Genomic DNA, 112,236 nt, shown 5'->3' with positions numbered 1-112,236 from the left:
AGAACTTCCAGGCCAGATGCAGCTACAGCCATGCCTCACTCCTCCGCAGCTCAAGACGGTGGCACCCGGGGCTTTGCCGCAGCGACGAGGCCGGCTCACTGGCTTTGCCGTCTGCGTTCGTGCCGGTTCAACTACCGTGGCGGGCAGCTAGGTTCATCTGCAAGCACATCTGCGGTGAAAATTCACCGCAGACAAAAGTGGACTATGCGCGAACCTGCACAAGGGGCTGTCGGCCCCGTACAAGAGGTGCCAGACTCCGCGCACAGCACCTCAAGTTCGTCGCACGGTTACGAGGAGGGCGCACAGGTGGCAGCAAAGCGAGGAGCGACGGGACGACGCCTGGAGTTGGGCCTCCGGCTGCGAGGCATCCGTGAGGGCATCCTGGTCAACGGCAAGCCGATGACGCGGAAGACAGCGGTGGCCGGGACGAAGCTGTCAGAGGCAGCTCTTCAGCGCATCGAAACCGGCGGGCTCAACTTCCGGAACGTGGGGGACCTTCGGAAGCTGCTGGCCAAGTACGGCGTCGAGGACGAGGAGACGGTCCAGGGCCTCATCGACCTGAACCGTGACGCGACCAGCCAGGACTGGGTCACGCGGTACCGGGGGCAGATGCTCCCGGCGATGCAGGGGTTCGTGGGGATCGAGGCGGAGGCGCAGGAGATCCGTATCTACCACCCTCAGGTGGTCCACGGCCTGCTCCAGACCGAGGCGTACGCCCAGGCGATCTACGAGATCGAGAAGCCGATCGAGGAGACGACCAGCGAGTTCATCCGGGTCAACGTAGAGCTGCGTATGGAACGGAAAAGGAGGGTCCTGGAGCGAGACCCTGACCCGGTCAAACTATGGGCGATCCTGGGCGAAGCGGGACTGCGCTACATGATCGGTGGTCCCGATGTCATGCGCGCCCAGTACGAGGAGATCACGAGGTTGGCCCAGCTCGGCCATGTCAAAATCCAGGTGCTCCCCATCACCAGTAGGGGGTATAGAGCGAGCAGCGACCTAGCCATCCTGGACCTTGGCGACGGACTCCCCCCGATGGTGCAGGTAGACAATGCGTGGGGGGCGGTCTCCACGTCCGACAAGCCCAGGGAGGTGTCTAGGTTCATCCGTAGGTTCAGCGAGATGATCGCCTCGGCGCTTCCGTCGGAGGAGACGCCCGAGTTCATGCATCGACTAGCACGAGAGTTGTAGAGCCATCGACACTCACACCCCAGCCCCCGAGCTGGCACCCGAAGATGCCTGGTACAAGTCCTCGTACAGCGGCGGCACAGGCAACAGCTGCGTTGAGATCGCCGACGTCGTCGCTACCCGCGGGGTGGTGGGCGTACGCGACTCCAAGAATCCGCATGGACCGGCCTTGAAGTTCAGCCCGGCCGCATGGAGCGCATTCGTCGGACTGGTCCGCACCGGGCAGATCGACGCCGCGGCAGCCTGAATCCTGTGCGCCTCGACCCCGCACAGCACTGACGGTGGCCCTCCTCTGGCGATGAGAGGAGGGCCACCGTCGCCGTTCACGTCCATCGTCGCACCAGCTCGCACTCCGAGGCAGCAGGAAGTCCCGGAGCGGCGGATATTCGCCTATGTCTGTACCACGTCCGGGAGCGGCCCGAGGCCCGCCGGCACTACGGGTGACCTGTTGGCTGTTGCCGCGGCGGGCTTGGCGAGGGCCGGCTCCCGCTGATACCAGTCCCTGGGCGTGGTGCTCGACCTGCTCGCTGACCACGTGCGTGCCGTCAGCGACGAAGCCGTCGGCCAAGCGCTCGCCTTCGGCCGGACGATCCGCTGCGGCCAGGCCACTTGCTCCGGATCGCCACCCCGCTCGAACTCCGCCGCGCCGTGTTGCAGCAGAGCGTGCCCCTCCCACCACCGTCCCAGGCCGGGTGCGCATCGAAACGATCTCCGGGATGCCATGTGCATGTAATTTGTTTTTTCTTGCATTTCTTTTAGAGGGAAAAATCCCCCCTGGAAAAAAATGGGTGCCAGCGTGAAGACTGAGCGCTCGTGAGGTGTGGATCCTGTGGGGAGGTACGTGGGGTGTCTGTCGCCTATGGTCGGGGCGCACGAAGAGCTGTACGTGGCAGCATGCGTTCTGGGGCGTGCGAGGCCGCCCATCTCGGGCCTTCGGTCCCTGTGGTGAACTCCGCGGATTCCAGGCCGAGTTCCCAAATTCTGCTTCGGGCGAGCCGGGCGTATTCCGACCTGGATTCCGCGATGGTGGTGGAGGCGGCCGAGGCGCTCAGCGGCCTCATGGGACGCTGCGGAGTTGCGTTGGAGGACGGGCGGCTCGCCGTTGCTGCTGCGGTGTGGGGGACGGAGCGGCTCCTGGGGCGTAGCGGGTGTGCGCATGCGGGGGTCGGCGGCGGTGTGCGGGTGGTGGCTGGGCGTCGGGCTATGGCCCGCGCGCTGGCTGAGGCCCGGGACCAGGCTGTTGTCAGCTGCTTGAGCTTGTCCACGCTGCCGTACGCGCCCGAATCCGGTCACCAGACCGAGACCGACGCGCGGCTCGCCGCCCGGGGTGTCCGACTACGCGCCCTCTACCAGCGGCCCGTGCTCGGGCTCGACGCCCCGTCACTGGGGGGCGGGGAGATCCGCACGGCGGATCTCGTGCCCATGGACATGCTCGTGGTCGACGACGAGCTGGCGCTCCTTCCGGTCGATCCGGACCGTCCGGGGCTCGCGCTGATCGTCGTGACCGATCCGGCATGGGTGCGGCTCGCGAGCGTGGTGGCGGAGAGCTGCTGGGCACGCGCGGAGGGGGCCGACGGTGGCCGTTGAGCTGGTGGAGGCTATTCCGCGGACGGCCGCGGTGCCGTTGCCCGCGAGGGCGACTGCCGCCCATCCGGTGCCTGCTGAGCCGTACGACCTGGCCCTGCCGTTGTACCTGGCGCTGCGGCGGCGGGGTACGGGAGCGCTTCCGGATGTGTGCGCTGCTGTCGGGGCGTCGGTTCTCGAAGCCGGGCCGGCCTGGCGTCATCTGGAGTCCATGGGGCTGATCCGGCCGGTGGGCCGGGGCGGCGCGATGGTTCCTGTCGAGCCGGACGCCGCGATGAAGCAGCTCTTCGAGTCGCAGGCGGAGCGGCTTCGAGGGCAGGCCGCCGAGGTCGCGCTGACGCACGACCGGGCGCAGGAGATCGCGACGCGGTACCGGCCGGCGGCCATGCGGGAGACCGTGGGCGTGGAGGTGGATTTCGTGGGGGACGGCGCGCTACGCGCCGAGCGGTTGCGCTCCCTGCACCTGTCCTCGCGGGAGTCCATGTGGTCGATGCACCCCGGGCCGCTGCCGCCCGCGGAGGTGCTGGCGAGGTCGTTGGAGCTGGACGCCGAGCTGGTCGCGCGCGGGCTCGACGTCCGCGCGGTCTACGGGCGTGCCGTGGCGGCCGCGCCCAGCGCCCGGAAGTACCTGGAGCACCTGGCAGCCCTCGGTGTGGAGGTACGCCTGGCCGACCGGGTGCCGTTCGACCTGCTGCTCTTCGACGGCACCACGGCGGTCATGCCGAGCAGGCCGGAGCGCCCCCTCGACCCGATGCTGGTGCTGCACGGCTCGGAACTGATGGGTACTTACATCGCGATGTACCTCGATGTGTGGGCGCGGTCGGCCCCCTTCTCCGGCAGGTCCGGTGGTGAGGAGGGCGGGGCGGCGCTGCTGTCGGAGCGTGAGGGTGACGTGCTGCGGCTCCTGGCCGAGGGGCTGACCGACGAGCAGATCGGCAAGCGCCTCGGGATTTCCGCACGGACGGTACGGCGGATCGCCACCACGGTGATGGAGCAGCTCGGCGCCGCCAGCCGGTTCCAGGCGGGCGTGCTCGCCGCGGGCCTCGGCCTGGTCGGGTGACGCGACACCCCTCTCGGAATTGATCATCCGAATAGTGGATGGTACGGGCATGGATCTGCTGGTCAGGGTTTAATACGAAGCCCTGAACGGCGTATGCCGCTCTGGACTTCGGCGTTTCCCGGGCCGCGGTGCTTGTACGTGCACGGCTGCGGCTGTGACTGTAAGGCAATGACTGTGTCGGACGTTTGCGCATTGCGCACTTTTCTGGCGAACGCCAGGGCGAGGACGGATCCGGCGCAGTTTCCCGTGCTGCGCGAATTCCTCGAAGCGCGCGATCCACGCGGCCGTCGGCCCGCGGGGATCACCCAGTCGCACATGGACATCCTCCTCGGCCGCAGCGCCGGCACCTACCAGCGTCTGGAACGCGGCAGTGCCGTCCCGGCCGGCCTGCTGGAGCGCGTCGGTAGAATCCTGGCTCTGACCGAGGACGAATGGCGCGCGGTCCACGCCTACGCTTTCGCCACCCCGCCGCCGCGGCCGCTGAACCGGCTCGACGGAGCGCTGCCCGACGGCTGGCAGGTGATGCTCGACTCGCTCGGCCCGGCCGCCTACGTCGAGGACCGGGAGGGCATCGTCCTCGCCCACAACGAGGCGTTCAGCGGCTACTTCGGCGACGAGCCCGTTCCCCGCAACCTTCTGCGCTGGTGCCTGACGGCCCCCTCGGCTCGCGTCATCCTCCGGGACTGGAACTCGGCCTGGCTGCCCGCCCTGTGCATGCAACTGCGCATCCTCCTGGCCGGCAACGCCAACAGCAGGACGCTCCAGGAGTTGCGCGCCGACGTCCTCGCGGACAGCGAGGCCGCACCCCTGCTGGTAGCCGCGCCGTCGACCGCGCCAGGGCTGGAGTCACCTCGCCCGCTGCTCCACCCGTCGCTCGGCGGCGGGCAGGTGACCCTTTACGCGGCCAGGCCGACCGACTTCCCCGAGGCGAGACTGATGATCGTGCATTTCCGCAGCGGCTGATCTGCCGGATCCATCGCGGATTTCGGCTTCCTGGGCGCTATTTCCTCGCTGTCCGCTCGGGCTCCGGACTGCCGACCCCTGACCGGGCGGGCCGTGCCGTGCTCCCGCATCGTGGGATCTCGGCGTATTCCGGTGTCCAATGCGGACATGACCAGACTGGTCACGTGTCGTAGCCCCATTCCCACATGAGGACTCATGTGCGGAGAGCTGGCGTAAATCCGCAGGTCAGAGGCGAGATCACCTCGGGTGGTGCCGTGTCGTCAGGTGGCCAGAACCCCGGGAGCTCTCCAAATGTCCGCTTGGGTCTTTTTGTCGTTCGTTGACACTCTGGCGTGCCCCATTTGAAGATCGGGCCATCACCGCAATGGTCCGATCTGCGCCGATGCACACGCTGTCGATGTCGTTTCGGTGTCGGCGCCGAGTGTCCGGCCGTAATCGCTGGATGCGTGGACGGCGCCTGCATATGGTGCTGGTCGGCCAACGGGGCCGCGGGCCTTACCGGCCCGAATTCGAGGGGGTGAGTGGGGGGTACACGAAACCGGCGCCCGGGAGCTACCAACTCCCAAGCGCCGGGCCGGCACCAGGGTGCCGATTCGCATACCGCGGGCGGCGGGGCTTCCTCTGCACGAGAACCGCCGCACCGCGCTCCTACGAGCAACGGAGTATCGCATGCACACCGCCACGGGCGGAACCCCGGCCTGCCCGGAAAGGGGTCGCGCGCGCCGCCTCGCCGCGCAGCTCGCCGACATGATTCCCGGCGCCGCCACCATCCGCGTCAGCCTCACCGAACCCGGCTCGGTCTGGCCCCAGCCCTACACCGTCGCGAAGGACGCGCTCGGCCACCGGCTGGAGCTGAACCGGACGACCAGCAGCACGGCGGCCCGCTGGGTGATGCGGGTGTGGCCGGAGGAGGACTGGAGCGAGCCGCACACCCTGGACCTCGCGACCGCGGAGCTGACGGCCGGCGCCCGGTCCGCGGCGGAGCGGGGCCGCTGACGTGTCCCGGATACGCGCGCTCAAGCCGGAGACCTGGGTCTCCGAGAGCCTCGCCGAAGTCAGTATCACCGCGGAGCGGACGTTCCTGGCGACGACGACCCACGCCGACGACCAGGGCCGCCACCGCGACCAGGCGGCGATCATCGCCGGGCTGGTGTGGCCGCTGCGTGCCGAGCACACCGCCGTCCACGTCGAGGACGACCTCACCCAGCTCGCTGCCGCCGGGCTGATCTGCCGCTACACCGGGTGCGACGGCAAGCGGTACCTCCACTACCCGACGTGGTCCCGGCACCAGAAGATCGACAAGCCGAGCCTGTCGCGGCTCCCTGCCTGCCCGACGTGCGCCCCGGAGCGTTGCGGCGTCTGCAAGGGACCGTGCACCCGGCGCACCGAGCCCTCGACGAACCTTCCCGGAACCCTCCCCGAGCCGTCGCCGGAGACTCCCCGGCATCTCGCGGAGGATTCCCCGAGCTTTCCGGGAACCCTCGAACAGAGCGCAGAGCCCGGTGCGAGCCCGCCCGCACCCCTCTCCGCCACCCCCGCGCCTGCGCAGGACACCGCCGGTACATCCGCGACCCACACCGGGCAGGATATCGACGAAACCGCAGGTCAGGGTGTTTTCACCGAACCTTCCCCGAAGGCTCCCCGAAGCCTCGGGGAGGGCTCGGCGCCTGGATCTAGGATCTTGGATCCTGGATCTTCTTTTCCTACGGGGCGCGAGGCGCCCGACGCGGGCAGCGTCTCTGCGAAGGACCTGGTCGGCGAGTACGTGACCTCGTGCCGCCGACGCCCGCCGGGCGACGTGCTCGGCCACCTCGGGCGGATCGTCAAGACGCTCCTCGCCGAAGGCATCGCACCGGAGCACGTGCGAGCAGGACTTCGGCGGTACGCCGAGATCCAGGGCCACCCGTCGCGGCTGCCGTCGCTGGTCAACGACGCGATGAACGCCCCCACGGGGCCGGGTGCGGGTTTGGCCGGTCCGGGATCGCGGTCTACCGTGCCCGCTCACACCGCCTGGACCAACCCCGCCGACCCCGCCACCGCCTACGCCGAGGAGCTGTGATGCGTACCCGAACCCGCGAACCGCAGACCCTCGCCGGAGCAGGCACCCTCGACCGCCTCGCCCGGATCCTCGCCGCCCGCGGGATCGACCCCCAGGTCGCCGCCGCGGTGGACGACGCCAGGACGACCGCGCGGCTGAGCGCAGCGCCTGCCGGGATCCCGCCGCGCTACCGGGAGGCGGTCGCCGACCACCCGCAGGTCCTGGCGTGGGTGCGCGACGTCGCCGACCAGGCCGTCGCCCCCGGGATCGGCGCGCGGCGGCAGGTCGCCACCGGGCCGGCGTTGCTGATGGCCGGGGTGACGGGCGCGGGCAAGACGTACCAGGCGTACGGAGCGGTCCGCGCGCTCGCTGCGGCAGGCGTCGGGGTGCGGTGGCGGGCGACGACCGCTGCCGACCTGTACGCCGAACTGCGCCCCCGCGCCGGGGCGGACAGTGAGCGGGAGCTGGCGGCCGTGGCTCGGGTGCCGCTGCTGATCCTGGACGACCTCGGCGCGGCCAAGTCGTCGGAGTGGGTCGAGGAGATCACCTACCGCCTGGTCAACCGCCGCTACACCCACCTGCTGCCGACGCTGATCACCACCAACCTGGCGATCAAGGACCTCCGGCTCCACCTCGGCGACCGCGTCGCCTCCCGCCTCGCGCAGATGACCACCCGGGTCGCCTTCGACCCGGTCGACCGCAGACGCGCCCGCGCGGCCTGATCCGCCGCCCTCGGCACGTCCACCTTCTTCCCGACCAGACACCTCCGCCGACGCCACACCCCGCGCGCGGAGAGCGATCGGAGCAACCCCGCATGCCCAGCACCATGAACGCGGCCCCCGCCGACCAGCACCGCTCCCTCGGCGACCAGAAGTGGCGCCGCCAGGCCGCCTGCCGTCCCACCGAGCACCACACCGTCGACCCGGAGCTGTTCTTCCCGCATCCCGAGGAGATGGACAAGATCCGCGCGGCCAAGGCCCTGTGCGCGCAGTGCCCCGTCCGCCGGACCTGCCTGGACGCCGCCCTGGAGAACAACGACCAGCACGGCATCCGCGGCGGCCTGACCGAGGAGGAACGCGCGCCGCTGCACTCCGGGCTCCCCAAGCGCCTGGACTACTCCCGCGTCAACGCCGCCGTCGCCGGACGCGACATCCACCTCACCTTCGCCGAACGCGAGGCCGTCATGCGCGCCGCCTACCGCCACGGCGTGCCCGCGAGCCGCGTGGCCCGCATCCTGAAGGTCGACGAGGAATACGCCCGCAAGCAGTACCGCAAGTTCCGCCGGGCAGACCAGCACGCCGACCTGGAATGCGCCGCGCAGACCGGCCCGCCCCCCGGGCCCGACGAACGGCACCCGAACCGCGACGACTTCGGGACGGCGGCATGACCACCCCCGCGTCGACCACGGCGCCCGTCACCGGCTGGGACCGCCTGGCCGTCATCGTCCTCGGCGGCGCCGGATGCGCCCTGTCGGCCAGCGCCCTGATGCAGATGGCCGCCGCCATCCACATCCGCCCCGCCCTCTGCTGGCTCTACCCCCTCGTCATCGACGGCTTCATCGCCTACGGCATCCGCGCCCTGCTGGTGCTGCGGACCGCCCCGCTGCGCGCGCGCCTGTACGTGTGGACGCTGGTCGGCACCGCGACCGGGGTCAGCGTGTGGGCCAACGCGGTGCATGCGGTCCGCCTCAACCAGACTGCCGCCGCCACCGGCGGGTTGCAGCTCGGCGACACGGTCGTCGCCTCCCTGTCCACCGTCGCCCCGCTCGCGCTGGCCGGCGCGGTCCACCTCTACATCCTCATCGCCCGGACTGCGGACAACCACCGCGACCCACTGCCCGACCGCGCCCCCGCGGGCGACCGGCTCGGTCAGGTCAGTCACCCGCGTCCGGCCGACCACTTCGACGGCATCCCGGTCACCGCGGCTGACCGAGTCGGTCAGCGGTCACCGCGCGACGGTCGGGACGGTGGCGGTCGGCCGGTCACCACGCCGACCGAAGGGCCCACGGTGACCAGGACACCGACGACCCAACTCGCCCCGTCACAGCCCAGGGACGCCGCCCCAGCCGACGGGGCACTCCACGTCGGCATCCAGCGACGCGCTGACCTGGCCGGTCACCCGGACAGCCGCCCGGTGGCCGGCGACCGTGCGGCGGCCACCGAACCGGTCACCCCCAGCCGGGTCACCGACCAGGAAGCCGCTGACCGGCCGACAGCCCCGGGACCGGTCAGTGACCGCGAGCCCCGAAGAACCGCCGACCGGCACTCCGACCGGGACACCGAGCAGCTGCTGGAGATCGCCCGGTCGGCGGTCAGGGCCGAGGACAAGCTGACCCGGCAGGTCGTCGCGCAGGCGATCCGCGGTCAGAAGATCCCGCTGTCCAGCGACACGCTGACCGCACTGATGGCCCAGCTCCGCGCCCAGCGCGACAAGCCGGTCGCCACTTCCCGCGACTGACCGACACCCCCGCCGGGGCGGGTGACCGAAGCCGGACACCCGTCCTGCCCGCAGACCGCCTTCCGCCGTATACCCACCTACGGGAGAGCACCACCATGCGTACGACCCCCGCCACCCCGGCCGAAGTGGACAGCTGGCTGACCGTCCTGCACCGCAGCGGCCACCTCCACCACGCCGCCCATGGACCCGACCGCACCTGGATCGTGCAACGCCACCGCACGAGCCGCCCCTGGACCCTCCACCACCCGGTGCTGGCGATGGACTGGATCGAAGACGTTCTTCGAACCGCCCGCCAGCACGACGCGGACCCGAACCGATGACCACCGACGACACCACGCCCACCCCCTCCGGAGAGCAGCGCAACGGCAACTCGGCTCCAGGCGGAGCAAGCTGTCGCCGAGGACGGTCCTACGGCCCGCCCTCGGCACTTGCCCCCGCCCAGGGGGGCGGGGGAAGCCCGGTGGGTCCCCGAGCGAGGGCGCACGGGGAACCACCGGGCGACCGGCACCAGGGGGTGCCGGTCGCGGGGGGACAAACAGACGACCGCGCCCTGCGCGAGCAGCCCACCCCGAGCACGCCCGCGTTCCCCGACCGCGTCCCGCGCCGCCGCTCGCGCAACCCGAGCCAGCGCACCCACAAGCTGACGACCCGCCTCTCGCTCGCCGAGACGAACGAGATCACCGCCGCCGCACGGCAGCGCGCCGTCACCGTCGCCCGCTTGCTCGCCTCCGCCGCCCTCACCGCGGCCCGCGACTCGCTGCCCGTGCACGGCAACGAGCAGCTCGACACCGCCATCGACGAGCTGGCCGCCCTGCGCACCGCCGTCTCCCGCGTCGGCAACAACATCAACCAGATCGCCTACGTCTACAACTCCGGCGGCCTGCCCCGCCCCGGCGAACTCGACCACGCGCTCACCGCGCTGGCCCGCACCCTCACCCACATCGACGACACGGCCGACACCCTGGTGCGGAAGCGGATCTGATGGTCCCCGACATCGGACGCGGCTCGCGCACCCACGGCCTGCTCGTCTACCTCTACGGCCCCGGAAAGCGGGAAGAGCACACCGACCCCCACCTCGTCGGATCCTGGGACGGCTTCGCGCCCGACCCCGGCCGCGACCCCAGCCCGGACCCCGACCCGAAGGTCACCCTCGCCCGCCTTGCCGCCGCCCTGGACCTGCGGGTCAAGCAGGCCGGCACCAGCGCCCCGGCCGAGCACGTGTGGCACTGCTCGGTCCGCACCGACCCCGGCGACCGCACCCTCAGCGACGCCGAGTGGAACACCGTCGCCCGCCGCCTCGTCCACGCCACCGGCCTCGCCCCCGACGGCGACCCGGACGGCTGCCGCTGGGTCGCGGTCCGTCACGCCGAGGACCACATCCACATCCTGGCCACCATGGTCCGCGGCGACCTGCGCCGCCCCCGCATGAACTACGACTACAAGAAGGCCCAGGCCGAATGCCGCCGTATCGAGAAGGAATGGGGCCTGCGGCAGCTCAAGCCCGGCGACGGCACCGCGGCGAAGAACCCTACCAGCGCCGAGCGCCACAAGGCCGAGCGCACCGGCCGCACCGAGACCCCGCGCGAGACGCTGCGCGAAGCCGTACGCCAGGCAGTCGCCGGAGCCGCCACGGAGGAGGAGTTCTTCACCCGGCTGCGGGAGAAGGGCGTGCGCATCAAGCTGCGCGAAGCCCCCTCAGGGGACGCCATCGGCTACAGCGTGGCCCTGCCCGGCGACCGCAACGGCGAGGGAAAGCCCGTCTGGTTCCCCGGCTCCACCCTCGCCCCCGACCTGTCCCTGCCCAAGATCCGCCACCGCCTGACCGAAGCCGACGACGAACCGGCCACCGCGCAGCCCGACAACGGCCCGCGCCGGTGGTCGGCACCCGCCCACGCCCGCCGCACCGCGACCGGCGCCACCGAACGCGCCACCCTCGTCTTCGCCAGCGACGACGACCCGCAGGCCGCCGCCCAGCTCATCGGCCTCGGCGAAGTCCTCGACGCCGCAGCCCAGACCTCCCCGGCGGCCGCCCGCGCCGAGCTGGCCGCCGCTGCCCGCTCCTTCGAGCGGGCGACCCGCAGCCACATCCGCGCCGAACACGCCGACACCCGCGCCCTGCGCTCGGCCGCCCGCGGCATCGTCCACGCCGGCGGAGCGCTGGGCCGCGGCGAGGACGGCGGCGCCACCGCCATGCTCCTGTCCACCCTGGTCCTGGTCGCCATCGCCGCCGCCCACTGGCACTCCGCCCGCGGCCACGCCCAGCAAGCCGCCGCCGCCCACCAGGCCGCCCAGCACCTGCGTACCGCCTACCGCCAAGCCGCCGCCGCACCCATGCGGGCCCTGCACGCCCAAGGCCGCACCCTGCCCAAGAGCGACCGCCGCAAGTACGAGGCCACCATCCGCGCAGCCCTCCCCAACACCACCGAGCACCGCGCCGAACGAGGGCATGACGCGCTTGTCGCGACTCTCGCTCAAGCCGAACAGGCCGGCTACGAACCGGAGGCCCTGCTGGAACAGGCCGTCGCCATGCGCGAACTCGACTCCGCCGACGACGTCACCCACGTTCTCGCCTGGCGCCTGCGCCGCCTCGCCGACCTTCCCGCCAACCCGAGCAGCAGCCCCGCACGTACGAAGGCCGGCGCGCGCCGCGCGACATCAAAACCCTCCCGCGCCCCCATGCCGCCCGCTCTTTCACGATCCACCGCGCCGAATCCCGGCAACCGTGCACCGCGCCGCTGAGATCCCGGCCCGTCCGACCGTCTACCCGACCGTCGAAAGCTCTGGACAACCCGCCCCACCTGCTGTTACGGATGAACAGGCAGGCCCTCGAACGGAGATGACGTCCATGCCCACGACGACCGACGGCCACCCGAGAACGGCCACGTCCGCGCCGCTGGCCGCCCCGGCGAGCAGCGATCCGGTGCCGCAGCTGCAGCACGAGGCCCGTCCCACCACCAGCGGCCCGCACGCGCTGCGCTACCTACGGCACCCGCAGGCCCTGGACCTGCGCGGCATGCCCGTTATCTGCCGGGCCTGTGGTGCCCGCCGGGACTGGCTGATGCTGAACCAGGGCCGCAACACGTGGGTCGTCTGCCGCTGCGGCAACCGGTGGCACGAGCCCGAGATCACCCGCGCCGCCTTCCAGGTCCTGGACCGTCTCCCCGACACCATCGCGTACTCCACCATCGCGGGGGCCCTGGCCGCCATGGGCTTCGACGGGAGTTTTGTCGGCATGTACCTGGAGTAGGCGACAAGGGCATCACACGCGTGCAATGGGCGCCACCAGCGGGCTGGTGGCGCTCGTTTCGTTGTGAGGCGGGTCAGCCGCGGTTGCTGCCTTTGGGCAGTTGGCCCCGGTAGTCGCAGCCGGGGCAGGTGTCCTCGCCTTCGATGTGGCCTTCGTACCAGCCGTGTACAGCGGCGTGGAGGACCGCGTCCTTCCAGTGGGCTTCACCGCGCTCGACCGAGGCGATGGCGTTGCCGACGACCACCCGGAGCAGAGGGTTGTCCGGTGACGGATACGGCGGGGAGGGCATCGAGGAGTCGGTCATGCCCCCGAGCCTAGAGGTCGAAGGTCTGGCGCCTATCCGGGTTCGGTGTCCCGCGGCGCCTGGCCGGAGCGAGCCAGGCGCCGCATGCTCAGCCGCACGGCGGCTGGGCGAAACCCAAGCTCCGCCGCGAGGGCTTCGGCGTCGTGCGCCGGGTTTGCGAGGATCCGCTCAAGGACGGAGCGGTCGGTCGCGGCGTCCAGCCGACGGCTGATCAGGTACGCGGCGAGAGCGCTGGCTGCGAGGGCGAACAGCGCGACGCTGCACTGGGCGTAACGGTGCTGGACGGCACCGACGATGGCGGTGACCGCGCCAGCGGCGGCGACGAGCGCACACCCTATGAAGGCGGTAGGCAGGCGGGAACGGGCTGCGTTCAAGACGGCTCCTGCTCGGCGGGCGCGTGCGGATCGGCGTGGGCCGGGCAGCCGTGGAAATCGGTTCGGTACCCCCGGCCAACGGGCTTCCAGTCCTCGAAGGTGGCAGGCCTCCAACGAGGCCGGTCCGGCACCGACGTGTCGTCGGGCTCGGGCAGGCTGCCCTGGCTCTTGCGGCTGCGGACAGCGCCGACGGTGGTGCCGAGGTGACGGGCGAACTCCCGGTATCCCCAGAGCGGCTGGTCGTCGGCCAACGTTCCTCCTCGTTCGTCTTCGACGGTGAGCGTACGCAACCTTCGTCTTGACCGGGCATAGGGCAAGGCCACCCCTTGCCGGTGGGCGCGGGGCGGCCTTCTGCCGTCGGGTTCGGCAGGTGCGGTTCAGGTCTCGGCGAGGCGGTTGGACAGGTTGAGGGCGTCGGTGGCGTAGGTGAGGGCGTGGCAGAGGCCGGTGACTTCGTAGAGGGTGGGGCGGATGAGGTCGGGCCAGTCGTCGGGGGCGGCGGGCCAGCGGGCGAGCAGTACCTCGGCGGTGGCGAGGTAGAGGTGGGCGTGGACGGTCCAGCCGGCGGGGGCGGCGGGCTCCCAGCTCAGGCGGATGCGGCCGAAGGGGAGTCTGGTGGGGTCTGCGGGGAGCCAGGCGACGTCCAGGGGCCCGCCGGGAAGGCCGGAGATCCGGCGGACGAGGGCGCCGCGTGTGCCGTTCGGCATCGGCTGAAGGGCGATGCCCTGCAAGGGAAGTGCGGGGAGTGCGTGGGGTCGGTGGGGGATGGGTGCCTCCTTTGCCGGGTGGTCGGGCGGGTTCAGGTCCAGGAGAAGAGGTCGCGGACTGCGGCCGGGAGGTAGCCCTCCTGGCCGTCTTCGGCGATGAACACGGTGCGGTCGCTGATGACGATGCTCGCGCCGACGAAGTGGGCGAAGGGGAAGTCGGGGTTGACGGCTAGGCGGACCCGAAGGCTGGGGTCGAGGTCATGGAGTTGGCTGAGCAGGTAGCCGACGGTCAGGTCACGGGGCACGGGAACCTCCGGGAAGTGGGACGCGGGGGCAGTGGAACGAACGTCAGTGCGTGTCGGTGCGGCGCAGGTCGCGCGGGTCTTCGGGTCTTGCGACGGGTTCGGCTCCGGCGCGCGGTGTGTGGCCAGGTGGCGGCGGCGGGATTCGTTGACGTAGCCCTTCCCGGCCTCCTGCATCTGCCACTGTCCGCACCCGCAGACGGCGCGGCTGTAGGCGCGGCCGGGGCAGTCGGGGTGGAGCGGTTTGCCGGAGGTGGTGTGCTTGTGTTCGGGCGGACATGGCGTGCCGTCGGCGTGGTGGTTGGTCAGCGGGGCGCGGAAGGCCATGGAGATGCCTTTGTGTCGGGGTGGTCCGGGGTCGGCCCGGTGGTGGACGGTAGCCAGGCGGCCAGGCGGAAGATGCGCTCGGCGCACGAACTCGGTGCTGCGCACCGGGGTGGTGGCCACCAGGGCGAGGCCGAGGACGGTGAGGGCGGGACCGCCGAACCGGTCGGTGGCGTGCGCGAGCAAGGCAGTTCCTTCGTGCGGCGGCAGTAGCAGGCGCGGTCCGGCTGGTGGCCGGACCGCCGGTGGGTCAGCGGTTGACGTGGTCGGTCAGCGCATCGAGGAAGGCGGCGACCGCCCGGCTCGGCACGTCCGGGCCGAACTCCTGTGACCAGGGCTCCGCGTCGGTCTCGGCGGGGGTAACCCGCACGGTCCAGACGATGTCGCGCATCCAGGCGGCCGGGTCTTCCGGCAGCCAGTCGACGTGGACGCGCCCGTCCGGGCTGGTGCAGTGCGTGTTGGCCTCCGGGGTGTCCACGATCGTCCAGCCGCGCTCACCGAGCAGGGCGAAAACCGGCTCCGCGCTGCCGTCGCCGGCCAGGGAGGGGTGCTGTGCGACGACGGGGCGGAAGAGGACGGGCAGGTTGCTGCCGGTGGTGTTCAAAACGGTACGGTCCTTTCGTTGACCTGCGGTTTTTCCCGACACCCGTACGTTGGCATGGGGTGCGCCGAGGTTCGTAGTCCTTATCCGGGGGAGCGCGTCTGCCGTGGGCGAACTACACCGCGACGCAGGACAACCGGCCGCCGAGGAATGGACCGGGGCGGCCGGTTGTCGTAACGGGGCTGCGGCGCAGGGCCGTACGAGGCCGCAGGGGGAACCGCATGGTGGAGAAGGGCGGCCGTGGACGGTGGGCGGCGTCGCGGTGGTCGCTGACGGCCAGTGGGCCGTGGGCCTGACCGCCCCGGCGGGCCGGGAAGCGGACACGGCCGTGGAGCGCCGGGCTGCGGACGGCCAGCGCGTGGAGATGACGCTGGAGGAGCTGGCCCGTGCGGCCGGCGCCCGCTTCGGGGACACCCACCGAGGTGAGGAGGCGGACTGACCGGCTACCGGTGGGCCCGCCCGTCGCGGCCACCGGGCCGGCAGAGGCCGGAAGGGCAGCCTGGCCTGGGGCTGGTCCGGGACGGGCGGAGCCCGCATGGAGCGGGCGAGGGCGGCTTGGACCAGGCGGACCGCCGGGACCTGGTCCGCCCTATCGGCGGCGGGATGGGGTCGGCAGGGTGATCGGCGGATTGGCCTCGGGGGCGCGGGTGGGGCTGCCCGTACGTCCGGGTGTGGGGATCGTGGAGCGGTTACGCGCGGCCCGGACGCGGAGGTCAGTCGCTGTGTACGGGCCGCGGGCGGCACGCTCGACGGCTCGGGTGACGGCGGTGTGGCGTACGTCGAGCGGCGTCGGCAACCGCGGGGCCGCAGACGCGGGCGGGCGGACGGGAGTGAGCGTGACGAGGTGCTCCACGGCGCGGTGGACGGTGTGGCGTTCCCGTACGGCCGGCGCCGGATCGGTCATGGCGGCGGCGGTGGCGGCGATCAGGTGGGACGGGGTGCGGGAGGTGAAGGTGGCCTCCGCGCGGGTGCCCCAGCCCGGAGGCCCGGCCCACACCTGGACGGTCCGGTCGTCCCGGTCCGAGAGGCGGTTGTCGATCAGGGCGCCCGCCTGCTGATCGGGGGCGACGATCTCGACGGTGCCGCGCTCGGCCGCGCCGTCGTACGTCCAGCCGGCATCGGTCAGGGGCCGGACGGCGTCAGCCCAGTACATCGACGTGCGAGTCAGGAAACGGGCCTCGTCGTAAGGGTCGGTTTCGGCGTAGTCGCGGGCCAGGGCGCCGGTGAGACCGGCGACGATCTCCGCGGGGGTGACGTGGTTGAAGGTCGCGGTCCAGCGCGCCGCGGACACCGCGTCCGTGGCCGCGCAGATCTTCCACAGCTCGAAGTCGTCGCCGAACCAGCCGATGCGGATGCGCCCGTCAGGGCTGGTGACGAGTAGCTGGCAGGGGCCGTCGCCCATGGAGCGGTGGGGCCAGTGGGCGACGGGTGCGAAGCCGGCGTCGCACGTTCCGCTGGATCCGGCCAGGTAGCGGGGGGAAACGAGGTACTCGGCCCACGGGTCGTCGGTCGTGGTGTACGGCATGGGTGTGCTCCGTTCCGGAGTTGACGGAGGTCACCGCGTTCGGGCGGGGAAAGACTGGGCGGTCACAGAGGCCGGCACCCGGGGCTGGGCCGTCACGGCGTGGCTGAACAGACTGGTCGTTGTGACGGCGCTGCGTCGCAGCGCCGCGTCGGTGCGGGCGGTATCCGGCCATGGCGCGGTCGCGTTGCGGGCGCGTGCAGCCGCCGGTGAGACAGTGGCGGAGGGCCGGGCGACCGTGGCGAAAAGGCCGCTCCAGTGCTCGACGGCGGCATACACCGGGCCGAGCGCGGCTCCGGCGGCGGTGAGGGCGTAGGGGTCGCCGTGGCGGGGGCCGGTCCGGGTGACGAGTCCGTCGGCCTGGAGCCGGGCCAGGCGCTGCCGGGCGGCGCCCGTGTCCAGCCCGACGGCTTCGCATACCCGGACCAGGCGCATAGGCCCGTCGCACAGGGAGCGGATCGCGGCGGTGCTGTGGCGCAGGTACAGGCGGCGTACCGCGTCCTCGACACGCTCGCCCGCAGCCACGGTGCGCGGCAGCAGGTGACCGGCGGACCACTCCGCGAGCGCCTGGTGGACCGGCGAGGCGGCGGCACCGAACTCGGTGAGCTGGTACGGGGCGCCGAAGCCGTCGTCGAGCCGGGTGACCAGGCCGTCGGCGTGCATCGTGGCCAGCCGCTTGCCGACAAGCTGCTCGCTGACGAACGGCAAGCGGTCGGCGACGGCTCGCACCCGCATCGGCCGGTCCCGCTGGGCCAGGGTCAGCACGACCCAGCTCGTCCACTTCGGGGCGATCACGGACAGCCCGTCCTCGACGGCCTGGGCATCGACGCCGCTGATCCGCTGGGTAGGCGACGGGGAGAAGAGGGAGACCACGGAGTGCTCCTTGCCGTTGAAGTGGAGTGGTCAGCAGGTGCGTTCGGCGCGGAGCTGCTGGAGAACGAGGCCGAGGCGGTGGTTGTTGATGCGGATGCCGCGGTCGCGCAGGGCCAGGCGCAGCCCGTCTCGGGTGAGCCGGGGCAGATGCGCGGCGGCTTCGCGGGCGATGTTCATCAGGTCTCCGGCCGCCGCCGGGGAGGACGGAGCGGGAGCGGGGCGTATGCCGGGCCGGTCCAGGAGCAGGCGGACGTCGAGGAGGTCCCACAACGCCTCGGCCTGGGACTGTTCGCGCTGCTCCAGGTCGACGACCTCCGCGAGGTAGGGGCCCAGGCGAACGTCCCCGGTGCCGTCGTCGAGGACGGTTCGCAGCGCACCCCGCGCGGCCCGGCTGCGCCTGCCCGTCTGCACCAGGGCGTCGAGGCGGCGCAGTACGACCGCCAGGACGGGATCGGACGAGCGACGGTGGGCGATCTCCCGCCGCAGGTGGTCCAGCGGGTGACCGTATCGGTGCTCGATCAGGCGGCGGGTGTGTGCAGCCGTGGCGGACATGGCGTATTCCTTTCGTCGCATGTCGGCGGGAGCCAGGGGGCGTGCCCGGAAAGGCGGGGGGAGGCCGTCGGCTGACGGGGATGGGGGCGGCGGGGCCTGTGCCTGCTCATGAGGCCGTTCCGATACGGGCCAGCAGGGTGCGGGCCTGGGCCGGGAGGCTGCCGGGTTGTTCGTCGATCCGGAGGCTTCCTGGGTCGTCGAGGACGTGCGCTGCGGCGTCGGTCAGGTAGCCGGCGATGTCCGTGCAGGCTTCGGCGATGCCGACTGCGGCGAGGAGTGACTGGGAGAGGACCTCGACGTACTTGACGGAGGACAGCCCGGCTGCGCGGGCGGCTGCACGGAGGGCGACCAGTTCCAGGCCGCTGAACTCGAAGGTCGGCTCTTCCACGTCGTCGTCCCGACGTGATCCTCCCGGTACTGGGGAGGAGCCGGGCGCCTCGGCGGGGATGCCGGCCTGGGTGCAGATGCGGTCGACGGCGTCGGCGAGTTCGTAGAGGGACTCGGTCAGCCAGCCGAGTGCTGCGGCCTGGGAGGCGAGGGTGAGGAGTCCTGCTCGGGTGTCGGGCATGGGTTCGTCGAGGAAGTCCTCCAGCCCGCGGGCCAGTTCCTTGACGACCTGGGGGCCGGCGGTCAGCGGGCCGAGGACGGGGTGGAGGTAGGAGCGGGCCGCGGGGGTGGGGAACTCGGTGGTCAGGATCGAGGAGATGCTGTGGGCGGCGCCGGTGAGCAGGTCGGCCAGCTCCGCGCGGCTCGAAGGGGTGCGACTGGTGGTCATCGAACGGCCTTCCGGGCTGAGGCGGGTGTGGTGGTGCTGTACGCCAGCGACACGCCGTCGCCGGGGGAGGCGAGGGCGGCGGTGTGCGGGGAGCGGGCGCGGGCGGCGCGGACGCGAGCTGCGGTGGCCGGGTCCGGCGGAGGTGTCTGGGTGCGGCTGGTGCGCTGCTGCGCGTTCCGGTAGACCTCGTAGTCCGCGCGGGGGCCGGCGGCGACCAGGTACACCTCCCGCTCGTGCCGGGAGGTCGGCGGTGCGGGCCGGAACTGCACGACCAGGCGGTGGGAAGCGAACTCGCCGCCGACGCCGAGGAAGACCTTGTGGAAGCCTTCGAGGCGGCCGGTCAGGCGTGTGGCGAGGGGTTCGCCGTGGACGAGGTCTTGCAGGTGCAGCAGTGCTTGGTCGCGGATCGGCTCGGGCAGCGCGCGCAGGTCGGCGATGGCGTCGGGGTGGGCGGCGAAGGCGCGACGCGGGTAGGTCATCGTGACCTGCCCGGACCCGGCTGCCGTGTCGCGCTGGCGGACGGCGCAGGAAGGGTGTCGAGGCCGCAGGCCGTCGCGTGCGGGGCGCCGGCCGACCGCGCGAGCGCGACGCGGGTCCGCTGGGCGTCGGCATCGGTGTGGTCTTCGGGCGGCTGCGGCAGCGGGCCGTCGCGCTCGTCGAGCCACTCCCGGGCGGCGCTTTCGTCGGGGAACGCGCCTTCCCGCACGGTGTAGGTGCGCGTTTCGGGGTCGACCGTTTCGAGGAAGACCCGGACCGGGTGCTCGGCCGCAGCCTGGTCATGGGCCAGCGTCCAGTTCTCGCACGGGTCGTTGTCCGAGGTCCACGTGTCGAGGACGTCGTAGCGCTGACCGCCGTCGCGGACCTTCTGCTCCACCCGGAGGGTCTGCTCGTCGGCCGCTGCCGCGAAGTCGCCCTCGGCCACGGCGATCTTCTCGGGCGGGCAGCCGCGCTCGATGAGCCACGCCTGCGCGAACGGCAGGCTGGCGTGGTACTGGCTCTCCAGCGTGAACGTGCGCAAGGTCAGGTCGCGGGCGACCTTGATCGCGACGAGCTGCGGTGCCCCCGGCACTCCCCAGGTCGCGGAGGTGTCGTGGGCGACGACGTAGGAGTGCGACCCGTACGGAGCGGTGGTGTGTTCGGCCAGGACCGTCAAGTCCCCGGGCCACAGCAGGCTTTCGGTCTGCTCGGAGTCGAGGTCGGCGGGGTCGAGGTCGTCCAGGGCGAAGTCGAGGTCGGCGGTCACCGGGTGCCTCCCTCGTCCGCGGGCGCCGGGGTGGCCAGCACGCGGTGGGTCGGGCGCGCCGGGCTGGTGGTGCACGCGGCGAAGGGACCGTCGGGGGCCCGGAGTTGGGCAAGGGCGTGGTCGAGGTGGTCGCGGTGCCACGTGGAGGGGCCGGACAGGCCCGCCTCGGCGTCGGTGAACTGCTGCCAGGCCAGCCACAGGGCGTGGAGCCGGGCGACGGCTTCGGGGTGCTCGTGCCACTGCTCGCACCACGGGCGGGTGGTGCTGATCTCCCGCCCGTAGACCGGCAGGAGCAGGTAGTGCACCCAGTCGGCGAGCGCGGCCAGCTCGGTGGCGTACGCTTCGCCGCCCAGCGCGAGGATGAACACCGATGCCGGGAGGCCGCCCTGCCCGGTCTCCTCGGCAGCAGGGGCGGGATCGGCGGCGGGGTCTGCGGCCGGCGGGTCCGGTTCGGCGGACAGGCGGTCGAGAATCACGCCGTGGTGGCGGACCTCGTCGATGGTCCTGGCGAGCGTGCTGGCGAGGTCGTCGAGATCGTCGTCGGGAACGCGGAACGGCTCGGGCTCCGCTTCGGCGGCGGGCGTACTGGGGTCGGGCATGGCAGTTCCAGGGGTGGCGGGCGAGCAGGGCGGGCGCGGGCGCTCGGCGCTCTTCTGCACGTCATGGCAGGGGCTCCTTCGGTGGAGGGCGGCGTAGAAGTAAGGGTGCGGAAGAGCCGCGGTTTGGCCAGTCCGGGGATTGGCGGTATTGCGGCTACATCTGCGTGCAGCGGGGGCAGCGCGGGAACGGCGGCGCGAGCAACCGCAGCGCCTGGGCGGCCTGTTGAGGGACAACGCCGTTGCCGAGTGCGGTGAGCTGGGCGGGGCGGCCGAGACCGGGTGTGCCGGTCACCCAGCCCGCGGGCAGGCCCTGCAACCATTCGACGAAGCCCGGGCGCAGCCGCCCGGCTGTGTCGGTGGGCGCGGGCGCGGGGCGGGTGAGGGTCTCCCATCGGGCGATTGCGGCGGCGTACGGACCCCACCGGACGCCGTCCGCTTCGCGTCCGACCGGTCCTCGGGCCACAGCGGCAACGGCGTGGCCGACCATGGCGGTCGACGGTCCGCGGCGCGGCGGGGCCCATGCGCGCAGGTGCCGTCCTCCGCCGGCATGGCAAGCAGCCAGGCCGCAGCCGACGGCAGCGTCCGATCGCCGTTCCCGTGCCGCTGGTTCGACGGGCCCTTCGTTCCGTCCGGCGCCTTCGGGGTGGGCAGCAGCCATTCGACCTCGTCGGCCAGGTTCGGCCCGTGGCCGCCGTTCTTCCTCTTCGCCGGGTGCTGGCTGCCCCCGTTGCTGCCGAGGTTGCTCGTCGGCGTCTTGAACAGCGTCGTCGGCGGGCCAGGCGGCGAGGAAGACCCGCTCCCTGCGGTGGGGGGCTCCGACGTCGGAGGCGCGAAGCACGAGCCAGCTCGCGTCGTACCGGAGGTCGGCCAGGGAGCCGAGTACGGCACCAAGTGCCCGCACAGCAGGCTGGGCTGGGTCGTCTCCCACACACCACGGGCAGGGTTCCACGTCGCCAGCGGGACGGGCGGCGGGGGAGGTGAGGAGTCCGCGGACGTTTTCGATCACCACCAGGCAGGGGCGGAGGGCTTCGACCGCACGGGCGACGTGCAGCCACAGCCCCGAGCGGGTGTCGGGAGCGAGTCCGGCGCGGCGGCCGGCGACCGAGACGTCTTTGACACGGGAATCCGGCCGTGAGGACGCACACCCGGGGCACGTCCGCCCAGTTGATGGCGGTGATGTCCCCGTAGTTGGGTATCCCGGGCCAGTGGCGGGCCAGGATCCGCGAGGCGTCGGGGTTGGTCTCGGCGTGCCAGGCCACGATGCCGCCGACGGCGGCCTGTACACCCAGGTCCAGGCCGCCGTAGCCGTGCACAAGGAGCCGATCAACGGCGGCGCCAACGCGCTCGATGGAGCCGGGCTGAGGATCGGTTCGGCGTTCACGGGTGGCTCCGGGCCGGAGGACGAACCAGGGCTGCGCCGGAGGCCGCAGCAGCAGGCGGTGACGACGATGAGGGTGGCGTGCTGCGGGCGCGGGCCGCTCGGATCTGCTCGTCCGGCGGGCCGGCGGTGGGCTCGCCGCAGGCCGGGGGCGGCGGCTCCGCGCGGGTGCCGGTGATCCAGCGCTGCCGGACGTCGTCGACAGCGCCGAGAGCGCCGAGGGCCTGGTTGATGAGCTGGCCGGGCGGCAGTGCGTCGGTCGCGGCGAGGTCGCGGATCGCACGGGCTGAGGCCGCGGCGGTCCTCAGCAGCGCCCCGCGAGTCACCTGCTCGCCGAGCCACTGGGCGCCGCCGGGGCCGACGCCGTCGCCGATCGCGGCGATCTCCTCGCCAGTGACGGTGCCGTCGGCGAGCAGGCCTCGGCGCTGGGCCTCCCACAACAGCGTGAGGCGGTCGACGGGTTCGCCGCGGTGATGCAGCGCGCTCAGGCAGCGGTAGAGCTGGGCGTGCGCGGGCACGGCGAAGTCCTGCGGGCGCAGCCAGCCGTCGACCTCGTCCATGCCGCTGGACGTGCTGACCAGCGCGGCCAGCAGCAGCCGCTCGTCGTCCGCGACCGGCGCGGCTCCGGCCTGCGGTGCCGTGCCCGCGGGGCTCAGCACGGTGGGGGCAGCAGGGCGGGGTTCGGTGCCCCACCGGCGGGTGAGGTCGACCAGCACCGCGGCCAGGGTGTCCACCTGGTGCAGCGTCGCGGCGGTCCCGCCGCAGACCTGGTCGGCGCGGGCGAGCTGGTGCAGCCGCACGGCGTGCTCTGTAACGGTGCGGTGGATCGCCCCTTCCAGGACCATCCGCCCGTACACGGCCGCGTGCGCCGGGCGCGGGCAGGCCGACACCAGGGTGTGTGCGTACACCGCGGTCACGCCGCGCACGTGCTTGCTCGCTTCGGCGACCGCGTCGGTCAGCCAGGTCAGCGGCACGGTTCCGTCCGCGGCCGACGCTGGCTGTCCGGCCGAGCGAAGGCGCCGCAGCGCCGCGAACAACGCCTGGTGGGCGGGTCGGTAGAAGTGGGTGGGCTCCAGCCAGCCGAGGTGGTCGAGCTGGGCGGGGTCGAGCAGGACCGCGCCGAGCACTGCCTGTTCGGCTTGCAGCAGCGGCCTCACCGCCGCCCCCGCGTACGCGGGTGGAGTGCGGCAACGGCGCGGTCGGCAGCGGCCATCGCCGCGGCGAAGGCGTCGAGGTCGGCAGCGAGTGCGCGGTCCGCGGAGACGGTGGCGCTTCCGGCGGCCAGCAGCCACCGGTCGCCGCGGCGGACGACCGGCAGGTCGCCGAAGGGACGTACCGCGTCAGAAGACGGCGCGCTCATGCCGCCGCCCCGAAGTCGCCGCGGTGGGGCTGCGCCTTTTCCAGTGCGCGGGTGGTGATGGCCTTGGTTGCGGCGGCCGATGCCGGGCCGATGACCTTGGCGGAGGGCTGCTTGTACCAGGGTTTGAGGTCGAGCATTGCGGGGCGGATGCCGGTGGCGAACAGCAACGCGCGGCCCTTGGGCAGTGCGCGGATCGCGTCGGGGGGAAGGATCCGCTCGGTTCGCATGCTGACCGAGGTGGACTTGCCGGATTCGGACGTGGAGACCGAGACGGTCTGCACGTCGTGGTCGCCGGTCATCCGGGAGAGCCGGTCGGCGAAGTCGGCGTCGTCGATTCCGGAGCCGATGATCTTGACGGTGGCGGCGGACCACAGGGCGTCCATGCCCTGCTCGCCCCAGCAGCGCTGGCCCTGCCGGTAGGACTGGAGGATTGTCACGGGGATGACGCCGCGGCTGCCTAGGTGCGAGTACAGGTCGGGCAGGTCGCTGATCCGGCAGACGTTGGCGGCTTCGTCCAGTACGCACAGCGCGGGCGGGTCGAGCCTGCCGCCGGATCGTTCGGCGACGACCACGGCCGCGTGCATCACGGCGTCGGCGGCTGCGGCGATGATCGCCGACGCGGAGCCGCCGCCGTCCTTGCTGAGCAGGTACAAGGTGTCGCGGGAGGTCGCGAACTCCTCCGGCCGGAATTCCGGCAGGCCCTTGGCGGGGGTGACCCATGCGGCGACCTGCGGGTCGAGCAGGCAGCTCGCGTACTGCCTCGCGGTCTCGTAGATGCCGTCGCGGGTTTCGGTCGCGCCGGAGACGGTGCCCTGGAGCTGGGCGGCGACTGCGTGGTGGCCGGCGTCGGCGAGCAGGTCGACCGGGGTGCGGTCCGCGGGCGCGGCGAGCCAGGCCAGGACGTCGGTGATCGGCCGCCGGTGGGAGGCCGCGGCGAGGAAGAGAGCGCCGAGCGTGTTCGACGCGGCGGTGGACCAGAAGTCCGAGCCGGCGGCCTCGTCGACGGAGGCGGTGACGAAGTGCCCGGCCAGGCGTTTGGCTCCGGCGAGGTCGCGGGCGTCGGCGAGGATGTCCCACCACATATGCCGGGGGTGGTGGGCGATCTGCTGCGGGTCGAGCGTCCAGACCGTGCCCACCGCTGCGCGGGCGTCGACCGTGGCGGTGAAGGCGTCGTTCGCGGCCTTGTTGGACGTGAGCAGCACCGGGCCGGGGGCGGCGAGGATCGCGGGGATCGCCAGGCCGGACGTCTTCCCCGAGCGCGGGGCCATGATGGCGAGCAGGACGTCCTCCCAGGAAGCGCGCACCTCGGTCCTGCCGGGGGAGAGCGTGCCGAGGAGGATGCCGCGGTCAGCGGGAGCGACCTCTTTTACGCTCCCGGCCGGCGAGGCTCGGCCGCAGATCCTGGGCCTTGGCGGTGATCTCCTTGCCGAACAGCGGGGCGAGGTCGGCCTTGCGCGCCAGCCCGGCGGGAGCGCCGCGGAGCCGGAGCCACACTAGGCAGCCGGTGGTGGCGAGGGCGAGGGTGAGCAGGCCGGGGACGAGGCGGGCGCCGATCAGGACGGCGGTGGCGCCGAGGTGCGGCCAGATCTGGTGGGGGTGGAGTGCGGCGTCCAGGGTGGCGAAGTGCGTCCACGGGCCGGAGCCGTACGCGGCGTTGGTGAGGTTGCCGGTCAGCCAGGTGAGGGCGCCGAAGGCGAGGGCGGTGACCCAGAGGCCGAGGACGATGATCAGGGCGGTATCGGTACCGGTGGAGGCTGAGGGCTGTCGGGTGCGGGGAGGCGAAGACATAGGGGGTCCAGGGGTCGGTGCTGGTCAGGTGGGGCGCGGCAGCGGGGTTGGGATCTCGGGTGGGACATGGCGAGGGGGCCTTTCAGCGAGTGCGGCGAAGGGTCGTCGGACCGGTCGGCGGTGCCAAAGGCGGTGAGGGCGCGGCGGGGGTTGGGGTCGTGCCCGCGGTGGGAGAGCTGCGCAGGGCGGCCTGCCGGCGGCGGGCCTCCGTGACCGGGGACGGCAGGACCTCGTCGGTGTAGAGGTCGGGCTCGATATTGACGGTGAACCCGCTGCGCGACAGGTTCTCGGCAACCGCGGACAGCCGCCGCCGCAGTTCGCCCTCGGTCGGGACGGTGACCAGCTTGTAGGAGTGGGGGAGCACGTCGGGGCTGATGCGCTCGAAGCCCTCCAGCCGCAGGACGCTGTGCACGAGGTCGCGGGAGGTGTCGGGCAGGCTGTGGCGGACGTCCGCCCACACCGTGCTGTCCTGCCAGCGGAAGATTTCGACGTCCGTGCCGAAGGGCTCGGTCCGGTTCGCGGGCGACTGCGCGTCGAGTTTCTGTTCGCCCAGCCCGTGCGGGGGCGTGGTGTGGGGGGCTTCGACGCTGGTGACGGGGGGCACGACCCGGGGCGGCTGCCGGTGGGCGAGCTTGATGTTGTGGGCCAGGGCGGCGCCGATGGCCTGGCCGATGCTGTCGTAGTAGTCGGGCACGGTTCCTCCAGGAAGCTGCGGGGTGGGCTACGGGCGTCGGTCCGGTGCGCTGACCGTCAGCGTCAGCCGGCCCACGAGGTCGTCGACCCGGGCGCGGGCGCGAGCAGGGCTGTCGGCGGTGACGATGAAGAAGCCGATCCGGGCGGAGCTGGCGTCGCCGTGCGGGGGGAGCGCGACGTGGTCGCCGACCTGGCGGAGCCAGGCCACCTGCCGCAGCCACGGCGGCTGGACACCGGGCTTGACCGGCAGATGCCGGGCGGTGAGCGTTCCGGTCGCCGGGGCGTAGAGGATCTTGACGGCAGCGGTGCCCTTCCTGGTGGGAGCCAGTGAGGGAGCGTTTCCGCAGGCGATGTCGGCGGCGATGCGCGGCAGGTCCAGGCCGGTGGCCAGGCGGACGAGCTTGCCGATCAGGTCGCCTCCGATGCGGGAGTTGACTTCGATGATCCGCGGGCCCGTGGAGGTGAGGCGCATCTCGACGTGTTGCACGCCGTCGGTGATGCCGAGCGCGGACACGGCCTGGACCGCGACGGGGCCGACTTGGTGCAGCAGCGGGTCGTCGGCGCTGACGGTGTGCCCGGTCTCCTCGAAGTAGGGGGCGAAGCCGACGTCCTTGCGTGTCACGGCCAGCGGCGTGGTGATCCCGCCCACGGTCGCGCACTCCACCGATATCTCCGGCCCGGACAGGTACTCCTCGACCAGCACTCCGTACCCCTCGCGCCCCTGACCGCCGGCGCCGGCGGACGCGAACGCCCACGCGGCGGGCAGTTCCTCGGGGCGGTCCACGCGGATCACGCCGATGCTCGCCGCGTGCGAGGCGGGCTTGAGCACGACGGGGAAGCCGGTGCGGTGTGCGACGGCGGTGGCGTGCGGCAGGGAGTCGACCACCGTCGACTTCGCCGACGGCACGCCGTGCTCGGCGAACCGGGAGCGGCTGGCGGCCTTGTTCCGCGCGGCGGTCATCGACTCGGGGGTGGTACCGGGAAGGCCGAGGCGGGCGGCGAGCGTGGCGGTGGGGACGAGGGCGTACTCGTCCCAGGTGACCACCCCGGCAACGGTGTGCCGGGCGGCCAGCGCGAGCCCCGCGGCGACGACCGCCTCCGGGTCGCGGGTGTCGGCGGTCTCGTGGTCGACGAGCATGTGCTGCTGCCAGGTCGGCGGCGCGGTGTCGATGAGCGCGACGTCGTAGCCGGCGGCCACGCTTTCCAGGCAGTAGCCGCGGTAGGCCCGGTCGGTACCGGCGACGACGATCAGCAGGGGGCGGGTGGATCGGGACACGCGACGTCCTCCGAAGTGCGGAAATACGGGATGGGGGTGAGGGCGGGTCGGGGGAGTGAAGAAGCAGGCGGACGGCGGTACCACTGCGCGCCGGGTCACCACTGGTCCACCAACTGCGTGGTGCGCTGGCCGGATTCGGCGCGCTCGGCGGCGGGCGGCGGTGTGCGGGGGAGGTGGCGGCGCAGCGCCAGGAAGCAGGCGCCGAGGACGAGCCCCTGCACGGTGGCGCAGGCCAGCAGCAGGCGCGGGAGGGCGGATGCAGGGACGGCGGCGACGAGGGCTCCGGCCAGCGGGAGCGGCAGCAGCACCACGATGATCGTCACGGCCAGCGTCGAGGCGAACGCAGCCGGCGCGATGAGCCGGGCCCGCAGCGTCCGCAGCACCACGGTCAGCGCGCCCTCGGCCCCGAGGAACACCGCCGCGGTCGCGGTGTACGCGGCAGTGCTGCCGGACAGCGCGATGCCGAAGCACGCGGCGGTGCACAGCGCGGCGGCGACCGCGCCGACCGGCCAGACCTGCCACCGGTCGATGGCCCGCCGGGCGATCCACACGGCGATCAGCGACGCGACGGCTGCCGCGCTCCACACCGTGCCGATGCTCGCGGTGGACATCTCGAAGCGGGCAGTGAGGGTGATCGGCGTCGCCGCCTGAAGCACGCCGCTGGCCAGGTTGGACGCGGCCAGACCCCCGACGAGCCACAGCAGCGCGGGGGTTCGGCGCAGGGTCCGCCACCCGGTCGCCAGGCTGCCCGGCATACGGTCACGGCCCTCGGCACGGTTACGGTCGGGCGTGGTCACCGCGGCGAGCACGGCCAGGGCGGCGACCGCGGCCAGCAGGACGCTCGGCGCCGCCAGGAGCAGCAGCCCGCCCAGCAGCGGGCCGACGAGCACCGCGCCCTGGTCGATCCCGGTCTGCACGGCCTGCACCCGGTGCGCCACGGCCCCGGTGCGGCGGCCGGCTTCGGAGCCGAGTGTCTCGACGGCGAGGAAGGACACCTCGGACAGCAGGCCGCATGCAGGTCCGAGGACCAGGACGACGCCCGTGGTCGCCGACCCGGTGCCGGGGAGTACGAGCAGCACGGCCGCGGCCAGCGCCGTCCCGGCCGCACGGACAAGGTTGGTGGCGCGGAAGACGCGGGCTGCACCGTGGCGGTCGACGAGCGGTCCGGCCACGGCGAACGCGGCGAGCCGCGGCGCCCACTCCATCAGGAAGGCCAGGCCGGTCAGCGCGGCCGACCTGGTGGTGACCAGCACGAGCAGCGGGATGGCGTAGGTGGCCGTCGCGCTGGACAGCGCGTCGACCGCCCGCACGAAGTACAGCCGCTCGACGGTGCCGGAGTGCGCGGTCCGGCGGAGCGCGGTGAGCACCGCGGTCACCGGGTCCGTGCCGCCGGGCCCTGACCGGGCGGCGCTGGCGGCGGTGCAGCGGGAGAAGCGGAGTGTGTGCCGTTTGCCGCGGGAGCTGCATGCGGGGAGGTTGCGCGTGCGGCGCTGCTGACGTCGTGGACCCGGGGCGCGGGCTCGTCGTGCGGGGCGGGGGCGAGACGGCGAAGCTCCTCCTGCGCTCCGGCCAGCTCGCTCTGCGCGGCGATGAGGAAGTCACCGGCGAACCCGAAGCGGTCGGCGAGCTGGTACCCCTCGTCGTCGATGCCGGTGATCTGCTCGCTCGCAGCCTCCAGAGCTTCCCGGACCCTTTCGAGCGCACCGTGCTCGGGATGCAGCAGCGAGTCGAGCGTGTCCGCGAGGGCGGAGCCGGACTCGGCCGCTCGGATCTTGTCGGTGATGTCCAGCAGCTCGGCTCCGGCGGCGTAGGTCTCCCGCAGATCAGGGCCGGTCGGCCGGTTCCCGTCCAGCGCCGGGTCGAGGTCGACGGTGTAGCGGGCGGCACGCAGCATCTCGGCAGCGTGGGTCGCGAAGGCGATGCGGTCACCGGCCGAGGTGCCGCTGGGAAGGCGATGCCGGCGTCCGTACCAGTCCTCGATCTGCTGGAACCCGGCGTGCTTCAGCAGCGCGGCGGACAGATCGTCGCGGGCCCCCTCGGCCATGACGCTACCGGTCGGCTTGCCGGTGATGGCGACGGTGACAGCCGGGGCCGGGGTCCGGGACACCGGGCGCACGGTGACCTCGGCGTCCGGGAAGCGCCTGTCGTACTCGGAGCCGATGCTCTGGCACTCCCGGAAAACGGCCATGTTGAGGCTGTAGAGGGACCGGGCCGCCCGGCCGTCGTCGTGCACGAGGCTGGCCACGAGGTGGACCTGGCGCTCGGCTGACCCGAGCGCCACCCACCGGCACCCCTGGTGGCTGGCTTCGCTGAGGAGGCTGGCCGCCCCGAGCACGCGGCGGCTGAACGCTGCCCACTCCTCGTCGCTCGGTGGGGGGAGGTCGGGGCTCGACCGAATGGTGCACAGCATGATCGGATGCTCGGGGGAGGACCTGAAGCCTTGCCGGGGGTCGGCGACCTGGACAGCCGCCGCGAGGGCCGCTTTGTCGTTCGGCCACATCGGTGTGCCGTGGCAGTCGCCGTCGATCAGACGAGGACGCTGACCGGTTTCCTGCTCGGCCCGGTGGTAGAGGTAGGTGAGGGCGGACAGAGCCGTCTTGCCCCGCTGCACGGTGGGAATCAACTGGAACCTCGGTTGGTCGCGTGGAGCCCCGATGCGGGCCCGCCGAGGGGAGACGATCCGCAGATTTCGCGTTTTGGCCTGTCCGGAGATCGGTGATAGAGGGCCGCTCGACGGGGTGGAACTCGCCCCCGGGGCCAGGGCGAATCTCCAGGAGATGGGCCCGACGCGGAGTGAGGTATGCCCCCCGCCCGCGGGCGGGGGTACCGGGAGAGATCAGACGACCGGGTTCTCGGTAGGCCGGTCGACGTTGGTGGCGGCGCCGAGCAGCTCGGCCAGCTCTTCGGGCCCGGAGGAGCGCTGGTCGATCCACCATCCGGCGCGGGTGACGGTGCGCGCCTTGTCCTCCAGCGCCTCCCACTCGCTCTCGGCGGTGTCGCCTTCGATGACGAGGGTGGTGTGGGCGGCGGCCAGGACCTGGTGCCGGCAGCGGACCGCCCAGGTGATCGCGCGCGTACTGCCTTCCAGCGGAGGCATCCGGTATCGGGCCGACCAGGCTTCCGCGGCGGCCTGTTCGTCCGCGCGCTTGGCCCGCAGCCACTCCTGCGTGGCAGCGGCGTCGGCTTGGTGAGCGGCCTTCCAGCAGTCGGTGCACGGGCGGTCGGCCAGCCAGCGGGCCAGGCCCGCGCGTTCGTCGGCGGCTCGGTCGGACAGGTCACGGGAAGCGGTGTGCCCGCAGGCGAAGTCGATGGTCCAGATCGTTTTCACCCCCGGGGAATTTCGGTTGGGCTTTACGTTCGAGATCGGGCTGCTGGTCTGGGGCTTCATATCGCGCCTTACGTTGGAGGTTGGGGTGGTGGCCTGCGTCGTTGCGGAGGGTCGAGCATCAGCTGGACGATTCATGTGGCGGACGGAGGTGGTCTGGAGTGCTTGGCGGTGGTCTCGGGGACTTCCGCCTTCTGCGCCGTCTCAGCGGGTCCTGCGAATGGCGTCTGTGGCCGCCTTGGCGATGGCGGCGGGAGCGCTGGAGGGCTGGGGCAGGCGTAGCAAGGTGGTCCCCGGCAGGTGACGGGACTCCGCGGTGAGGGTGAGCTGGAGTACGGCGCAGCCGGCGGTCGTGAGCTGCTTGACGCGGGTGACGGCTTGAGCGGTTTCGTCGCTGCCGTACCGGGCGTCGGTGACGATCACGAGGAGGCGGCCGGCGCCGGGGCGGCTGAGGTCGAGGCCGTGGTCGAGTGCGTCGATGGCGTCGCCGAGTTGGTGGGCGCCGCCGTTGGCGTCGAACGTCGTCACGCGCTCCGGTGCCCGGTGGGTGGGCCGGGTCAAGGCGGTCAGGTGCTGGTCATAGGCGATGGTGGCGGTGAGGGAGTCGGGGTCGGTCAGGGCTGCTGCGCGTGCAACGATCCAGGCAGCGGACGCGACGGGCGCGCAGGCGGCACGCATGGAGCCGGAGACATCGACGGCGATACCCACACGCAGCGGTGGGGTGGGCGAGCTGCGGCGGCGGGTGTGCGTGAACGGTTCCGCGGTGGGGACCGACCCGGCCGCGCGCTGAGCGTCGCGGGCGAGGGCACGGCCCATGTTGAGGCGGCCGGGCGGGGTGGGGCTGGTGGTCCGCTCCTCGGTCCGCTCGCGGTAGGCGGCGGCACGCAGGGCTCGGCTCAGGCGCGCGGCGGCACTCTGCTCGGCGGCGGTGGGCCTGCGGGTGCCGGTGACCGGGTTGCCGTAGGGCGCCGGTGTGCCGTCGGGGTTGACGCTGGTGCCACGGGTGTTGAAGACCGACCGCGCGGTGGCGGCGGCTTTGCGTCGCTGGCCGGCCCTCTGGGCTCGGTCCTGGGCCTGTGCCTTGGACTGCGCGGCTATGGCGTTGGTCGCTGCGGCCTGTGCCGCGAGGTCGGCGGCGTCGGTGGCTGCCATGCTGTCCATGACGACCCCCACGGCGCCGGACAGCAGATCGGTGAGGTTCTCCGGCACGGGAAGGGCGGGGGCCGCGGCGTCCAGAGCGTCGCACCATTGTTGAGCGTGCGCGAGCATGCTCTCGGCGTCGTGGTCGGCGCACTGGTGGGCTGCGGTCCAGATGCGGGTGAGGGTGGCCAGCAGGTCAGCGCCCAGCACCTTTTCGCACAGATCGGCGACGGCCCCGGTCTCGCCGGCTTCCAGGATGCCGACGTCACGGCGGCCGAGGACCAGGGCCGCCACGCCGGCGGCGTGCTCGATCCCCTGGAGGGTGGGGTGCGCGATGTCGGGCATGACCAGGGCCCGGGCACTGGTACGCAGGTACGTGCGATCCGTGGGCCGCGTGATCAGGTGTGCGCCTTCGACACGGCTCTCCTCCAGCAGGAGCGCCGCCTCGACGACACGGGGGTCCGCTCCGGCAGGCTCCGTCCAGACGGAGTGGGCCGCGTGCGCGGCCTCGTGGACGAAAACGCCCCAGGCGGCGGGATACCGCTCCTCGTCGCCCACGATCCGCGGATGGACCTCGTGGGGCTGGAGCGGGTCGAACAGGCCGGCGTCGAACTCGACCTCGCCCAGCGTGGGGAAGAACGCGGCCGGGGCGCCGCTGCGCGTGCCGGGACGGCAGGTGACGAGGAGGTCCTGACGGCCGGAGAGGGCGACCAGCCGGTCGCCGAGTTCGGCTCCGACGCGCAGCCACGCGGCCGGGGAGGAACGGCGTGGCGCGGGCGGGGCGCCGTCGTCGTCCCAGCGCGCGAGGTCGGCGTCGTCGTCCGGTGTGGTGGCGGGGGACTGGACGTGGTGGTGGGCGCTCATCGCGCGCGGCTCCGGTGTGCGGAGACGGTGCTGCCCGGGGGCTGCCGGACGGCCGGGGCGGGGAGCTGCTTGCCGAGGGTGAGGGGCGCGATCCTCTTGACGCCGACCACCTTGCTGACGGCGTCGGCGACGGCGTCGCGGTCCTCCACAGGAGCGATCCCGACCAAATTCGCGAGCGCGGCCTGGGTGCCCAGGACGGCCTCGGTCTTCTGGTAGCTGAGCAGCTCCCGCAGCTGGGGAGCCCAGCCCAGCTCGCCGAGTTCGACCTGGTGGGCGAGGTTTCGGGCGACCCGGACCACCCGGGCATCGATCCGCAGCGCCAAGGCCAGGTCGTAGTCCGTGCCGACCTGGATCTGAACGCTGAACCGGCTCGCGAGCGCCTCGGTCAAGACGGCGCCGTGCACGCCCGGATTGTGGCCCGCCACCACGTAATAGCCCGGCTCGGCCGTGATGGTCTCGCCCTTGTGGGCCTTGACCTGGATCTGCCTGCGCCCGTCCATCGCGGGATACAGCGCCGCCAGGACTTTCGGTGAGATCAAGGTGGCATCGTCGATCAGCAGGGCGCGGCCCTCGGTCATCGCCGTGACCAGCGGACCGTACTGGAAGACGTAGCCGCCGCTGTCGGCCTGCGTGTACTCGCCGATCAAGTCGCCGACCGTGGTGTCGCCGTCCCCGGCGACGGTGAGCAGGTCCGGGAACGCCGCCTCCACCAGGCTGGTTTTGCCGGTGCCCGGGGGGCCGTAGAGCAGCACCGGCACGTCGGCGTCGCGCAGGCGATTCAGCGCCTCGACGTCGGGCAGATCGGCCAGCTCCCGGGGGTGGTAGAGCTGGCCCCCCGCGCGGCGGATCGGGCCGGTCTGCCTGGGCGCGGCTGCTGCGGGAATGGTCGTGCGGGCCGTGGCCGCCTGGACGCGGGGAGCGTGGGTGCCCGGCGGGCTGATCACAGCGGTCTGCGCGGCTGCGGCGGTTTGCGCGTTCGCGCGGAACTCCGGCTGTCCGGTTCCGCTTTGGTCGGCCTCGCCGCGTCGCACCAGGGTGAGGGCGGCGTTGCGGACGGCGCCGTGGGAGTGGCCCAGCTGCCTGGTCATGTCCCCGATGGTGAGCGCATCTGTCGGCCGGTCGGCCAGCAGCCGGGCGACCTTGGCCCGGAGTTCGCCGCCCTTGGTGCGCGCTGGACTGGTGGGCGGTGCGGGTGTGGTCACAACGAGGCTCCTTCAACAGGTACGGGTGCGGGCGAGGTTGGCGATGGGCTGGGGAGGCTGGCCGGTCCCGGAGCGGATCACGGACTGTGCCGACATCGCCGACCGGGCCAACCGGGGCGTGCCGTCGGCGCTCACCGGCTGACCCTCGGCTCGGTCCAGGGGCAGGGGATGGCAGGCGACGAGCAGCTCGCTGGCTGTTGAGCAGGCCCGTGCGTCCGCTCGGTATCGGGTTCCGTCGCTCGGCAGGCGCAGCCTGGAGCCTCTTCGAAGCCGTCCTGGAGCAGGATCCGCCGGGCGGCCAGGTTGTAGCCGGAGGTGGTGATCTCCCCGGTGATGGTGTGCCGGATCGACATGAGCGGCTCTGCTGGGGCGTCGGGCACGGCGGATCTCCTATCGGTGGTGGCGGGAAGTGGTGAGGTGTTGGGCGAAGGCGAGGAGGCCCCGGAGCTTTAGCGCATCAACGATGCGTGGCTGGGCCACGAACGATGGGCAATGTCTGGCGACATGCTCTAGGGCGGGCCTCACTGCCCCGCAGCTACCTGACTCGCCTTTCCCCACGTTCTGGTGGCCGGGTGTACCAACAACGGCCATAGGAGCTGTTCCTTAAGGAAATTGGGGGGTGTCAGCGGGTGCGGGAGGACTCCGCGGGCGGGTCCGCCGGTCGTGGGACCGGAACCGGGGCGGATACGGGTGGCGTGCCGGGTCGGCCGGTACGGGCCGGGCTGGGGGCCAGTGCGGCGGCGTTCATGGCCGGGAACGTGCGCGCCGCCGTATCCGAGCTGCGGTCGCGGGCCACCAACCCGTTCGGCGCGGACGGGCGCCGCGCGGCGATATCGCGGGCAAGGGTGGGCTGCACGGCGATGCGGAGGCCGGCATCCTGCATTGCTGCGCTCGCTTGGGCGACCTTTCCGAGCGCCTGGTCGCGGCCGGTGGTGGCCGGCAGCGTGTAGATATCGAGGCGGGCGTGGTGGCGCCAGCCGTTCTCGGCGAGGAGCTGCCCGCCGAGGACCGTGCTGTGCCCGGTCGCAGCCACGACACCGAGCTGGGGGTGTTCGGCGAACGCGACGTCGGGTTCGACGCTGTGTGGCAGCGAGACGGAGGGCTCCGGGGCTGTGAGGAGACTGTCGAACTCGACGTCGGCCTCGACCTGGTAGTTGGCCCGGCGCAGGAGGTCGACGGCGCGGGTGGCGCGCTCGCGTCCGTCGCGCGGCTGGTCGGCCAGCGCGTACAGACCGAGGTGGTCGGGGACGGGGTGGAAGCCGAAGCCGCGGAGCATCCAGGCGCTCGCGGCGAGGTTTTTGGGGTTGGCGGCGACGATGCCGTAGTCGGGGTGGCGGCCGATGACGACATCGGGGGGTGGGCTTTCGGAAGGCGGCATGGCGATTCCATTCGGGGCTGGCAGCAGCAGAGGCGCGGGCGCGGACAAGCGGTCTGCGGGTGCGGATCACGGGGTCTTCCTTCAGGTCAGGTCAGGTCAGGGACGGGCGGCGGCAGGAGGCTGGGGGCTGGTTCAGCGGGGGCGCGTGGGTCGGGTCACGGGCAGGGCGGGCGTGGCGGAGGGGCCGGTGGGCACTGGCGCCGATGGCTTTCGTAGGGCATTCGGGGAGAAGGCCAGCGCTGCCACGACACGGGGCTCCTGCCGGGTGACGGTGGCGGGCTGGATGTGCCCCGGGTGGGCGGTGTGGCGGTCGGCCAGGCGGTTGCGGAGGTTCTGGATCGGGGAGTTCGACGTGCACGATGTAGTCGCTCAGGCCGTACTCGACAGTGCACTCCAGGCTCCGCTGCCGCAGCGCGGTGGTCAGGTGGGCGTAGCCGTGCTCCGGGTCGAAAGCGCCTGGGGCAGGTGGTGCCGGTGGCCCGCTGGTGCGCGCGATCACCCGGGATCCCTGCCGGGTGATCGTGACCGCGATCTGATCGGGCTGCATGCCGCGCCTTTCCGGTAGCTCGGCGTCGGGGACAACGCCGTGCCGGGCGGTATCCCCCGGAGGAGATGGGTGGGGTTGAGGATCCGGCGGTTGGCGGGGTTTGGCCCGTCCGGAGTCTGGTGGTAAGTGCGTCAGCGGCCAGGAGCGTGCGGTGGGTTCGGCGGCCCGGACGGTGGCGAGGGCGGCTCAGGCGGTCGCAGTCGGGGGCTGGGCGTGGGCTCGGGCACCGCGGTGGTGGAGCGTGCCCGCGCGGCATTGACGCGCGCGGTGTCGGCCGCGGTATGACGGCGGGCGGCATTCTCGATGACCTGCAGCACCGGAGCGTGCTCGATGAAGACGTCCACCGCTGACCAGCCCTCGGCGTTGCGGTCGTCGAGGGCGTCGTTGAAGACGCGCCAGCGGTTCGGGTCGTCCCGGCGGGCGACGATGGCGATCAGGCGGGACTCCCAGAGGTCCCGGATGTGCGTGCCTTCGGCCAGGGCGTCCTTCAGCGCGCGGAGTTCGTAGCGCCATCGGCCAGCGGTGGCGGCCGGGACCGGAAGCGTGGGCAGGAGCGTGCCGGCGTGGTCGAGGGCTGCCGCGCCGTGGTGGAGGAAGGTTTCGAAAGGGGCCCAGGCGTCCGCGTCGCGCTGGGCCTGCCGGATGCCGTAGGCGTCGTCGTCCAGGGGGAAGCCCTGCTCGTCGCAGAGGGAGTCGGAGACCGCGTCCCAGTCGGCCAGAGCTTCCCGGGCGCGCTGGTGCGCCGCGTGGAGCGCGGGCGTGCGCACCGTCTCGACGGCTTTCCCGTAGCGGGGCAGGAGGCGGCGCTCGATGTCCGCTGCCGCGCGGGCCGGTTCACCGGATACGGAGATGCCGTTGGGCCTGTGGCCGGTGCGGAGCGGGCCGTCGATTCCGGGTGGTGCGAGGGCGGCCACCAGGAACTGGCCGGGGCGCTGCGGGCGGGCGAGGACGACAAGGTGCTCCCCGCCGGGGCCGTCGAGCAGGGCGGCCTCGTCGGGGGTGAACCACTGCAGGGTGTTCGTGGCAGGGCCGTTGTCCCACAGGCGGTCCCTCACGTGGGCGTATACGGGGCTGTACGCGAAATGGGTCCTGGTGACCGCGCTCCATGGGCCGGGGAGCCGGTACGCGACGGCGTCGCTGAAGGCCCGGAGCCGGTCCAGGGGGCTGTCGCGGCGGGGCGGCGCTGTGTGAACGGGGCGGGCGTTGGGTTCAGGCGTGGGCATGGTGAGTCCAACGGGGTTTGGGGAGCGGGCGAGCGTCCGCGGGCCAGGTACTGGTGGCGGCGGAGCCGATCGGTTCGGGCACAGGCCCCTCGGCCGGTCAGCGGCGCGGGAGTGCGGGTCGCAGGGTCAGCGCATGCGGGCGTCGGTGTCGAACAGCGCCCGTTCGGCCGGGTGGAGAAGGTGCTGGACGATGAAGCTCCGGCCTGCGACTTTCCACAGGCCGCGGCCCTTGGTCAGCGCCGAGACGGCCTGGGTTTCGACACCGGTCAGGCCGAGGAGGGAGGCTGCGGCGGCGAGCTGGTCCGGCTCCTGCCGGTAGATGATCCGGGTGGAGCAGTCGGCGAGCAGGCCCTCGGCGAGCACCCGGCCGCGGGACCCGGCATCGCCCGCGGACAGGAGATCGCTGAGCCGGTGGATAATCATCAGGTTGGCGATGCCGAGTCCGCGGCTGAGCTTCCACTGGGACTGCATCCGCTCCAGCAGCCCGATGTGCCGCATCACGCGCCAGGCTTCGTCGTAGACCACCCACCGCCTGCCCCCGGCGGGATCGGCGAGAGCGGACTCCATCCACGCCGACGCGCAGGTCATGGCGAGGACGAGGGCGGTGTCGTCGCCGGAGCCGCCGAGCCGGGACAGGTCGATGGACAGCATCGGCGCCGCCGGGTCGAAGGCCACGGTCGACGGCGCGTCGAACATTCCGCTGAGGTCGCCATGGACCAGTCGGCGCAGGCCGTGAGCGAGGTCCTGCGCGGCGGCTCCGACATGTCCGGCCTGGTTGCCGAGGGCGTTGTCGAGGAGTTCGGGGGAGCCGAGGGCGTGCGCGATGTCGCCGAGCAGCGGCACGGTGCCGTTCGCGTCGGCCACCGTGACGACCAGGTCGAGCGCGAGGTCCAAGGCGGTGTGCTCCATCGGGAGCAGATCGCGTGCCAGGACGGTGCGGGCGAGGCCGGCCAGCAGCAGAAGGCGACGCTTGCGGGTCTCGGTCGACCAGTCAGCTTCGCTCACCGACGCGGGCCTGCCCGGGGCGTCCAGCGGGTTCAACCGGCCGGGCAACCCGGGGCCAAGGGCGATCGTGCGGCCGCCCAACGCCTCCGCGACCGCAGCCCATTCGCCCTTCGGGTCGGACGGGACATAGATCCTGTAGCCATGTGCGATTGCCCGGGTGGCGATCGACTTGGCCAGCGCGCTCTTTCCCATGCCGATGATCCCGGCCAAGATCACGTTCGGGTTCGTGTAGCCCTCGATCCGTCCGGAGCTGTAGAGCGAGAACGGGTCGTAACAGAACGCTGCTTCGGCATGGACATCACGTCCGACGAAGATGCCCTCGGCGCCGAGTCCGCCCTCAGCGAGGAAGGGGTAGGCGCCGCTGGCGGTTGCCGTGGTCATACGGTGGGCGGGCAGACGGAGCTTGCCGCCGCGGGCCGAGGCTGGGCCGGGGCGCCCGGAGGGCGGATACGCCGGCCGCAGCTCCGGATCGGCGGCGTCGGCGTGCCGCGGGGGCGGGGCTTGGGCGCGGCGGGCTTGCCGGCGAGCCTCGGCGAATCCGCTGCGCGCAGCGCGCTGCTGCGCGCGGGAGGATTTCCGGGGCACGAACACGTGGGCAGCGCTGGCTCGGGTGCGGGGCATGAACGTTTCTCCAGGTGGGCGGCGTTCAGCGGTGGACGAGGCCGGTGAACGGGGTGTGCAGATCTGCGGGGGTGGTGCGGCGGCGGACCACGCGGGCGGCATGCTGGTGGCGGCGGCAGATGGTCAGCTCGGGTGCGCCTTCGGGCAGCCCGGCACGGCATGCCTCGCGGTCGGGAACGTCGCCGGTGCCGGGACGAGCTGCGGCGTGGTAGGCGGCGTGGATATCGGCGGCGGCCTGCCAGACCCGGGTGCGCGCCGTGCCGAGGCAGCCGCCCTCGACGGGGGCGACGGCGCCGGTGCGTACCGCGTGGGCGTCGAGCAGCTCGTGCACGGCGAGCAGGTGCTCGTGCAGCGCGTCGAGTTCCGCTCGGGACGCGGCAAGGGGGCCGACCGGCAGGTTGAGGACGCGGTGGAAATCGAGGGCGGCGGTGGCGAAGGGCACGAAGTCCTGCCCGGCCGGGGCGGTGGGGTTGCTGCGGGGCATGGGGTGCTCTCTCGGCGGGAAGGGGCGTGGCCGGCGTCAGACGGCGAGGGCGAGTGGCATGGCGGCGGCGGTGAACGCCTCAGCCTGCTGCCAGTGCAAAGCCCGCAGGTCGAGCTGGGCGCCCACTGCAGCGGTCTCCACGACCGCGCATGCGGTGCGCAGCTCGTCCTCGGTGTCTGCGCTGACGGTCAGCAGGCCGGTGAGGGCGACATCGGCGTGCCCGGCGATGAGCTGGCGCTCGCGGGCCTTGATGTCCTGGTATTCGATGGAGTCGGCTTCGGAGTCGACCTGTCCGCGCCGGGCCCGCTCGGCGGCGTCCGCGATCACGCTGGCCTTCTTGCGCTGGACGTCGCGGAGAGCGGCGTCCAGGCCCGCCGGCTGGTACGACAGCGACAGGGTGCGCCGCGCCCCGGCGGTGAACAGCATCTGGTGCAAGAAGCCCGCGCTGGTTTCCGTGCGGGGCCAGTTCTCGATCCAGTAGGTGGTGTGGAAGGCGCTGTCGGTCGCAAGGTGGTCGGCGGACTCCACCACCACGACCGGCCCGGCAGCCGCCGGGTCAGCTGCCGGGCGACCGGTGTCGGACCAGCGGTCCAGCGCAGCAGAAGACTTGGGGTCGTAGGCGGTGCGTACAACGGCGGCGATCTCGGTGGCGGACAGCCAGCCGGTCGGGGTCAGGCCCGCGGTGCGGGCGGCCTGCTCGAAGGTCGTGAGGAGCTGCGACAGAACGGCGAAGCTGCCCGTGAGGCCGCCCCCGGCCTGGTTGACCAGCCGACGTGCCGCCTTCGCGTCGAGCGATACCGCGACGTACGCCTCGTGCGGTGCCGCCGCCGGACCCGCGGAAGCGATCAGCTCCCCGTAGACCTGGCCTGCCAGCGGCGCCTCGGGGTTGCCGTGCTCCTCCCAATAGCGGCGCAGCGCGTCACCGGAGTCCGGGACGGTGCGCTCCAGGACCTGGATGCGGGCCACCTGTCCGGTGCGGGCCAGCGCCGCGAGCGCCCGCCCCCACCCGGACACGTTGGCGCGCTGCGCGCCGGGGTCGAGCAGCGCGTACGCACGGGAGGAGACCTTGACCACCGCGGTCAGGGTGTCGGCGGCCGGGTTGTGGACCGCGCCGTAACCGCGGTCGGGTGCGGTGACGACCCGTAGGGACGCGGCGGTGCCGGGCAGGTGGAGGAGGCCCTCGCGGATCGGACGGCGGGACGGGCGCGCCAGCCACAGGAGCTGGCCGCGGGCGCGGCGCAGGGCGTAACGGACCACGACCGGTGTCCAGTCCGCCAGTGACCTGCCGCGGGAGCGGACGAACACGACCAGGGTGATAGCTGCCCAAACGGGTGTGAATTCCAGCGCGCCGACCACGCCGAGCGAAAGGATCACGGCCAGTAGGAGCAGCCCGGCGAGCGTGACCGCGGTCAGTTGCGGGGCGGTCATGCCGAGCAGGATGCCGCGCTTGGAGCGGTGCGGGAACTTCACGGATGCCGTCGGTTCTTCGGCGGCGCGGTGGTCAGGCATGGCAAGTCCAGGGGTAGAAGTCGGGGGAGGTGGGGCGGGCCGCGGGCTGCAACGTGCGGCCCGCCCCCGTGACGGTGGACCGGTCAGGGCTCGGTGGGCGGCTGCTCGGGAGCGACCCAGTGCGTCGCGGTCGACGAACCCGCGGCGGGCGGCTCGTCGGACGGGAAGGGCACGGAGCGCGCCCTCGGCGCGTCGCTGCCAGCGGTGGGCCGGGTGACCAGCGGAGGAAGTCCTGGTCGCTGGATGAGGGGTCGGCCCCCGTCGCCGGGGGCGTGGTCGTCCTCGCCGTAGCGGTAGGTCGTCTTCGGGCGGGGCGTGCCGCCGATACCTTCCTTGCTGAGGTGGGTTCCGGCGGCGCTGATCCCGGAGGCGACGACGCCGTCGGCGCCCGCGCCGGGCACCTGGGCCGGTCCCTGCGGCGCCGGCCTGCCGACACCAGCCTGCATGGCCAGCGTTCCAGCCGTCTTGGCCGCGCCTGCGGCGACCGCGAGTCCGGCGATGCCGCCGCGGTGCAGATCGTCGTGGCCGCCGCCGTCGGACGCCCAGTGCACGAAGCGGTACGTCGCGTACGGGCACAGCAGCACCAGGACCATGACGACGAGGCCGGCCATCGCGTCCGACAGCGCGCCGAGGCCGTCGGCCGGGTCGGACTTGCCCATCGCGGAGACGCCGATCAGGAACACCACGGTCATCAAAAGTTTCGACACGACGAGCGTGGCAGTGGCCTCGATCCAGCCGCGCCTCCAGCGTTTCGCTGCTTCCCAGCCGCCGCCGGCTCCGGCGAAGACCGCGAGCGCGACGAGGACGAGTACGCCGACCTTGCGGGCGACCATGACGCCCCAGTACATGAACGCGCCGATCGCCATGCCCAGCGCGACCAGCGCGGGGACACCCCAGCCGAGGCCGAACATCGCTGCCAGCTCGTCGACTTCGACGACCCGGCGGATCGCGGCGGATATGGAGGTGCCCGCGGCCTGGAACAGCCCGTCGGACAAGGCGTCGACCACCGTGATCGCGACGGTGGTGAAGGCGATGGCGCTGAAGGAGAACAGCACGCCGGTGACGGTGCCGATGACCGCTTGGGCCAGCGCGCGCTCGTCGCGCCGCCACGCGGCGAGCATCAGCTGCAGGCAGAACGTGCCGACCGTCAGCACCAGGCCGATCGGCAGCAGCAGCTCGTAGTTGTCGCGGAACCACGGCGCGTTGAGATCGATCCTGGTCGTCTCGTTGACGGCTTTCGCGGCGAGGTCGGCCGCGCTGGCGGCGAGGTCTCCGGCGGACTTGGCCAGCCACGAGCCGATGGTGTCGGTGACCGCACTGCTTGCACCGGACACGACGCTGCCGGCGGCGTCGCACACCGTGGAGACCAGGGGAAGGTCGCAGGCTCCCATGACGGAACCTCCTTTCAGCAGAGGGCGGTCAGGGGGCGACGTTCGGCAGGACGCCGACGAGCGAGCAGGTGAGGGAGGGGCGGCACTGGACCGCGAGGGTGACAGCGCGGGACTCGGCCCCGCCGTGCGGCGCACCGTCCCAGGCGATCGACTGGTGGCCGGTGACGGTGACCGCGTAGACGTACGCGGTGGTGATCGCGCCCGGATCGGCCTGCAGCGCGCGCGTGAACGACGCGGGGAAATGCGCTTCGTTCGCGGTCGCGGTGGCGTACTGGCCGTTGCCGGCCATCTCCTTCCACAGCACGGGCGACGGTACGAGCGCGTCCACCGATGCGGTGTCCGCGTACTTCTTCTCGCTGGTCAGCCACCGGTGCAGGCCCGCCACCAGCTCGGACTGGGGGTGGGCACGGGTGTCGTACGACCACAGGGCGACCGCCGCGGCTTTCGCGTAGACGATCGGGTCGTGCGTGGCCGGGGGAACCGGCAGCGCTCCGCGGACGCGGGGCGTGGGCGAGATGCCCGGCTGCGCGGAGGAGTCGGGCGAGGGAGAGGACGAGCGCGGGGCGGTGGCGGGCTTGGCGGGGGAGCGACCGTCGCGGGTGAAGTAGGCCGCAAGCCCGGCGCCGACGAGGAGCACCAGGAGGACGAGGCCGCCGAGCACCATCCGCAGGCCGGTCCCGGACCGCAGACCGAGGTTGAAGGGAGGCTTCGGCATCAGTGCACCTGCGTCCCGAGCGTGGAGAAGAACGCCACGATGCCGTTCGCGGCGCCGAGCAGCAGCGCGGCGCCTGCGCAGACCAGCACGCCCTTCTTCCCCGAAGCCTCCGCCTGGTGCCCGCCGGTGTGGTGGCCCCAGGCCCACACCCCGGCGCTGACGGCCATGGCCCCGACCACCGCGATGATCCCGAAGAGGTTGAGGCTGCCCATCACCTGCTTGAGCACGGCAAGGCCCGGCAGCCCCCCTTCGGCCGGTGTGATGCCCGGGTCGTAGGCGAGCCGTATCGCCCTGTCAGCGACGTGCATGGGAACTCCAGTTCGATTTACGGCGCGGCAAAGCCCGCCGGGGCGCAACCGGGCGCCGGAAGGGAAAAGAAAGAGGGGGAGGGAAGTGCCGGTCAGACGACTCGGCGGGCCGCGACGACGCGCGGCTTCCAGTCCGCGATCGTGTTGATGTCCACGACGGCCCCGGTGTGGGGGGCGTTGACGATCAGCCCCTGGCCGATGACCATCCCGACGTGCTCGGGATCGGCGGCCGTGCCGCCGGTGAAGAGCAGGTCGCCGGGGCGCAGGGCGTCCACGGAGACGGCGGTGCCCTCGCGGATCTGCGTGTACGTCGTCCGCGTCAGCGTGACGCCCGCGGCCTTGTACGCCTGCTGCATCAGCGACGAGCAGTCGCAGCGGGCCATCGGGTCCGGCCCGTGGGAATCGGTGCAGCTCCCGCCCCACTGGTACGGGGTGCCGAGCTGCCCGAGAGCCCACCGGATCGCGGTCTGCACCACGGGCGGGGCGTCGGCCGGGATCACGTACCCGTCCGGCACCGCACCAGGCGGGATGACGCCGAAGTCGGTACCGTCCCCGTCCGCCGCGCAGGCGGTGGTGCCGGGGTCCGCGCTGCTCGGCGTGCTACCGGCCGTCGGCAGCAGGGGGGCGATCGCGGCCTGCAACGCCGTCGCGACTGGCTCCCACGTCGCGTAGGCGTCCGGGAACGCGGAGCGCTGCACCGCCTGGGCGGCCTGCGCCACGGTCAGCGACTGCCAGCCCGGCACCTTCTCCAGCGCCTCGAAGAACGTCGTCGACGCGTGGACCGGATCGAGGATCTGCTCCGCGGTGCCCCAGCCTTGCGACGGCCGCTGCTGGAACAACCCGAGGCTGTCGCGGTCCCCGTAGGTCAGGTTGCGAAGTCCGCTCTCCTGCAACGCGGTTGCCAGCGCCACGACCTGCCCGCGGGCGGGGACCCCCATCGCCACACCGGTGGCCTGGATCGTCGTGGCGTTCGGCACCTGCTCGGCCAGGTCGTCGAGCCCGGAGACCGCGACGGTGCCGCTGCCGTTCGCGGCCAGGAGCGCCTTCACCTTGGCCGCGACGTCCGCGGTATCGACCGCCTGCGGACTGCTGGTCGAGCACGCCTTGGCGGAGCTGTCCATGGCCACGACCAGCGGCACGGACAGCAGCAGGGGACCGGTGGCCACCAGGCCGACGACCGCCCCGGCGGTCTTCTTCATCGCCGCCACCGCCGTGCGCGGCGAACGGAACGCTCAACCCGCGGCACCGGGCCGGGGCGTGAGCGTATGAGGGCGTGCTGCATGGCAGCGGCTCCTAAGGGGTTCGTAGGAGACGCGGTGCCGGCTTCTCGTGCAAAGCCGCCGGCACCGCGCCGGTTGCGAATCCGCCCCGCGGGCGGGCCCGAAGTCAAAGGAGTTGGTAGCTCCCGGACGCCGGTTTCTGGTCACGCGCGGCAGCCGGCCGCGCTCGTAATCTCCGCCGGAACACCAGAGCACCTCCATACGGAACAGGTCGCGAACTCGCCTTCCCGGGCCCGCCGCTTGGATACGACGGCACGAAAAAGCACAGGTCAACCAGGGTGAAGCGGTGCTCCGCCCCGAAGACGTGCCCGGACTGTAGACCGGAAGTCCGGACTCGCCAAACGACCCCCGGCCCGGCGGCCCCGGTTCATTGGGCCAGTCCGGAATCCGCGGCTACCCTCCGGCGCAACCCCCGCCTCCGAAGCACCGGCACCGGGCTTCCCGGGCGGGGCAGTTCCGTGCGAGAGAAGAGGCCCTGCATGACCTACACGCTGCACCGAGGCGACGCCCTCACGGTGCTCAAGACCCTCCCCGACCAGTTTGTCCACGCCGTCATCACCGACCCGCCGTACAACAGCGGTGGCCGCACCAGCTCGGACCGCACCGCCCGCACCGCCCGCGCCAAGTACGTCACCAGCAACAGCGCCCACGACTTGGCGAACTTCCCCGGCGAGAACCGCGATCAGCGCAGCTACCGGTCCTGGCTCACCGAACTCCTCACCGAGGCCTACCGCGCCGCGGTCGAGCACGCGGTCGCCATGGTCTTCTCCGACTGGCGGCAGGAACCCACCACCTCCGACGCCCTGCAGATGGCCGGCTGGACGTGGAGCGGAACGATCCCGTGGATCAAGCCCGCCAGCCGCCCGCGGAAGGGCGGCTTCAAGCAGAGCGCGGAGTTCGTCACCTGGGGCGTCAAGGGCACCCTGGCCAAGGACCGCGAGCTGTACCTGCCCGGCCACTTCACCGCCTCGCAGCCCCGCAAGGACCGCGTCCACATCACCCAGAAGCCGGTCGAGGTCATGCAGCAGCTCGTGCAGATCTGCCCCGAGAACGGCACCGTCCTCGACCCTTTCACCGGCAGTGGCACCACCGGCGTCGCCGCCCTCCGCGAAGGCCGCCACTTCGTCGGCGTCGAACTGTCCGACCACTACGCCGCCGTCGCCGAGCGAAGGCTCCAGGCCGAGCTGACGCAGGACGACTTCGTCCTGGCCGGACCGGAGGAATGAGCATGAGAGCGAAGAGCCCGCGGACCGCGGGGCCGGAGGGTGCCCGCGGTCCGCACGTCGGACAGCCGATGCCGGCGGCCGTCCGTCGGCTGGAGTCAAACCGTCTCGACCGCCCGGCGGAGCAACGGCGCTGCCCGCTCCAGGTCGGCCGCCGAGGAGATGCGGACCTCCAGATCCCCCGTCCCGAGGTGACCGATGCCGCGCATATCGCGGCTGAAGCCCTCCTCCAGCGGGACGGTGTCCGGGTCGAGGCTGAGGTAGACCAGGATCGTCTTGTGCTTCGGACGGAAGATCACCGACGCGACGTTCACCAGCCGGCGATAGGCGATGTAGTGGCGGAGGGGAGCCACCTCGACGTCGCCCCACGTGGTCAGGGCGTCGTCCAGTTCCGCGTACAGATCCCGCAGACACTCCGGGACGGGGTTAGGGCTTGCCGGCACGCAAGCGGTTGAAGCTCTCTGGGCTCCGGCGAGGACCGCGTTCCGTTCCCCGGGCCGCCGTGGCGAAGCAGCGCTCGACGAACCGGGTGAGGAGTCGACGAGCAGCAGGCTCAGCAGACCGCCCTCGAAGATGCGATAGCGCACCAGGTCAATCCGCTCCGGCAGCCTCTGCACGGCCACGCGATCGTGGCGGGAGAAGCCGGCCGCGATGCAGATCACCGGCGGGCGACGCCAGTCGATGGACTCGGCAGCCTCCCCGCCGAGCACTCTCCGGACGAGCGCCTCGACCTCGTGGCGCGCCGAATCCAGCCAGGACAGGTAGGAAACGGCCTGCGACAACACCCCGTTGTCCGAGCCCTTCTTGTACTCGATCACCACCGGACTGCCGTTCTCGTCGAGCCCCAGGGTGTCGATCCGCCCCCGGTGCCACGGCCCGGTCGGGTACTCCGACGCCAGGGCCCGGATGCCGAGCATCACCTCCAGGCCGGCCTCGACCCGCCGCTGCAGCTCCACCTCCAGCGACACCCTCGAACCGGGTACCTCGACGTCCCGGCCCTCGGCGTTCTGCCGGAACAACATCAGCTCGGCCACAGCGGCTCCCCTCACATGAACGGTGCAGGGGAGCGAATCGCGAACGCGTCCGCGGTATTCCACGAGGCCAACCGGCCGCTCGCCTGCGGACGCGCGAGTTCTCGGCGTGCACGAACGATCAGGGGGCTGAAACGAGAAGCGCCACCTGGGGCGCGCGGCGAAGTCAGCGCCGTGCCAACGCGGCGGTGTGGAAGTGCTCGATACGGGCCGCGAGGGCGTTCCGGACGGAGCGGGCACTCCTGATGTCGAGGCCCTTCAGATCCGGCAGGTGCCAGTCGAGGTAGCGGCGGCCCGGCAGGACGGGGCAGGCGTCACCGCAGCCGAGCGTGATGACGAAGTCGGCGGCCTTCACGATCTCGGTGGTGAGGGGCTTCGGGAATTCGTCGCTCATCGGGAGACCGATTTCCCTGGGCAGCCGCAGGGTCACGGCGTCGATCTCGGCGCCGCCTCAGGTGCCGGGCCAGCCCCCCTGGCGGAGGGGGCCGTGGGGTGGGCGCTACCTGAGCAGCTCCAGCACGGCGTCCATGCCGCCGGGCGCCATGGAATACCAGACCCAGGTGGCGCGCTTCTCCCGGGCGAGGATCCCGGCGTCGGTGAGGACGCGCAGGTGATGGCTGACGGTCGGCTGACGGAGCCCCAGAGGTTCGGTCAGGTCGCAGACGCACGCCTCGCCGTTCGGGGCGGACCGGATCATGCTGATGAGTTGCAGGCGGGTCGGGTCCGAGATCGACTTGAGGAGCTTGGCTATGTGCTCGGCCGCCGGGCGTGCCAGCGGGGCCGTGGAGATGGGCTGGCACATCGCCGGATCCAGGGACGGGGACGAGGTCTCGCAGTCCGGATCGGTGCAGGGCTCAGAGGCCGGTTTTGAAGTAGCGATGCTCATCTATGCAGCATACGAAGCGGGTGCGGGAGGTCGGGCGCCCGGAAGCGCCCGACCTCAGGAATTCACCTCGGATTCACCTTTCCCGCCCGGAGGGTCCGTCCGCGAGCCCGTGGTACGCCCAGACCTGCGGGCGGACCTGTTCAGGAGGCGGTGACGAGGTCCGGTGCCCCGGTTCCGGACTGCGTACGGCCGGCTGCCGCCTTGTCGGCCGCCGCCGCGAGGTAGCGCTCGGCGTCGAGGGCCGCGGCGCAGCCAGTGCCGGCGGCGGTGATGGCCTGGCGGTAGGTGTGGTCGACGACGTCACCCGCGGCGAAGACTCCCGGAAGGCTCGTGCGGGTCGTCGGCGACTGGACCTTGATGTAGCCCTCGGTGTCGAGGTCGAGCTGGTCGGTGAACAGCTCCGTCCGGGGGTCGTGGCCGATGGCGATGAACAGGCCGGTCACGTCCAGGCGGCGGGTTTCCCCGGTGAAGACGTCACGCAGCGTCACCCCGGCGAGCATCCCGTTGCTGTCGTGCAGCTCGGCGATCTCGCTGTCGAAGGCGAAGGAGATCTTGTCGTCGGCGAACGCGCGGTTCTGCATGACCTGGGAGGCGCGCAGCCGGCTGCGGCGGTGCACGATCGTCACCGAGCGGGCGAAGCGGGTGAGAAAGGTCGCCTCCTCCATGGCGGTGTCCCCGCCGCCGACGACCACGATGTCGCGGTCGCGGAAGAAGAAGCCGTCGCAGGTCGCGCACCAGGACACCCCGCGGCCGGACAGCTCGTCCTCGCGGGGAAGGCCGAGCTTGCGGTAGCCCGAGCCGGTGGCGATGATCACCGACTTCGCGCGGTGGACGGCCCCCTCGGAGTCGGTGAGTTCCTTGATGTCGCCGGTCAGGTCGACGGAGACGATGTCGTCGTCGATCATCTCGGCGCCGAACCGCTCGGCCTGGGCGCGCATGTTCGCCATCAGGTCGGGGCCGTCGACACCTTCCGGGAAGCCGGGGAAGTTCTCGACCTCGGTCGTCGTGGTCAGTGAGCCGCCGACGAAGATCGAGCTGCCGAACAGCAGGGGCTTGAGCTGGGCCCGCGCGGTGTAGAGGGCGGCGGTGTACCCCGCCGGGCCGGAGCCTATGACGACGACCTCGCGCACGTTCTCGGTGGCGCTCATGCGGCGGGCACCGGGGAGATCTCGGCAATCAGGCCTTCGATGAGCACCTTGATCTGGTCGCGGATGGGGCGTACGGCCTCGACGCCCTGACCGGCCGGGTCGTCGAGCTTCCAGTCCAGGTAGCGCTTGCCGGGGAAGACGGGGCAGGCGTCACCGCAGCCCATCGTGATGCAGACGTCGGACGCGCGCACCGCGTCGATCGTGAGCACCTTCGGCGTCTGCGCGGAGATGTCGATGCCGACCTCGTTCATCGCCTCGACGACGGCGGGGTTCACCTGGTCGGCCGGCGTGGAGCCGGCGGAGCGGACCTCGACGCGGTCGCCGGCCAGGTGGGTCAGCCAGGCGGCCGCCATCTGGGAGCGGCCGGCGTTGTGGACACAGACGAAGAGCACGGACGGCTTGTCGGACATCGAAGGTCTCTCTTTATCCTGTGGGTGCCTCACGGCGGCATCAGGGCCGATTGATATCAGCGCCCGGTGGCATCATCAGCCACTGATGTGAGAGTATCAGCCCATGATGACGTCAGTCGACACTGAACTGGTCCGCGTTCTCGCGGACCCGCTCAGGCTCCAGATCGTGACCCTGCTCTCCCGCGAGACCCTGTGCACCACCCACCTCGTCGAAGAGACGGGCGCCCGGCAGACGAACCTCTCCAACCACCTGAAGGTGCTGCGCGAGGCCGGCGTGGTGGAGACCGAGCCGTGCGGCCGGTTCACGTACTACAAGCTCCGGCCCGACGTCATCGAAAGCCTCGCGGCGTCCTTCGCCGAGATCGCCGCGACAGCCCGCGTCAACGCCGCCGCCAACATGAAAAGGGCCTGCCCGTGACCCGCACCGAAGCGCCCGCGCCCGTCGAGGAACCCTCGATCGTCGCGAAGCTCTCCACCCTGGACCGCTTCCTGGCCGTCTGGATCCTGATCGCCATGGGCGTCGGCATCGGCCTCGGGCGTGCCATCCCCAGCCTGGACAGCGGCCTGGCCAAGCTGGACATCGGCGGCATCTCCCTGCCGATCGCCCTCGGCCTGCTGATCATGATGTATCCGGTGCTGGCCAAGGTCCGCTACGACAAGCTCGACTCGGTCACCGGCGACCGCAAGCTGCTGCTGTCCTCGCTGCTCATCAACTGGATCGTCGGTCCGGCCGTGATGTTCACCCTCGCGTGGGTGTTCCTGTCCGATCTGCCCGCGTACCGCACCGGCCTGATCATCGTCGGCCTGGCCCGCTGCATCGCGATGGTGATCATCTGGAACGACCTCGCGTGCGGCGACCGCGAGGCCGCCGCCGTCCTGGTCGCCCTGAACTCCGTCTTCCAGGTCGTCGCCTTCGGCCTGCTCGGCTGGTTCTACCTCGACGTCCTGCCCAAGTGGCTCGGCCTCGGCAACGGCGAGCACCTGCACATCTCCGTCGGGAAGATCGCCCTGAACGTCGTCGTCTTCCTCGGCATCCCCCTGGTCGCCGGGTTCCTGACCCGCCGCATCGGCGAGCGGAAGATGGGCCGCGAGAGCTACGAGGCGAAGATGCTGCCGCGGATCGGCCCCTGGGCGCTGTACGGGCTGCTGTTCACCATCGTCATCCTCTTCGCGCTCCAGGGTAAGACGATCACCCACCAGCCCGGCGATGTCGCCCGTATCGCGCTGCCGCTGCTGGCCTACTTCGCGATCATGTGGTTCGGCACCTTCGCCCTCGGCAAGAGCATCGGCCTTCCCTACGACCGCACGGCCACGCTCGCCTTCACCGCGGCCGGCAACAACTTCGAACTCGCCATCGCCGTCGCCATCGGCACCTTCGGCGTCACCAGCGGGCAAGCGCTGTCCGGAGTGGTCGGCCCCCTCATCGAGGTCCCCGTGCTCATCGCCCTGGTGTACGTCTCCCTCGCCTGGCGCCGCCGCTTCACCGCCCGCGCACCGCAGGCCCTCGCAACCACGGATTCCGTGTCGTGACCGGCGGACCGGAACGTCCCAGCCGACTGGCGTGGTTACAGGAGAACCGCGTCGGGATCGCCATACTGCTGGGAGTGATATGGATGGGGGCGATGTTCCTGATCATGCATGACGCGGCGATCGCGGTGATCTGCGGCGCGGCGTTCGCAGGCGTTCTCGCCGCAACCCTTCCCCGGCCGCCTAAGCCATGACGCCGGTGCACACGATCGACGTCGTCGTCATCGGCGGCGGCCAGGCCGGACTCGCGGCCGGGTTCCATCTGCGCCGGCTGGGCGTCGGGTACGTGATCCTCGACGCCCAGCCGTCCGCGGGCGGCGCGTGGCAGCACGCCTGGGAGTCCCTGCACCTGTTCTCCCCGGCGACGTACTCCTCGCTGCCCGGCATGACCATGTCGCACCAGCTCGGCGAGACCTATCCGGACGCCCAACACGTCGTGGACTACCTGGCCGACTACGAACGTCGCTACGGCCTCCCGGTCCACCGCCCGGTGCACGTCCTCGGCGTGCACCGCGACGGGCCGCTCCTGCGCGTGGACGCCGACTCCGGCACCTGGCAGGCGCGAGCGGTGGTCAGCGCCACCGGGACCTGGTCCCGCCCCTTCATCCCGGCGGTCCCCGGCCGCGAGGTCTTCCAGGGCCGCCAGCTCCACACCGTGAACTACGGCAGCTCCGAGGACTTCACCGAGCAGCACGTCGTCGTGGTCGGCGGCGGCAACTCCGGTGCCCAGATTGCCGCGGACCTCACCGCGCACGCCGACGTCACCTGGGCCACCCAGCGGCCCCCGCGCTTCCTCGCCGACAACATCGACGGGCGGGCCCTCTTCGAAGCCGCCACCGCCCGCCGCCGCGCTCTTGAGACCGGCGCCGCCGACACCGGGGGAGTCGCCTCGCTGGGCGATATCGTCGCCGTCCCGCCGGTCCGCGCCGCGCGCGACGCCGGGCTGCTCAAGGCTTCCCCGATGTTCGCCCGCCTGGCCGCCGACGGTCCGGTGTGGCAAGACGGGTCCGCAGTGCGTGCCGACGCGGTCATCTGGTGCACCGGCTTCCGCCCGGCCCTTTCCCACCTCGCACCGCTGGCTCTCCGCGGCCACCGCGGCCACATCCCGACCACGGGCACGCGAGCGACCGCCGAGCCGCGACTCCACCTGCTCGGCTACGGCGACTGGACCGGCCCCGCCTCCGCCACCCTCATCGGGGTGGGCCGCCCGGCCCGCGACGCGGCCCGCGAGATCGCAGAACTGCTCGACTCCCGTTGAGACAAACGGAGTTCCCCTCACGAACCCCTGGCGTTCAGCCCTGATCTCCCATCGATCTCTAATGTCTCGGGCAAGCAATAGTCAAGCATCTATGGGAGATCTCTGTGAGCAGGCGAGAGCGCGACGCGCGACGCTGGGGTGCGCCGCTGGTGGCAGCGGTGGCCGCCGCGTCGGTGACGATGGTCGTCAGCCCCACGCTCGGTGCGTCGGCGACCGCGCCGGGCGCTCAGGCGAAGGCCAAGGCGACCGCGAAGAACGTGATCTTCATCAACGGCGACGGCATGGCCGCCGCTCACCGGGAGGCCGCCCGCTTGAACCTGGCCGGCCTCGACGGGCAGTTGGCGATGGACAAGCTGGCCGCCTCCGGCCAGCTCACCACCAGCCCGCACGACCCCAAGGCCGTGATCACCGACTCCGCCGCCGCGGCGACGGCGTGGGCCACGGGGGAGAAGACGTACAACGGCGCGATCAGCGTGGACGTCGACGGGAACCCGCTCGCGACGCTGGGCCAGCAGGCGAAGGCGGCCGGCAAGGCGACCGGCCTGGTCACGACGGCGCAGGTCACCGATGCCTCCCCGGCCGCGTTCTTCGCCAACACCGCAAACCGGTCGGCGCAGGACGAGATCGCCCGCCAGTACATCGACGTCTCCAAGCCCGACGTCATTCTCGGCGGCGGTGAGGACTGGTGGCTGCCCAAGGGCACGCCCGGCGCCTTCAAGGACCAGCCCACCGAGGACCCGTCCGAGGGCAGTGTCGGCACCAAGGGCAACCTCGTCGACAAGGCGAAGAAGGCCGGCTACACGTACGTCAACAGCGCCAAGCAGCTCGACAAGGCCAAGGGCGGCGCGCTGCTGGGCCTGTTCGGCAACGAAGAGATGTTCCAGCAGCGCCCCGAGGGGCAGGGTGACGTCTACAGCCCGGTGGTGGATCTGCCCACCATGACCTCCAAGGCGCTGAGCACCTTGGACAAGAACAAGAAGGGCTTCTTCCTCTTCGTCGAGGAGGAGGGCATCGACGAGTTCGCGCACAACAACAACGGCACGCGCGTCCTGCAGGCGATGGCGCAGCTGGACAAGACCGTCGCGCTCGCCCGGGCCTACGTCGCCACCCACCCGGACACCCTGCTGGTCGTCACCGGTGACCACGAGTGCGGCGGCCTGACGGTGGAGGAGGCGACCGACACCGCCGACGAGTCCGGCGACGGCGTCTCCGCCGAGGACGGCCCGTTCAGCATCCGCGGCAGTGACAAGGCGTTCGTCATGGACTGGACGACCTCCGGCCACACCGGCGCCGATGTGCCCGTGACGGCCGACGGCCCGCTGTCCGACCGGTTCTCCGGCAAGCACCCGAACACCTACGTACACGACGTCCTGGCGCAGGTCCTCACCCCGCGCCACTGACCCGGACCGCATGAAGGTTGGCCCCTGGGAGCCGCACCGCGCTCCCGGGGCCCACCCTGCTCCTTGCCGAGCCGCAGCGGCCTCAGCCGGGCTGCACCGGCGAGGTCCAGCTACCGACGTCGAACATGTAGCCCGCGCCCCGCACCGTGCGGATGAGGTCGCGGCACTCGCAGGTCGCCAGCCGCAGACGCAGGCGGCGGATGTGCACCTCAAGGGTCTTGTTGTGGTCGGGGTAGCCGGGCTCCCACACCGTGTCGAGCAGCTCGCGCCTGCTCATGACCCGGCCGGCGTTGTTCATTAGCAGCTCCAGTACCCGGCACTCCTTGAGGGGGAGCTGGAAGACCTCGCTGCCGATGCGGGCCTGGTAGCCGTCCAGGCTCAGCTCGACGCAGCCGAGCTTGAGCAGCCGCAGCTTTGCGGTGCCGGAGGGCGCGACCTCGACGTACCGCGAGGACGACGGTTCGGGCGGGGTGGCGGACATGGCCATGCGGAGCGTCACCCGACCTTCCCCGTGATGTAGTCCTCGGTGGCCTTCTCCTGCGGGGTGTTGAAGATCTGAGCGGTCGGACCGGCCTCGACGAGCCTGCCGGGTTCCCCGGCGGCGGCAACGGTGAGGAAGGCGGTGGTGTCCGAGACGCGGGCGGCCTGCTGCATGTTGTGGGTGACGATGACGACCGTGTAGGTCTCCTTGATCTCCCGGATCAGGTCCTCGATCGTCAGCGTCGAGATGGGGTCGAGCGCTGAGCACGGTTCGTCCATCAGCAGGATCTCCGGCTCGACGGCCAGCGCCCGTGCGATGCACAGCCGTTGCTGCTGGCCGCCGGACAGGCCCCCGCCCGGCGCCTTCAGCCGGTCCTTGACCTCTTTCCACAGGCCCGCTTTGGTCAGTGCGCTCTCCACGAGGTCGTCATCACCGCCGCGGCCGGTCCGGCGGCCGAGGTGGAGCCCGGCCAGGACGTTGTCCCGGACCGACATCGTCGGGAACGGGGTGGGCCGCTGGAAGACCATCCCCACCCGGCGGCGGATCACCACCGCGCTGATGCGCTCGGCGTAGATGTCGGCTCCATCGAGCAAGACCTTGCCGGTCACCGTGGCACCGGCAGCGGTGAGGTGCATGCCGTTCATGCAGCGCAGCAGCGTGGACTTGCCACAGCCCGACGGGCCGATCAGCGCGGTGACCCGGCGCGGTTCGACGGCGAGGCTCACCCCCGCGACCGCGGGACGGCCCCGGTAGGAGGCGGTCAGGTCGACGATGTCGATCCTGGCCGGCGCCGCGTCGGTGACGGCGGTGGCGGTGCCCGCGGGCGGGGCCGAGGTCGGCATCTCGGGCTCCTTGCTCGAATTGTCCGGAGCGGATTCCTGGCTGGTGGTCGTTCGGGGGGTGCTCATCGGGCACTCGTGACGGTGCTGCGCCGCCCGGCGAAGCGGGCGACGGCGGTGAAGACCAGCACCATGATGATCAGGGTCAGGGCCCCCGCCCAAGCGCGGGCCTGGGCAGCTTTGAAGCCGGTGATGGCGTTGGAGAAGATCTGCAGCGACAGCGTCGACATGCGCTGATCGGGGTTGGTCTCGATGAACAGGTCGTTGCCCAGCGCCGTCAGCAGCAGCGGGGCGGTCTCGCCCATCGCGCGCGCCACAGCGAGCATGACGCCGGTCGTGATCCCGCCCGTGGCCGTCGGGAGGACGACCGAGACAACGGTACGGGCCTGGGCGACGCCCAGCGCCAGGCTCGCCTCGCGCAGTTCCCGCGGCACCAGGCGCAGGATCTCGGCCGTCGAGCGCACGACGAGCGGCAGCATCACCAGCGCGAGGGCGACGGCACCGGCATATCCCGAGAAGCCGAACCGGGTCACCCACAGGGCATAGACGAACGCACCGGTGACGATGGTGGGGATGCCGATGAGGACGTCGGTGAGGAAGCCGACGACCTTTGCGAGGCGGCCGCCGTACTCGACCATGTGGATCGCGGCGGCGATGCCGATCGGCACCGACACGGCGGTGGCCACGCCGACGACGATCAGCGAGCCGATGATGCCGTTGACGAAGCCGCCGCCCGCGTCGGCGGGGTTGCCCGGCGGGGTCTGGGTGAGGAACTCCGGGCCGAGGTACTTGAAGCCCTGCGCGGCCACGTAGCCGATGACCCACAGGAGCACGCCGAACGTGACCGCGGCGGCGAGGTAGAGGAGGCCGGTGCCAAGGGCGTTGGTGATCATGCGTCGGCGGAGGCTGGGCCCTGCGGGACGCCGGGGCGGCGTCTGCGGCCGGGCGGCGACGTCGGTGGCGGCCATCAGGCGATGTTCTCCCCCGTGCGGCGGACGACGATTTTGCCCGCGGTGTTGACGACAAGGGCGACCACGAGCAGCAGTCCGGCGACGACGAACAGCGAGGAGAGGTGGTCGGGCTGGTTGGCCTCGGTGAACTCGTTCGCGATGACCGACGGCATCGTGGCGCCCTGCCCGAACACCGAAGTGGTGATCGACAGCACGTTGTTGCCGATCAGCATGGTCACGGCGATGGTCTCGCCGATCGCCCGCCCCAGCCCGAGGATCGAGGCGCCGACGATGCCGGACCGCGAGCGCGGCAGCACCGCCATACGCAGCATCTCCATCCGGGTGGCGCCGAGCGCGAGCGCCGACTCCTTCTCCGCGGCTGGCGCGGTGGCGAACACCTCGCGGCAGATCGCCGTGACGATCGGCAGCACCATGATCGCCAGCACCACTCCGGCCGAGAAGTACGAGACGCCGAAGAACGGGCCCTTGAAGACCGTCTTCAGGACGGGCACGCCGTCGAAGGTCGTCGTCGCCCACGTCCCGAACGGCCTGAGCGCCGGGATCAGGGCGAAGACACCCCAGAAGCCGTAGACGACCGACGGGATCGCGGCCAGCAGGTCCACCAGCGTCGACAGCGGGCGCCGCAGCCAGGCCGGCGCGACATCGGTGATCGTCAGTGCCACCGCGATGGCCACCGGCACGGCGATGAGCATCGCGATGGCCGAGGTGAGCAGGGTGCCGTAGAGGAACTGCAGCACGCCGTACGGGTTGGGTCCGTCCGACCCGTCGGTGGCCTCCGAGGGCGCCCAGCGGTCCGAGGTGAGGTAGCTGCCGAGCCCGTACCGGGAGACCGCCGGCCATGCCTCGTGGGCGATGAACGCGGCGGTGGCCAGCAGGACGACGACGACGAGGACGCCGGCTGCCGTGACCGCGCCGCGGAAGAGGTTGTCGCCGTAGGCCCAGCGTGATCTGCCGCGGTGCAGCAGGACCCGGGACCGGTCGGCGGATGTTCCGCTCATGACGCTCCAGGAACGAGAAGGGGGTGTGCGAGACGAGCGCCGGGGGCGCGGCGGGTCCGTGAAGGCGTACGGGCCCGCCGCGCACTCGGGCGCCGGATGGTTACTTGACGAGCGGCTGGCCGTTGAGGGTGATCTTCTTGACCTGGGCCATCGACTTGCCCTGGAGGTCTTCGCCGAGCGGCGCGTAGTGCACGTCGGCCGCGTCGTCCTGGCCGGTCGTCAGCGCCCAGGACAGGAAGTTGACCAGGGACGCGGCCTTCGCCTTGTCCTTCTGGTCCTGATAGACCAGCGCGTAGGTGGTGCCGGTGATCGGGAAGGCGTCCGGGTCGGGACCATCGGTTAGCGAGGTGCGCAGGTCCGGCGGATAGGTGACGCCGTCGGTGCCCTTGGTGATGGTCTCCACGCACGGCTGGACGAACTTGCCCGCCTTGTTCTTGACCTGGCCGTAGTTCATGTTCTGCGCCAGCGCGTACGCCAGCTCCACATAGCCGAAGCCGCCCTCGGTCTGGTTGATCTGACCGGAGACGCCCTCGTTGCCCTTGCCCCCGATGCCGACCGGCCAGGCGACCTCCTTGCCGCTGCTCTTGGTCGCGCCGCCGAGCTTGGAGACCCACTCCGGGGACTCCTTGGTCAGGTAGTCCGTCCACACCGCGGTGGTGCCCGAGCCGTCCGAGCGGTGCACCACCGCGATCGGCTCGCTGGGCAGGTCGATGCCGGGGTTCAGCGCCTTGAGCGCCGGGTCGTCCCAGGTCGTGATCTCCCCCGCGTAGATCTTGCCGAGGGTGGGGCCGTCGAACTTCAGCCCGGCCTTGAGCCCCTTGACGTTGTAGGCGGGCACCACGGCGCCCAGGGTCAGCGGGATGTGCAGGACCGGGTCCTTGGCCTTGGCCAGCTCGTCGTCCTTCATCGGCGCGTCCGAGGCGCCGAAGTCCACGGTCTTGGCGGTGATCTGCTGCACGCCGCCGCCGGAGCCGATCGACTGGTAGGCGACCTGGACCTTGTCCTCCTGGCTGTACTGCTTGGTCCAGATCGACATGATCGGCTGCACGAAGGTCGAGCCCGCGCCCGAGAGGGTCGACGACCCTCCGGTCAGCGGGGTGATGCCGTTGTTGTAACCGGGCTTGGCCTGGGCGCCCTTGCCGCATATCTGGTCGGCGAAGGCCACCTGCTTGGTGGGTACCCCGGCGGAGCTGCTGGGGGATTTGGAACCGGAATCGCTGGTGCTGCCACAGCCGGTAGCCACGAGAGCCACCACCACCGCCGAGCCGAGCGTGGCGAGCGTCTTGCGTGCCATGAGTGGTACGTCCTCCGAAGATCGGCGACACCCATCGCGTCGCCCCGCCAAGGAAGTTAGGAACAGCGGATGGACTCAAGGACGAGCGGAGATGAACGGGGGATGAATATAGGCGTCCATCTACGTAGATTGAGATCTATGGAGATGACTGTCTATGCGTGGGTCCAGTGAAGCAGATCCCGCCGCCAGGCGCTGCTGACCCGACTCGCCGAAGTTCGTTGATCGCAGGGTGTTCGCCTGCGCGGACTTGATCGAGTGGGGGGGCAGCGGTGTCGCGATCTCCTGCGTGTGCGTTCGAGGGCCCGTGGCATCATCGGGCCGGTGAGCGGACGCATCGTGCGAACCCAGGCCGAGCGCCTCAGCGGATACGTCCGCGTCCTTGAGGCGAGGAGCCCGGACGCGAGCCCCGAGCGGTTCCGCTCCCTCGCGGTCGATGAGATTCGACCGGTTCGGCTGTGGACGGCCCGTAGTCCCTTGACACCGCCCGATGCGTTGGATCAGCTCGCACGGGACGAGGATCAGTCGGTGCAGTGGAATGCGTTGATCAACCCAAACCTGCCGGACACTGCGCTGCGCTGGCTCGCCGACTTGGAGGCAGAGGAGGCCGGCACAAGATGGTTCACTCTTCGTGAACGCATAGTCCATCACCCCCGCGCCTCGGCGGCCCTGCGGGCGGAACTCGTGGCAGCCGGTGCCTGCAGTTGCCCGAGGCCATGCGGCCGGAACGTCTATGCGCGGCAGGTTTCGACTGGCGACTAGGTTTGCCGGGACAGAAGGCGAGACGCCTAGGCGCGATCACAGGTCAGCGGGAGGCGGCCGCGGCCGGTTCTTCCAAAGGCATCAGGCGAGGTACGAGGCGCACGTAGGTGACCATGCCGATGACCTCGACCAAGGTCTGGGTGACCACGACGACCGCGGCGACGGCCAGGTCGTCGGGCAGGGCCAGGGCCAGGGGAAGGACGACGAGGGAGTTGCGGGTCGCGCCGGTGAAGACGATCGCGCGTCCAGCGGGGGCGTCGAGCCGGAACAGGCGGGTCACCGCCTTGCCGACGAACGCCATCACGACGAGGAAGACTGCGTAGAAGGGGATGACGGCGGCGGCGTTGGAGAGGCTGTCGCCGATCTTGGGGATCTGGGAGGCGACCACGACCAGGAGGGTGGCGGCCATCAAGGGCACCATCGTGGTGGTCGCGGCGCCGGAGACCTTCTGCCCGATGGGGCGGTGCGCGGCCCATGCCTGCAGGGTCCAGGCGAGGGTGAGGGGGATGACGATCAGGAAGACGAACGCCTCGACGAACGGGCCGACCTCGACGATGTCGGCGAGGCCGGGGCCCAGGAACAGGTACAGGAACCCGGGGAGCAGTAGCATCTGCGCGATCAGGAGGACCGGGGTGGCGGCGAGCAGTCGGCGGTTGGAGCCGCCGGCGAGCCCGGAGAAGACGATGACATAGTCGACGCACGGGCACAGGAGCACCAGCAGGACCCCGAGCCGGACTGCGTGGTTGGCGGGAAGGAGGGTGAACATTGCGGCGACGACGAGCGGTACTGCCACGAAGTTCACCACCACCGCGGCGGACAGGAACCGCCCGTCACGCAGCGACCGCACCAGCTCGGCGGCGGGGACCTGGAGGAAGGTGACGAACAGCAGCGCGCCGAGGAACGGGTTGATCGCGTGCTCCAACCCCGGTCCGAGGCTGGGGGCTGCCCAGCCGAGCAGTCCGCCGGCGGCCATCGCCGCCAGGTACATCGCGACCTGCTGCTGTTCCATCCGTTCGACAAGGCCCTGCGGCCTCCGCTGCGACACCCGAACTACTTTCTCGTGCTGTGCCGGACGCTCCCTGGCGCCCGCGATCCCATCCTTGCAGGCCGACTTTCCCGGACCGGGCCCGCGGTTCCCGCCCAGAGCGTGGTCCGACTGCCATCCATGTCCGGCGGTGGGCCCACCGTGGGCATGCCGAGGTCGGCCGGTGCCGGTGCCGCGCGGCAGGACGCGGTGCGGTGCCGGACGACGAGGGCGCCGAGGCCAGCAGCCACGGTCAGGACCGCGAGGGCGGGCATCCACAGCGCGCCGAGCGCGGAGGCGATGCCGATGCCGCCGAGGACGGCCAGGAGCGGGCCGCGCAGCACACCGCGCAGGCCGCAGCCGCAACGGCACCGGTGCCGAGCGCGCCCCAAGGGCGGGACGGACGGGGTGCGGAGGCGGTCATGCGACGGCTCCGAAGAGGTCGGCCAGCATCCCGGCAGCGGACTCGGGTGCCCGCACCTCCAACTGGAGAGCCGCCGGGGAGAGGCGCAGGGTGAAGTCGAAGAACGCGCAGCAGCCCTGCTCGGCCGCGGCGAGGACTGCCACCTCGCCGGCCAACTCGGTGCTCGCGGGGAAGGTCAGGCGTACGCCGTCAGGGATCTCCGCGCGCCCCTCGGCCTTGCCGACCAGCCGCCGCCACTGCCCGGTGCGCTCGCCCAACTTGGCGCCCCCCAGAGTGCAGGCCACCGGGACGTCCCGCCACGGCTCGGCGTCAGTGCTCAACAGGGTCGGCGACAGCGTGATCGGCACAGGCCCGGCCGACTTCGCCGCGCTGGTCGTGGTGCAGCCGCACTCAGGTCCGCAGGCTCCCGCGGGCGCCGGGCCGGACAGTTCGGCGTGGACGCCGGTCAGGTGAGCGGAGAACGCGCGCAGCTCTGCGATCCGGCCATCGGTCTCGGCGATCCGGCCCGCGACGAGCGGCACCATCCGCGCCCTGACCGAGGCGCACACCCCTTCCTCACGTACGTCGAGAAGTTCCCGGATCTCGTCCAGGGCCAAGCCCAGGAGCTTGGCCGAGGAGATGAAGGCCAGACGCTCGACAGCGTCCTCGCCGTACGTCCGGTACCCGGACGGCGTGCGGTCCGCAGGGAGCAGCCCTGCGTCCTCGTAGAAGCGCAGCGTCGTGGCCGGGACGCCGGAGCGCTCGGCCAGCTGCGATATGCGGTAGGTCGACACAACGCCGACCGTAAACCTTCCACCCGACTTGAAAGTCAAGCGGAACCCGCACGCTTCCCGGGCGCCTCCTGCCGCCGGCAGCTACGGCTTGGCGCCCGCCAGGATGAGGGCGACCAGGGTGCGGGCCTCGCCGAGGGTCCGGGCGAAGATGACCTCGCGCATGGTGAGCCAGTCGGTCTGCCCGCGCAGCCACTCCGCGCTGTCGGCCGGGAGGAAGCGCAGCCGCACCCGGCGGCTGTACCAGCGCTTGCGGTAGACGATGGTGCCGATGGTCGGGATGTGGTGGCGCCCGCGGACGGCGGCCCAGCGCGGCCTGCCCATCCCGGGCGCCGGCACGTGGATCCAGGAGTCCTCCGGCCCCCACTTCTTGCCGCGCCGCATGGCGGACCCCCTGCCTCGCGGGCCTACCGCGACCGCAGCGGGTGCGGGGTCCTCGCCGGGCGGTGCTCGCGCGACCACGCCTGCGCGGCGACCTGGACGGCATCCCACGGAGAGCCCAGGGGCGGGGTGTAGGACAGGTCGAGGTCGCTGACGCTGTCGACGGTCATGCCGTGGAAGAGCGCCGCGGCGTAGATGTCGATGCGCTTGGAGACCTCCGCGGAGCGGTGGCCGACGAGTTGGGCGCCCAGTAGCAGTCCGGAGGCGGCGTCCCCGGTGACGCGCACGGCGAGGGGGGTGGCTCCCGGGTAGTAGATCTTGTGGTCGTCAGGACTGCTGGCAGTGGTCACCGGCTGCCAGCTGGCGTCGGCGGTGACGGCCTCGTGCTCGCGCAGTCCGGTGCGTGCCGCGACGAGGTCGAAGACCTTGACGACCTGGGTGCCCAGGCTCCCGGCGTAGTAGCGGGTGCCGCCCAGGGCGTTCTCGCCCGCGACCCGTCCCTGCTTGTGGGCGGTCGTGCCGAGTGGGAGCCAGGTGGCGCCCAGCAGGCGGTGGTAGGTGACGGCGCAGTCCCCGGCGGCGTACACGTCGGGCAGGGAGGTCCGCATCTGCTCGTCGACCGCGATGGCGCCCTTGGTGCCCAGGCGAGCCCCTGCCCTGGCGGCCAGGTCGGTGTCGGGGCGTACGCCGACGACGACGAGCACCAGCTCCGTGGAGTGCGCAACCTCCGCGCCGTCGGGGCCGATCGCCCGGACCGACAACGCGTCGGTCGCGCCGGGGGCGCGTTCGACGGAGGTGACCTTCGTCAAGGTCGCGACCTCGACGCCGTGCTGCTCCAGCTCGCCGCGGACAAGTGCGCCGAGTTCGGTGTCGACCGTCGGCAGGACCTCCGGGAGGGCCTCGATCTGGGTGACCGCGATCCCGCGGGTGGTCAGGGCCTCGGCCATCTCCAGGCCGATGTAGCCGGCCCCGATGATCGTCGCGGTGGCGGGCGCCCGCTCCTCGATGCTGCGCAGGACCGCGAACATGTCGCCCATGCTGTGCAGCAGATGTACCCCGTCGTCCGTGCCCAGCGCGTCGGGGCCGGTCAGCCCGTCGATCGGCGGCCGCGCGCTGACGGCGCCGGTGCCGACCACGAGGGCGTCGTACGACAGTTCCTCGGTCAGCCCGCCGGGGCCGATCACCTGGACCCGCCTGCCTGCGGCGTCGATGCCGGTGGCGCGGGTCAGGGTGCGGACGCACATGCCGGTGGCCTCAAGGTCGGCAGCCGTGCGGTGGGCCAGGTCCGCCCAGCGGGGTACTTCGCCGGAGACGTGGTAAGGGATGCCGCAGATGGAGAAGTTGGGGTAGTCGTCGGCGACGAGGACGGTGACCTCGCTCCCGGGGTCGATTTCCCTGGCGCGCAGCGCGGCGCTGATGCCGGCGTCGCTGCCGCCGATGACGACGAGGCGGGTGGAAGGCACACGTCCTCCGGGGGTGGGATGCCCGAGCCCGACGGATGCGGGCCTCGGAACGGGCGGTGGATGACGGTCCGGGCGCCTTCGGCCGCGTGTGGCCTGTCGGTTCGACCGCACGAGTGCGGAGCATGCTCGCGAAAGCTGCGGGACCGGCTCGCATCGACAGCATACATAGATGGGCGCCGATATTTAGGAGTGCTTGGTTAACGGCAGGCGAACACTGCTGTGCGCCTGATCTCCGGACCGCCCCGCCCGGCCGCCGCACGTTGTGGCGGGTCGTGCGGATCGAGGCTTCAGTGGGTGGTCAGCAGGTCTCCCATAGCGGCGAGGACGGCCGGGGCCACCCTGTAGTAGACCCAGGTGCCGCGGCGTTCGGAGGTGAGGAGGCCGGCCTCGCGCAGCTTCTTCAGGTGATGGGAGACGGTCGGCTGCGAGACGCCGACATCGGAGATGTCGCACACGCACGCCTCGCCGCCCTCGTGCGAGGCGACGAGGGAGAACAGCCGCAGCCGTACCGGATCGCCGAGCGCCTTGAACATCACTGCTGTCCGTGCCGCCTCTTCTGCCGTAAGCGGGCGTTCGGTCAGTGGGGGGCAGCAAGGTGCGACGTCCGGTGCGAGTACGGGCAGCGGCTTGGTGTTCGACATACTTCTATGTTGACACGTATCGAATCGATGAGCGACACCCGCTCCGCGGGCTACGGATTCGATGACTGTCTAAGTTGACGACTGTCTAATTAGGTGCGATGCTGACACCACAAGCCATCGACGAAGGTCGAATCAGTAATCGAGGGGAAGCATCGTGAGCACGCCCATACCCACCCTGCCCGTCGTGGTGATCGGATCAGGCCCTGCCGGCCTCGCCACCGCGGCTCATCTGGTCGAACGCGGCCAGGACGTCGTGGTTCTCGAAGCAGGCACCCGCGCGGCTGCCGCGGTACGTGCTTGGGGCCACGTGCGGCTCTTTTCGACCTGGGCCGAGCTGACCGACCCCGCCGCGGAGAAGCTGCTCGCCCCCACCGGGTGGGTGAAGCCCGACGCGGGCACGTACCCGACCGGCGCCGACTGGGCCGAGCTGTACCTCCAGCCGCTCGCCGACGCCCTCGGCGACGCGGTCCGTTGCGGCGCCACCGTCACCGGCGTCTCCCGCCTCGGCCGCGACCGCATCGTCGACGCTGACCGCGACGCCCAGCCCTTCACCGTCGACTACCGCACCCCCGACGGCCGCGAGCAGCGCGTGCTCGCCCGTGCGGTGATCGACGCCTCCGGCACCTGGAACCTGCCTTCGCCCGCGGGCGGCAACGGCCTGCCCGCGCTCGGCGAACGCGCAGCGGCCGACCGTATCTCCTACCGCGTCCCCGACCTCGACGACCCGGCCGTACGCGCCCGGTACGCCGGCAAGCGCACCGCCGTCATCGGCTCCGGTGCCTCCGCCTTCACCGCTCTTGCGTCGCTCGCGGCCCTGGCCAAGAACGTGCCCGGCACCCGCAGCGTCTGGATCCTGCGGCGCGGGATCAGCGGCTCCACCTTCGGCGGCGGCACCGCCGACCAGCTCCCTGCCCGCGGGGCGCTCGGACTCGCCGCGAAGACCGCCGTCGACGAGGGCCAGGCCGACGCCGTCACCGGCTTCCGTACCGCCGCCGTCGAGCGCGACGGCGAGCAACTGGTCCTGGTCGGCGACGACGGCCGACGCCTCGACGCGGTGGACGAGGTCATCGTGCTCACCGGACTGCGCCCCGACCTGTCCTTCCTCGGCGAGCTGCGCCTTGACCTCGACGACCGCCTCCAGGCCCCGCCCGCCCTTGCCGCGGAAATCGACCCCAACCTGCACTCCTGCGGCAGCGTTCGCCCGCACGGGCACCGCGAACTCGCCCAGCCCGAGGCCGGCCTGTACCTGGTCGGCATGAAGTCCTACGGCCGCGCCCCCACCTTCCTGGCCATGACCGGATACGAGCAGGCCCGCTCCGTGGCCGCCGCAGTCGCAGGGGACATCGAAGCTGCCGACCGGGTCGAACTCACCCTCCCCGAAACCGGCGTCTGTGGCGGCTCCGGCCTCTTCGACGACCCCGACGCCGCCGGACAGAGCGGGGGCGGATGCTGCGCCCCCGCCGCGCCGCAGCTCATCCAGCTCGGCGTCGGCGCGCCGACCTCCGGCAGCTGCTGCTGACCGACGGTGGCCACCACCGACAGCGCGCAGGAGGCCGTGACCGGTTCGGGGGACCAGTCACGGCCCCGCGCCGTGCTTCCCGCCCTGTGTGCCACCCAGATCACCAGCTGGGGTGTCGTCTACTACGCATTCCCCGTGCTGGCCCCGCGCATCGCCAACGACACCGGATGGCCCCACGCCCTGGTCACGGCGGCCTTCTCCGCCGCGCTGCTGGTGTCCGCCGCGATCGGCATACCCGTCGGGCGCGTCATCGACCGCCACGGCCCACGCGCCGTCATGACCACCGGATCGGCCGTCGGCGTCCTGGCCGCCCTCGGCGCGGCAGCAGCTCCGAGCCTGTGGACGTTCACCGCAGCATGGGCGGTCGCGGGAGCGGCGATGGCCGCGACCTTCTACCAGCCGGCCTTCGCCGCCCTCACCCGCTGGTACGGGACCGGGCGCGTACGGGCCCTCACCACCCTCACCCTGGCCGGCGGCCTGGCCAGCACCGTCTTCGCCCCCGTCACCGCCGCCCTCGCCGACCACCTGGGCTGGCGGGGTACCTACCTCGTCCTCGCCATGATCCTTGGCGCGATCACCATTCCCGCGCACGCGCTGGCACTTCGCGCCCCGTGGCCGACGGCACCGGACACGGGGACCACCCCCACCACCGCGAGCGGCGACTCCGTCGCCCGCACGCGCCCCTTCCTCCTGCTCACCGCCGCCCTCACCCTGTCAGGCTTCGCCGTCTACGCCGTGGTCATCACCCTGATCCCCCTACTCGCCGCGCGCGGGGCGTCGACCACCACCGCAGCATGGGCACTCGGCCTGGGCGGGCTCGGCCAAACCCTCGGCCGCACGCTCTACTCCACCCTCGCCCACCGAACAGGCGTCGTCACCCGCACCACCGCACTCATCGCGGCCAGCACCTCGGCCATCGCCCTGCTCGCCGTCGTGCCCGGCCCCATCCCGCTGCTCATCGCGATCTCCATGCTGGCCGGCATGATCCGCGGGAACATCACGCTCCTCCAAGCCACCGCGATCACCGACCGCTGGGGCACCACCCACTACGCGGCTCTGTCCGCCCTCCTCGCCGCCCCCGTCACGATCGCCGGCGCACTCGCCCCCTTCGCCGGCACCGCCTTGGCCGACCCTCTCGGCGGCTACCCCCGCCTCTTCCTGCTCCTCGCGGCCGTCTCCGCGCTGGCCTGCGGCCTGAGTCTGGGCACGGCAAAGCGATGAGCGCGTGGGAGCGACCGGCTGCCGCCCGGCGAGATCGCCCTGCTGAGCGTGCGATCAGGTCCCGGTCGGGTCTCTCTACACTCCGGCGCCGAGCATCCCGGACATCGCGGCGAGGACCGACGGGGTGACGCGGTAGTAGATCCAGGTGCCGCGACGCTCGGAGACGATGAGGCCGGCCTCCCGGAGCCGCCGGAGGTGGTGGCTCACCGTGGGCTGCGAGACGCCGACGTCCGCGATCTCGCAGACGCACGCCTCTCCGTCGGGATGTGACGCGATCTTGGAGAACAGGCGGAGCCGGACCGGATCGCCCAGGGCCTTGAACATCGCGGCCACGAATTCCGACTGCTCGACCGTCAGTTCCTGGCTGGTCAGCGGGGCGCAGCATGCCTCGGTGGGAGGTGCGACCGGCTCCAGTAGCTTCGACATACGTCTATGTTGACACTCGTCAGGGGTGAATGCCAAGATCTCATATTTAGGTAATCATCGAATCAGCCGCGAAGTGCCGTCTCTTCGGGCGGTGTCCGGCGCCGGGAGGGACCATGCGGACAGCCGTGGTGACGGGGGCCAGCAGCGGGATCGGGGCGGCGACGGCGCAGGCGCTGAGCCGATCCGGCTTCCACACCGTCCTGGTCGCGCGCAGAGCGGACCGCCTGGAGCAGGTGGCGGGGAAGATCCGTGCCGACGGCGGCCGGGCCGCCGCCGTGACGCTCGACGTCACCGACCGCGCGGCCGTCACCGCTTTCGCTGCCGGTCTCGACGGCTGTGACGTCCTGGTCAACAACGCCGGCGGCGCCTTCGGCACAGAGCACGTCGCGGACGCCGATCCTGACGACTGGTCATCGATGTTCCAGGTCAACGTTGTCGGGGCGCTGCACATGACGCAGGCGCTGCTGCCCGCGCTCACGGCGAGCGGCGACGGCACGGTCGTGGTCCTGTCCTCGACGGCATCCTTCACCGTCTACGAGGGCGGCGGCGGGTACAGCGCTGCCAAGCACGGAGCCCATGTGCTGGCCGGGACCCTGCGGCTCGAACTGAGCGGCAAGCCGGTGCGGGTGGTGGAGATCGCGCCGGGCATGGTGCACACCGAGGAGTTCTCGCTCAACCGTTACCGCGGGGACGCCGACAAGGCGGCGGCGGTCTACGCAGGCGTGGATGCCCCTCTCACCGCAGAGGACGTCGCGGAGACGATCGCCTGGGCGGTGTCGAGGCCGCCGCACGTCAACATCGACCTACTCGTCGTCCGGCCCCTTGCTCAGGCGGCGCAGCACAAGGTGCACCGCACCGGCTGAGAACGGACCGCCTCCGGCGGGGTGCGTCAACGGGGTGAGGTCGCACCCCGCCGGAGGCGGGGACTGGGCGCGGTCAGCCGCAGCCGGGCGCCTGCGGCGCGTCGAAGAGGTCAGCGGTGTAGGCGGCGAGCTGAAGGGCGACGCCGTGGTCGATGCCCAGCTCGGTGGCAGCGGTGAGTACCGCCTGCGCGGCGGTGGGGGAGCTGCCCAGGTGCTTGGCCGTGGCGTGCAGCAGCTCGCCGTGCTGCTCGGCCGTCAGCCCCAGCCGCAGGGCGAGCGCTTCGGCTCCCGCTGTCGCGGAGCAGACGCCCGTTTCCGGCAGTTGCAGCTCGACGGACTGGGCGGCCTCCAGATCCCCGGCCAGCGCGGCCGCGATGGACCGGACCTGCTCGTAGCCGGTGACCATCAGGAACGTCGGCGCCCGCCCGTAGCTCTTCATCCCGACGGCGTAGTAGCCCGGTTCGGGGTGGGCCAGCTCCTTGAAGCCGTGCGGGAGGACCGTCCCGCAGGAGTGCTGGTTCGGGTCGATCAGCGGGGCGAGCGCGCGGGGCGCCTCCATGATCGGGTCCAATTCGAGCCGCAGCTCCGCGGCGATGCCGAAGTCGGGGCGGAACCCGGTGGCCGCGATGACGCGGTCGGCGGTGAGCACCTGCTCGGAACCGTCGGCGGCGGTGGAGACCAGCTGGATGCCGCCGTGAGGACCCTCGGGCGTGCGGACGGTGTGGGTGCGGAAGTTCGCCGCGAGGGCGACGCGGCCGGTGTCGACGAGCATCTGCAGGCCGGAGCCGAGGGCCCCGCGCGCGGGCAGTTCGTCGTCCCCGCCGCCGCCGTAGGAACTGCTCGCGTCCCGTCCGCGGATTGCCCAGGTGATGCGGGTGCCCGGCGCGGCGTCGGCGAGCTTGGCCAGCGCGAGCAGCGTGTTGGCGGCCGAATGGCCTGCGCCGACGACGACGGTGTGATGCCCGGCGTAGTGCTCGCGGTCGGTCCCGAGGACGTCGGGCAGTGCGTGGTCGACGAGGGCCGACGCGTCCGCCTCGCCGTGGGCCGGCAGGCCGTTGGCGCCGAGCACGTTCGGCTGCGTCCAGGTCCCGGACGCGTCGATCACCGATCCGGCGAGGATCTCCTCGCCGTCCGCCAGGCGTACGACGAAGGGAGCGTCGGCGCGTCCGACCGTACGCATGCGGTCGAGCCCCAGGCGCGCGATGGCGATGACCTGCGCACCGCAGCGGATGTGCGGGGCGATCGACGGGTGCTCGGAGAGCGGCTGCAGGTACTGCTTGAGCAGGTCCTCGCCGGTCGGGAGGGCGGAAGGCTCGGGGGACTCCCAGCCCTCCGTCTCCAGGAGCCGGCGGGCCGCGGGGTCCACGTTGTACTCCCACGGGCTGAACAGCTGGATGTGGCTCCATGCCCGCACGGCGGCCGCCGGGACGTCCCCCGCCTCGACGATGACGAAGTCCAGCCCGCGCTCGGACAGATGGGCTCCCGCTGCGAGTCCTACCGGTCCGGCACCGATGATGACAACGGGCAGGCTGGCGGGAGGGGTGCTGTCGGCCACTGGCTCGGTCCTTTCACGCGGAGATGTCGGACGGCGTGGCTGCGGCCCCGGGTGCGGAGTCGCTCTCCGGGGCGGCGCCGGCGGCCCTGCCTCGGGCTTCGCCGGCTTCGGCTGCCATCTTCTGCAGCCGTGCGAAGGCGTCGCAGCATCCTGCGCCGGCGGGCGCCTGGTCGGGCTGGTCCATGACCTGTCCTCCTGCGTGTCGCCTGGCAATAATTCGATGAATGCAAAATCAAGACCAGGATGACTCGGGGCGAAGTCGCCTGTCAACTGAGCACCTGGAGCGCGCGTCGTGTGATGGAGGTCACATCGGAGTGCGTTGCGCGTCAGTTCGCTCACAAGCCAATCTCGATAGGTATCGAATCAAGGCGGGGGCTGATGAGACGTGTGAGGCGGTGGGGTGGAGCCCCGCCTGGTGCCCGGGTCCGTTCGTCTTCGACGGCCTGGCTCCGTCACCGGGGTCTGCAGCCGGCCCTGCCCTGACCTTCCCCCCGCGCCCCGCTTTGTGACCTGGCACGCGTACCGTCGGAGAGGAACAGTCCATGCCCGATGCATCGAGCGCCTCCCCCCGATCACCACTCGATCCGGCCGAACCGATCGCGGTGATCGGCATGTCGGGCCGGTTCGCGGGGGCCGCCGATCCGGCCTCCTTATGGCACCTGCTGCGCTCGGGCTCGGACGCCATCACCGAGATACCCTTCGGCCGCTACGACGTAGGACCGCTGTACGACCCGCGTCCTCGTGTCCCCGGCCGGACCGTCAGCCGGTGGGGCGGTTTCGTCGAAGGCATCGCCGAGTTCGACGCCGACTTCTTCGGCATCTCGCCCAAGGAAGCGGACCGGATGGACCCCCAGCAGCGCATGCTGCTGGAGGTCGCCTATGAGGCTCTGGAGGACGCCGGGCAGCCGCTGGAAGCGCTCGCGGGGTCGGACGCCGGGGTCTTCGTAGGCCAACTCGGCGGGGACTACTGGCACATGCAGTACCAGGACCGCGACCGGCTGGACCTCTACTCCATGACCGGATCGGCATCCCGGGCGATCACCTCGGGACGGCTGTCGTACGCCTTCGACCTGCGCGGGCCCAGCTTCACGGTGGACACGGCCTGCTCGTCCGCGCTCGTCGCCGTCCACAACGCGATGCAGGCCCTGCGGCTCGGCGAGTGCGGCCTGGCTCTCGCCGGTGGCGTCAACCTGGTCCTGCTGCCCGAGGAGGGAGTGGTCTACTCCGGCGCCGGCATGCTGGCCCGCGACGGCCGCTGCAAGTTCGGCGACGCCTCGGGCGACGGGTTCGTCCGGAGCGACGGGGTGGGCACTGTCGTGCTCAAGTCGCTCTCACGGGCCCTGGCCGACGGCGACCGCGTACGCGCCGTGCTACGCGGCTCGGCGGTCGGCAACGACGGCCGGTCCAGCGGATACCTCGTGACCCCCGGGGCCGACGGCCAGCGCGAGGTCGTGCGGCGCGCCTACGAGAACGCCGGGGTCGACCCGGCGGACGTGGACTACGTCGAGGCCCACGGGACCGGGACCGTCGCCGGTGACCCGGTGGAGCTGGAAGCACTGGGCGATGTCCTCGGAGCGGGCCGCCCCGCCGACCGGCCCGCCCTGGTGGGCTCCGTGAAGACCAACATCGGGCACGCCGAGGCCGCCGCCGGCATCGCGGGCCTGATCAAGGCGGTGCTCTGCCTGGAGCACGGCGAGGTGCCGCCGAGCCTGCACCTGCACGACCCCAACCCCGCCGTGCCGTGGGACCGCCTGCCGGTCAGCGTGCCCACCGCGGTGACCCCGCTCCCGGACCGGGGCCGCCCGGCACTCGCCGGCGTCAGCAGCTTCGGCTTCTCCGGCACCAACGCCCACCTCGTCCTCGAAGCCGCACCGTCCGGACGCCCCGGCGACGCGCCGAAGTCGGAACGCCCCGAACTGCTCACGCTCTCCGCCCGCTCGCCGGAAGCCCTCATCGACCTCGCCGCCTCCTACGCCGGCCACCTCACCACCGGAGCCGGCCGCTCGCAGCAGCTCCACGACCTCTGCCACTCGGCGGCCACCCGGCGCAGCACCCTGGACGCCCGGCTCGCATTGCCGGTGACTTCGCGCGAGCAGGCGGCGGAGGCCCTGCGCGCCTTCGCGCAGGGCGAGGACGAGCCCGACCTCTCCTTCACCGACTACGTGGAGAGCGGAACGGTCAAGCGCATCGCCTTCGTCTTTCCCGGTCAGGGCTCCCAGTGGGTGGGTATGGGACGGGAACTCCTCGACACCGAACCGGTGTTCGCCGACGCGATGCGCGCCTGCGACACCGCGATCAAGAACGAGACGGGCTGGTCGGTCATCGACCTGCTGCGGTCCGGGCCCGCCGAGCGCTTCAAGGAACTGGACGTCATCCAGCCGACGCTGTGGGCCATGGAGATCGCGCTCGCCGCGTTCTGGCGCTCCTGGGGCGTCGAGCCCGACGTCGTCATCGGCCACAGCATGGGCGAATCCGCCGCCGCCTACGTCGCGGGAGCGCTCACCCTGGAGGACGCCGCTGCCGTCATCTGCCGCCGCAGCCGCCTGGCCAAGCGCCTGACGGGCCGTGGCACTATGGCCTGGGTCGCGCTGCCCGCAGACGAGGCGGCGGCCGCGCTCGCCGGCCACGAGGACTCCGTAGCCGTCGCCGCCGCCAACAGCCCGACCTCGACACTCCTTTCCGGGGACGGCGAAGCCCTGACCGCCGTCCTCGCCGCGCTGGAAGCCCGCGGTGTCGTCACCCGCTGGGTCAAGGTCGACTTCGCCTCGCACTGCCCGCAGATGGACGCCCTGCGCGAGGACCTGCTCTCGGAGCTGAAGGACCTCGCACCCCGGCCGTCGGCCGTCGCCATCCACTCCACCCTCCTCGGCGAGGTCGTCGACGGCGCCGGAATGGACGCCGCCTACTGGGCCCGGAACATCCGCGAGCCCGTCGACTTCGTCGGCGCGGTGCGCCACCAGATCGGTCTCGGCGACACCGTCTTCATCGAGGTCAGTCCCCACCCGCTCCTCGTCAACGGCATCAAGGAGACCGGCCGTTCCGTCGGCCGGGAGACCGTCGCCGTCGGCTCGCTGCGCCGCGAGGACGGCGAGCGGACCGCGATGCTCGCCGCCGCCGGCGCGCTCTGGACGTGCGGCGCGCTCCTCGCCCCGGCGCTCTTCGCGGGCACGGGCCGCCACGTGGACCTGCCGCACTACCCCTGGCAGCGCACCACGCACTGGCTGCCGGACGCGCCGATCCCCGCGGCCGGCAGCGCCGAGGCCCCAGGACCGGCGCCCGCCGCCGCGCAGCCCCGCCACCCCCTGCTCGGCCCGGAGACGGCCCCCGACGGCAGCACCCGGATCTGGACCGGCACTCTCGACCTCGACAGCAACGCTTACCTGGCCGACCACCGCATCCAGGGAACCGTGATCGTGCCGGGCACCGCATACCTGGAGCTGATGCACGCGGCGATGAGGCAGGTGGCCGGCGACCGGCCCGTGGCCCTGGCCGATGTCGCCTACCACCAGGCGCTGTTCCTCGACGACGGCGCCGCGCCGCCCTCCGTCCGCGTCACCGCCGCACCCGCAGCCGCAGGAACGTTCTCCTGCCAGGTGCTCAGCCGCTCGGCCGACGACGAGTCCTGGACCCTCCACGCCCGCGCCACCGGCCGGGGCATCGACATGCCCGGCCCGGAGCAGAACCTGCCCGCGCTGGAAGAAATACGCGGACGGCTGCCCGAGCACCAGGCGGCCGCCGAGTTCTACGCGCACAACGCCGAGCGTGGCAACCAGTGGCAGGGCGCCTTCCAGGGCGTCACCGAGCTGTGGCGCACCGACGGCGAGGTCCTGGCCCGCATCGTCTGCCCCGAGCAGCTGCGCGCCTCCCTGGACGTTCACCTGTTCCACCCTGCGCTCCTCGACGCCGGCGGCCACTCCATGGCTGCCGCACGGCGGCTCACCGTGGCCGACCCGGACAACGTGTTCGTTCTGGGCGGGATCGACGAGACGAGGTTCTACGACCGCCCCGGCACCGAGCTGTACTGCCACGCCGTGCTCGTGCCCTCGGACCGCGACGACTCCTTCACCGCCGACCTGGTCATCCGCGATCCCCACGGCGGCCTGCTGGCCGAGATGCGCGGGCTGCGCCTGCAGTACCTCGCGGGCACAGCTCCCCGCGAGGCCGAGCCGCAGCCCGGCGCGATGCCCGTACCGGAGAGCCTGCCCGCCGCCCCTTCCGCCCTTCCCCTGGCCCCGCCTCCAGCAGCCCCGTCCGGCGACTGGCTCCACGACCTGCGCTGGCAGCCGTCGCGGAGAGACTCGGCCACCGGAACGGCGCCGGGCACCTGGGTGGTGTTCACCGACAGCGGCACCGCCGGACGCAACGTCGCACGGTCACTGCGCGCCGAGGGACGGCAGGTCGTCGTGGTGACCGCGGCGGCCTCCCTCCACGCCGGCGGGACGGAACTCTTCCGTATCGACCCGGCCGTCCCCGAGCACTACGCCACCGTGCTGGCCGAGACCGCACGCCTCGGACCAATCGCGGGAATCGTGCATCTGTGGGCGCTCGACGCCAACTGCGGCCTGGACGCTTCCCCCCGCGAGATCGCCCGGGCACGCCGGCTCGCCTGCCACAGCGTGCTTCACCTCGTCCAGGCGCTGAAGGCGACCGAGGCGGAACCCGCTCTGTGGCTCCTGACCCAGCACGCGCAGGCCACGGGGGCGGAGGAGCCGATGGTGAACCCCTTCCAGGCGACGCTGTGGGGCCTGGGCCGCACCCTCGCCGCCGAACACCCCCGGCTGCGTACACGGCTCGTCGACCTGGACCGCGAGCGGTCGACGTTCGCGGAACTCCCCGCCGAACTCCTCCATCCCGACGAGGAGGCTCAGATCGCCCTGCGGGCCGGCCACCGCCGGGTGGCACGGCTCGTCCGCCGCGGCACGCAGCAGCCGATGACCCCGGCAGCAGGCGACGACAGCACCGTACGGCTCACCCTCGCCGCCCCCGGCGTCATCGACGACCTGCACCTGGCGGCGCATCCGCGCCGGGCCCCCGAAGCCGGAGAGGTCGAGATCCGCGTCTCGCACGCCGCTCTCAACTACCGCGACGTGCTCCTGTCCGTCGGGCTCTACCCCGGGCAGGACGACCAGCCGCCCGTACTCGGCTGGGAGTGCGTCGGCACCGTCACCCGCGTGGGGGAGGGTGTCGAGGACGTCGTCGTGGGCGACGAGGTCATCGCCTTCGCGGACGGCGCGATGGCCGCGCACGTCGTCACCAGGGCCACGCTGACAGCGCCCAAGCCCGACCGGCTCACCGCCGCGGAGGCGGCGACGCTGCCCGCGTCGTACCTCACGGCCTACCACTCGCTGGTCGACCTCGCCCGTATCGGCCGGGGCGACCGCGTGCTGATCCACTCGGGCACGGGCGGTACGGGGCTGGCCGCGATCAACATCGCCCAGTGGAAAGGGGCGGAGGTCTTCGCCACGGCCGGCAGTCCCGAGAAGCGGCTGATGCTCGAACACCTCGGTGTCCGCCACGTCGCCGACTCGCGGTCCCTCCAGTTCGTCGACGACTTCCGGCTGGCCACCGACAAGAACGGCTTCGACGCCATCGTCAACACGCTCGTCGGCGAGGCCATCCCCGCGAACCTCTCGCTCACGGCGCCCTACGGGCACTACCTCGAACTCAGCAAGCGCGACATCCTGACCGGCGAGACCCTGAACCTGGCACCGTTCGCCTGCAACCTCTCCTTCCACGCGGTCGACGTCGTCCACATGATCCAGCACGCCCCGCACAGGGCCGGAGCATGCCTGCGGGCGGCCGCCCGGCTCGTCGGGCAAGGCGTCCTCAAGCCGCTGCCCTACCGCGAGTTCGACGCGACCGACGCGCGCTCGGCCTTCCGGCTCATGGCCCAGTCACGCCACACGGGCAAGCTCGTGCTCGCCTTCCCCGACTCCACCCTGGAAGCCGCTGCACCCGCCCCCTCGGTCCCCGAGCCCGCACCGCGGGCGTCGACGCCCGTGCGCGGCGACGGGACCTACCTCGTCACCGGGGGAACGGGCGGGATCGGCGGCGAACTGGCCACTTGGCTCGTCGAGCACGGGGCACGCCACCTGCTGCTCACCGGCCGCACCGCCCTCCCCGACCCGGAAGGTGCCGCCGCCGACCACCCCAACGCCGCCCAACTCGCCCTGCTCCGCGACCTCACCGCCCGGGGCGCGGATGTGCAGTATGCGGCCGTCGACGCCGGTGACTACCCGGCGATGCGCACGCTCCTCGACGACCGCGCCCGCGCGGGCAGGCCGCCGGTCACCGGCGTCTTCCACGCCGCCGGGACCATCGACTACGCACCGCTGAGCGACCTCACCCCCGACGACCTCGACGCCGTACTCCGGGCGAAGGTCTCCGGCGGCTGGGCGCTGCACCGCCTCGCCCAAGGCGCGCCGGTCGAGCAGTTCGTCCTCTTCTCCTCCGGCTCGGCGATCCTCGCCTCACCCATGCTGGGCGGCTACGCGGCCGGCAACGCCTTCCTCGACGCCCTTGCGCAGCACCGCCGGGCAACCGGCCACAGCGCCACGGTCGTGGACTGGGGATTCTGGGACAGCGTCGGCATGGTCGCCCGCAAGCAGCAGGAGGACGGCCGAAGCCTCCTGCCGCGCGGCATCTCGGCCTTCACCCCTGAGGACGGACTCGGGATCCTCGGTCGCCTCCTGACCGAAGGCGCCACGCAGACCGTCGTGTTCGCCGCGGACTGGCCGCAGTGGGCGGCTGCATACCCCGACGCCGCGGCAGCGCCTCTGCTCGCCGACCTGATTCGCGGTCACACCCCCGGCCAGCCCCGGCTGCTACCGGCCACCGAGTACGAGCGGTCGGACCGACCCGCCGCCCCGCCCGCACTCCCGGCACCGCGGCCGGCCCCTGCCGAGACACTTCCCGCCACGCACCAAGAGCCCCCGAGGCGGGACAACACCGAGCCCCCGCAGACCGCCACTGCACCGGTTTCGACACCGCCTTCGACGACACCGACTGCTCCGGAGGCCGTGATGGCGTTCCTGCGGGCTCAGACGGCGGAGGTGTTGGGGCTGCGTCCGGAGCGGGTGAATGTGAATCGTCCGTTGAACCGGATGGGTATGGATTCGCTGATGGCGGTGGAGTTGCGGAACCGCGTGGAGCGGGAGTTCCGCACGCAGGTGCCGATCGTGAAGATCCTCAAGGACGGAACGCTGACCGCGATAGCCGAAGCGCTGGCCGAGGCCGGCGGCGCTCCGGCCCCCGACCGGCCGGACACGGGATCCGCGGGCGGTGCGATGACGGTGCCGGTGGCGGAGCCCCGCCCAGCCGCGCCGGAGTCCCTGGCGGCGCCGGAACCTGACGCCCCGACCGCTGGGGCCTCGCCCGGCGCAGAGCAGGTGATGGCGTTCCTGCGGGCTCAGACGGCGGAGGTGTTGGGGTTGCGTCCGGAGCGGGTGAATGTGAATCGTCCGTTGAACCGGATGGGTATGGATTCGCTGATGGCGGTGGAGTTGCGGAACCGCATTGAGCGGGAGTTCCGCACGCAGGTGCCGATTGTGAAGATCCTCAAGGACGGAACGCTCACCGGGATAGCCCAGGCGCTCGGGGAAGCAGGCGGACCGGAATCCTCCCCGACCTCCGAAGGAGCCGAGAAGTGAAGACACCCGGGGTGTTCATCGCCGGACTCGGGACGTACATACCGGAGATCTTCGACGCCAGAAAGGCCGTCGAGCTGGGACTGTACGACGCCGACGACTACGAGTGGTACGGGTGGACAGGTGCCGCCGTCGCGGGGGACATGCCCGCGCCGGACATGGCGGTCAAGGCCGCGCTCCAGGCCGTGGAGCGCTCGGGGCACCACCCCGACGACCTGGCGCTGCACATCCACGCCTGCGGGCACGAGCAGGGACCGGAAGGCTGGTCGCCGCAGCACTACATCCTCCACCACGTCACCGACCGCGACATCCCCGCCTTCCGTGTGTGGCAGGCGTGCAGCGGGCTCATCGGCTCCATCGAGCTGGCCGCCTGCTACCTCCAGGCGGTACCCGAACGGGCCGCCGCCCTGCTCACCGGAGCCGACAACGTCGGAACCCCGAAGTTCAACCGCTGGGCCTTCGGCATCCAGAACGGCGTGCTCGGCGACGGCGCCAGCGCCCTGGTCCTGTCCAAGCAGCAAGGATTCGCCCGGCTGCTGTCCGTCAACACCGGATCCACCGCCGAGGTCGAGGCGCAGTACCGCGGAGACGAACCGCTGTTCCCGCCCTCCCTGACCGTGGGGCGCAGCATGGACTTCAAGGAACGGCTCGCCGCGGCCGGCGGGCTGGAGGAGACCGTGGCCGAAGTCGTCCGCCGCCAGGGCGAGCTGCGCACGGAGATCGCCCTACGGACCATCGCCGAGGCCGACATCGAGGTCCGGGACATCACGCGCGTGGCGCACGTCTTCACCGGCCAGGAGGCTTACCTCAAGGTGATCCTCGACCCGATGGGCCTGAGCACACGCCAGGGCCTGCTGGAGTTCGGCCGCCGACTCGGCCACATGACCGTCAACGACCAGGTCGTCGGGCTGACGCACCTGGTGGAAACGAGGCAGGTCGGCCCCGGCGACCACGTACTGATCGTGGCGCACGGCGGCGGCGTCTCCATCACCTGCGCGGTCGTGCGCATCGAGCGCTCTCCCGAGTGGAGTGCCGCGGCCGTTTGACCGGATCGGGCGCGGCGGGACCGGACCGGTTCCGCCGCGCCCGGCCGCGTACCGAACCTCCCGCTCCTGCCCATGGACCACGTGAAGCGGCCCGCTCCCGGGCCGCCCGAGCCTGAAGGACGACAGGATGATCTCTGCCGACGCGTTCTGCGCCGAACTCACCGAACGCGGCTTCTCCACCGCCAGCGGTGTCCCGTGCTCCCACTTCGGCGGGCCGATCGCCCTGCTGAGCCGGTCCGGTGAGGCGTACGTGCCCGCGCCCAACGAGGGCGCCGCGCTCGCAGTGGCCGCGGGCGCCGCCCTCGCCGGTCGGCGCGCGTACGTCATGCTCCAGAACTCGGGCCTCGGCAATCTCGTCAACCCCCTGACCTCGCTGGTGATGACCTATCAGCTGCCGGTGCTGACCTTCGTCAGCCTCCGCGGCTGGCCCGACCCCGCGACCGACGAGCCGCAGCACGAGGTGATGGGGCCGGCGAGCCACCCGCTGCTCGAAGCGCTGGGCGTGCCGCACTACACGCTCCGCAAGGACGACGGGGTGGAGCGATTCCGGGAGCTGCTCGACGCGGCGGACAAGGACCTCTCCGACCGGCGCGCGCCGTTCGTCCTGGTGGAGCGCGGCGCCATCGGCAAGGCCGACGCGGGCAGCACCGACGTGGCCGGTGGGCTGCCGAGCGCCGAGGTGATGCGCAGGATCGCGGAGGTCGCCCCGGAGGCTGCCCTGGTGGCCACGACGGGTTTCACGGGCCGGGAACTCTTCGCCGTCGCCGATCGCCCCGGGAACTTCTACATGCAGGGCTCCATGGGCCACGCGTCGTCGCTGGCCCTCGGGGTGGCGCTGGCCCAGCCGCAGCGGACCGTCATCGTGCTCGACGGGGACGGCGCCGCGCTCATGCACCTGGGGGCGATGTCCACGATCGGGCAGCAGGCCCCGGCCAACCTCGTCCACGTCGTTCTCGACAACGGCGTCCACGAATCCACGGGCGGCCAGCGCACGACGTCCGACACCACGTCCTTCGCCCAGGTCGCGGCCGCCTGCGGCTACCGCACCGCCGTCGGCTGCCCCGCCCTGGACGACGTCGAAGCGGCCCTGCGCACTGCCCTCGCCTCGCCCGGCCCGCACCTGCTGGCGGTGCGGACGCTTCCGCGTACGGGAGCCGTCCCGCCGCGGGCCACCAGCGCCCTCAGCGCGGAGGGCATCCGCGACCGCTTCTCGGCGTCGCTGGCGGGGGCTTCGGACCAGCAGCCGGGATGAGCCCGGGAAGGGGCCCTTCTCGCCCTCAGCCGGCCGTGCCGTCGCTGAGGGCGAGAAGGGCCGCGATGCCTTCCGGGTCGGAGGCGGCGAGGCTCGCCAGGACGCGGACCGGCTCGGCGAGAGCCGAGCAGCACAGGCTGTACTGGTTGCTGCGGCCCCGCGGGACGGCGGCGACGAGCGCCTGCTCGCGCAAGGGCGCGAGGTGGTGGCTCACCAGTGTCTGGCTGAGACCGGTCGCCTCCTGGAGTTCCTTCACCGTGCGCGGGCGCTGGGCGATCAGCAGCAGCAGCGTCAGACGGGTCTCGTCGGCCACCGCCCGGAGCTTCGGCGCCAGCACCTTGGCCTGGTCGCGCTCGCTGAGCCATACGTCCGGGTCGGTGACGGCCACCCGCAGGTCGGGGGATCGGGCCATGAGAACCTCCCTGGGGACCGGTCGTCGGTGCCGCTCTGCGAGTGTATGCCGCGCTGAACTGTGCTGTTGTACGCGGGAGCCGGGCCCGGCGGGCAAGCGATCGGATCAGGCCTTGGCGGTCGACGCATCGTCTGCGGGAACGTCCTCGGTCTCCCCGGGGGTGCTCACGGCCGCCATCCGCGCACGCGGCAGGACGACCACGGCAGCCACCGCACCCACGGCCGAGACGGCGACGCCCGCGACGATCGCGCTGTTCAGGCCCGATACGAAGGCGTGCTGCACGGAGTGCACCAGCCGCTGCCCGGGTGCGCCGAGCCCGGGGAGTGCCGCGAGGGCACTGCCGATGGAGTCCCGGACCGCGCCGTGCGCGTCGGCGGGAATGCCGGACAGGGATGGCAGTTTGTCCCGGTAGAAGGTCGACAGGAGGCTGCCGGTCACCGCGATGCCGAGCGAACCGCCGACCTGCATGCCGACGTCCGCCATCGCCGAGCCGGCTCCGGCCTGCCGGGCGGGGGTCGCCATCACGATCGCGTCCGTCGCCGCGGGGAGGGCGATGCCCATGCCGAGGCCGAAGACGGCGAGTGCCCACAGGGCCATGGCCTGGGAGGAGTCGTCCAGCCCGCCGAGCATGGCCAGGGCCGCCCCGCAGAGCAGCAGGCCGAAGGCGACGGTCGCCTTGAGTCCGACGCGCTCCACCAGCGGCGCGGACAGGGGCGCCCCGATCATCATGGTGCCGATCGCGAACATCCGGACGCCGGCGGCCAGGGGGCCGAGTCCGAGCACCGACTGGAGGTACTGGGTCAGCAGGAACAGCATGGTGTACATCCCGAAGGAGACGCACAGGATCGACAGGGCGCCGCCGCCGAACCGGGAGAGCTTGAACAGCTCGACGGGCATCATCGGGTGCGCGGTGCGGCGTTCCCAGCGGACGAACGCGACCAGCAGGACGACACCGGCGGCCAGCGCGCCCAGCGTCACCGGGTCCGCCCAGCCGAAGTGCGGGGCCTCGACGAGCCCGTAGACGAGAGCCACGAGGCCGAGGACGGACAGCACGGCCCCCACGAGGTCGAGCCCGGGATGCTCGGTGTCCCGGGACTCCGGGATGAGCGCGATGCCGGCGATCAGGGCGATCAGGGCGATCGGCACATTGATGAGGAACATCGACCCCCACCAGAAGTGCTGGAGCAGAAGTCCGCTCAGGGCGGGGCCGAGCGGAACTCCGACGGCTGCGGCGCCAGACCAGATGCCGATCGCCTTGGCCTGTTCCTCGGGCGGGAAGATGTCCTTGATGATCGTCAGGGTCGCGGGCATCATCAGCGCCGCGGCGACGCCCATGGCCGCCCGGAAGCCGATCAGCATCGGGCCGTTGACGGCGAAGGCCGCTCCCACGGAGAACCCGAGGAAGGCCGTCAGCCCCACGAGCAGGGTGCGCTTGCGCCCGAAGCGGTCGGACAGTCCGCCGGCGAGCAGCAGCAGGCCGCCGAAGGCCAGCGCGTAGGAGTCGACCACCCACTGGAGGGCGCTCCCGCTGGTGTCGAGATCGCTCTGGATACTCGGCAGGGCCAGGTTGAGGATCAGGGTGTCCAACCCGATCAGCACCAGGCTCAGGCAGAGCACCGCCAGGATCTGCCAGCGGCGGCGGTAGGCGGTGGCACGGTCCACGAAGGTCCTCCTCAGGGCAGCACTTGGCACACCGGACGTGCTGTCCCCGGTGCGGCGCGCAACAGCGTAGCCACTCAACAGTGTTCGCTGTTGAGAGCAGCCGAAACTGTTCTCAGTTACCGGCGCTGATGGGTGACTTTCGGTCAATCTCCGCTCGCCGGTGCGTGCGGGCCCTCTGCTGGCTCTGTTGCTGGAGTTACTGGCAGTTCTGACGGTGCTTCACGGCCGGGAGGAGACCGTCGGCCCAGCGCTGCCCGTCGGAGTGGAAGCGTGGTGCCGGACCGCCCGCAGTTGGACGTAAGTGCAGGTCGACATCCACTTGTGGGGGCGCTGACGTGCGAGGCGCGGTCCGCGATCGGGCCTCCGTCCGGACGGGTGATCGGATCCGGCCCCGGTGTCTGAGATCTGTCTCGAATAATTCGACCACCATCGATAAATTGAGCTAACCGGCGATCGGCACGCACGGCCGGTCGACGACACGGCGCAGCACCCGCGGCAGCTCGACGCCGCAGTCGATGAGGGGACCATGAAGCACTTCATCACCGACTACGGCTACTGGGCCGTGTTCCTCCTGATGGTGGCCGAGTCCGCCTGCATCCCGGTTCCGTCCGAACTCGTCATGACACTCGGCGGCGCACTCGCCGCCGGCGCCGTGGACGGGGCGCACCCGAACATCGCGCTCGTCGTCGTGGCCGGGACGCTCGGCAACGTCGTCGGCAGCTATCTGGCGTGGGCTGTGGGGCGGTACGGCGGCAGGCCCGCCGTCCAGCGCTGGGGGCGCTATGTGTGGCTGGGGGAGAAGGACATCGAGCGGGCGGAGCGCTGGTTCGACCGGCACGGCTTCAAAGCGGTGTTCTTCGGCCGGATCCTTCCCGTCGTCCGCACGTTCATCTCCCTCCCCGCGGGCTTCGCCCGCGTGGACCCGCTGCGGTTCGGTGTCTACACGCTGCTCGGATGCATCCCGTGGACGCTGGGCCTGGCCTGGGCCGGCTACGCGCTCGGCAGCAACTGGGAGGACGTCGAGCACGCGATGAACGGGCCGAGTTACGCCGTCGCCGGGGTCGTCCTCCTGCTGCTCGTGGCAGGACTCGTCATGTTCATCAGGCACCGCCGCCCCGGCCGGGAACCCCGGCCGATCCCCGAGAGCGACTGACCTGCGCGTACGGGGACGGTGCGCAGTCCTTCGGGATCCTGCTCCGGGGCACGGCGTGATCGCCGCGCCGCGGAGCACGGTTCCGATTTGATCAGTACGAAGGGAACACGATGTCTGTCTCCGCTCTGCCCCGGCTCGCCCTGGTGGGGGACCACGGGAACCACAACGAGCCGTCCCACCCGAAGATCGACGCGATGATGCCGCACTGGGGGCTCGACGCGGCCTGGATACCCACCGTGGACATCCACGACACAGGCCTTCTGGAAGGCTACGACGGCATATGGGTGGTCCCCGGGGCGCCGTACATCAACCAGAAGGGCGTCCAGGAGTCCGTCCGGTACGCCCGCGAGAACAAGCTGCCCTTTCTCGGAACGTGCGGCGGGTTCTTCAGCGCCCTCATCGAGCACGCGCAGAACGTCCTGGAACTCCCCGAGGCGGAGGGGGTCGACGAGGACCCGGAGAAGCTCATGCCGCTCGTCACCCCGCTGCAGTGCTCCTTCCGGGGTGAGAAGGCGCCGCTCGTGATCCGCCCGGAATCGCGGATCTCCTCCATCTACGGCGGCGCCACGCAGGCCGAGGAGGTCTTCCACTGCGACTACGGGCTGACGACGGAGTTCATGGGCTCCGCCAGCCAGGGGGACCTGTCGATCTGCGCGTGGGACGTCGACGGCGCGCCGAGGGCGCTGGAGATGGCCAACCACCCCTTCTTCCTGGGAAGCCTCTTCCAGCCCGAGCTGGCCTCGACGCCGGAGACCATGCACCCCATCATCGTCAGCTTCCTGGACGCCGTGCGGCTGAGGGCGGCCTCCGCCGCCACGGCGGCCTGACGGGAGCGGCCCGGGCCGCGAGCACACACCGCGAACTCCCCGCGTACGGAAGGCCGGACGGGACCGGGCCGGTGCTGCCGCCGTGCCCCGGCGCGCGCTGAGCGCGCGGGGCCGGGATCCGGTGGGGAGCCCTTCCGCACCGACCACACGGAGGACTTCGGTGAATTCCCAGGAGCAGGGCATACCCCGTCGCGGGTTCGTCCGCGGAGCGATCGTCGGCGGCACCGGGTTGGGAACGACGGCACTCACGGCCGCGAGCCCGGCCTCGGCGCACGCAGCCGGGGACCGGGACTCCCCGCCTCCCGAGGCGCCGAGGAGCAGCTCGCCGCCCGGCAACCCGGACCTGACGGACCAGTCGGCCGCCCTCGGGCCCGACCGCACCGTCACGACCGCCTGCCAGTTCTGCAACGCCAACTGTCGGCTCCACGTCGGCCTCAAGGCCGGCCGGGTCATCGAGATCCGCGGGGAGACCGGCGACCCGGTGCAGGCCGGCAACCTCTGCGTCAAGGCCGACCTGATGCCCCAGCTCGTGTACAACGACGAACGGCTGACCAGGCCGCTGCGTCGGGTGAGCGGGCGCAAGGGCTCTCCCGACTCGGTCTTCGAACCCGTCTCCTGGGACGAGGCGCTCGACACCATCGCCGTCAAGTTCCTGGAGCTGCGCGACGCGGGGCTGGCGCACACTATCGCCAACCGGACCACCGGCCGGATGCCCCGCGGCACCGGATCGCTCGTCGCCCGCCTCTTCAGCATGCTCGGCAGCCCCAACAACACCGACGTCGGACCGGTGTGCAACGACGCCGGCGCCGACGCACTGGCGGCGACCTTCGGCGTCGGCAACTTCACCAACGGCTACGGCATCGACGGCGCCACCGGCCGCGAGGACCTGGGCGCCGCCCGCTACCTGCTCTTCCTGGGCACCAACCAGGGCGAGACCCACCCGGTGACCTTCGAGTACCTGCTGCGCGAGCGCAGGAAGACCGGCGCCCGGCTCACGGTGGTGGACCCGCGGCTGACGCCCACCGGCGCCCAGGCGGACCGCTGGCTGGCGCCCAAGCCCCACACCGACTACGCCCTCGTCCTCGGAATGCTGCACCACATCATCACCGCCGGGCTGTACGACAGGAAGTTCGTCAGCCGCTGGGTCACCGGCTTCGAAGAGCTGCGCGACCACATGGTCCGGCACGCCTACACCCCCGCCTGGGCGTCCGAGGTCACCGGCGTGCCGGAGGAGACGATCACGGCCGTCGCGCGCGAGTACGCGAGCGCCAAGCCCGCCGCGATCTTCTGCAACGCTGGCATCTCCCACCAGATGGGCGCGTTCGACACCTACCGCGTACTGACCTTCCTCGCTGCGGTGACGGGCAACATCGGCGTGCCCGGCGGCGGCTGCAACTTCATGCACAACACCTGGCCGGGCGACCTCCACCTGCCGCCGATCACCGCGATCGTGCCCGACCTCACCAACGCCCTGCCGGTGGGCCCGGACTACTTCGCCGAGTCCATCCTTACCGGGCGCCCGTACCGGCTGCGCGCCATCGTCACCCAGGGCAATCCACTCGTGGCCTCGGCGAATTCCAGCAGGGTCCGGGAAGCCTTCGAGCAACTCGACTTCTTCGTCTACACAGGGCTCTTCATGGAGGAGCCGGCCTACTACGCGGACGTCATCCTCCCGGTGTGCAGCGGACTGGAGATGGGCGGCGTCTACATGCGCCGCGATGACCGCGCCATCCGCTGGCAGGACCAGGCCGTACCCCGGGTGGGGGAGTCACGGCCGGACTGGGAGATCTGGATCGGCCTGGCCCACGCCCTGGCCAGGCACGACACGAAGCGCCCCGCGCACGAGTGGACCTCGGAATTCCCCGAGGAGTGGCTGGACTACCGCAACCTCTGGCGCGAGTTCGTCAGCCGCACACCCGGCATGGGCGGGATGGGCGAGCAGCGCCTGCGCGGGCGCACCGAGCCGCTGCGCTGGCCCTGCCCCACCCCCGACCACCCCGGCGTCTCGACGCTCTACCTCGACCACCCCAGCTGGTACGCGGCCGCCGAATCCCTCGACCCCGCCCACAAGGGCAAGCGCTTCCTCACCCCGAGCGGCAAGGCCGAGATCTACACCCCCGCCCTCGACCAGCGGCTGGCCACCGCGGGCCATGGCGCGCTCCCGGTCTTCTACACCCACCCCGAGGTCACCGGCGCCCACCCGACCGTCCGGTTCGAGCGCGGATTCGTCACCAACCCGGTCAACCCGCAGGCGGTCACGCACCCCGTCACCCTCGGCGTGCCCGGCAGCGACGTCGTCCACCGCGCCTTCCCGCTGATGGGCATGACGGGACGTCCCAGCGTCGTGCACTTCGCCGAGGTCACGCACTGGACGTACACGGGGGAGCAGCTCAACGGCATCCGCCTCGTGCAGATCCATCCGAGCACCGCCCGGCGCAACGGGATCCGCGACGGCGACACCGTACGGGTCGACAGCCCGCGAAGCACGGTCACCGGCACCGCCCTGCTGTGGGAGGGCATCCGGGAGGACACGATCTTCGTCCCCAACACCTTCGGCCCCGCGCAGAAGGTCGGCGACACCTTCGGCGCGCCGCGCTACGACCCCGCCAACACGCTTCCCGACGACGCCTACTACGACAACCTCTCCGGCCAGCAGGCGTACAAGTGCTTCGCCTGCCGAGTGACCAGGGCCTGACCAGGCTCTCTTCCGAAAGTCCGCCACCACAAGGAGGCAACACCGTATGAGCGCCGCCCCCGACCCCCGGCTCAAGGCCGAGGAAATCACCGTCAACACGCTGGACACCCCGCCGGACACCGAGGTAAACGTCCTCGGCTCCAAGAGTTACACCAACCGCTACATCGCCATCGCCGCCCTGTCAGGCAAGCCCACCGTGATCGACGGGGCGCTGCTGTCCGACGACACCCAGTACCTCGCGAACGCGGTGGCCGCCTTCGGGCACGTCCGCACCACCATCGACCACGACGCGGCCCGCATCACCGTGGAACCCACCGGCGAGCCGATGCGCGCCCCCGCGGAGGACATCTTCGTCGGCGGTGCGGGAACGCCCCTGCGCTTCCTGATCTCCATGGCCGGTCACGCCGAGGGCACGACCGTCATCACCGGCAACCAGCGGATGCAGGAGCGTCCCATGGGCGACCTGCTCGCCGCCCTTCCGGCGCTCGGCGTCGACGCCACCGCGGTCCGTGGCAACGGCTCCCCGCCGATCCGCGTCGTCGGCGGCTCGTTCAACGGCGGCGCCACCTCGATCAGCGGGCAGGTCTCCAGCCAGTTCACCTCCAGCCTGATCATCAACGCGCTGCGCGCCGCCCGCGACACCGAGATCACGATCGCCGACGAGCTGATCTCCAAGCCGTACGTCGAGATGACGCTCGCCGCCCTGGCCGAGATGGGCGTCACCGTCGAGCGCGACGGCTACCGGCGCTTCACCGTCCCGGCCGGTCAGAGCGCCCGCGGCGGCCAGGTAACCGTGGAGCCCGACGCCTCGGGCATGTCGTACTTCCTGGCCGCGGCCGCCGTCACCGGCGGGCGCGTCACCATCCCCGGCATCGGCGCCAGCTCCCACCAGGGCGACGTCCACCTGGTCGAGGCACTGGAGCGCATGGGGTGCCAGACCGACGTCAAGGACACCTCCATCACCCTGTCCGGCGGCCCCCTGCTCGGAATCGACATCGACATGGAGGCCATGCCCGACGTCGTCCCCAGCCTGGCCATCGTCGCCGCCTTCGCCCAGGGCACGACCCGCATCACCAACATCGCCTCCCTCCGGGTCAAGGAGTGCGACCGCATCGCGGCCGTCACCACCGAGCTGCGGAAGATGGGCATCACCGTCGAGGAGTTCCCCGACGCCATGCACATCACCGGCGGCACGCCGCACGGCGCGGTCATCGACACCTACGACGACCACCGCATCGCGATGACCTTCGCGATCGCCGGCCTGCGCACCGAAGGCGTCGTCATCAAGGACCCGGGCTGCGTCGCGAAATCCTTCCCGAGCTTCTGGAGGACGCTCGACGGGCTCTACCCGACGGGCCGGAGCACCCGATGAGCGGCCCCGGCACACCAGGCGTGCTGCTCGTCCTAGACGGCTGGGGACACGCGCCCGCGTCCGAGGCCAACGCCTTGTCCGCGGCGAAGACCCCGGTCCTCGACGGGCTCCGCACCTCTTCCCCCTCCGCGCTGCTGGAAGCGTCCGGGGAAGCGGTCGGGCTCCTTCCCGGAACGGTCGGGAATTCCGAGATCGGGCACATGGTCATCGGCGCCGGCCGGCCGCTGCCGTACGACAGCCTGCTCGTCCAGCAGCGGATCGACTCCGGCGAACTGCGGACCGACCCGCTCCTGGCGTCGGTCCTCGCCGCGCTGGCCGCCTCGGACAAGGCGTTCCACCTGGTCGGGCTGTGCTCGGACGGCCAGATCCACGCCAACGTCGAGCACCTGGCCGTCCTCCTCGGCGCAGCGGCCGACCACGGCGTGCCGAGGGTGTGGATCCACGTCGTCACCGACGGACGGGACGTCGCGGACGGCACCGCGGAGCACTACCTTCGGCGCGTGAAGGACCTGGCGGAACAGGCCGGGAAGGGCACCGTCGCCACGGTCTCCGGACGGGGCTACGCGCTGGACAAGGCGGGCAACCTGTCCCTCACCGAGCAGGTCGTCGCCGTGATCGCCGACGCGGAGGGGCCGAGGGCCGCGAGCCCCGAGGAAGCCGTACGCGCCGGCGAGCGGGGCGACGAGTGGGTGCCGCCGACCGTGATCACCGATACGCCCGACGCCCCCTCCTCCCGTATCGCCGACCGCGACGCGGTGCTGTTCTTCAACTTCCGCAGCGACCGCATCCAGCAGCTCGCCGACGGCCTGGTCGAACGCTGGGCCGCCACGGACCGCTCCGTGCTCCCGCTGAGCTTGGCCCAGTACGACACCAAGGCGCCCATCAAGGCGCTCGTCGGGCGCGCGGACGCGTCCGGCGGCCTCGCGGACGAACTCGCCTCGGCGGGCCTGCGCTCCGTGCGGATCGCCGAGGCGGAGAAGTTCGAGCACGTCACCTACTACATCAACGGCCGTGACGCCACGCAGCGCGACGTCGAGGAGCACCACCGGATCACCGGGGACGGGCCCCCGGACTACCGCGCCCGGCCCCGTATGCAGCTGGACCAGGTCGTGGACGCGGTGGTCACCGCCGCCGCACGTACCGAGATCCCGCTGGTGGTCGCGAACCTGGCGAACATCGACGTGGTCGGGCACACCGGCGACTTCCCGGCGACGGTGTCGGCCGCCGAGGCGACCGACGAGGCCGTGGCCCGGATCGTCGAGCAGGCGGGCGCGCAGGGCCGCTGGGTCCTCCTCGTCGGCGACCACGGCAACGCCGAGGTGATGGCCAGACCCGGCCCGGACGGAGTGACGAGGCCGTACGGCGGCCACACCACGAACCCCGTACCCGTCGTCCTGGTCCCCGCGCCCGGGGCGTACGCACCGGACACCCTGCACGACGGCACGCTCGCCGACGTCGCACCCACCATCCTCGCCCTGCTCGGCCAGAAGCCGGGCGCGGCCATGACCGGAAGGCCCCTGTTGTGACATCTGCGGCGACCATGACGCCCCGGCGCCCTCACGAGGACCACGCGCTGGACGAAGTGCTCGCGTCCCTGCGATCCGCCGTCAAGGGCGGTCGCGACGCAGGGGTGCTGAGCCCTCGCGTCCTGCCGGCCTTCGACGCCGACTGCCGTCCCGTCAGCCTGGGTGACGGCCTTTGGGGGGTCGCGCGCACCTCGGTCGACGGCGCCACCAGGGCCTTGTGCGTCCACAACCTCACCGACGGCCCCGCCACCTTCGCCGTCGGCGCCCTGCTGCCTCCTGTCAGGCCCGACGACCAACTGCACTTCGTACGGGGCGAGGCGCGCACGAGCGCGACCGCCGACGGGGACATCGCCATCCACCTGGACCGTCGTTCCTTCGTCTGGCTGGCCCGCTTCCCCGACGCCTCCTGACCCGTACGCACAGCGCGCCGACCGCCGCCTTCCCCGTGGGGCCGACGCCACCAGATCCGCTGCAGCCTTCACCGGCACCGGACGGGCACGCCATGCCCGCGCCACCGCCGGTGTCTTCCTGAAGGGCACCGCCAACCCGAAGGATCTGTATGGACATTCTCGTGCTCGTACTCGTGCTGGCCCTGGCCGCCGCCAACGGAGCCAACGACGTCCCCAAGGGCGTCGCGACTCTCGCCGGCGCCGGTGTGGCCAAAGTGCGGACCGCGATCGGGTGGGGGACGATCACCACAGCCGTCGGCTGCCTCGTCTCCCTCCATTTCGCGTCCAAGATGACCGCCCTGTTCTCCAAGGGGATCGTCTCCGCCGACCCGACGCCCGCCTTCGGCGCGGCCGTCCTGATCGGCACGGTCGCCTGGGTGGCGCTCGCCACCTGGCGCGGCCTGCCCGTCTCGACCACGCACGCCCTCACCGGGGCCCTGCTCGGAGCCGGGTCCCTCTTCGCGTCCAGCGCGGTGCAGTGGAGCGTGCTGCTGAAGAAGGTCGTCGAGCCGCTGCTGCTGAGCGTCCTGATCGCCTGGGCGATATCCGCCCTCCTGGCCGTCGCCGCTCGCGTCGCCCTGCGCAGACTCGCCGCCGCCCGTCCGCCGGCTCAGCAGGAACCGGAGCCCGTGCCTGGGCCCGGGGGCGGTGGCGCCACGACCGCGACGGTCACCAGGACCGCCACCGAGCCGCGGACCGAGGAGGAGACACAGCCCACCGGGAAACTCGGCGCCGTCGGGGTCGCTCACTGGCTTACCAGCGGGCTGACGAGCTTCGCCCGCGGGATGAACGACGCGCCGAAGATCGTCGCCATCGGGTCGTTCGCCCTCGTCTCGGGGATGACCCCGACCCGCCTGCTGTTCGCGGTGACCGCGGTCATGGCCGTCGGCGGTCTGGTGGTCGGCAGCAAGGTCGCGGGCCGCCTGGCCAACGACGTGATCAAGATGGAGCACGTCGAAGGCTTCACGGCGAACCTGACAACGGCCGCCCTGGTAGGACTCGGGGCCTTCCAGGGGCTTCCGATGTCGACCACGCACGTGTCGATCGGCGCCATCTCCGGAACGGCCGGCACCGACCTGTCGCGCATCAAGAAGAAAACGGTGCGGGACTTCGCCATCGCCTGGGTGGTGACACCGCCGTTCGCCGCCGCGGTGGCCGCGCTGGCGTACCTCGCGTTGCGCTGATCCCGGCGTCCGGTCAAGCACTACCTGGATACGCAACGTCCAGGTAGCGGCATACCCGGTGGCGGACCGCCATGACGCAACCACGGCGGTCCGCCACCGGCAATTCGGGCCCGCGCCGCGATCAGTATCCGTCGATTACGTGTCCGGAAACGCACGTTGAGGAGGCGGCGTGAGAAAAGGCAGCCGCCGTGGGAGTAACGTATCACTCCATGGTGACCTCAGTCGATAGTGATGCCATACGGCTCCTCGGTGACCCGCTGCGCAGCCGTATCGTCGCGCTCCTCGCGGAAGAGGCGCTCTGCGTCTGCCACTTGGTGGAGGAGACGGGAGCCAAACAGACCAACCTGTCGAACCACCTCAAGGCCCTCCGGGAAGCCGGCATCGTCGAGACCGAGCCGTGCGGGCGGTACATCTACTACAAGCTCGTGCCGTCGGCGGTGGAGGCCGTCGCGCAGCAACTGGCGGGGATCGCCGCGCTCGGCCGTGAGACCGTCGAGACCGGGCGGCGGCGCCCATGCCCGTGACGCCGTGCCCGGTGGCGGGGATCAGCAGCCGATGAGCAGTCGGCTCATCGCCGCCAGCGCGCCCGGCGCCACTCGGTAGTAGACCCAGCTCGCGCGGCGCTCGGAGGTCAACAACCCCGCCTCGCGCAGCTTTCTGAGGTGGTGGCTCACGGTGGGCTGGGACACCCCGACGTCCTGGATGTCGCACACGCACGCCTCGCCTCCGGGATGGGCGGCGACCCGAGAGAACAGCCGCAGCCGGATCGGGTCCGCCAGCGCCTTGAACATCACGGCCACGGATTCGGCGTCCTGCTGGGATAACGCGGCCGAGCCGAGCGGCGGGCAGCACGCGATGTCCCTGTCCTCGGGGGGTGTCGGCTGCTCGGAGACGACGTCAAGATTCGACATACCTCTATGTTGACACCTGTCTAAGCAGATGCCAAGCTCCGCTATTGACGGTTGTCGAATCAGCGAGGGTGTCGCCGATCGCCTCCAGGCCGTGAGCGCGTATGGCCTGCGGAGCGCGATGCCCGCCCCATCCGGAAGGACATCGACATGTCCCGCATGCAACTCGCCCTGCGCGTTTCCGACCTCGACGCGTCGATCGCGTTCTACTCGAAGCTCTTCGGCGTCGAGCCGAGCAAGCTCCGCGACGGCTACGCCAACTTCGCCATCGCCGAGCCGCCCCTCAAACTCGTCCTCCTCGCCGGCGCCGCCGGCGAGGACACCCGCCTGGACCACCTCGGCGTCGAGGTCCCGAGCACCGAAGAGGTGGAGGCGGCGACCGCCCGACTGAAGGACGCCGGGCTCGCGACGTTCGAGGAGAACGACACGACCTGCTGCTACGCCCTCCAGGACAAGGTCTGGGTCCACGGTCCCGGCCAGGAGCCCTGGGAGGTCTATGTCGTGAAGGCCGACGCCGACCGCCTCGGCAAGAGCGCGGCGGCCGAGATGACGGCGAGCGGTGAGTCCGAAGCGGCCGCCTGCTGCGGAGAATCGGCCTGCTGCACCTCGGAGGCGACGGCTTGAGAGAAACCGGGAGGTCCCGGTAGGCGCAGGGTCCCGCAGACGTCCCCGGTCAGCGGGCGGTACGGCCTTGGCGAGGCGGATGCAGGTGCTCAGTGTTCGGCGAGGTCACGGATGTCCCAGCCTGCGTCGATCATCGTCTCCGCGTGCTGCTTGCCGCGGTCCCGGTGGGCGGCGAGCACGAGCAGGTGGGTGGGGCGCGAGGCCCCGACGAAAACGAGCTGCGCGGCGGCCTGGACGCTCTTCAGCTCACTTCGAGGGTCGCTCCCCAAGGCGACCATGCGGAGTGCTTCACTCACGTCGAACTTCCGGCCGCCCTTCTCCAGGCACTCCAGGATCAGCGTCGCCGCATGGGTCTCACCCTTCGCGCTCTGGATAGTCCCGGGTACCGCCCGCGCCACTGGCGCTGCGGCGGAGATCTGGGGAACACCGCCCGTTGTGGCGGCCAACTCGGCCGCGGGGGTGAACTCCAAGCCGACGGTTTTCAGCGGCCCGTCGGTGAGCAGCTTCATCTCGACAGTCAGTTGTTCGGTGATCATGCCCCAGTTCGCCTCGTCGAACGTGGTTCCGTGGGCGAGGAGTTCGCGCAGCAGAATACGCACCCTGCCGCCGGGGGTCGCTGCGGATCTCTCCAGGCGGCCCAGCGCCGGTATTCCTTCGCCGGTCAGCGGCGTGAAGGACGCGCGTAGGGCGTTCCACAGCTCAGCGGCTGTTTCCTGGTTGTCCGCGCCGGACCTCCATTGGGTCGCTGCCGCGCGGGCCGCGTCGATCAGGGCGCGGTGGGCGGTTGGGCGGCCGGGCGGCGTGTAGCCGGGCAGGTAGCAGGAGATCGACTGTGGGCGGGCGGGGGAGCTTCCCGGGTTCATCCGTGCGCCCAGCACACGCGGCGGGCGTCTGAGAAGGACGTCCTCGGGGAGGATCGTGGCAGCCATGCGTTCGAAGGTCGGTACGACATCGAGCACCGTGGCCTCGTCGAACAGCAGTACCGCCACCTTGCCCTCGGGGCCGGCCCCACGGATCTGCTGGGGACGTCGGACCGCCAGGCGGCTGGCCACTGCCGCGATCTGCGGTCCGAAGCGGCGGCTGACGGGCAGCTCCTGGGTGCCGGTCAGCGGGAACGCCGAGGCGGACCCGCTCACGGCGCCGGCGTCACTGTAGATGCCCTGGTTGGTGTCGCCGACGCGCTGCACCACGGTGGGTGAGGAGGCGAATACGAGGGCCAGCAGTTCGTGCTGGGTGGCGCTGGTGTCCTGCATTTCGTCGAGGAGAACGAACGGGAAGCGTGTAGATACGGCCGGAACGATGCCGGGGTGCTCGGCGAGGTACTGCTGGGCGATGGCGTACATGTCCTGGTAACGGAAGACGCCCCTACTGGCCAGCGTCCGCTTGAGGTTGGACAGCTGCTGGCCGCTCTTAGAATCGGCGCGGAAGGGGAGTTCCCTGGTCGCGCCGGTGACTACGAGTGCGCCGCCCTTGTAGGCGAAGGTCGCCCCGGTGACGATGTGGGTGCCGCCGTGCTGGCGTTCCACGTAGCTGCGCAGAGTGGAGTAGTTGGGTAGTTGCAGGAGACGCTCCGCTGCGGTCGCGAAGGCGGTGTCGTCGACGGATCGGACCTCGACGCCTTTGGTTCGTACCGCCGGAAGCGCGAGGAAGGTGTGCACGAAGGACTGGATGGTGCCGATGAAGTGCGGGTAGCGCAGCAAACTCCGCCCCGCGGTGAGGGAGGCCACCCGGTCGGCGATCTCGTTCTTGGCCGTGTTGGTGTGCGACAGCACGCAGATCCCGCGCGTCGCGGAGGTCCATGCGTCGGCCATGAGGGCGAGCTTGAGCCCGATCAAGGTGGTCTTGCCCGACCCCGGAGCGGCCTGGAGGTCCTGCGTGGTCTCGCTCCGGAGGAAGTCCCACTGTTCGTCGTCGAGTGGGTCGAGTCCGAGGAGCTTGACCATGGCCTCCACCTTGTGCGTGGCGAAGACGTCGGGCGAGTAGGTGCCGGTCACGGGGCCACCTCCCCGCACAGGTGCTTGAAAGCGTCGACCAGATAGGGCGGGACGTCACTTTCTTCCAGTGGGGTAGTGACGAGGAGCTGCGCGGCGAACTGCGCGGCGATCGACTTGCTGGCGTTGTTGAGCTTGAGCGGGCTGTAGATTTTCAGGGCAATCTGCTCCCGTGCCAGGCCCTGGCCTTCCCACTCGGCGATGTCCTCGTCGGCCTGTGCGATGACCTGCGCGGTCTTGGCGGTGTCCGGCCAGGACCGCTCTGCGACGGATGCGAGTTTGACCGCGCGGTGCATCAGCTTGGCCATGGTCGGGGAGGCAGCAGCGAGGTCGTACTCCAGGGTCCACCAGTTCGACACGAAGGTCTTCACCGGCCCACCGTCGTCACTGGTAAGGCCAGTGACGTGGTCGGCGACCTCTTGCTCTGTCATATCGTTCCAGCACTTCAGCTTGCCCCGCACCTTATCCGGGGTGCCGGCGGGGACGAGGTCGCGGTCGCGGATGCAGGCGACGGGAACGGGTATCTGCTCGCCGACGCGCTGGAAGGCGCGGCTGTACCGGAACAGGCCGACGTGGCCGACGTTGACCACGCTGACGCCGTGTTCGTTGAAGGGCCTCCCCAGGGCGGCGGCGAGAGCCGGGAGGAAGATCGCCTCGGCGTCGCCCTCGACCATGGCCAGACCCCGGGCGAAGAACATGTTGGCCTTGGTGACGTCCAGGAACCGGGTCAGGAACGCGTAGTCCTCACTGGTCAGGCGCGTGATGCCGGGCCGCAGCGGGAAGGTGCGGCCCCGGACGACGAGGGTCAGGCACTCGACGGACGCCGAGGAGGCGAGGTTGGGGCTGTGGGTGGTGAGGATGACCTGGACCGGGGCCCCGCCGCCTTCCTGCGGCCCGTTGGCCTTGTCGCGGAGCAGGTCCATGATCCGGGTCTGGAGCTGTGGGTGGAGGTGCGCCTCGGGCTCTTCGATCAGCAGCAGGGGCGCCAGCTCGCTCTTCCCCAGCAGGAGAAGCTCCGCGGCCATGAACAAGGCGTTGTTGTAGCCGAGCCCGCGGCGCGTCCACTCGTCGGACTTGGCGAAGAGATTCAGTTCGAGCCGTTCCAGCGCGCGAGCCAGCGTCGCGTCGGTGGCGACGCTGATCTTGGCGCGTAGGACGTCGTCTCCGATGGCGAACCGCTGCAGGTAAGCCGAGTTGATGTCCTGGCTCACGTCCGCGACTGCGGCGTTGCGCCGGATGTCGTCCTCGGCGCGGCGCAGGATCCCCACCAGCGTCGACGGAGGGTCCTCGCTGGCGGGGTCGAAGTCGTCGACGCCCTGGTTCTTCATCGCCGGATAGCCGGCGAGGATCTGGGACAGCCGTGATCCGCGGCCCGAGCGCAGTTCCGCCTCCGCGTCGCGCAGAGGGCGCAGGTAGGTGGCGCGCAGGAGTTCGCGTGCAGCGCCGTCCAGAGCTGGGCCGTTGCCGTCCGGTCCTGTCCGTGTGGTGACCGAGACCCGGTTCCGGACCGGGTCCATCCGCTGGGCCTTGAACGTCACGCAGAGCCAGGCGGCGCCGTCGTTGTCGTGGGTGAGCAGTTCCAGGAAGACCGCCTGCTCCTCGGTCGACAGGTCGGTGAACCCGCACACGATGGTGAAGGTCTCGGCCCGCCCGGCCTCCCCGAGGTGGAAGTCATCCTGAGAAACGCGGTAGTAGTCGGTCGCCGCGGTCTGCAGGCACAGCCGAATCGCGTCGATGATCGCCGTCTTCCCGCTGTCGTTCTCGCCGACGAGCACGTTCGTCCCTGCCGTGAACGACAAGTCCAGCGACGCGTCCGACTCGTCTTCGCTCTGGGCCGTGGCTCCGAAGACCCGGAAGTTCTCGACCCGAAGATGTGCCAAGTACACAAATTCCCCTGCTGCTGGGGCCGCGGCGCCCCTCATTCTCCGGGAAGGAGCCCCCCGGGCTGCGCGCGGCCCGTGATCGATATTTTCGGGATCCTACGCTCTCCGGGCTCGCCGCCCGGGAGAATCCGGAAGATTGCGGGGGCAACCGGATCAAAGAAGGGAGCAAGCACCGGACCCCGAACGGCGGGCCGCCGTCTGAAAGGGGGAGCGCGCCCACCCACGCAACGCCCGGCATCGCTGTGTACAAGGTCCACTTCGACCGACAGCGGAGGCCGGAACGCAAGCCGATTGCATCTCCACCAGTCAGAGATCATCTACGGTGCGCCCTTGGGTGAGCGAGTTCCCCAGTCGGACTGCCAGAGCGAGTGCGGTCTCGGGATTGATCGGGGACCACCCCCCGCCTGCACGGGGAGAACCTTCGTGACCTGGGCTTTCAGGGAGTCTTTGTGATTCCCTTGCCGTTCGTCTGCGTATTCGCCACTCTCTGGACCCTTCGGTTCCCGTGCTCCTCGAAGTTTCGCACCAAGTACGCACGAGTGACCTGCCGCTCGGGTAATCGAAGCAAAGTCAGTTGTTGGCCTCCAAGGGCCCCGATGCGGGCACTTGTGAGCCCGGTGTGAGCCTGGACGCCGTTGGACCCGGTGGGACCACGGGCCGTGCGGCGGACGGGCTCACTTCCTTGACCCGCACGGATAGGACTGTGGTGGACTACGCGTCATCCTCCGGCACGGGTTCCGGGCGACTCACAGTCCGTCGGCCTCGGGTTCGCACGTGCGGCAGTGTGCAACGCCCGAGCCCGTGGTCTCCTCGGAGCCAGGGACTTTGCAGGGACTTTCAGCTCTGTCGGAGGGACTTTCGAGGGACTTTCCGCTGTACAAGCGCGGAAGGCTCCGACAGAGCTGAAAGGAGAGAAACACCAGCTCAGGCGCTACACGGTCAGCACTCGATGACGTTGACGGCGAGGCCGCCGCGGGCCGTCTCCTTGTATTTGACCTGCATGGTTACGCCATGCCTCAGCGGAGAATCAGGTTTCGAGCAAGTCCGTCGATATCCCTCACTCTGCAGTTCGCAATCCCGAGTGAGGAGAGGGCGGCCCGGTTGAGGAGGGTTCTCTTCTGGTTGGCGTCGTGAGGTGTGGGTGGTCCCCCGTACACGCGGGGGACCACCCACGGTCAGGGGGCGAGTTCTTCGGAGGTTTTCCAGGCTGGGCGGAGGCGTTGGCGTATGCACCCGGTTGCGTCGCTGACTCGGTCCGTCGCAGCGTTCGCGGGGTCGCGCGCGGCCAGGGTCGCCTGGAGCGAGGAGATCTTGCGGTTGAGCGTTCTCACGAGTTGGAAGAAGTCGTCCTCCGTCAGCCCCACCTTGCCGGCGGAACTTGGGGCGGATGACGGCCCGGTCGATCGACCCGTCCGGGCGGACGGCCTTCTGCGATCCGTCGTCAGGCTCGCCCGCGCTCGCGGGGATACTGGGGCGCATGCGTATCGATTTCGATCCTGAGCAGCTCGGCCGGAACGCGTTCTACAGGCTCCTCACGGCGACCGTGGTGCCCAGGCCCATCGCCTGGGTGTCCACCACGTCGGCGGCGGGGACGGACAACCTCGCCCCGCACAGTTTTTTCACGGTCGCCTGCGTCGATCCGGCGGTCGTGCAGTTCACCTCCGTCGGGCGGAAGGACTCGTTGCGGAATGTCGAGGAGACGGGGGAGTTCGTGGTCAATCTCGCGCCCGAGCACCTCTTCGAGGAGATCAACGCGACGGGGACGGATTTCCCGCACGGGGTCAGCGAGTTCGACGAGGTGGGGATCGCGCGGGAGCCGAGTGCGCGGGTGAAGCCGCCGCGGGTGGCGGCGTCGCCGGTGGCGCTGGAGTGCGAGCTGCACAGCACCGTACGGCTGGGGGACTCCACCGTGGTGTTCGGGCGGGTCGTGCATGCGGCGGTGTCCGAGGCGGTGCTGGTGGAGGGGCATCCGGACGTCCAGCGGCTGCGGCCGCTCACGCGGATGGGCAAGGACGAGTGGGGCACCCTCGGGGAGGTGCTGGAGATCGCCCGGATCCCCGTGCGGGAGTGGGAGGAGGGGCGCCGCCGCTGACGGGGCGGCAGCGGTGAGGGGACGGCGGTAGGGGGGCGGGGGCGAAAACCGTTCGACGCCGGGCGGGGGCGCGGGCCATGATCGGGGCATGTTCCGGCTCGCCTTCCTCGCAGACGCCACCGCGGCAGCGGTCGCGGCGTCGAAGGCTGCCTGCTCCGCCCCGGGCGCGAACGCCGCCCCGGCCGGCCGGAACGCACACGCATCCTTCGACGGCGCCCGACGCTGACCCTCCCCGGACCGACGTCCGGTGGGACCCCGCACGGGGAGGGTCGGCCCGGCCAGGGGTTCTCGACTCACCCGGCGTCCCAGGAGGAGACACCGTCATGTCCAAGCAGGCGTACGTGCGCACCAAGCCGCATCTCAACATCGGCACGATGGGGCACGTCGACCACGGCAAGACCACCCTCACCGCGGCCATCACCAAGGTCCTGGCCGACCGCGGCACCGGCACCTTCGTGCCGTTCGACCGGATCGACCGGGCGCCGGAGGAGGCGGCCCGCGGCATCACCATCAGCATCGCGCACGTCGAGTACGAGACGGCGGGCCGGCACTACGCGCACGTCGACATGCCCGGCCACGCCGACTACGTGAAGAACATGATCACCGGCGCGGCCCAGCTGGACGGCGCGATCCTGGTCGTCTCGGCGCTCGACGGCGTCATGCCGCAGACCGCCGAGCACGTGCTGCTGGCCCGGCAGATCGGTGTCCGGCACATCGTTGTCGCGCTCAACAAGGCCGACGCGGGGGACCCGGAGCTGACCGACCTGGTCGAGCTGGAGGTGCGCGAGCTGCTGGGCGCGCACGGCTTCCCGGGCGACGAGCTGCCGGTCGTACGGGTGTCGGGGCTGCGCGCGCTGGAGGGCGACCCGCGGTGGACGGCCGCGATCGGCGAGCTGCTGGACGCGGTCGACGCGTACGTGCCCGTGCCGGTGCGGTACACCGACGCGCCGTTCCTGCTGTCGGTCGAGAACGTGCTGACCATCACCGGGCGCGGCACCGTCGTGACCGGCGCGGTCGAGCGCGGCGCGGTCGCGCCCGGCGACCGCGTCGAGCTGCACACGGCCGACGGGGAGCCGCTCACCAGCGTCGTCACCGGCCTGGAGACCTTCGGCAAGCCGATGGACTCCGCGCAGGCCGGCGACAACGTGGCGCTGCTGCTGCGCGGGGTGCAGCGCGGGCAGGTGCGGCGCGGCGACATCGTCGCGGCGCCGGGCAGCGTCAGCCCGCACCGTCGCTTCACCGCGCGCGTCTACATCGTGCCCGCGGCGGAGGGCGGCCGGCACACCCCGATCACCTCGGGCTACCGGCCGCAGTTCTACATCCGCACCGCGGACGTGGTCGGCGACGTCGACCTCGGCGAGGTCCCGATGGCGCTGCCCGGCGACACCGCCGAGGTCACCGTCGACCTCGGCCGCGCGCTGCCGCTGGAGCCGGGACTCGGCTTCGCCATCCGCGAGGGCGGGCGCACGGTCGGCGCGGGCACGGTGACCGCGCTGCTCTGAGCGGACGGCGACGGCGGGGGCCGGACCCCCGGGCCGGTGGTCCGGCCCCCGCCGCTGCCCGGTACGGTCACCCGTACCGGGCAGCGGCGGGCCGTACCTCGGCGCTGGCTGCGAGCGCCCGCGTGGGTGGCCGAGCCGCCGCTCCGGAGGTGAATCGCCTGCGTCGGCCGTGCCGCAGGCACCGGTGGCAGGCCCCGGGCGCTGGCTGCGAGCGCCCGCGTGGGTGGCCGAGCCGCCGCTCCGGAGGTGAATCGCCTGCGTCGGCCGCGCCGCAGGCCCCGGGCGCTGGCTGCGAGCGCCCGCGTGGGTGGCCGAGCCGCCGCTCCGGAGGCGAACCGCCCGCGTCGGCCGCGCCGTACGCACCAGCCGTAACCCCCCGCACCGGCCGCGCGACAATAGCCCGATGGACCACCACGAGGACCCCCGCGGACCGGGCCCCGACCCCGGCCCCGCGCCGGTGACGCGCGAGACCGACTTCGGCACCGCCCGCCTGCTCCCCGACATCGACCGCGACCGCGCCTGGCTGCTCACCGTGGACGGCGCCCCGCAGTCGTACGTGGACCTCGACGACCCGGCCCACCTCGAATTCGAGTACGTGCGCAGGATCGCGTACGCCGTCGACGCCGCCTTCCCCGGCGCGGAGCCGCTGGACGCGGTGCACCTCGGCGGCGGCGCGATGACGCTGCCGCGTTGGCTCGCCCGCACCCGGCCCGGCGCGCGGCAGCAGGTCGTCGAGGCGGACGGGCCGCTCGCCGCCCTCGTCGCGGAGGTGCTGCCGCTGCCCGAGCCCGCCCCGGCCGTGCACACCGCCGACGCCCGCGCGTGGACCGCCGCCGCCGGGTCCGGCACGGCCGACCTCGTCGTGGCCGACGTCTTCGGCGGCGCCACCGTGCCCGCCGCCCTGACCTCGGTGGAGTTCGTACGGGACGCGCTGCGCGTCCTGCGCCCCGGCGGCCTCTACGTCGCCAACCTCGCCGACGCCGCGCCCTTCGCCTTCCTGCGCTCCCAGCTGGCCACCGTACGGGCCGCGCTCGCGGCGTCCGCTCCGGACGGCGGCGACGTGGGCGACGTGTGCGTGCTGGCGGAACCCGCGGTGCTGCGCGGCCGGCGCTACGGCAACGCCGTCCTCGCGGCGAGCCGCCGCCCGCTGCCCGTCGCCGAACTGGCCCGGCTGTGCGCCGCCGACGCCTTCCCCGCGCGCGTCGTCCACGGCCCCGACCTGGCCCGCCTCGCGCGCGGCGCGACCCCTGTCACGGACGCCTCCGCAACCTCGTCCCCGCCGCCCCCGGCGGGCGCCTTCACCGTCGGCTGACCCGCGGCCCGCCGCCCGCCGTACAGAGGACGCCCGTCCGTACCCCAGTCCGCCCGCTCAACCCCCCGCACCCCTTACGCCGCCCGCCCCTCCTCCGCCTCCCGCGCCGGGACGCGCACCGGTGACGGCGACGGGTGCGGCCGCGCCAGCCGCAGGGTGCGGACGTCGCGGAGCAGCAGCACCAGCGCCGTCAGCAGCACGACCAGCGCGGACGACCCCCACAGCGCGGGCCGCAGGCCGAAGGCGGACGCCGCGGGGCCGGCCGCGGCCACCGCGAGGGGGGTCATGGCGACCGAGCCCAGCCAGTCGTACGCGGCGACCCGCGACATCAGGTCCTCCGGGATCTCCTGGTGCATCGCCAGCATCCAGCCGACCGCGAAGACCTCGATAGCGACACCGCCCGTGAACATCACCAGCGCCAGCGTCCACGCGGGGAGCAGCAGGGCGAGCGCGGCGCCCGGCAGCGCGAGCGGGAAGACGCACAGGGTGCCCACGAGCAGCACCCGGCGCGGTTTCCAGCGCATCATCAGCACCGCCCCGCACGCCGTCCCGAGCCCGCCCGCGGCCAGCGCCAGGCCCCAGGGGCCCGCGCCGCCGAGGTGGTCGCGGGAGACCAGCGGGCCGTAGACCGACTCGACCGCCGTGACCATGCCGTTGACGACGGAGAACTGCACGACGATGCCCCACAGCCACGGCCGGGCGACGACCTCGCGCCAGCCCTCGCGCAGCTCGCCGAGCACCCCGCCGGTGCGTGGCAGCCGGGCGCCGCCGCCGGTGTCGATACGGGCGCGCAGCGCCGCCGCGACCACGAAGCCCGCGGCGTCGACGGCGAGCACCCACCCGGCGCCGACCGCGGCGACCAGCGCGCCGCCGAGGGCCGCGCCGCCGACGGTGGCGGCGTTGCTGGACAGCCGGTAGACGGAGATGGCCGGGCCCGCGTGCCCGGCCTCGACGGTGGCCAGCACCAGGCCCTGGGCCGCGGGGGCGAAGAACGCGTGCGCCCCGCCGCCGACCGCGGTCAGCGCGGCCATCTGCCACAGCGCGGGGTGGCCGGTCAGGACCAGGGCGGCGAAGAGCGCCTGCGAGACCGCGTTGACGAGGTTGGCGACGGCCATCACGTGCTGCCGCGGCAGCCGGTCCGCGAGCGCGCCGCCGACCAGCAGCAGCACGACCATCGCGAGCGTGCGGGCCGCGGCGACGACGCCCACGTCCGTGGCGCTGCCGCCCGCCTCGATGACCGCGAAGGCCGCGGCGATCGTCGCGCCCGCGTTGCCCGCGCCGGTGATGAAGGAGGCGCTCACCAGGAGCCGGAAGTCGCGTCCCGCCCAGGGTGGGAAGCCGAGGCGGCCGCCCCGGTCGTCTGCAGTCATCCGGGGACTATCGCCGTATCCCCGCCGTCCTGCCAAACGGTTTACCGGACCGATTACCGGACGGTCCGGTAAACCCTTCACCGCGCGGTCCGCCGGCGGACGGGAAGGCCACCGGCGAACCGCTCAGCCGCACGCCCGCGCGAGCGGGCGGCGGCTCACTGCTTGATCGGCCGGATCGTGGACATGATCTGGTCGACCACCGACTGCGCGAGCTGCCCGGGGACGCCGGTCCTGGCCCACAGCACCCACACGATCGGGGTCGGGGTCTTCTGCGCGGGGTCCAGCCACGCGACGGCGTAGGCGATGCCGTTCGACGAGCACTTGTTGGCCTTGGGCACGTTCGTCGTCGTGGCCTGCGCCTGCCAGCCGGTGATGCCGTGAGAGTTGTGGAAGGCCTTGCTGTTGAGGGCCGGGGAGACGGTGCCCTTGTCCTTCTCCTGGAAGGCGTACTTCGCCCAGGCCCTGGCCTCGTTCTCGGCGGCGGCCTGCAGGCTCGCCGCGCCCGCGCCGCCCTTGGTGCCAGCGGTGGCGTTGCTGGCGGTGATCTTGCCGTCCTTGCAGGTGTCTTCCATGTAGTACGCGGGGGCGCCGACGATGACCTGCGGGTCTCCTGCGTCGTCCCCGTAGCCGATGCTCATGGACTCGCTGCCGACCGTCCAGCCGGGCGGCACGTCGAAGGCGGAGTTGCGCTCACCGCGCTTGACGACCTTCCAGCCGGCGATGACCGGCTGCACGTCGGTGGAGCCCGCGGGGCCGCGCGGGTCGTCCTCGTCGTCGTCACCGCCCCCGGCCTCCATGGTGCCGGTCGCGGTGGGCGTCGGGGTGGCGGTGGGCGTGGCGGAGCTCGCGGAGACGCTGGGCGAGGTGGTGTCGTGGGCGTCGGTCTTCTTGCCGTCGTCCTTGCCGACGAGGACGACGGTCACCACGACGGCCGCGATCACCGCGAGGGCGGCGCCGATGGCTATCGCGATCGTGGTTTTGTTGCGGCCCGGCGGCTGCCCGCCCCCGGGCCCGCCGGGGAAGGGCTGCGGCGTGGGGTAGCCGATCGGACCGGGCTGCCCCGGTGCCGAGTAGCCGGGCTGCGGACCCGGCTGCTGGTAGCCGGGCTGGGCGTACGGCGACGGGGCGCCGTACCCCGGGGTCGGCGGGTACGGCTGCTGCGCCGGCGGCTGACCGGGCTGTACGGGCGGCCCGGGCGGCTGCGCCGGCGGCTGACCGGACTGCGGGTAACCCGGCTGCTGGTAACCGGGCTGCGCGTACGGATTCGGCGGCTGACCGTACGGCCCCTGGGGTTGCTGCGGGGAATTGCCCGCTGGGTACTGCTCTCCGCCGGATTGTCCCCCGGCCTGCTGGTCTCCTGGCCACATGGCTGGAAACACTAGGGGAGCGGGCTCCGCGGTTCCACGCCGGATGGCCCTACTGGCTGGTAACATCCGGGCATGTCCGAGACCTTGCCGACGCCGGCTTCCATAGGCGCATTCCTCACGGCCACCGTGCCGATGGTCCGCACGCTCCGGCTGGAGTACCTGGAGACCACCGCCGAGCGCGCGGTGCTCGCGCTCCCCGACGACCCCGAGTACCACAACCACGTCGCAGGCCCGCACGCCGGCGCGATGTTCACCCTCGCCGAGTCCGCGAGCGGGGCCGTCGTGATCGGCGCCTTCGCCGCCGAGCTGGGCCGGGCCGTACCGCTCCCGGTGCGCGCCGAGATCGGCTGGACCAAGCTCGCGCGCGGCCCGCTGACCGCCACCGCGGTGCTCGGCCGCCCCGCCGCCGAGGTCGTCGCGGAGCTGGACGCGGGTACCCGGCCGGAATTCCCCGTCGAGGTGTCGGTGCGCCGCGAGGACGGCGCCGAGACCTCGCACATGACCATCGTCTGGACGCTGCGTCCCAACAGCTGAGCGCCGGCGCCCCGGGGGCCCCGCCGGACCGGGCCGGACCGAGCTGACCGGCCGGAACGCACGGCGGCCCGGGCCGGTTCGCCCGTCCGGTCGGTTAGGCTTCCTGGGAGTGCGCCGGGAGCGCACGTTCGACCGTCGTCGTGGGGAGGGACCTCCTGTGCATGTGCAGGACTGGCTCGACGGCATCCCGCCGGTGGCCGTCTACCTGATGGTGGGTCTGGTGGTCGGCCTGGAGAGCCTGGGCATCCCGCTGCCGGGCGAGATCGTGCTGATGACCGCGGCGCTGATGTCGTCGCAGGGCAACGCCAACCCCTGGCTGGTCGGGATCTGCGCCATCGTCGGAGCGGTCGCCGGCGACTCGATCGGCTACGCGATCGGCCGCAAGGGCGGCAAACCGCTGCTCGAACGGCTCGGCAGACGCTTCCCCTCGCACTTCTCGCCGGGCCACGTGGCCACCGCCGAGCGGTCCTTCCAGCGCTGGGGCATGTGGGCGGTCTTCTTCGGCCGCTTCGTCGCCCTGCTGCGGATCTTCGCCGGGCCGCTCGCGGGCGTGCTCAAGATGCCCTACGGCCGCTTCCTGATCGCCAACGCGCTGGGCGGCATCGTGTGGGCGGGCGGCATCACCGCCGTCATCTACTACGTGGGCCAGGTCGCCGAGCCGTGGCTCAAGCGCTTCGGCTACGTCGGGCTGGGCGTCGCGGTGCTCTTCGGCATCGGCTCGCTCGTCCTGGTCAAGCGGCGCGCGGCGAAGGTGCAGGCGGAGATGGAAGCCGCGCCCGCCGAAGAGGCCGAGGTCGCCGCGGCGCCCGCCGAGTAGCCCCGCCCCGCCCGCTCAGTCCCGCCCGTCCCCGACGGCCTCCCGGTGCACCTCGGCGAGCGCCACGTAGTGCTCGGCGTTGAGCCGCACCACCGCCCGCTCCTCCTCGGTCAGCTCGCGCCGCACCCGCGCGGGCACCCCGGCGACCAGCGAGCCCGGCGGGACCTGCATCCCCTGCGGCACCAGCGCCTGCGCGGCCACCAGCGAGCCGGCACCGATGCGCGCGCCGTTCAGTACGGTCGCGCCCATCCCGATCAGCACCCCGTCCTCGACCGTGCACCCGTGCAGCACCGCGTTGTGCCCGACGGACACGTTCTCGCCCACCACCACGGGGAAGCCCGGGTCGGCGTGCACCGAGCAGTTGTCCTGGACGTTGGACCCGGCCCCGACGGTGATCGACTCGCAGTCGCCGCGCAGCACCGCGTGGTACCAGACGCTCGCCCCCGCGCCCAGCGTCACCCGCCCGAGCACCACGGAGGTCGGCGCCGTGTACGCGCCCGGGTCGATCTGCGGCGCCACGCCGAGAATGCCCGCGACCAGCGCCCCGGCCCGCTGCCCCTGCCCGTCCGCCCGCTCCGCCATCCGCCCACACCCTCATGCCGTCCGCCGATCTTCCCCGGCACCGTATACGGTGACTGCGTGCCCAGGAATGAGAACGTGTTCTTTTCCGCGACCGCGGACGCGAACGGTGACGCGAGTGCGAAGGCGAACGGTGACGTGAACGCCGACGCCGACGCCGCCGCGAAAGCGCCCGCGCCCGGCGGCCGCGGCTTCGCGGCGTGGCGGCGGCGCGCGGTGTCGCGGCTCGCGCACCGCGCCTGGCGCTGGGTCCACGACACCGCGGCCGTCACCGCCGAGCGCCCCGGCCCGCTGCGCTTCGGCCGTATCGGGCCCGGCACCCGGCTCGCGCACCCGCAGGGCACCGTCTTCGGGGAGCGCTGGATCCACCTCGGCGACTGCTGCATCATCGGCGAGCAGGTCACCCTCACCGTCGGCCTGCTGCCGCCCGAGGCCGCGCCCCCGGGCCACCCCCCGCCCGACTACGGTCCCGGCCCGGTGCTGCGGCTCGGCGACGGCGTCGTGCTCGGCCGCGACAGCCACGTGGTCGCGCTCGCGCCCATCACGATCGGCGACAAGGTCTACTGCGGCCCCAACGTCTACCTGACCAGCATCAACCACTCCTACGACGACATCACCCGGCCGGTCGGCGAGCAGTGGCCGCGCACCGCGCCCGTGGAGATCGGCGCCGGAAGCTGGCTCGGCGCCAACTGCGTGATCCTCCCCGGCGCGAAGCTCGGCCGCAACGTCGTCGTCGCGGCGGGCTCCGTCGTCCGCGGCGAGATCCCGGACTACGCGGTCGTCGCGGGAGCGCCGGCCCGTGTCGTACGGCGCTGGGACGCCGGCGCCGAGGCCTGGCAGCCCCCGCTGCGCACCCCCGCCCCCGGGGTGCCGCTGGTCGAGGTGCCGGACGAGGCGGTCGGGCAACTGCGCCCGGGAGCGGACGAGTTCCCGCAGCCGGCCTGAGCGGGCGGGCCGCCCCCTTTGCTAGATTCGCGGCATGCGCGCCCCCATCGGAGACTTCGACGACGCCCAGCCCGCCACCGACCGCCGCGAGCTGCTGCCGCCGCCGGTCGCGGCGGCCGTCACCGCCGAGATGCTGCACGTCGACAGCGACCCGGAGAAGGCGGACACCGCCGTCTTCGCCGCCACCTACGGCGAGGGACTGCTGGAGGCGTCGGCCAACTGCGTGGTCGTCGCGGGCAAGCGCGGGCAGGACGTCACGCTCGCGGCCTGCGTGGTGCTGTCCGCCACCCGGGTCGACGTCAACGGCGCGGTGCGGCGGCACCTGGGCGCCCGCAAGGCGTCCTTCGCCGCGATGGAGACGGCCACCGGCGAGACCGGCATGGAGTACGGCGGCATCACCCCGGTCGGGCTGCCCGCGCACTGGCCGCTGCTGATCGACCCGGCGGTGCCGGCCACCCCGTGGGTGCTCATCGGCAGCGGCGCGCGCCGCGGCAAGCTCATCGTGCCCGGCAAGCTGCTCGCCGACCTGCCGAACGCGGTGGTGCTCGAAGGACTCGGCGTCTGAACGCCCCCGGGCGCCGCCCGGCGGTCAGTCCAGCTGCGGGATCTCGATGGCGGGGCAGCGGTCCATGACCATCTCCACCCCCGCCTCCCGCGCCCGGTCGTAGGCGGCCTCGTCCACCACCCCGAGCTGGAACCACACCGCCTTCGCGCCGATGCCGACCGCCTCGTCGACGACCTGCCCGGCCAGGGCGGAGTTGACGAAGACGTCCACCACGTCCACCGGGAAGGGGATGTCGGCGAGCGAGGCGTACCCCTGCTCGCCCGCCACGGCCTCCGCCTTCGGATGGACGGGCACGACCCGCTTGCCGAAGCGCCGCAGCACCTCGGCGACGCCGTACGCGGCGCGCGCGGTGTTGTTCGACAGGCCCACCACCGCCCAGGTGTCCCCGCTGTCCTTCAGGATCCGCCGTACCGTCGCGCTGTCGCCGTACACGCCGTCCTCCGCTCTCTGCCGCACTCGTCGTCGCCCGAAGCCCGTACGTCCTGGTCAACGGGGGGAGCCGCGGGGCCATTCCCCGCCGGGCCCTAGTCTGGACCGATGGCGGACTCCTACCTGACGGTGGCGCGCGCGGGCGTGCACGAGAGTGAGATCAAGCGCTCGCGGTTCCTGTGCACGCTGGCCCCCGCCGCGGACGAGGAGGCCGCGCAGGCGGTGGTCCGCGAGGTGCGGAAGGCTCATCCGGCGGCCACGCACAACTGCTTCGCGTACGTCATCGGTCCCGACGGGCGGCTGCACCGGGCGAGTGACGACGGCGAGCCCGGCGGGACCGCCGGGACGCCCATGCTCCAGGTGCTGCTGGGCCGCGAGGTCCGCGACACCGTTGCCGTCGTCACCCGCTACTACGGCGGGATCCAGCTCGGTGCGGGCGGCCTGGTCCGGGCGTACGGCGGTGCGGTGTCAGCGGCGCTGGACGAGATCGGCACCGTCGAACGGCGCCGCCTGGTGCTGCTGACCGTCGTCGTGGACCACGCGCGGGCCGGGAGGCTGGAGAACGACCTGCGCGCGGCCGGCCACGTGCTGCGGGACGTCGCCTACGGCGCCGCGGTGACCTTCACCGTCGGCGTCCCGGCGGACGACGTGCCCGCGTTCGCGTCCTGGCTGGCCGACGTCACGGCAGGCGCCGCCACCTGCGAGGCGGGCGGCAGCGCCTACGTCGACGTCTAGGGCCTGGCGGCTACCAGCGCGGCGTCTTCTTCTCGTACGAGGGGTCGACGCGCTGCATGTAGCCGGTGTCGTCGCGGTTGCGCAGCCCGCAGCGCACGTACTGCTCGTGCAGCCTGGCCAGCGCGTCGCGGTCCAGCTCGACACCGAGGCCCGGGGTGCGCGGCACCTGCACCGCGCCGCCGGAGAACTCCAGCGCACCGGGGACGACGATCTCCTCGGTCTTCCACGGCCAGTGGGTGTCGCACGCGTAGGTGAGGTTGGGCGTGGCCGCCGCCAGGTGGGTCATCGCGGCCAGGCTGATGCCCAGGTGGGAGTTGGAGTGCATGGACAGGCCCAGGCTGAAGGTGCGGCAGATGCCGGCCAGCAGCAGGGAGCGCTGCATGCCGCCCCAGTAGTGGTGGTCGGACAGCACGACCTGCACGGAGTCGCGGGCCACCGCGGACGACAGCTCGTCGAAGGCGACCACGCACATGTTGGTGGCCAGCGGCATCGGCGCCTGCCGGGCGACCTCGGCCATGCCCTGCTGGCCGGGCGTCGGGTCCTCCAGGTATTCGAGGATGCCGTCCAGCTCCTGCGCGACCCGCACCGAGGTGTCCACCGTCCAGGCGGCGTTCGGGTCGAGCCGCAGCGGCACGTCGGGGAAGGCCTTGTGCAGTGCCCGGATCGCCTCGATCTCCTCCTCGGGCGGCATGACCCCGCCCTTGAGCTTGATCGCGCCGAAGCCGTACTCGTCGGTCATCTTCCGCGCCTGGGCGACGATGCCGTCCGGGTCGAGCGCCTCGCCCCACGCGTCGGGCTCCGCGTCCGGGTGGCCGGCCCACTTGTAGAAGAGGTAGGCGCTGAAGGGCACCGAGGAGCGCACCGCGCCGCCCAGCAGGTCGCTGACCGGCAGCCCGGCCGCCTTGCCCTGGATGTCCAGGCAGGCCACCTCGAAGGGCGCGAAGACCCGGTCGGCGGTGCTGCTGCTGGTGATCATGCCGGTCAGGCCGTGGCCGTCGGAGCCGGTGTCGCCGGCCATCGCCTCGGAGATCCGCCGGTGCATGCCGCCGAGGGTGTGCACGTCCATGCCGGTGATGACGTCGACGGCGGTGTGCAGCCTGCGCAGGTGGCCCTCGTCGGCGTACGTCTCGCCGAGGCCGGTGATGCCCTGGTCGGTGTGGACCTCGACGATCGCCCGCAGCGCGTACGGCTCGTGCACGCCGACAGCGTTGAGCAGGGCCGGGTCGCGGAAGGCGACCGGGGTGATGTCGACGCCGGTGATCCTGATGCCGCCGCTCACCGGGCCGCCTCCGCCGCGACCAGGGCCCGGCCCGCCTCGACGATCCGGGCGAGCTCGGCGAGATCCCCGGGCGTGGGGTCGGTCAGCGGTGGCCGCACCCCGCCGACGTCCAGGCCGCCGAGCCGTACCGCCGCCTTGACCAGCGAGACCGCGTAACCGGGGGTGCGCTCGCGCAGCGCGATCAGCGGGTGGAAGAAGCCCGCCAGCAGCTTCTGCACCGCCTTGTCGTCGCCTGTGGTCACGGCCCGGTGGAAGGCCAGCGAGATCTCCGGGGCGAAGCAGAAGACCGCCGAGGAGTACAGGTCGATGCCGATGCCGCGGTAGGCGGGCACGGTGCCCTCCGCGGTGGGCATGCCGTTGAAGAACCGGAAGTCCTTGGCACCCGCCACGGCGTCCGCGCGCACCGCGGTGACGATCCGGGAGAGCTGGTCGAGGTCGCCCAGACCGTCCTTGAAGCCCACGACCTTCGGCAGCCGCGCCACCTCGACGGCCGAGGCGACGTCGAACCGGGCGCCGCCGCGCTGGTAGACGATGACGGGCAGGTCGGTCGCCGCCGTCACCTGCTCGATGTACGCGACCAGGCCCGCCGCGGGTGCCTGCACCAGATACGGGGGCATGAGCAGCAGCCCGTCCGCGCCCGCCTCGGCCGCGGCCCGCGCGAAGGTGCGGGCCAGCGGCAGCGAGCCGCCCGCCCCGGCGTAGACCGGTACCCGGCCGCCGGTCGCCGCCACGGCGGTGCGGACCACGTCGGCGTACTCCCGCGGTTCGAGGGCGTGGAATTCACCTGTGCCGCACGCGACGAACACACCGCCGGCCCCCGCCTCGACCCCCCGCCGCACGTGTTCCGAAAGAATCGGAAGATCGACCGAATCTTCTGGGGTGAACGGTGTCACCGGGAAGAAGAGCACGCCGTCGAGCATTGATGCCTCTCATTGTCCACGCATATGAACGCTCATCATGAATGCGAATCCTTATGGACTGTAGGCGCCCCCTCGCAACCGGTCAATGGCCAGCGGAAATCGCGGCCCGCGCGGACCGCGGGGCCAGGCGAGGCCACCGGCGGCCATCGTCCGCCCCGCGGGTGGGACATCGGAGCGGAGGGTGTCACGGGTCCCGCCGAATGGGGTAGTTCGTGCCGAATGTGCGACGCGCTGTCGAACATTCGACGCGGCAGCTTTCGAATCGTCCGACGAAAACTTGCGGTCGGCGACGAGGGCGCCCGGGCCGGGGCGCGTATCGCGGGTGCCGCCCGGGCGGGCCCGCGGACGGCCTAGAATCCAGTGATCACCGCGGGGCACCGGCGGAGGGCGAGGAACGGCGAGGGTGAACGCGCACGGCGAGGCGGTCCGGTGAGGCTGCTGCACACATCGGACTGGCATCTGGGCCGGTCCTTCCACCGGGTGAGCCTGCTGGACGCCCAACGGGCCTTCCTCGACCACCTCGTCACCGTCGTCCGCGAGGAGGACGTGGACGCCGTGCTCGTCGCGGGCGACGTCTACGACCGCGCGGTACCACCGCTGTCGGCCGTCGAGCTGTACGACTCGGTGCTGCACGCCCTCGCCGACTGCGACCTGCCCACCGTCATGATCTCCGGCAACCACGACTCCGCCCGCCGGCTCGGCGTCGGCGCCGGGCTGCTCGGCCGCTCCGGCATCCACCTGCGCACCGACCCCGCGACCTGCGACCGCCCCGCCGTGCTGCACGACGCCCACGGCGAGGTCGCCGTCTACGGCATCCCCTACCTCGAACCCGCCCTGGTCCGCGAGACGCTGGGCGCCGACCGCGCCGACCACCCGTCGGTGCTCGGCGCCGCCACCGACCGCATCCGCGCCGACCTCGCCACCCGGCCGCCCGGCACCCGCAGCGTCGTGCTCGCCCACGCCTTCGTCACCGGCGCCGCGCCCAGCGACAGCGAGCGCGACATCAGCGTCGGCGGCGTCGCCTCGGTGCCCGCCGCCCTCTTCGCCGGATTCGACTACACCGCCCTCGGCCACCTGCACGGCTGCCAGACCGTCGCCGACCGCGTCCGCTACAGCGGCTCACCGCTCGCCTACTCCTTCTCCGAGGAGCACCACCGCAAGAGCATGTGGCTCGTCGACCTCGCGGCGGACGGCACGGTCGACGCCCGCCGCGTCGACACGCCCGTGCCGCGCCCCCTCGCGCGGCTCCGCGGCCGGCTCGACGACCTGCTCGCCGACCCCGCGCACGACGCGCACACCGGCTCCTGGGTCGAGGCCGTCCTCACCGACCCCGTACGCCCCTACGAGCCGATGGCCGCGCTCGCCCGGCGCTTCCCGCACATCCTCAGCCTCGGCTTCGAGCCCGACGAGCGGCCTGGCGACGGCGCCGCCTCCTACGCCGGCCGCCTCGCCGGGCGCGACGACCGGCAGATCGCCGAGGACTTCGTCCGCCATGTGCGCGGCAGCGACCCCGACCCGCACGAGAGCAGGCTGCTGCGCGACGCCCTCGACGCGGTGCGCGCCGCCGCCACCGCCGCGGAGCGCGACTGATGCGACTGCACCGGCTCACCCTCACCGCCTTCGGCCCCTTCGCCGCGGAGCAGTCCGTCGACTTCGACGCGCTGTCCGCCGCCGGGCTCTTCCTGCTGCACGGCCCCACCGGCGGCGGCAAGACCTCCGTCCTCGACGCGGTCTGCTTCGCGCTGTACGGGCAGGTGCCCGGCGACCGCCCCACCACCCGGCTGCGCAGCGACCACGCCGCACCCGGCACGCCCACCGAGGTCGTCCTCGACCTCACGCTCGGCGGCCGGCGGCTGGAGATCACCCGGCGCCCCGAGCAGCCCCGCGCCAAGAAGCGCGGCAGCGGCACGACCACCGAGCGGGCCGTCACGCTGCTGCGCGAGCACGCCGGGGGGCAGTGGCGGGCGCTGTCCAAGTCGCACCAGGAGGCGGGGGAGGAGATCCGGCAGCTCGTCGGGATGAGCTGCGAGCAGTTCTGCCAGGTGGTGCTGCTGCCGCAGGGCGAGTTCGCGACCTTCCTGCGGGCGAGCGCGACCGAGCGGGCCGCGCTGCTCGGCCGGCTCTTCGACACGCGGCGCTTCCGCTCCGCCGAGCACCGGCTGCGCGACGACAAATTGGCGGCGGCCGCACGTCTCGCCGACGGCGACCGCCGTACCGCGGACGTGGCCGCCCGCATACGGCAGGCCGCCGGCCTCGACGAGCAGCCCGAGGGCGGCTTCGGGCTGCTCGCCGACGCCGCGCTGCTGCGCTGCACCGCCCGCGAGCGGCACGACATCGCGCGCATCGCGCTGGCCCGAGCCGAGGCCGTCCACGCCGGTGCCGCGGCCGCGGCCCGGGAGGCCCGCGAGCGGTACGCGCTCCGGCAGCGCCACGAGCAGGCCGTACGCC

Annotated in this window: 110 protein-coding genes and 3 pseudogenes (2 of these 113 cut by a window edge); 47 read left to right on the top strand and 66 right to left on the bottom strand. The window is 72.0% G+C overall.

From position 1 onward, the window contains the following. Nucleotides 1-32: the start of an ATP-binding protein gene (locus tag ACH4SL_RS28930; RefSeq protein ID WP_398450776.1), read on the bottom strand. Its footprint begins 469 nt before the window's first position; 32 of the gene's 501 nt are visible here — the first part of the coding sequence; the start codon lies at nucleotides 30-32; its stop codon lies beyond the left edge, outside the window. A 274-nt stretch (nucleotides 33-306) separates the two neighbouring features. On the opposite strand from ACH4SL_RS28930, the gene ACH4SL_RS28925 reads away from it, so the two are divergent. The 14 genes from ACH4SL_RS28925 to ACH4SL_RS28860 all read left to right on the top strand — a co-directional run bounded on the left by ACH4SL_RS28925 (nucleotide 307) and on the right by ACH4SL_RS28860 (nucleotide 12,537). After that, nucleotides 307-1,191, top strand: coding sequence for a DUF5753 domain-containing protein (locus ACH4SL_RS28925; RefSeq protein WP_398450774.1), 885 nt, complete (start codon nucleotides 307-309; stop codon nucleotides 1,189-1,191). Nucleotides 1,192-1,195: 4 nt separating this feature from the next. Beyond that, nucleotides 1,196-1,435, top strand: coding sequence for a DUF397 domain-containing protein (locus ACH4SL_RS28920; RefSeq protein WP_398451009.1), 240 nt, complete (start codon nucleotides 1,196-1,198; stop codon nucleotides 1,433-1,435). 1,004 nt (nucleotides 1,436-2,439) lie between these two features. Then, nucleotides 2,440-2,775, top strand: coding sequence for a hypothetical protein (locus ACH4SL_RS28915; protein WP_398450772.1), 336 nt, complete (start codon nucleotides 2,440-2,442; stop codon nucleotides 2,773-2,775). A 208-nt stretch (nucleotides 2,776-2,983) separates the two neighbouring features. Next, nucleotides 2,984-3,832 (top strand): LuxR C-terminal-related transcriptional regulator, encoded by an 849-nt coding sequence (locus tag ACH4SL_RS28910; protein WP_398450770.1) that lies wholly within the window; start codon nucleotides 2,984-2,986, stop codon nucleotides 3,830-3,832. Between the two features lie 315 nt (nucleotides 3,833-4,147). Next, nucleotides 4,148-4,795 (top strand): XRE family transcriptional regulator, encoded by a 648-nt coding sequence (locus ACH4SL_RS28905; RefSeq protein WP_398450768.1) that lies wholly within the window; start codon nucleotides 4,148-4,150, stop codon nucleotides 4,793-4,795. 669 nt (nucleotides 4,796-5,464) lie between these two features. After that, complete coding sequence (locus ACH4SL_RS28900) at nucleotides 5,465-5,791, top strand: transcriptional regulator (protein ID WP_398450766.1); 327 nt, start codon at nucleotides 5,465-5,467, stop codon at nucleotides 5,789-5,791. Nucleotide 5,792: 1 nt separating this feature from the next. Next, nucleotides 5,793-6,854, top strand: coding sequence for a hypothetical protein (locus ACH4SL_RS28895; protein WP_398450764.1), 1,062 nt, complete (start codon nucleotides 5,793-5,795; stop codon nucleotides 6,852-6,854). Further along, nucleotides 6,854-7,555, top strand: coding sequence for an ATP-binding protein (locus tag ACH4SL_RS28890; RefSeq protein WP_398450761.1), 702 nt, complete (start codon nucleotides 6,854-6,856; stop codon nucleotides 7,553-7,555). Before ACH4SL_RS28895 ends, ACH4SL_RS28890 begins: the two co-directional genes overlap by 1 nt. 92 nt (nucleotides 7,556-7,647) lie before the next feature. Further along, nucleotides 7,648-8,220, top strand: a complete 573-nt coding sequence (locus ACH4SL_RS28885) for a WhiB family transcriptional regulator (protein ID WP_398450759.1) — start codon at nucleotides 7,648-7,650, stop codon at nucleotides 8,218-8,220. Beyond that, nucleotides 8,217-9,290 carry a DUF2637 domain-containing protein gene (locus tag ACH4SL_RS28880; protein ID WP_398450757.1) on the top strand — a complete coding sequence of 358 codons (1,074 nt, stop codon included), beginning with the start codon at nucleotides 8,217-8,219 and terminating at the stop codon, nucleotides 9,288-9,290. The genes ACH4SL_RS28885 and ACH4SL_RS28880 overlap by 4 nt, the downstream gene beginning before the upstream one ends. 95 nt (nucleotides 9,291-9,385) lie before the next feature. Further along, on the top strand, nucleotides 9,386-9,610 hold the full coding sequence (locus ACH4SL_RS28875; RefSeq protein ID WP_398450755.1) for a hypothetical protein: 225 nt from the start codon (nucleotides 9,386-9,388) through the stop codon (nucleotides 9,608-9,610). 140 nt (nucleotides 9,611-9,750) lie between these two features. Further along, nucleotides 9,751-10,272, top strand: coding sequence for a plasmid mobilization relaxosome protein MobC (gene mobC, locus ACH4SL_RS28870; protein WP_398450753.1), 522 nt, complete (start codon nucleotides 9,751-9,753; stop codon nucleotides 10,270-10,272). Beyond that, nucleotides 10,272-12,029: a relaxase/mobilization nuclease domain-containing protein gene (locus ACH4SL_RS28865; protein WP_398450751.1), complete on the top strand. Its 1,758-nt coding sequence runs from the start codon at nucleotides 10,272-10,274 to the stop codon at nucleotides 12,027-12,029. Before mobC ends, ACH4SL_RS28865 begins: the two co-directional genes overlap by 1 nt. Nucleotides 12,030-12,135: 106 nt before the next feature. Beyond that, nucleotides 12,136-12,537 (top strand): hypothetical protein, encoded by a 402-nt coding sequence (locus ACH4SL_RS28860; protein WP_398450749.1) that lies wholly within the window; start codon nucleotides 12,136-12,138, stop codon nucleotides 12,535-12,537. Between the two features lie 73 nt (nucleotides 12,538-12,610). Here the strand turns inward: ACH4SL_RS28860 and ACH4SL_RS28855 are convergent, their stop codons facing one another. The 6 genes from ACH4SL_RS28855 to ACH4SL_RS28830 form a co-directional block, all read right to left on the bottom strand. Beyond that, nucleotides 12,611-12,841 (bottom strand): hypothetical protein, encoded by a 231-nt coding sequence (locus ACH4SL_RS28855; protein WP_398450747.1) that lies wholly within the window; start codon nucleotides 12,839-12,841, stop codon nucleotides 12,611-12,613. 32 nt (nucleotides 12,842-12,873) lie between these two features. Next, nucleotides 12,874-13,215: a hypothetical protein gene (locus tag ACH4SL_RS28850; RefSeq protein ID WP_398450745.1), complete on the bottom strand. Its 342-nt coding sequence runs from the start codon at nucleotides 13,213-13,215 to the stop codon at nucleotides 12,874-12,876. Further along, a complete protein-coding gene (locus ACH4SL_RS28845; protein ID WP_398450743.1) occupies nucleotides 13,212-13,466 on the bottom strand; it encodes a MarR family transcriptional regulator in 255 nt (84 codons plus the stop codon). The genes ACH4SL_RS28850 and ACH4SL_RS28845 overlap by 4 nt, the downstream gene beginning before the upstream one ends. Nucleotides 13,467-13,592: 126 nt before the next feature. Further along, complete coding sequence (locus ACH4SL_RS28840) at nucleotides 13,593-13,922, bottom strand: esterase (RefSeq protein WP_398450741.1); 330 nt, start codon at nucleotides 13,920-13,922, stop codon at nucleotides 13,593-13,595. Between the two features lie 92 nt (nucleotides 13,923-14,014). After that, nucleotides 14,015-14,734 (bottom strand): hypothetical protein, encoded by a 720-nt coding sequence (locus tag ACH4SL_RS28835; RefSeq protein WP_398450739.1) that lies wholly within the window; start codon nucleotides 14,732-14,734, stop codon nucleotides 14,015-14,017. A 64-nt stretch (nucleotides 14,735-14,798) separates the two neighbouring features. Beyond that, nucleotides 14,799-15,152 carry a DUF317 domain-containing protein gene (locus ACH4SL_RS28830; protein WP_398450737.1) on the bottom strand — a complete coding sequence of 118 codons (354 nt, stop codon included), beginning with the start codon at nucleotides 15,150-15,152 and terminating at the stop codon, nucleotides 14,799-14,801. A 244-nt stretch (nucleotides 15,153-15,396) separates the two neighbouring features. On the opposite strand from ACH4SL_RS28830, the gene ACH4SL_RS28825 reads away from it, so the two are divergent. Beyond that, complete coding sequence (locus tag ACH4SL_RS28825) at nucleotides 15,397-15,588, top strand: hypothetical protein (protein WP_398450735.1); 192 nt, start codon at nucleotides 15,397-15,399, stop codon at nucleotides 15,586-15,588. Between the two features lie 150 nt (nucleotides 15,589-15,738). On the opposite strand, the gene ACH4SL_RS28820 is transcribed toward ACH4SL_RS28825, so the two are convergent. From ACH4SL_RS28820 to ACH4SL_RS28675, 30 genes and pseudogenes are all read right to left on the bottom strand, one after another. After that, nucleotides 15,739-16,674 (bottom strand): DUF317 domain-containing protein, encoded by a 936-nt coding sequence (locus ACH4SL_RS28820; protein WP_398450733.1) that lies wholly within the window; start codon nucleotides 16,672-16,674, stop codon nucleotides 15,739-15,741. Nucleotides 16,675-16,704: 30 nt separating this feature from the next. Beyond that, nucleotides 16,705-17,544, bottom strand: a complete 840-nt coding sequence (locus ACH4SL_RS28815; RefSeq protein WP_398450731.1) for a winged helix-turn-helix transcriptional regulator — start codon at nucleotides 17,542-17,544, stop codon at nucleotides 16,705-16,707. A 30-nt stretch (nucleotides 17,545-17,574) separates the two neighbouring features. Beyond that, nucleotides 17,575-18,096 carry a hypothetical protein gene (locus ACH4SL_RS28810; protein ID WP_398450729.1) on the bottom strand — a complete coding sequence of 174 codons (522 nt, stop codon included), beginning with the start codon at nucleotides 18,094-18,096 and terminating at the stop codon, nucleotides 17,575-17,577. 106 nt (nucleotides 18,097-18,202) lie between these two features. Further along, nucleotides 18,203-18,871 carry a hypothetical protein gene (locus ACH4SL_RS28805; protein ID WP_398450727.1) on the bottom strand — a complete coding sequence of 223 codons (669 nt, stop codon included), beginning with the start codon at nucleotides 18,869-18,871 and terminating at the stop codon, nucleotides 18,203-18,205. After that, a complete protein-coding gene (locus ACH4SL_RS28800) occupies nucleotides 18,868-19,350 on the bottom strand; it encodes a hypothetical protein (protein ID WP_398450725.1) in 483 nt (160 codons plus the stop codon). The genes ACH4SL_RS28805 and ACH4SL_RS28800 overlap by 4 nt, the downstream gene beginning before the upstream one ends. Continuing rightward, entirely contained in the window at nucleotides 19,347-20,114 is a 768-nt protein-coding gene (locus ACH4SL_RS28795; RefSeq protein ID WP_398450723.1) for a glycosyl hydrolase, read from the bottom strand. Before ACH4SL_RS28795 ends, ACH4SL_RS28800 begins: the two co-directional genes overlap by 4 nt. Then, entirely contained in the window at nucleotides 20,111-20,713 is a 603-nt protein-coding gene (locus ACH4SL_RS28790) for a DUF4913 domain-containing protein (protein WP_398450721.1), read from the bottom strand. The genes ACH4SL_RS28795 and ACH4SL_RS28790 overlap by 4 nt, the downstream gene beginning before the upstream one ends. 154 nt (nucleotides 20,714-20,867) lie before the next feature. Beyond that, nucleotides 20,868-21,176 carry a hypothetical protein gene (locus ACH4SL_RS28785; protein WP_398451007.1) on the bottom strand — a complete coding sequence of 103 codons (309 nt, stop codon included), beginning with the start codon at nucleotides 21,174-21,176 and terminating at the stop codon, nucleotides 20,868-20,870. A gap of 354 nt (nucleotides 21,177-21,530) precedes the next feature. Then, nucleotides 21,531-21,764: pseudogene (locus ACH4SL_RS28780) on the bottom strand (C-5 cytosine-specific DNA methylase); the annotation flags it as partial. 121 nt (nucleotides 21,765-21,885) lie between these two features. Next, nucleotides 21,886-21,972 (bottom strand): annotated as a pseudogene (locus tag ACH4SL_RS28775) (DNA methyltransferase); the annotation flags it as partial. Between the two features lie 118 nt (nucleotides 21,973-22,090). Continuing rightward, nucleotides 22,091-23,248, bottom strand: a complete 1,158-nt coding sequence (locus tag ACH4SL_RS28770) for a DnaB-like helicase N-terminal domain-containing protein (RefSeq protein ID WP_398450719.1) — start codon at nucleotides 23,246-23,248, stop codon at nucleotides 22,091-22,093. Further along, the gene (locus ACH4SL_RS28765) at nucleotides 23,245-23,451 is read right to left on the bottom strand and encodes a hypothetical protein (protein WP_398450717.1); all 207 of its coding nucleotides are present in this window, start codon (nucleotides 23,449-23,451) and stop codon (nucleotides 23,245-23,247) included. The genes ACH4SL_RS28770 and ACH4SL_RS28765 overlap by 4 nt, the downstream gene beginning before the upstream one ends. Next, nucleotides 23,448-25,239: pseudogene (locus ACH4SL_RS28760) on the bottom strand (type IV secretory system conjugative DNA transfer family protein). The gene ACH4SL_RS28765 and the pseudogene ACH4SL_RS28760 overlap by 4 nt, the downstream one beginning before the upstream one ends. 82 nt (nucleotides 25,240-25,321) lie before the next feature. After that, nucleotides 25,322-25,933, bottom strand: coding sequence for a hypothetical protein (locus tag ACH4SL_RS28755; RefSeq protein ID WP_398450715.1), 612 nt, complete (start codon nucleotides 25,931-25,933; stop codon nucleotides 25,322-25,324). A gap of 27 nt (nucleotides 25,934-25,960) precedes the next feature. After that, nucleotides 25,961-27,208 carry an ATP-grasp domain-containing protein gene (locus ACH4SL_RS28750; protein ID WP_398450713.1) on the bottom strand — a complete coding sequence of 416 codons (1,248 nt, stop codon included), beginning with the start codon at nucleotides 27,206-27,208 and terminating at the stop codon, nucleotides 25,961-25,963. A gap of 95 nt (nucleotides 27,209-27,303) precedes the next feature. Further along, nucleotides 27,304-28,584 (bottom strand): MFS transporter, encoded by a 1,281-nt coding sequence (locus tag ACH4SL_RS28745; RefSeq protein ID WP_398450711.1) that lies wholly within the window; start codon nucleotides 28,582-28,584, stop codon nucleotides 27,304-27,306. Next, a complete protein-coding gene (locus ACH4SL_RS28740) occupies nucleotides 28,581-29,819 on the bottom strand; it encodes a hypothetical protein (RefSeq protein ID WP_398450709.1) in 1,239 nt (412 codons plus the stop codon). Before ACH4SL_RS28740 ends, ACH4SL_RS28745 begins: the two co-directional genes overlap by 4 nt. A 225-nt stretch (nucleotides 29,820-30,044) precedes the next feature. Then, nucleotides 30,045-30,536 (bottom strand): hypothetical protein, encoded by a 492-nt coding sequence (locus ACH4SL_RS28735; RefSeq protein ID WP_398450707.1) that lies wholly within the window; start codon nucleotides 30,534-30,536, stop codon nucleotides 30,045-30,047. A gap of 201 nt (nucleotides 30,537-30,737) precedes the next feature. Beyond that, the gene (locus ACH4SL_RS28730) at nucleotides 30,738-32,537 is read right to left on the bottom strand and encodes a hypothetical protein (RefSeq protein WP_398450705.1); all 1,800 of its coding nucleotides are present in this window, start codon (nucleotides 32,535-32,537) and stop codon (nucleotides 30,738-30,740) included. Further along, the gene (locus ACH4SL_RS28725; RefSeq protein ID WP_398450703.1) at nucleotides 32,534-33,739 is read right to left on the bottom strand and encodes an AAA family ATPase; all 1,206 of its coding nucleotides are present in this window, start codon (nucleotides 33,737-33,739) and stop codon (nucleotides 32,534-32,536) included. Before ACH4SL_RS28725 ends, ACH4SL_RS28730 begins: the two co-directional genes overlap by 4 nt. A 131-nt stretch (nucleotides 33,740-33,870) precedes the next feature. Beyond that, entirely contained in the window at nucleotides 33,871-34,092 is a 222-nt protein-coding gene (locus tag ACH4SL_RS28720; protein WP_398451005.1) for a hypothetical protein, read from the bottom strand. Nucleotides 34,093-34,361: 269 nt separating this feature from the next. Beyond that, nucleotides 34,362-35,117, bottom strand: a complete 756-nt coding sequence (locus ACH4SL_RS28715; RefSeq protein ID WP_398450701.1) for a hypothetical protein — start codon at nucleotides 35,115-35,117, stop codon at nucleotides 34,362-34,364. 678 nt (nucleotides 35,118-35,795) lie between these two features. Then, the gene (locus ACH4SL_RS28710) at nucleotides 35,796-36,719 is read right to left on the bottom strand and encodes a hypothetical protein (RefSeq protein ID WP_398450699.1); all 924 of its coding nucleotides are present in this window, start codon (nucleotides 36,717-36,719) and stop codon (nucleotides 35,796-35,798) included. A gap of 294 nt (nucleotides 36,720-37,013) precedes the next feature. Continuing rightward, on the bottom strand, nucleotides 37,014-38,513 hold the full coding sequence (locus ACH4SL_RS28705; protein ID WP_398450697.1) for an ATP-binding protein: 1,500 nt from the start codon (nucleotides 38,511-38,513) through the stop codon (nucleotides 37,014-37,016). Between the two features lie 25 nt (nucleotides 38,514-38,538). After that, entirely contained in the window at nucleotides 38,539-38,997 is a 459-nt protein-coding gene (locus tag ACH4SL_RS28700) for a DUF6238 family protein (protein ID WP_398450695.1), read from the bottom strand. Between the two features lie 36 nt (nucleotides 38,998-39,033). Then, complete coding sequence (locus tag ACH4SL_RS28695; protein ID WP_398450693.1) at nucleotides 39,034-40,506, bottom strand: SCO6880 family protein; 1,473 nt, start codon at nucleotides 40,504-40,506, stop codon at nucleotides 39,034-39,036. Nucleotides 40,507-40,589: 83 nt separating this feature from the next. Further along, entirely contained in the window at nucleotides 40,590-41,897 is a 1,308-nt protein-coding gene (locus ACH4SL_RS28690) for an ATP-binding protein (RefSeq protein ID WP_398450691.1), read from the bottom strand. 28 nt (nucleotides 41,898-41,925) lie between these two features. Beyond that, a complete protein-coding gene (locus tag ACH4SL_RS28685) occupies nucleotides 41,926-42,612 on the bottom strand; it encodes a hypothetical protein (RefSeq protein WP_398450689.1) in 687 nt (228 codons plus the stop codon). Next, nucleotides 42,612-42,920 carry a DUF6112 family protein gene (locus ACH4SL_RS28680; protein WP_398450687.1) on the bottom strand — a complete coding sequence of 103 codons (309 nt, stop codon included), beginning with the start codon at nucleotides 42,918-42,920 and terminating at the stop codon, nucleotides 42,612-42,614. The genes ACH4SL_RS28685 and ACH4SL_RS28680 overlap by 1 nt, the downstream gene beginning before the upstream one ends. A 92-nt stretch (nucleotides 42,921-43,012) precedes the next feature. Continuing rightward, complete coding sequence (locus ACH4SL_RS28675; protein ID WP_398450685.1) at nucleotides 43,013-44,119, bottom strand: C40 family peptidase; 1,107 nt, start codon at nucleotides 44,117-44,119, stop codon at nucleotides 43,013-43,015. 560 nt (nucleotides 44,120-44,679) lie between these two features. Between ACH4SL_RS28675 and ACH4SL_RS28670 the strand changes: the two genes are divergently transcribed. Further along, a complete protein-coding gene (locus ACH4SL_RS28670) occupies nucleotides 44,680-45,426 on the top strand; it encodes a DNA-methyltransferase (RefSeq protein ID WP_398450683.1) in 747 nt (248 codons plus the stop codon). A 95-nt stretch (nucleotides 45,427-45,521) separates the two neighbouring features. On the opposite strand, the gene ACH4SL_RS28665 is transcribed toward ACH4SL_RS28670, so the two are convergent. The 5 genes from ACH4SL_RS28665 to ACH4SL_RS28645 form a co-directional block, all read right to left on the bottom strand. After that, a complete protein-coding gene (locus ACH4SL_RS28665) occupies nucleotides 45,522-46,457 on the bottom strand; it encodes a DUF5655 domain-containing protein (protein WP_398450681.1) in 936 nt (311 codons plus the stop codon). A 163-nt stretch (nucleotides 46,458-46,620) separates the two neighbouring features. Next, a complete protein-coding gene (locus tag ACH4SL_RS28660; RefSeq protein WP_398450679.1) occupies nucleotides 46,621-46,848 on the bottom strand; it encodes a hypothetical protein in 228 nt (75 codons plus the stop codon). Between the two features lie 105 nt (nucleotides 46,849-46,953). Next, nucleotides 46,954-47,340 (bottom strand): ArsR/SmtB family transcription factor, encoded by a 387-nt coding sequence (locus ACH4SL_RS28655; RefSeq protein WP_398450677.1) that lies wholly within the window; start codon nucleotides 47,338-47,340, stop codon nucleotides 46,954-46,956. Nucleotides 47,341-47,480: 140 nt separating this feature from the next. Continuing rightward, entirely contained in the window at nucleotides 47,481-48,488 is a 1,008-nt protein-coding gene (trxB, locus tag ACH4SL_RS28650) for a thioredoxin-disulfide reductase (RefSeq protein WP_398450675.1), read from the bottom strand. Next, entirely contained in the window at nucleotides 48,485-48,898 is a 414-nt protein-coding gene (locus tag ACH4SL_RS28645) for an arsenate reductase ArsC (protein ID WP_398450672.1), read from the bottom strand. The genes trxB and ACH4SL_RS28645 overlap by 4 nt, the downstream gene beginning before the upstream one ends. A 103-nt stretch (nucleotides 48,899-49,001) precedes the next feature. Between ACH4SL_RS28645 and ACH4SL_RS28640 the strand changes: the two genes are divergently transcribed. The 5 genes from ACH4SL_RS28640 to ACH4SL_RS28620 all read left to right on the top strand — a co-directional run bounded on the left by ACH4SL_RS28640 (nucleotide 49,002) and on the right by ACH4SL_RS28620 (nucleotide 53,083). Next, nucleotides 49,002-49,316 carry an ArsR/SmtB family transcription factor gene (locus tag ACH4SL_RS28640; RefSeq protein WP_398450670.1) on the top strand — a complete coding sequence of 105 codons (315 nt, stop codon included), beginning with the start codon at nucleotides 49,002-49,004 and terminating at the stop codon, nucleotides 49,314-49,316. Beyond that, the gene (arsB, locus tag ACH4SL_RS28635) at nucleotides 49,313-50,428 is read left to right on the top strand and encodes an ACR3 family arsenite efflux transporter (RefSeq protein WP_398450668.1); all 1,116 of its coding nucleotides are present in this window, start codon (nucleotides 49,313-49,315) and stop codon (nucleotides 50,426-50,428) included. Before ACH4SL_RS28640 ends, arsB begins: the two co-directional genes overlap by 4 nt. Continuing rightward, a complete protein-coding gene (locus ACH4SL_RS28630) occupies nucleotides 50,425-50,619 on the top strand; it encodes a hypothetical protein (protein ID WP_398450666.1) in 195 nt (64 codons plus the stop codon). The genes arsB and ACH4SL_RS28630 overlap by 4 nt, the downstream gene beginning before the upstream one ends. After that, nucleotides 50,616-51,683, top strand: coding sequence for an ArsO family NAD(P)H-dependent flavin-containing monooxygenase (locus ACH4SL_RS28625; RefSeq protein WP_398450664.1), 1,068 nt, complete (start codon nucleotides 50,616-50,618; stop codon nucleotides 51,681-51,683). Before ACH4SL_RS28630 ends, ACH4SL_RS28625 begins: the two co-directional genes overlap by 4 nt. Before the next feature lie 179 nt (nucleotides 51,684-51,862). After that, nucleotides 51,863-53,083 carry an alkaline phosphatase gene (locus ACH4SL_RS28620; RefSeq protein ID WP_398451003.1) on the top strand — a complete coding sequence of 407 codons (1,221 nt, stop codon included), beginning with the start codon at nucleotides 51,863-51,865 and terminating at the stop codon, nucleotides 53,081-53,083. Nucleotides 53,084-53,165: 82 nt separating this feature from the next. Here the strand turns inward: ACH4SL_RS28620 and ACH4SL_RS28615 are convergent, their stop codons facing one another. The 5 genes from ACH4SL_RS28615 to pstS all read right to left on the bottom strand — a co-directional run bounded on the left by ACH4SL_RS28615 (nucleotide 53,166) and on the right by pstS (nucleotide 57,666). Further along, complete coding sequence (locus ACH4SL_RS28615; RefSeq protein WP_398450662.1) at nucleotides 53,166-53,582, bottom strand: winged helix-turn-helix domain-containing protein; 417 nt, start codon at nucleotides 53,580-53,582, stop codon at nucleotides 53,166-53,168. Beyond that, on the bottom strand, nucleotides 53,579-54,406 hold the full coding sequence (locus ACH4SL_RS28610) for a phosphate ABC transporter ATP-binding protein (RefSeq protein ID WP_398451001.1): 828 nt from the start codon (nucleotides 54,404-54,406) through the stop codon (nucleotides 53,579-53,581). Before ACH4SL_RS28610 ends, ACH4SL_RS28615 begins: the two co-directional genes overlap by 4 nt. Before the next feature lie 62 nt (nucleotides 54,407-54,468). Then, nucleotides 54,469-55,371: a phosphate ABC transporter permease PstA gene (gene pstA, locus ACH4SL_RS28605; protein WP_398450660.1), complete on the bottom strand. Its 903-nt coding sequence runs from the start codon at nucleotides 55,369-55,371 to the stop codon at nucleotides 54,469-54,471. Continuing rightward, nucleotides 55,371-56,372, bottom strand: coding sequence for a phosphate ABC transporter permease subunit PstC (pstC, locus tag ACH4SL_RS28600; protein WP_398450658.1), 1,002 nt, complete (start codon nucleotides 56,370-56,372; stop codon nucleotides 55,371-55,373). The genes pstA and pstC overlap by 1 nt, the downstream gene beginning before the upstream one ends. Nucleotides 56,373-56,472: 100 nt before the next feature. Next, nucleotides 56,473-57,666, bottom strand: coding sequence for a phosphate ABC transporter substrate-binding protein PstS (gene pstS, locus ACH4SL_RS28595; protein ID WP_398450656.1), 1,194 nt, complete (start codon nucleotides 57,664-57,666; stop codon nucleotides 56,473-56,475). A gap of 321 nt (nucleotides 57,667-57,987) precedes the next feature. On the opposite strand from pstS, the gene ACH4SL_RS28590 reads away from it, so the two are divergent. Then, complete coding sequence (locus ACH4SL_RS28590; protein WP_398450654.1) at nucleotides 57,988-58,425, top strand: hypothetical protein; 438 nt, start codon at nucleotides 57,988-57,990, stop codon at nucleotides 58,423-58,425. Nucleotides 58,426-58,468: 43 nt separating this feature from the next. Here the strand turns inward: ACH4SL_RS28590 and ACH4SL_RS28585 are convergent, their stop codons facing one another. The 5 genes from ACH4SL_RS28585 to ACH4SL_RS28565 all read right to left on the bottom strand — a co-directional run bounded on the left by ACH4SL_RS28585 (nucleotide 58,469) and on the right by ACH4SL_RS28565 (nucleotide 63,128). Further along, nucleotides 58,469-59,434 (bottom strand): arsenic resistance protein, encoded by a 966-nt coding sequence (locus tag ACH4SL_RS28585; RefSeq protein WP_398450999.1) that lies wholly within the window; start codon nucleotides 59,432-59,434, stop codon nucleotides 58,469-58,471. A 435-nt stretch (nucleotides 59,435-59,869) separates the two neighbouring features. After that, entirely contained in the window at nucleotides 59,870-60,646 is a 777-nt protein-coding gene (locus tag ACH4SL_RS28580) for a heavy metal-responsive transcriptional regulator (protein ID WP_398450652.1), read from the bottom strand. 81 nt (nucleotides 60,647-60,727) lie between these two features. Continuing rightward, complete coding sequence (locus tag ACH4SL_RS28575; protein WP_398450650.1) at nucleotides 60,728-61,027, bottom strand: hypothetical protein; 300 nt, start codon at nucleotides 61,025-61,027, stop codon at nucleotides 60,728-60,730. A 23-nt stretch (nucleotides 61,028-61,050) separates the two neighbouring features. Next, complete coding sequence (locus tag ACH4SL_RS28570; protein WP_398450648.1) at nucleotides 61,051-62,487, bottom strand: FAD-dependent oxidoreductase; 1,437 nt, start codon at nucleotides 62,485-62,487, stop codon at nucleotides 61,051-61,053. A 287-nt stretch (nucleotides 62,488-62,774) separates the two neighbouring features. Continuing rightward, on the bottom strand, nucleotides 62,775-63,128 hold the full coding sequence (locus tag ACH4SL_RS28565) for an ArsR/SmtB family transcription factor (RefSeq protein WP_398450645.1): 354 nt from the start codon (nucleotides 63,126-63,128) through the stop codon (nucleotides 62,775-62,777). A 154-nt stretch (nucleotides 63,129-63,282) separates the two neighbouring features. On the opposite strand from ACH4SL_RS28565, the gene ACH4SL_RS28560 reads away from it, so the two are divergent. Together ACH4SL_RS28560 and ACH4SL_RS28555 are read left to right on the top strand one after the other, a co-directional pair. Beyond that, nucleotides 63,283-64,647, top strand: a complete 1,365-nt coding sequence (locus ACH4SL_RS28560) for an FAD-dependent oxidoreductase (protein WP_398450643.1) — start codon at nucleotides 63,283-63,285, stop codon at nucleotides 64,645-64,647. Between the two features lie 6 nt (nucleotides 64,648-64,653). Then, entirely contained in the window at nucleotides 64,654-65,868 is a 1,215-nt protein-coding gene (locus ACH4SL_RS28555) for an MFS transporter (protein WP_398450641.1), read from the top strand. A gap of 75 nt (nucleotides 65,869-65,943) precedes the next feature. On the opposite strand, the gene ACH4SL_RS28550 is transcribed toward ACH4SL_RS28555, so the two are convergent. Next, nucleotides 65,944-66,294 carry an ArsR/SmtB family transcription factor gene (locus tag ACH4SL_RS28550; RefSeq protein ID WP_398450639.1) on the bottom strand — a complete coding sequence of 117 codons (351 nt, stop codon included), beginning with the start codon at nucleotides 66,292-66,294 and terminating at the stop codon, nucleotides 65,944-65,946. 113 nt (nucleotides 66,295-66,407) lie between these two features. On the opposite strand from ACH4SL_RS28550, the gene ACH4SL_RS28545 reads away from it, so the two are divergent. Further along, nucleotides 66,408-67,157 (top strand): SDR family NAD(P)-dependent oxidoreductase, encoded by a 750-nt coding sequence (locus tag ACH4SL_RS28545; RefSeq protein ID WP_398450637.1) that lies wholly within the window; start codon nucleotides 66,408-66,410, stop codon nucleotides 67,155-67,157. 73 nt (nucleotides 67,158-67,230) lie between these two features. Here the strand turns inward: ACH4SL_RS28545 and ACH4SL_RS28540 are convergent, their stop codons facing one another. Continuing rightward, nucleotides 67,231-68,712, bottom strand: a complete 1,482-nt coding sequence (locus tag ACH4SL_RS28540) for an FAD-dependent oxidoreductase (protein WP_398450635.1) — start codon at nucleotides 68,710-68,712, stop codon at nucleotides 67,231-67,233. 13 nt (nucleotides 68,713-68,725) lie between these two features. After that, complete coding sequence (locus ACH4SL_RS28535) at nucleotides 68,726-68,896, bottom strand: hypothetical protein (protein ID WP_398450633.1); 171 nt, start codon at nucleotides 68,894-68,896, stop codon at nucleotides 68,726-68,728. 358 nt (nucleotides 68,897-69,254) lie between these two features. Here ACH4SL_RS28535 and ACH4SL_RS28530 point away from each other — a divergent pair, with 358 nt between their 5' ends. From ACH4SL_RS28530 to aepY, 3 genes are all read left to right on the top strand, one after another. Continuing rightward, the gene (locus ACH4SL_RS28530; RefSeq protein ID WP_398450631.1) at nucleotides 69,255-76,361 is read left to right on the top strand and encodes a type I polyketide synthase; all 7,107 of its coding nucleotides are present in this window, start codon (nucleotides 69,255-69,257) and stop codon (nucleotides 76,359-76,361) included. Further along, nucleotides 76,358-77,404, top strand: coding sequence for a ketoacyl-ACP synthase III family protein (locus ACH4SL_RS28525; RefSeq protein ID WP_398450629.1), 1,047 nt, complete (start codon nucleotides 76,358-76,360; stop codon nucleotides 77,402-77,404). Before ACH4SL_RS28530 ends, ACH4SL_RS28525 begins: the two co-directional genes overlap by 4 nt. Before the next feature lie 127 nt (nucleotides 77,405-77,531). Further along, entirely contained in the window at nucleotides 77,532-78,656 is a 1,125-nt protein-coding gene (gene aepY / locus ACH4SL_RS28520; RefSeq protein WP_398450627.1) for a phosphonopyruvate decarboxylase, read from the top strand. Nucleotides 78,657-78,681: 25 nt separating this feature from the next. Here aepY and ACH4SL_RS28515 read toward each other — a convergent pair whose 3' ends face one another. Both ACH4SL_RS28515 and ACH4SL_RS28510 read right to left on the bottom strand, forming a co-directional pair. Further along, nucleotides 78,682-79,068, bottom strand: coding sequence for an ArsR/SmtB family transcription factor (locus ACH4SL_RS28515; protein ID WP_398450625.1), 387 nt, complete (start codon nucleotides 79,066-79,068; stop codon nucleotides 78,682-78,684). A gap of 105 nt (nucleotides 79,069-79,173) precedes the next feature. Further along, complete coding sequence (locus ACH4SL_RS28510; protein WP_398450623.1) at nucleotides 79,174-80,730, bottom strand: MFS transporter; 1,557 nt, start codon at nucleotides 80,728-80,730, stop codon at nucleotides 79,174-79,176. A gap of 526 nt (nucleotides 80,731-81,256) precedes the next feature. On the opposite strand from ACH4SL_RS28510, the gene ACH4SL_RS28505 reads away from it, so the two are divergent. The 8 genes from ACH4SL_RS28505 (at nucleotide 81,257) to ACH4SL_RS28470 (ending at nucleotide 90,460) form a co-directional block, all read left to right on the top strand. Beyond that, a complete protein-coding gene (locus tag ACH4SL_RS28505; protein WP_398450621.1) occupies nucleotides 81,257-81,883 on the top strand; it encodes a DedA family protein in 627 nt (208 codons plus the stop codon). Between the two features lie 110 nt (nucleotides 81,884-81,993). Beyond that, nucleotides 81,994-82,710 (top strand): hypothetical protein, encoded by a 717-nt coding sequence (locus ACH4SL_RS28500; protein ID WP_398450619.1) that lies wholly within the window; start codon nucleotides 81,994-81,996, stop codon nucleotides 82,708-82,710. 160 nt (nucleotides 82,711-82,870) lie between these two features. After that, on the top strand, nucleotides 82,871-85,405 hold the full coding sequence (locus ACH4SL_RS28495; RefSeq protein ID WP_398450617.1) for a molybdopterin-dependent oxidoreductase: 2,535 nt from the start codon (nucleotides 82,871-82,873) through the stop codon (nucleotides 85,403-85,405). Nucleotides 85,406-85,451: 46 nt separating this feature from the next. Further along, the gene (gene aroA, locus ACH4SL_RS28490) at nucleotides 85,452-86,777 is read left to right on the top strand and encodes a 3-phosphoshikimate 1-carboxyvinyltransferase (RefSeq protein WP_398450615.1); all 1,326 of its coding nucleotides are present in this window, start codon (nucleotides 85,452-85,454) and stop codon (nucleotides 86,775-86,777) included. Beyond that, nucleotides 86,774-88,303: a 2,3-bisphosphoglycerate-independent phosphoglycerate mutase gene (gpmI, locus tag ACH4SL_RS28485; protein WP_398450613.1), complete on the top strand. Its 1,530-nt coding sequence runs from the start codon at nucleotides 86,774-86,776 to the stop codon at nucleotides 88,301-88,303. Before aroA ends, gpmI begins: the two co-directional genes overlap by 4 nt. A 14-nt stretch (nucleotides 88,304-88,317) precedes the next feature. Further along, nucleotides 88,318-88,713, top strand: a complete 396-nt coding sequence (locus tag ACH4SL_RS28480; protein WP_398450611.1) for a hypothetical protein — start codon at nucleotides 88,318-88,320, stop codon at nucleotides 88,711-88,713. 149 nt (nucleotides 88,714-88,862) lie between these two features. After that, complete coding sequence (locus tag ACH4SL_RS28475; RefSeq protein WP_398450609.1) at nucleotides 88,863-89,936, top strand: inorganic phosphate transporter; 1,074 nt, start codon at nucleotides 88,863-88,865, stop codon at nucleotides 89,934-89,936. A 209-nt stretch (nucleotides 89,937-90,145) separates the two neighbouring features. After that, nucleotides 90,146-90,460, top strand: coding sequence for an ArsR/SmtB family transcription factor (locus ACH4SL_RS28470; RefSeq protein ID WP_398450607.1), 315 nt, complete (start codon nucleotides 90,146-90,148; stop codon nucleotides 90,458-90,460). A 21-nt stretch (nucleotides 90,461-90,481) separates the two neighbouring features. Here the strand turns inward: ACH4SL_RS28470 and ACH4SL_RS28465 are convergent, their stop codons facing one another. Continuing rightward, nucleotides 90,482-90,847, bottom strand: coding sequence for an ArsR/SmtB family transcription factor (locus ACH4SL_RS28465; protein WP_398450605.1), 366 nt, complete (start codon nucleotides 90,845-90,847; stop codon nucleotides 90,482-90,484). A gap of 147 nt (nucleotides 90,848-90,994) precedes the next feature. On the opposite strand from ACH4SL_RS28465, the gene ACH4SL_RS28460 reads away from it, so the two are divergent. Then, entirely contained in the window at nucleotides 90,995-91,468 is a 474-nt protein-coding gene (locus ACH4SL_RS28460; protein ID WP_398450603.1) for an ArsI/CadI family heavy metal resistance metalloenzyme, read from the top strand. A gap of 89 nt (nucleotides 91,469-91,557) precedes the next feature. Here ACH4SL_RS28460 and ACH4SL_RS28455 read toward each other — a convergent pair whose 3' ends face one another. After that, a complete protein-coding gene (locus ACH4SL_RS28455; protein ID WP_398450600.1) occupies nucleotides 91,558-93,462 on the bottom strand; it encodes a UvrD-helicase domain-containing protein in 1,905 nt (634 codons plus the stop codon). Further along, entirely contained in the window at nucleotides 93,459-95,339 is a 1,881-nt protein-coding gene (locus ACH4SL_RS28450) for an ATP-dependent nuclease (RefSeq protein WP_398450598.1), read from the bottom strand. The genes ACH4SL_RS28455 and ACH4SL_RS28450 overlap by 4 nt, the downstream gene beginning before the upstream one ends. A gap of 1,480 nt (nucleotides 95,340-96,819) precedes the next feature. On the opposite strand from ACH4SL_RS28450, the gene ACH4SL_RS28445 reads away from it, so the two are divergent. The 3 genes from ACH4SL_RS28445 to ACH4SL_RS28435 all read left to right on the top strand — a co-directional run bounded on the left by ACH4SL_RS28445 (nucleotide 96,820) and on the right by ACH4SL_RS28435 (nucleotide 100,248). Beyond that, on the top strand, nucleotides 96,820-97,434 hold the full coding sequence (locus ACH4SL_RS28445; RefSeq protein WP_398450596.1) for a flavin reductase family protein: 615 nt from the start codon (nucleotides 96,820-96,822) through the stop codon (nucleotides 97,432-97,434). 323 nt (nucleotides 97,435-97,757) lie between these two features. Next, nucleotides 97,758-98,936, top strand: coding sequence for an elongation factor Tu (tuf, locus tag ACH4SL_RS28440; protein ID WP_398450594.1), 1,179 nt, complete (start codon nucleotides 97,758-97,760; stop codon nucleotides 98,934-98,936). Between the two features lie 403 nt (nucleotides 98,937-99,339). Next, nucleotides 99,340-100,248 carry a spermidine synthase gene (locus ACH4SL_RS28435; RefSeq protein WP_398450592.1) on the top strand — a complete coding sequence of 303 codons (909 nt, stop codon included), beginning with the start codon at nucleotides 99,340-99,342 and terminating at the stop codon, nucleotides 100,246-100,248. Nucleotides 100,249-100,322: 74 nt separating this feature from the next. Here ACH4SL_RS28435 and ACH4SL_RS28430 read toward each other — a convergent pair whose 3' ends face one another. Together ACH4SL_RS28430 and ACH4SL_RS28425 are read right to left on the bottom strand one after the other, a co-directional pair. After that, entirely contained in the window at nucleotides 100,323-101,618 is a 1,296-nt protein-coding gene (locus tag ACH4SL_RS28430; protein WP_398450590.1) for an MFS transporter, read from the bottom strand. 155 nt (nucleotides 101,619-101,773) lie between these two features. Next, a complete protein-coding gene (locus ACH4SL_RS28425; RefSeq protein ID WP_398450588.1) occupies nucleotides 101,774-102,985 on the bottom strand; it encodes a hypothetical protein in 1,212 nt (403 codons plus the stop codon). A 72-nt stretch (nucleotides 102,986-103,057) separates the two neighbouring features. On the opposite strand from ACH4SL_RS28425, the gene ACH4SL_RS28420 reads away from it, so the two are divergent. Both ACH4SL_RS28420 and ACH4SL_RS28415 read left to right on the top strand, forming a co-directional pair. Beyond that, nucleotides 103,058-103,519, top strand: a complete 462-nt coding sequence (locus tag ACH4SL_RS28420) for a DUF4442 domain-containing protein (RefSeq protein WP_398450586.1) — start codon at nucleotides 103,058-103,060, stop codon at nucleotides 103,517-103,519. Between the two features lie 157 nt (nucleotides 103,520-103,676). Continuing rightward, nucleotides 103,677-104,336, top strand: coding sequence for a DedA family protein (locus ACH4SL_RS28415; protein ID WP_398450584.1), 660 nt, complete (start codon nucleotides 103,677-103,679; stop codon nucleotides 104,334-104,336). A gap of 15 nt (nucleotides 104,337-104,351) precedes the next feature. Here the strand turns inward: ACH4SL_RS28415 and ACH4SL_RS28410 are convergent, their stop codons facing one another. Beyond that, entirely contained in the window at nucleotides 104,352-104,918 is a 567-nt protein-coding gene (locus tag ACH4SL_RS28410; RefSeq protein WP_398450582.1) for a gamma carbonic anhydrase family protein, read from the bottom strand. A 135-nt stretch (nucleotides 104,919-105,053) separates the two neighbouring features. Between ACH4SL_RS28410 and ACH4SL_RS28405 the strand changes: the two genes are divergently transcribed. Together ACH4SL_RS28405 and ACH4SL_RS28400 are read left to right on the top strand one after the other, a co-directional pair. Then, a complete protein-coding gene (locus ACH4SL_RS28405) occupies nucleotides 105,054-105,860 on the top strand; it encodes an acyltransferase (RefSeq protein WP_398450997.1) in 807 nt (268 codons plus the stop codon). Nucleotides 105,861-105,894: 34 nt separating this feature from the next. Next, nucleotides 105,895-106,425 carry a YbaK/EbsC family protein gene (locus tag ACH4SL_RS28400; protein WP_398450580.1) on the top strand — a complete coding sequence of 177 codons (531 nt, stop codon included), beginning with the start codon at nucleotides 105,895-105,897 and terminating at the stop codon, nucleotides 106,423-106,425. Nucleotides 106,426-106,449: 24 nt separating this feature from the next. Here ACH4SL_RS28400 and ACH4SL_RS28395 read toward each other — a convergent pair whose 3' ends face one another. After that, entirely contained in the window at nucleotides 106,450-106,857 is a 408-nt protein-coding gene (locus tag ACH4SL_RS28395) for a CoA-binding protein (RefSeq protein WP_398450578.1), read from the bottom strand. Nucleotides 106,858-106,962: 105 nt separating this feature from the next. Between ACH4SL_RS28395 and ACH4SL_RS28390 the strand changes: the two genes are divergently transcribed. After that, nucleotides 106,963-107,589: a YigZ family protein gene (locus tag ACH4SL_RS28390; protein WP_398450576.1), complete on the top strand. Its 627-nt coding sequence runs from the start codon at nucleotides 106,963-106,965 to the stop codon at nucleotides 107,587-107,589. A 10-nt stretch (nucleotides 107,590-107,599) separates the two neighbouring features. Here the strand turns inward: ACH4SL_RS28390 and ACH4SL_RS28385 are convergent, their stop codons facing one another. Together ACH4SL_RS28385 and ACH4SL_RS28380 are read right to left on the bottom strand one after the other, a co-directional pair. Next, nucleotides 107,600-108,868 carry a glucarate dehydratase family protein gene (locus ACH4SL_RS28385; protein ID WP_398450574.1) on the bottom strand — a complete coding sequence of 423 codons (1,269 nt, stop codon included), beginning with the start codon at nucleotides 108,866-108,868 and terminating at the stop codon, nucleotides 107,600-107,602. Further along, the gene (locus tag ACH4SL_RS28380) at nucleotides 108,865-109,788 is read right to left on the bottom strand and encodes a 5-dehydro-4-deoxyglucarate dehydratase (RefSeq protein WP_398450572.1); all 924 of its coding nucleotides are present in this window, start codon (nucleotides 109,786-109,788) and stop codon (nucleotides 108,865-108,867) included. Before ACH4SL_RS28380 ends, ACH4SL_RS28385 begins: the two co-directional genes overlap by 4 nt. Before the next feature lie 429 nt (nucleotides 109,789-110,217). On the opposite strand from ACH4SL_RS28380, the gene ACH4SL_RS28375 reads away from it, so the two are divergent. Both ACH4SL_RS28375 and ACH4SL_RS28370 read left to right on the top strand, forming a co-directional pair. Continuing rightward, a complete protein-coding gene (locus ACH4SL_RS28375; RefSeq protein WP_398450570.1) occupies nucleotides 110,218-111,378 on the top strand; it encodes an exonuclease SbcCD subunit D in 1,161 nt (386 codons plus the stop codon). Beyond that, nucleotides 111,378-112,236, top strand: the start of a protein-coding gene (locus tag ACH4SL_RS28370; RefSeq protein ID WP_398450568.1) for an AAA family ATPase. The gene runs 2,645 nt beyond the window's last position; 859 of the gene's 3,504 nt are visible here — the first part of the coding sequence; the start codon lies at nucleotides 111,378-111,380; its stop codon lies beyond the right edge, outside the window. Before ACH4SL_RS28375 ends, ACH4SL_RS28370 begins: the two co-directional genes overlap by 1 nt.

It is taken from the genome of Streptomyces sp. NPDC021020, assembly GCF_044333285.1.
In the GTDB taxonomy this organism is placed as follows: domain Bacteria; phylum Actinomycetota; class Actinomycetes; order Streptomycetales; family Streptomycetaceae; genus Actinacidiphila.
The sequence above is the reverse complement of the archived record's forward strand: the minus strand, read 5'-3'. Positions and strand labels throughout refer to the sequence as shown.

Bases quoted from the DNA above. Each gene is read 5' to 3' on its own strand.
- ACH4SL_RS28910 (WP_398450770.1), top strand. From the start codon at position 2,984: ATGGGGCTGATCCGGCCGGTGGGCCGGGGCGGCGCGATGGTTCCTGTC.
- ACH4SL_RS28905 (WP_398450768.1), top strand. From the start codon at position 4,148: ATGGACATCCTCCTCGGCCGCAGCGCCGGCACCTACCAGCGTCTGGAA.
- ACH4SL_RS28900 (WP_398450766.1), top strand. From the start codon at position 5,465: ATGCACACCGCCACGGGCGGAACCCCGGCCTGCCCGGAAAGGGGTCGC.
- ACH4SL_RS28890 (WP_398450761.1), top strand. From the start codon at position 6,854: ATGCGTACCCGAACCCGCGAACCGCAGACCCTCGCCGGAGCAGGCACC.
- ACH4SL_RS28885 (WP_398450759.1), top strand. From the start codon at position 7,648: ATGCCCAGCACCATGAACGCGGCCCCCGCCGACCAGCACCGCTCCCTC.
- ACH4SL_RS28880 (WP_398450757.1), top strand. From the start codon at position 8,217: ATGACCACCCCCGCGTCGACCACGGCGCCCGTCACCGGCTGGGACCGC.
- ACH4SL_RS28875 (WP_398450755.1), top strand. From the start codon at position 9,386: ATGCGTACGACCCCCGCCACCCCGGCCGAAGTGGACAGCTGGCTGACC.
- ACH4SL_RS28865 (WP_398450751.1), top strand. From the start codon at position 10,272: ATGGTCCCCGACATCGGACGCGGCTCGCGCACCCACGGCCTGCTCGTC.
- ACH4SL_RS28860 (WP_398450749.1), top strand. From the start codon at position 12,136: ATGCCCACGACGACCGACGGCCACCCGAGAACGGCCACGTCCGCGCCG.
- ACH4SL_RS28855 (WP_398450747.1), bottom strand. From the start codon at position 12,841: ATGACCGACTCCTCGATGCCCTCCCCGCCGTATCCGTCACCGGACAAC.
- ACH4SL_RS28840 (WP_398450741.1), bottom strand. From the start codon at position 13,922: ATGCCGAACGGCACACGCGGCGCCCTCGTCCGCCGGATCTCCGGCCTT.
- ACH4SL_RS28820 (WP_398450733.1), bottom strand. From the start codon at position 16,674: ATGCCGTACACCACGACCGACGACCCGTGGGCCGAGTACCTCGTTTCC.
- ACH4SL_RS28810 (WP_398450729.1), bottom strand. From the start codon at position 18,096: ATGTCCGCCACGGCTGCACACACCCGCCGCCTGATCGAGCACCGATAC.
- ACH4SL_RS28805 (WP_398450727.1), bottom strand. From the start codon at position 18,871: ATGACCACCAGTCGCACCCCTTCGAGCCGCGCGGAGCTGGCCGACCTG.
- ACH4SL_RS28800 (WP_398450725.1), bottom strand. From the start codon at position 19,350: ATGACCTACCCGCGTCGCGCCTTCGCCGCCCACCCCGACGCCATCGCC.
- ACH4SL_RS28790 (WP_398450721.1), bottom strand. From the start codon at position 20,713: ATGCCCGACCCCAGTACGCCCGCCGCCGAAGCGGAGCCCGAGCCGTTC.
- ACH4SL_RS28765 (WP_398450717.1), bottom strand. From the start codon at position 23,451: ATGAGCGCGCCGTCTTCTGACGCGGTACGTCCCTTCGGCGACCTGCCG.
- ACH4SL_RS28730 (WP_398450705.1), bottom strand. From the start codon at position 32,537: ATGAGCGCCCACCACCACGTCCAGTCCCCCGCCACCACACCGGACGAC.
- ACH4SL_RS28720 (WP_398451005.1), bottom strand. From the start codon at position 34,092: ATGTCGATCCGGCACACCATCACCGGGGAGATCACCACCTCCGGCTAC.
- ACH4SL_RS28715 (WP_398450701.1), bottom strand. From the start codon at position 35,117: ATGCCGCCTTCCGAAAGCCCACCCCCCGATGTCGTCATCGGCCGCCAC.
- ACH4SL_RS28705 (WP_398450697.1), bottom strand. From the start codon at position 38,513: ATGCCCCGCACCCGAGCCAGCGCTGCCCACGTGTTCGTGCCCCGGAAA.
- ACH4SL_RS28700 (WP_398450695.1), bottom strand. From the start codon at position 38,997: ATGCCCCGCAGCAACCCCACCGCCCCGGCCGGGCAGGACTTCGTGCCC.
- ACH4SL_RS28695 (WP_398450693.1), bottom strand. From the start codon at position 40,506: ATGCCTGACCACCGCGCCGCCGAAGAACCGACGGCATCCGTGAAGTTC.
- ACH4SL_RS28690 (WP_398450691.1), bottom strand. From the start codon at position 41,897: ATGGGAGCCTGCGACCTTCCCCTGGTCTCCACGGTGTGCGACGCCGCC.
- ACH4SL_RS28685 (WP_398450689.1), bottom strand. From the start codon at position 42,612: ATGCCGAAGCCTCCCTTCAACCTCGGTCTGCGGTCCGGGACCGGCCTG.
- ACH4SL_RS28680 (WP_398450687.1), bottom strand. From the start codon at position 42,920: ATGCACGTCGCTGACAGGGCGATACGGCTCGCCTACGACCCGGGCATC.
- ACH4SL_RS28675 (WP_398450685.1), bottom strand. From the start codon at position 44,119: ATGAAGAAGACCGCCGGGGCGGTCGTCGGCCTGGTGGCCACCGGTCCC.
- ACH4SL_RS28670 (WP_398450683.1), top strand. From the start codon at position 44,680: ATGACCTACACGCTGCACCGAGGCGACGCCCTCACGGTGCTCAAGACC.
- ACH4SL_RS28660 (WP_398450679.1), bottom strand. From the start codon at position 46,848: ATGAGCGACGAATTCCCGAAGCCCCTCACCACCGAGATCGTGAAGGCC.
- ACH4SL_RS28655 (WP_398450677.1), bottom strand. From the start codon at position 47,340: ATGAGCATCGCTACTTCAAAACCGGCCTCTGAGCCCTGCACCGATCCG.
- trxB (WP_398450675.1), bottom strand. From the start codon at position 48,488: ATGAGCGCCACCGAGAACGTGCGCGAGGTCGTCGTCATAGGCTCCGGC.
- ACH4SL_RS28645 (WP_398450672.1), bottom strand. From the start codon at position 48,898: ATGTCCGACAAGCCGTCCGTGCTCTTCGTCTGTGTCCACAACGCCGGC.
- ACH4SL_RS28640 (WP_398450670.1), top strand. From the start codon at position 49,002: ATGATGACGTCAGTCGACACTGAACTGGTCCGCGTTCTCGCGGACCCG.
- ACH4SL_RS28625 (WP_398450664.1), top strand. From the start codon at position 50,616: ATGACGCCGGTGCACACGATCGACGTCGTCGTCATCGGCGGCGGCCAG.
- ACH4SL_RS28620 (WP_398451003.1), top strand. From the start codon at position 51,863: ATGGTCGTCAGCCCCACGCTCGGTGCGTCGGCGACCGCGCCGGGCGCT.
- ACH4SL_RS28610 (WP_398451001.1), bottom strand. From the start codon at position 54,406: ATGCCGACCTCGGCCCCGCCCGCGGGCACCGCCACCGCCGTCACCGAC.
- pstA (WP_398450660.1), bottom strand. From the start codon at position 55,371: ATGGCCGCCACCGACGTCGCCGCCCGGCCGCAGACGCCGCCCCGGCGT.
- pstC (WP_398450658.1), bottom strand. From the start codon at position 56,372: ATGAGCGGAACATCCGCCGACCGGTCCCGGGTCCTGCTGCACCGCGGC.
- pstS (WP_398450656.1), bottom strand. From the start codon at position 57,666: ATGGCACGCAAGACGCTCGCCACGCTCGGCTCGGCGGTGGTGGTGGCT.
- ACH4SL_RS28585 (WP_398450999.1), bottom strand. From the start codon at position 59,434: ATGGAACAGCAGCAGGTCGCGATGTACCTGGCGGCGATGGCCGCCGGC.
- ACH4SL_RS28575 (WP_398450650.1), bottom strand. From the start codon at position 61,027: ATGCGGCGCGGCAAGAAGTGGGGGCCGGAGGACTCCTGGATCCACGTG.
- ACH4SL_RS28565 (WP_398450645.1), bottom strand. From the start codon at position 63,128: ATGTCGAACACCAAGCCGCTGCCCGTACTCGCACCGGACGTCGCACCT.
- ACH4SL_RS28550 (WP_398450639.1), bottom strand. From the start codon at position 66,294: ATGTCGAAGCTACTGGAGCCGGTCGCACCTCCCACCGAGGCATGCTGC.
- ACH4SL_RS28545 (WP_398450637.1), top strand. From the start codon at position 66,408: ATGCGGACAGCCGTGGTGACGGGGGCCAGCAGCGGGATCGGGGCGGCG.
- ACH4SL_RS28535 (WP_398450633.1), bottom strand. From the start codon at position 68,896: ATGGACCAGCCCGACCAGGCGCCCGCCGGCGCAGGATGCTGCGACGCC.
- ACH4SL_RS28530 (WP_398450631.1), top strand. From the start codon at position 69,255: ATGCCCGATGCATCGAGCGCCTCCCCCCGATCACCACTCGATCCGGCC.
- aepY (WP_398450627.1), top strand. From the start codon at position 77,532: ATGATCTCTGCCGACGCGTTCTGCGCCGAACTCACCGAACGCGGCTTC.
- ACH4SL_RS28515 (WP_398450625.1), bottom strand. From the start codon at position 79,068: ATGGCCCGATCCCCCGACCTGCGGGTGGCCGTCACCGACCCGGACGTA.
- ACH4SL_RS28505 (WP_398450621.1), top strand. From the start codon at position 81,257: ATGAAGCACTTCATCACCGACTACGGCTACTGGGCCGTGTTCCTCCTG.
- ACH4SL_RS28500 (WP_398450619.1), top strand. From the start codon at position 81,994: ATGTCTGTCTCCGCTCTGCCCCGGCTCGCCCTGGTGGGGGACCACGGG.
- aroA (WP_398450615.1), top strand. From the start codon at position 85,452: ATGAGCGCCGCCCCCGACCCCCGGCTCAAGGCCGAGGAAATCACCGTC.
- gpmI (WP_398450613.1), top strand. From the start codon at position 86,774: ATGAGCGGCCCCGGCACACCAGGCGTGCTGCTCGTCCTAGACGGCTGG.
- ACH4SL_RS28480 (WP_398450611.1), top strand. From the start codon at position 88,318: ATGACGCCCCGGCGCCCTCACGAGGACCACGCGCTGGACGAAGTGCTC.
- ACH4SL_RS28475 (WP_398450609.1), top strand. From the start codon at position 88,863: ATGGACATTCTCGTGCTCGTACTCGTGCTGGCCCTGGCCGCCGCCAAC.
- ACH4SL_RS28470 (WP_398450607.1), top strand. From the start codon at position 90,146: ATGGTGACCTCAGTCGATAGTGATGCCATACGGCTCCTCGGTGACCCG.
- ACH4SL_RS28465 (WP_398450605.1), bottom strand. From the start codon at position 90,847: ATGTCGAATCTTGACGTCGTCTCCGAGCAGCCGACACCCCCCGAGGAC.
- ACH4SL_RS28460 (WP_398450603.1), top strand. From the start codon at position 90,995: ATGTCCCGCATGCAACTCGCCCTGCGCGTTTCCGACCTCGACGCGTCG.
- ACH4SL_RS28445 (WP_398450596.1), top strand. From the start codon at position 96,820: ATGCGTATCGATTTCGATCCTGAGCAGCTCGGCCGGAACGCGTTCTAC.
- tuf (WP_398450594.1), top strand. From the start codon at position 97,758: ATGTCCAAGCAGGCGTACGTGCGCACCAAGCCGCATCTCAACATCGGC.
- ACH4SL_RS28435 (WP_398450592.1), top strand. From the start codon at position 99,340: ATGGACCACCACGAGGACCCCCGCGGACCGGGCCCCGACCCCGGCCCC.
- ACH4SL_RS28430 (WP_398450590.1), bottom strand. From the start codon at position 101,618: ATGACTGCAGACGACCGGGGCGGCCGCCTCGGCTTCCCACCCTGGGCG.
- ACH4SL_RS28425 (WP_398450588.1), bottom strand. From the start codon at position 102,985: ATGTGGCCAGGAGACCAGCAGGCCGGGGGACAATCCGGCGGAGAGCAG.
- ACH4SL_RS28420 (WP_398450586.1), top strand. From the start codon at position 103,058: ATGTCCGAGACCTTGCCGACGCCGGCTTCCATAGGCGCATTCCTCACG.
- ACH4SL_RS28410 (WP_398450582.1), bottom strand. From the start codon at position 104,918: ATGGCGGAGCGGGCGGACGGGCAGGGGCAGCGGGCCGGGGCGCTGGTC.
- ACH4SL_RS28400 (WP_398450580.1), top strand. From the start codon at position 105,895: ATGCGCGCCCCCATCGGAGACTTCGACGACGCCCAGCCCGCCACCGAC.
- ACH4SL_RS28390 (WP_398450576.1), top strand. From the start codon at position 106,963: ATGGCGGACTCCTACCTGACGGTGGCGCGCGCGGGCGTGCACGAGAGT.
- ACH4SL_RS28380 (WP_398450572.1), bottom strand. From the start codon at position 109,788: ATGCTCGACGGCGTGCTCTTCTTCCCGGTGACACCGTTCACCCCAGAA.